At 68.8% G+C, this 112,435-nt stretch carries 112 protein-coding genes, 1 tRNA gene, 1 pseudogene and 1 riboswitch (2 of these 115 only partly in view); of the genes and pseudogenes, 62 read left to right on the top strand and 52 right to left on the bottom strand.

Annotated elements, in window-relative coordinates:
- On the top strand, nt 1-1,116 hold the 3' portion of the coding sequence (locus ACWF7A_RS12060; RefSeq protein WP_452250452.1) for a dynamin family protein. Its footprint begins 705 nt before the window's first position; only the last 1,116 of its 1,821 coding nucleotides appear in the window; its start codon lies beyond the left edge, outside the window; it ends in the stop codon at nt 1,114-1,116.
- On the opposite strand, the gene ACWF7A_RS12065 is transcribed toward ACWF7A_RS12060, so the two are convergent.
- Nucleotides 1,113-1,496 (bottom strand): Imm32 family immunity protein, encoded by a 384-nt coding sequence (locus ACWF7A_RS12065; RefSeq protein WP_452250453.1) that lies wholly within the window; start codon nt 1,494-1,496, stop codon nt 1,113-1,115. The two genes, ACWF7A_RS12060 and ACWF7A_RS12065, sit on opposite strands and share 4 nt — an antisense overlap.
- Nucleotides 1,497-1,592: 96 nt before the next feature.
- On the opposite strand from ACWF7A_RS12065, the gene ACWF7A_RS12070 reads away from it, so the two are divergent.
- The 3 genes from ACWF7A_RS12070 to ACWF7A_RS12080 all read left to right on the top strand — a co-directional run bounded on the left by ACWF7A_RS12070 (nt 1,593) and on the right by ACWF7A_RS12080 (nt 4,686).
- On the top strand, nt 1,593-2,279 hold the full coding sequence (locus tag ACWF7A_RS12070; protein ID WP_452250454.1) for a hypothetical protein: 687 nt from the start codon (nt 1,593-1,595) through the stop codon (nt 2,277-2,279).
- A 311-nt stretch (nt 2,280-2,590) separates the two neighbouring features.
- The gene (locus ACWF7A_RS12075; protein WP_452250455.1) at nt 2,591-4,402 is read left to right on the top strand and encodes a phosphoenolpyruvate carboxykinase (GTP); all 1,812 of its coding nucleotides are present in this window, start codon (nt 2,591-2,593) and stop codon (nt 4,400-4,402) included.
- 74 nt (nt 4,403-4,476) lie between these two features.
- The gene (locus ACWF7A_RS12080) at nt 4,477-4,686 is read left to right on the top strand and encodes a hypothetical protein (protein ID WP_452250456.1); all 210 of its coding nucleotides are present in this window, start codon (nt 4,477-4,479) and stop codon (nt 4,684-4,686) included.
- 286 nt (nt 4,687-4,972) lie between these two features.
- On the opposite strand, the gene ACWF7A_RS12085 is transcribed toward ACWF7A_RS12080, so the two are convergent.
- The 5 genes from ACWF7A_RS12085 to ACWF7A_RS12105 form a co-directional block, all read right to left on the bottom strand.
- Nucleotides 4,973-5,815 carry a septum formation family protein gene (locus tag ACWF7A_RS12085; protein ID WP_452250457.1) on the bottom strand — a complete coding sequence of 281 codons (843 nt, stop codon included), beginning with the start codon at nt 5,813-5,815 and terminating at the stop codon, nt 4,973-4,975.
- A complete protein-coding gene (locus tag ACWF7A_RS12090; RefSeq protein WP_452250458.1) occupies nt 5,812-7,059 on the bottom strand; it encodes a hypothetical protein in 1,248 nt (415 codons plus the stop codon). The genes ACWF7A_RS12085 and ACWF7A_RS12090 overlap by 4 nt, the downstream gene beginning before the upstream one ends.
- 71 nt (nt 7,060-7,130) lie before the next feature.
- Complete coding sequence (mctP, locus tag ACWF7A_RS12095; protein WP_452250459.1) at nt 7,131-8,765, bottom strand: monocarboxylate uptake permease MctP; 1,635 nt, start codon at nt 8,763-8,765, stop codon at nt 7,131-7,133.
- Nucleotides 8,765-9,031 (bottom strand): DUF3311 domain-containing protein, encoded by a 267-nt coding sequence (locus ACWF7A_RS12100; protein ID WP_189157431.1) that lies wholly within the window; start codon nt 9,029-9,031, stop codon nt 8,765-8,767. The genes mctP and ACWF7A_RS12100 overlap by 1 nt, the downstream gene beginning before the upstream one ends.
- Before the next feature lie 105 nt (nt 9,032-9,136).
- Complete coding sequence (locus ACWF7A_RS12105; protein WP_452250460.1) at nt 9,137-9,823, bottom strand: GntR family transcriptional regulator; 687 nt, start codon at nt 9,821-9,823, stop codon at nt 9,137-9,139.
- A gap of 97 nt (nt 9,824-9,920) precedes the next feature.
- Between ACWF7A_RS12105 and ACWF7A_RS12110 the strand changes: the two genes are divergently transcribed.
- Entirely contained in the window at nt 9,921-10,700 is a 780-nt protein-coding gene (locus ACWF7A_RS12110; protein ID WP_452250461.1) for a LamB/YcsF family protein, read from the top strand.
- A 7-nt stretch (nt 10,701-10,707) separates the two neighbouring features.
- Here the strand turns inward: ACWF7A_RS12110 and ACWF7A_RS12115 are convergent, their stop codons facing one another.
- The 7 genes from ACWF7A_RS12115 to ACWF7A_RS12145 all read right to left on the bottom strand — a co-directional run bounded on the left by ACWF7A_RS12115 (nt 10,708) and on the right by ACWF7A_RS12145 (nt 21,315).
- Nucleotides 10,708-11,607, bottom strand: coding sequence for an ROK family protein (locus ACWF7A_RS12115; RefSeq protein WP_452250462.1), 900 nt, complete (start codon nt 11,605-11,607; stop codon nt 10,708-10,710).
- An 11-nt stretch (nt 11,608-11,618) separates the two neighbouring features.
- A complete protein-coding gene (locus ACWF7A_RS12120) occupies nt 11,619-13,787 on the bottom strand; it encodes an NEW3 domain-containing protein (RefSeq protein ID WP_452250463.1) in 2,169 nt (722 codons plus the stop codon).
- 57 nt (nt 13,788-13,844) lie between these two features.
- On the bottom strand, nt 13,845-15,953 hold the full coding sequence (locus ACWF7A_RS12125) for a hypothetical protein (protein ID WP_452250464.1): 2,109 nt from the start codon (nt 15,951-15,953) through the stop codon (nt 13,845-13,847).
- 12 nt (nt 15,954-15,965) lie between these two features.
- Nucleotides 15,966-16,733, bottom strand: a complete 768-nt coding sequence (locus tag ACWF7A_RS12130) for an amino acid ABC transporter ATP-binding protein (protein WP_452250465.1) — start codon at nt 16,731-16,733, stop codon at nt 15,966-15,968.
- A complete protein-coding gene (locus ACWF7A_RS12135) occupies nt 16,730-17,527 on the bottom strand; it encodes an amino acid ABC transporter permease (RefSeq protein WP_452250466.1) in 798 nt (265 codons plus the stop codon). The genes ACWF7A_RS12130 and ACWF7A_RS12135 overlap by 4 nt, the downstream gene beginning before the upstream one ends.
- A 73-nt stretch (nt 17,528-17,600) precedes the next feature.
- Nucleotides 17,601-18,419, bottom strand: a complete 819-nt coding sequence (locus ACWF7A_RS12140) for an ABC transporter substrate-binding protein (RefSeq protein WP_452250467.1) — start codon at nt 18,417-18,419, stop codon at nt 17,601-17,603.
- A 241-nt stretch (nt 18,420-18,660) separates the two neighbouring features.
- Nucleotides 18,661-21,315: an MGH1-like glycoside hydrolase domain-containing protein gene (locus tag ACWF7A_RS12145; RefSeq protein ID WP_452250468.1), complete on the bottom strand. Its 2,655-nt coding sequence runs from the start codon at nt 21,313-21,315 to the stop codon at nt 18,661-18,663.
- Between the two features lie 137 nt (nt 21,316-21,452).
- Here ACWF7A_RS12145 and ACWF7A_RS12150 point away from each other — a divergent pair, with 137 nt between their 5' ends.
- Nucleotides 21,453-23,519 (top strand): hypothetical protein, encoded by a 2,067-nt coding sequence (locus ACWF7A_RS12150; protein ID WP_452250469.1) that lies wholly within the window; start codon nt 21,453-21,455, stop codon nt 23,517-23,519.
- Here the strand turns inward: ACWF7A_RS12150 and ACWF7A_RS12155 are convergent.
- A complete protein-coding gene (locus ACWF7A_RS12155) occupies nt 23,470-24,873 on the bottom strand; it encodes a M20/M25/M40 family metallo-hydrolase (RefSeq protein WP_452250470.1) in 1,404 nt (467 codons plus the stop codon). The genes ACWF7A_RS12150 and ACWF7A_RS12155 overlap by 50 nt on opposite strands.
- Nucleotides 24,874-25,243: 370 nt before the next feature.
- Here ACWF7A_RS12155 and pdhA point away from each other — a divergent pair, with 370 nt between their 5' ends.
- The 3 genes from pdhA to ACWF7A_RS12170 are packed head-to-tail and all read left to right on the top strand — an operon-like array spanning nt 25,244 to nt 28,865.
- Nucleotides 25,244-26,440: a pyruvate dehydrogenase (acetyl-transferring) E1 component subunit alpha gene (pdhA, locus tag ACWF7A_RS12160; protein ID WP_452250471.1), complete on the top strand. Its 1,197-nt coding sequence runs from the start codon at nt 25,244-25,246 to the stop codon at nt 26,438-26,440.
- Nucleotides 26,440-27,465: an alpha-ketoacid dehydrogenase subunit beta gene (locus tag ACWF7A_RS12165; RefSeq protein WP_452250472.1), complete on the top strand. Its 1,026-nt coding sequence runs from the start codon at nt 26,440-26,442 to the stop codon at nt 27,463-27,465. The genes pdhA and ACWF7A_RS12165 overlap by 1 nt, the downstream gene beginning before the upstream one ends.
- Nucleotides 27,466-27,479: 14 nt before the next feature.
- On the top strand, nt 27,480-28,865 hold the full coding sequence (locus tag ACWF7A_RS12170) for a dihydrolipoamide acetyltransferase family protein (protein ID WP_452250473.1): 1,386 nt from the start codon (nt 27,480-27,482) through the stop codon (nt 28,863-28,865).
- Nucleotides 28,866-28,932: 67 nt separating this feature from the next.
- Here ACWF7A_RS12170 and ACWF7A_RS12175 read toward each other — a convergent pair whose 3' ends face one another.
- Nucleotides 28,933-29,349 carry a hypothetical protein gene (locus tag ACWF7A_RS12175; RefSeq protein WP_452250474.1) on the bottom strand — a complete coding sequence of 139 codons (417 nt, stop codon included), beginning with the start codon at nt 29,347-29,349 and terminating at the stop codon, nt 28,933-28,935.
- A gap of 274 nt (nt 29,350-29,623) precedes the next feature.
- Between ACWF7A_RS12175 and ACWF7A_RS12180 the strand changes: the two genes are divergently transcribed.
- Together ACWF7A_RS12180 and ACWF7A_RS12185 are read left to right on the top strand one after the other, a co-directional pair.
- A complete protein-coding gene (locus ACWF7A_RS12180; RefSeq protein ID WP_452250475.1) occupies nt 29,624-30,544 on the top strand; it encodes a helix-turn-helix domain-containing protein in 921 nt (306 codons plus the stop codon).
- 69 nt (nt 30,545-30,613) lie between these two features.
- Complete coding sequence (locus ACWF7A_RS12185) at nt 30,614-30,940, top strand: hypothetical protein (RefSeq protein WP_452250476.1); 327 nt, start codon at nt 30,614-30,616, stop codon at nt 30,938-30,940.
- Nucleotides 30,941-31,029: 89 nt separating this feature from the next.
- Here the strand turns inward: ACWF7A_RS12185 and ACWF7A_RS12190 are convergent, their stop codons facing one another.
- From ACWF7A_RS12190 to ACWF7A_RS12200, 3 genes are all read right to left on the bottom strand, one after another.
- Nucleotides 31,030-32,187 carry an acyltransferase family protein gene (locus ACWF7A_RS12190; protein ID WP_452250477.1) on the bottom strand — a complete coding sequence of 386 codons (1,158 nt, stop codon included), beginning with the start codon at nt 32,185-32,187 and terminating at the stop codon, nt 31,030-31,032.
- A 105-nt stretch (nt 32,188-32,292) separates the two neighbouring features.
- Nucleotides 32,293-33,507 carry an acyl-CoA dehydrogenase family protein gene (locus ACWF7A_RS12195; protein ID WP_452250478.1) on the bottom strand — a complete coding sequence of 405 codons (1,215 nt, stop codon included), beginning with the start codon at nt 33,505-33,507 and terminating at the stop codon, nt 32,293-32,295.
- A 10-nt stretch (nt 33,508-33,517) separates the two neighbouring features.
- Complete coding sequence (locus ACWF7A_RS12200; RefSeq protein ID WP_452250479.1) at nt 33,518-34,147, bottom strand: SCP2 sterol-binding domain-containing protein; 630 nt, start codon at nt 34,145-34,147, stop codon at nt 33,518-33,520.
- A gap of 101 nt (nt 34,148-34,248) precedes the next feature.
- On the opposite strand from ACWF7A_RS12200, the gene ACWF7A_RS12205 reads away from it, so the two are divergent.
- Nucleotides 34,249-34,884: a TetR/AcrR family transcriptional regulator gene (locus ACWF7A_RS12205; protein ID WP_191297787.1), complete on the top strand. Its 636-nt coding sequence runs from the start codon at nt 34,249-34,251 to the stop codon at nt 34,882-34,884.
- On the opposite strand, the gene ACWF7A_RS12210 is transcribed toward ACWF7A_RS12205, so the two are convergent.
- Nucleotides 34,873-35,643 carry a MaoC family dehydratase gene (locus ACWF7A_RS12210; RefSeq protein ID WP_452250480.1) on the bottom strand — a complete coding sequence of 257 codons (771 nt, stop codon included), beginning with the start codon at nt 35,641-35,643 and terminating at the stop codon, nt 34,873-34,875. The genes ACWF7A_RS12205 and ACWF7A_RS12210 overlap by 12 nt on opposite strands.
- A complete protein-coding gene (locus tag ACWF7A_RS12215) occupies nt 35,643-36,878 on the bottom strand; it encodes a 3-oxoacyl-ACP reductase (RefSeq protein WP_452250481.1) in 1,236 nt (411 codons plus the stop codon). The genes ACWF7A_RS12210 and ACWF7A_RS12215 overlap by 1 nt, the downstream gene beginning before the upstream one ends.
- Nucleotides 36,879-36,931: 53 nt before the next feature.
- Here ACWF7A_RS12215 and ACWF7A_RS12220 point away from each other — a divergent pair, with 53 nt between their 5' ends.
- A complete protein-coding gene (locus ACWF7A_RS12220; RefSeq protein WP_452250482.1) occupies nt 36,932-38,137 on the top strand; it encodes an acetyl-CoA C-acetyltransferase in 1,206 nt (401 codons plus the stop codon).
- Between the two features lie 76 nt (nt 38,138-38,213).
- Nucleotides 38,214-38,474 carry a hypothetical protein gene (locus ACWF7A_RS12225; RefSeq protein WP_452250483.1) on the top strand — a complete coding sequence of 87 codons (261 nt, stop codon included), beginning with the start codon at nt 38,214-38,216 and terminating at the stop codon, nt 38,472-38,474.
- Here the strand turns inward: ACWF7A_RS12225 and ACWF7A_RS12230 are convergent.
- The 3 genes from ACWF7A_RS12230 to ACWF7A_RS12240 all read right to left on the bottom strand — a co-directional run bounded on the left by ACWF7A_RS12230 (nt 38,461) and on the right by ACWF7A_RS12240 (nt 40,022).
- Entirely contained in the window at nt 38,461-39,141 is a 681-nt protein-coding gene (locus ACWF7A_RS12230) for a S1 family peptidase (RefSeq protein ID WP_452250484.1), read from the bottom strand. The two genes, ACWF7A_RS12225 and ACWF7A_RS12230, sit on opposite strands and share 14 nt — an antisense overlap.
- A gap of 87 nt (nt 39,142-39,228) precedes the next feature.
- Complete coding sequence (locus ACWF7A_RS12235; RefSeq protein WP_452250485.1) at nt 39,229-39,408, bottom strand: hypothetical protein; 180 nt, start codon at nt 39,406-39,408, stop codon at nt 39,229-39,231.
- Nucleotides 39,408-40,022 (bottom strand): SIMPL domain-containing protein, encoded by a 615-nt coding sequence (locus tag ACWF7A_RS12240; RefSeq protein WP_452250486.1) that lies wholly within the window; start codon nt 40,020-40,022, stop codon nt 39,408-39,410. The genes ACWF7A_RS12235 and ACWF7A_RS12240 overlap by 1 nt, the downstream gene beginning before the upstream one ends.
- Nucleotides 40,023-40,176: 154 nt before the next feature.
- Here ACWF7A_RS12240 and ACWF7A_RS12245 point away from each other — a divergent pair, with 154 nt between their 5' ends.
- From ACWF7A_RS12245 to ACWF7A_RS12265, 5 genes are all read left to right on the top strand, one after another.
- Complete coding sequence (locus ACWF7A_RS12245; protein ID WP_191297794.1) at nt 40,177-41,370, top strand: ATP-binding protein; 1,194 nt, start codon at nt 40,177-40,179, stop codon at nt 41,368-41,370.
- Nucleotides 41,371-41,530: 160 nt separating this feature from the next.
- Entirely contained in the window at nt 41,531-41,677 is a 147-nt protein-coding gene (locus ACWF7A_RS12250; protein ID WP_189157408.1) for a hypothetical protein, read from the top strand.
- A gap of 229 nt (nt 41,678-41,906) precedes the next feature.
- On the top strand, nt 41,907-42,758 hold the full coding sequence (locus ACWF7A_RS12255) for an NAD(P)-dependent oxidoreductase (RefSeq protein WP_452250487.1): 852 nt from the start codon (nt 41,907-41,909) through the stop codon (nt 42,756-42,758).
- A 52-nt stretch (nt 42,759-42,810) separates the two neighbouring features.
- The gene (locus tag ACWF7A_RS12260; protein ID WP_452250488.1) at nt 42,811-44,178 is read left to right on the top strand and encodes a S28 family serine protease; all 1,368 of its coding nucleotides are present in this window, start codon (nt 42,811-42,813) and stop codon (nt 44,176-44,178) included.
- A gap of 14 nt (nt 44,179-44,192) precedes the next feature.
- Nucleotides 44,193-44,537 (top strand): NTP pyrophosphohydrolase, encoded by a 345-nt coding sequence (locus ACWF7A_RS12265; protein ID WP_452250489.1) that lies wholly within the window; start codon nt 44,193-44,195, stop codon nt 44,535-44,537.
- Here the strand turns inward: ACWF7A_RS12265 and ACWF7A_RS12270 are convergent.
- Both ACWF7A_RS12270 and ACWF7A_RS12275 read right to left on the bottom strand, forming a co-directional pair.
- Nucleotides 44,527-45,300: an HAD family hydrolase gene (locus tag ACWF7A_RS12270; RefSeq protein ID WP_452250490.1), complete on the bottom strand. Its 774-nt coding sequence runs from the start codon at nt 45,298-45,300 to the stop codon at nt 44,527-44,529. The genes ACWF7A_RS12265 and ACWF7A_RS12270 overlap by 11 nt on opposite strands.
- Nucleotides 45,301-45,321: 21 nt before the next feature.
- Nucleotides 45,322-45,981 (bottom strand): TetR family transcriptional regulator, encoded by a 660-nt coding sequence (locus tag ACWF7A_RS12275; RefSeq protein ID WP_452250491.1) that lies wholly within the window; start codon nt 45,979-45,981, stop codon nt 45,322-45,324.
- Between the two features lie 98 nt (nt 45,982-46,079).
- Between ACWF7A_RS12275 and ACWF7A_RS12280 the strand changes: the two genes are divergently transcribed.
- The gene (locus tag ACWF7A_RS12280) at nt 46,080-46,997 is read left to right on the top strand and encodes an SDR family oxidoreductase (protein WP_452250492.1); all 918 of its coding nucleotides are present in this window, start codon (nt 46,080-46,082) and stop codon (nt 46,995-46,997) included.
- 28 nt (nt 46,998-47,025) lie between these two features.
- Nucleotides 47,026-47,694: a dienelactone hydrolase family protein gene (locus ACWF7A_RS12285; RefSeq protein WP_452250493.1), complete on the top strand. Its 669-nt coding sequence runs from the start codon at nt 47,026-47,028 to the stop codon at nt 47,692-47,694.
- Here the strand turns inward: ACWF7A_RS12285 and ACWF7A_RS12290 are convergent.
- Nucleotides 47,691-48,743: an NAD(P)-binding domain-containing protein gene (locus ACWF7A_RS12290; RefSeq protein WP_452250494.1), complete on the bottom strand. Its 1,053-nt coding sequence runs from the start codon at nt 48,741-48,743 to the stop codon at nt 47,691-47,693. The genes ACWF7A_RS12285 and ACWF7A_RS12290 overlap by 4 nt on opposite strands.
- 105 nt (nt 48,744-48,848) lie before the next feature.
- Between ACWF7A_RS12290 and ACWF7A_RS12295 the strand changes: the two genes are divergently transcribed.
- From ACWF7A_RS12295 to ACWF7A_RS12325, 7 genes are all read left to right on the top strand, one after another.
- Nucleotides 48,849-49,757 (top strand): pentapeptide repeat-containing protein, encoded by a 909-nt coding sequence (locus ACWF7A_RS12295; RefSeq protein WP_452250495.1) that lies wholly within the window; start codon nt 48,849-48,851, stop codon nt 49,755-49,757.
- A 4-nt stretch (nt 49,758-49,761) separates the two neighbouring features.
- Entirely contained in the window at nt 49,762-50,175 is a 414-nt protein-coding gene (locus ACWF7A_RS12300; protein WP_452250496.1) for a DUF4259 domain-containing protein, read from the top strand.
- 29 nt (nt 50,176-50,204) lie between these two features.
- Nucleotides 50,205-50,555: an SCO4402 family protein gene (locus ACWF7A_RS12305; protein ID WP_452250497.1), complete on the top strand. Its 351-nt coding sequence runs from the start codon at nt 50,205-50,207 to the stop codon at nt 50,553-50,555.
- Complete coding sequence (locus ACWF7A_RS12310) at nt 50,555-52,414, top strand: NHL domain-containing thioredoxin family protein (protein ID WP_452250498.1); 1,860 nt, start codon at nt 50,555-50,557, stop codon at nt 52,412-52,414. The genes ACWF7A_RS12305 and ACWF7A_RS12310 overlap by 1 nt, the downstream gene beginning before the upstream one ends.
- Before the next feature lie 36 nt (nt 52,415-52,450).
- Nucleotides 52,451-52,744: a GroES family chaperonin gene (locus ACWF7A_RS12315; RefSeq protein ID WP_084401587.1), complete on the top strand. Its 294-nt coding sequence runs from the start codon at nt 52,451-52,453 to the stop codon at nt 52,742-52,744.
- Between the two features lie 283 nt (nt 52,745-53,027).
- Entirely contained in the window at nt 53,028-54,824 is a 1,797-nt protein-coding gene (locus ACWF7A_RS12320) for a VanW family protein (RefSeq protein WP_452250667.1), read from the top strand.
- A 46-nt stretch (nt 54,825-54,870) separates the two neighbouring features.
- Entirely contained in the window at nt 54,871-55,662 is a 792-nt protein-coding gene (locus ACWF7A_RS12325; protein WP_452250499.1) for a DUF1206 domain-containing protein, read from the top strand.
- Here ACWF7A_RS12325 and ACWF7A_RS12330 read toward each other — a convergent pair.
- Nucleotides 55,652-56,098 carry a hypothetical protein gene (locus ACWF7A_RS12330; protein ID WP_452250500.1) on the bottom strand — a complete coding sequence of 149 codons (447 nt, stop codon included), beginning with the start codon at nt 56,096-56,098 and terminating at the stop codon, nt 55,652-55,654. The genes ACWF7A_RS12325 and ACWF7A_RS12330 overlap by 11 nt on opposite strands.
- Before the next feature lie 172 nt (nt 56,099-56,270).
- Between ACWF7A_RS12330 and ACWF7A_RS12335 the strand changes: the two are divergent.
- Nucleotides 56,271-57,299: pseudogene (locus tag ACWF7A_RS12335) on the top strand (Cmx/CmrA family chloramphenicol efflux MFS transporter); the annotation flags it as partial.
- A 76-nt stretch (nt 57,300-57,375) separates the two neighbouring features.
- Here the strand turns inward: ACWF7A_RS12335 and ACWF7A_RS12340 are convergent.
- A complete protein-coding gene (locus ACWF7A_RS12340; protein ID WP_452250501.1) occupies nt 57,376-59,211 on the bottom strand; it encodes an acyl-CoA dehydrogenase in 1,836 nt (611 codons plus the stop codon).
- A gap of 351 nt (nt 59,212-59,562) precedes the next feature.
- Entirely contained in the window at nt 59,563-60,597 is a 1,035-nt protein-coding gene (locus ACWF7A_RS12345; protein ID WP_452250502.1) for an FAD-dependent oxidoreductase, read from the bottom strand.
- Between the two features lie 82 nt (nt 60,598-60,679).
- Here ACWF7A_RS12345 and ACWF7A_RS12350 point away from each other — a divergent pair, with 82 nt between their 5' ends.
- Nucleotides 60,680-61,255: a TetR/AcrR family transcriptional regulator gene (locus tag ACWF7A_RS12350; protein WP_452250503.1), complete on the top strand. Its 576-nt coding sequence runs from the start codon at nt 60,680-60,682 to the stop codon at nt 61,253-61,255.
- On the opposite strand, the gene ACWF7A_RS12355 is transcribed toward ACWF7A_RS12350, so the two are convergent.
- Nucleotides 61,217-61,855, bottom strand: coding sequence for a LuxR C-terminal-related transcriptional regulator (locus ACWF7A_RS12355; RefSeq protein ID WP_452250504.1), 639 nt, complete (start codon nt 61,853-61,855; stop codon nt 61,217-61,219). The two genes, ACWF7A_RS12350 and ACWF7A_RS12355, sit on opposite strands and share 39 nt — an antisense overlap.
- A gap of 278 nt (nt 61,856-62,133) precedes the next feature.
- On the opposite strand from ACWF7A_RS12355, the gene ACWF7A_RS12360 reads away from it, so the two are divergent.
- Nucleotides 62,134-63,642 (top strand): sodium:solute symporter family protein, encoded by a 1,509-nt coding sequence (locus ACWF7A_RS12360; protein ID WP_452250505.1) that lies wholly within the window; start codon nt 62,134-62,136, stop codon nt 63,640-63,642.
- Here the strand turns inward: ACWF7A_RS12360 and ACWF7A_RS12365 are convergent.
- Complete coding sequence (locus ACWF7A_RS12365) at nt 63,602-63,964, bottom strand: hypothetical protein (protein ID WP_452250506.1); 363 nt, start codon at nt 63,962-63,964, stop codon at nt 63,602-63,604. The two genes, ACWF7A_RS12360 and ACWF7A_RS12365, sit on opposite strands and share 41 nt — an antisense overlap.
- A gap of 117 nt (nt 63,965-64,081) precedes the next feature.
- Here ACWF7A_RS12365 and ACWF7A_RS12370 point away from each other — a divergent pair, with 117 nt between their 5' ends.
- Nucleotides 64,082-64,498: a hypothetical protein gene (locus ACWF7A_RS12370; RefSeq protein ID WP_452250507.1), complete on the top strand. Its 417-nt coding sequence runs from the start codon at nt 64,082-64,084 to the stop codon at nt 64,496-64,498.
- 70 nt (nt 64,499-64,568) lie between these two features.
- Here the strand turns inward: ACWF7A_RS12370 and ACWF7A_RS12375 are convergent, their stop codons facing one another.
- From ACWF7A_RS12375 to ACWF7A_RS12390, 4 genes are all read right to left on the bottom strand, one after another.
- The gene (locus ACWF7A_RS12375; RefSeq protein WP_363848570.1) at nt 64,569-64,940 is read right to left on the bottom strand and encodes a hypothetical protein; all 372 of its coding nucleotides are present in this window, start codon (nt 64,938-64,940) and stop codon (nt 64,569-64,571) included.
- A 157-nt stretch (nt 64,941-65,097) separates the two neighbouring features.
- Entirely contained in the window at nt 65,098-65,466 is a 369-nt protein-coding gene (locus ACWF7A_RS12380; protein WP_189157385.1) for a roadblock/LC7 domain-containing protein, read from the bottom strand.
- A gap of 47 nt (nt 65,467-65,513) precedes the next feature.
- On the bottom strand, nt 65,514-66,152 hold the full coding sequence (locus tag ACWF7A_RS12385) for a hypothetical protein (RefSeq protein WP_452250508.1): 639 nt from the start codon (nt 66,150-66,152) through the stop codon (nt 65,514-65,516).
- Between the two features lie 672 nt (nt 66,153-66,824).
- Nucleotides 66,825-66,895: transfer RNA gene (locus tag ACWF7A_RS12390), tRNA-Gly, on the bottom strand.
- 73 nt (nt 66,896-66,968) lie between these two features.
- Between ACWF7A_RS12390 and dcd the strand changes: the two genes are divergently transcribed.
- Nucleotides 66,969-67,550, top strand: coding sequence for a dCTP deaminase (gene dcd / locus ACWF7A_RS12395; protein ID WP_452250509.1), 582 nt, complete (start codon nt 66,969-66,971; stop codon nt 67,548-67,550).
- On the opposite strand, the gene ACWF7A_RS12400 is transcribed toward dcd, so the two are convergent.
- A complete protein-coding gene (locus tag ACWF7A_RS12400) occupies nt 67,547-68,527 on the bottom strand; it encodes a cation diffusion facilitator family transporter (RefSeq protein ID WP_452250510.1) in 981 nt (326 codons plus the stop codon). The genes dcd and ACWF7A_RS12400 overlap by 4 nt on opposite strands.
- A gap of 346 nt (nt 68,528-68,873) precedes the next feature.
- Between ACWF7A_RS12400 and ACWF7A_RS12405 the strand changes: the two genes are divergently transcribed.
- The 5 genes from ACWF7A_RS12405 (at nt 68,874) to ACWF7A_RS12425 (ending at nt 73,841) form a co-directional block, all read left to right on the top strand.
- Complete coding sequence (locus ACWF7A_RS12405; RefSeq protein ID WP_452250511.1) at nt 68,874-69,425, top strand: MarR family winged helix-turn-helix transcriptional regulator; 552 nt, start codon at nt 68,874-68,876, stop codon at nt 69,423-69,425.
- Between the two features lie 163 nt (nt 69,426-69,588).
- Nucleotides 69,589-70,839, top strand: a complete 1,251-nt coding sequence (locus ACWF7A_RS12410; protein ID WP_452250512.1) for an SdrD B-like domain-containing protein — start codon at nt 69,589-69,591, stop codon at nt 70,837-70,839.
- A gap of 25 nt (nt 70,840-70,864) precedes the next feature.
- Entirely contained in the window at nt 70,865-72,118 is a 1,254-nt protein-coding gene (locus tag ACWF7A_RS12415) for an LPXTG cell wall anchor domain-containing protein (protein WP_452250513.1), read from the top strand.
- A gap of 23 nt (nt 72,119-72,141) precedes the next feature.
- Complete coding sequence (locus ACWF7A_RS12420; RefSeq protein ID WP_452250514.1) at nt 72,142-73,425, top strand: LPXTG cell wall anchor domain-containing protein; 1,284 nt, start codon at nt 72,142-72,144, stop codon at nt 73,423-73,425.
- A gap of 35 nt (nt 73,426-73,460) precedes the next feature.
- Nucleotides 73,461-73,841, top strand: coding sequence for a phage holin family protein (locus ACWF7A_RS12425; RefSeq protein WP_452250515.1), 381 nt, complete (start codon nt 73,461-73,463; stop codon nt 73,839-73,841).
- 60 nt (nt 73,842-73,901) lie between these two features.
- Here ACWF7A_RS12425 and ACWF7A_RS12430 read toward each other — a convergent pair whose 3' ends face one another.
- Nucleotides 73,902-76,121 (bottom strand): (Fe-S)-binding protein, encoded by a 2,220-nt coding sequence (locus ACWF7A_RS12430; protein ID WP_452250516.1) that lies wholly within the window; start codon nt 76,119-76,121, stop codon nt 73,902-73,904.
- Nucleotides 76,122-76,265: 144 nt separating this feature from the next.
- On the opposite strand from ACWF7A_RS12430, the gene ACWF7A_RS12435 reads away from it, so the two are divergent.
- The 9 genes from ACWF7A_RS12435 to ACWF7A_RS12475 all read left to right on the top strand — a co-directional run bounded on the left by ACWF7A_RS12435 (nt 76,266) and on the right by ACWF7A_RS12475 (nt 83,485).
- Nucleotides 76,266-76,589 carry a DMT family transporter gene (locus tag ACWF7A_RS12435; protein ID WP_452250517.1) on the top strand — a complete coding sequence of 108 codons (324 nt, stop codon included), beginning with the start codon at nt 76,266-76,268 and terminating at the stop codon, nt 76,587-76,589.
- Between the two features lie 8 nt (nt 76,590-76,597).
- Nucleotides 76,598-77,176, top strand: a complete 579-nt coding sequence (locus ACWF7A_RS12440; protein ID WP_452250518.1) for a TetR/AcrR family transcriptional regulator — start codon at nt 76,598-76,600, stop codon at nt 77,174-77,176.
- A 4-nt stretch (nt 77,177-77,180) separates the two neighbouring features.
- Nucleotides 77,181-77,735 carry a hypothetical protein gene (locus ACWF7A_RS12445; RefSeq protein WP_452250519.1) on the top strand — a complete coding sequence of 185 codons (555 nt, stop codon included), beginning with the start codon at nt 77,181-77,183 and terminating at the stop codon, nt 77,733-77,735.
- 82 nt (nt 77,736-77,817) lie between these two features.
- Complete coding sequence (locus ACWF7A_RS12450) at nt 77,818-78,672, top strand: DUF4097 family beta strand repeat-containing protein (RefSeq protein ID WP_452250520.1); 855 nt, start codon at nt 77,818-77,820, stop codon at nt 78,670-78,672.
- A 180-nt stretch (nt 78,673-78,852) separates the two neighbouring features.
- Nucleotides 78,853-80,727: a molecular chaperone DnaK gene (dnaK, locus tag ACWF7A_RS12455; RefSeq protein ID WP_452250521.1), complete on the top strand. Its 1,875-nt coding sequence runs from the start codon at nt 78,853-78,855 to the stop codon at nt 80,725-80,727.
- Nucleotides 80,724-81,350: a nucleotide exchange factor GrpE gene (gene grpE, locus ACWF7A_RS12460; RefSeq protein ID WP_452250522.1), complete on the top strand. Its 627-nt coding sequence runs from the start codon at nt 80,724-80,726 to the stop codon at nt 81,348-81,350. The genes dnaK and grpE overlap by 4 nt, the downstream gene beginning before the upstream one ends.
- Nucleotides 81,351-81,384: 34 nt before the next feature.
- Nucleotides 81,385-82,551: a molecular chaperone DnaJ gene (gene dnaJ, locus ACWF7A_RS12465; RefSeq protein ID WP_452250523.1), complete on the top strand. Its 1,167-nt coding sequence runs from the start codon at nt 81,385-81,387 to the stop codon at nt 82,549-82,551.
- A gap of 5 nt (nt 82,552-82,556) precedes the next feature.
- A complete protein-coding gene (locus ACWF7A_RS12470) occupies nt 82,557-82,985 on the top strand; it encodes a heat shock protein transcriptional repressor HspR (protein ID WP_452250524.1) in 429 nt (142 codons plus the stop codon).
- Nucleotides 82,982-83,485: a hypothetical protein gene (locus tag ACWF7A_RS12475; protein ID WP_452250525.1), complete on the top strand. Its 504-nt coding sequence runs from the start codon at nt 82,982-82,984 to the stop codon at nt 83,483-83,485. Before ACWF7A_RS12470 ends, ACWF7A_RS12475 begins: the two co-directional genes overlap by 4 nt.
- On the opposite strand, the gene ACWF7A_RS12480 is transcribed toward ACWF7A_RS12475, so the two are convergent.
- A complete protein-coding gene (locus tag ACWF7A_RS12480) occupies nt 83,467-84,366 on the bottom strand; it encodes an SDR family oxidoreductase (RefSeq protein ID WP_452250526.1) in 900 nt (299 codons plus the stop codon). The two genes, ACWF7A_RS12475 and ACWF7A_RS12480, sit on opposite strands and share 19 nt — an antisense overlap.
- 86 nt (nt 84,367-84,452) lie before the next feature.
- On the opposite strand from ACWF7A_RS12480, the gene ACWF7A_RS12485 reads away from it, so the two are divergent.
- Nucleotides 84,453-85,022 carry a TetR/AcrR family transcriptional regulator gene (locus ACWF7A_RS12485; protein ID WP_452250527.1) on the top strand — a complete coding sequence of 190 codons (570 nt, stop codon included), beginning with the start codon at nt 84,453-84,455 and terminating at the stop codon, nt 85,020-85,022.
- A 150-nt stretch (nt 85,023-85,172) separates the two neighbouring features.
- Here the strand turns inward: ACWF7A_RS12485 and ACWF7A_RS12490 are convergent, their stop codons facing one another.
- Together ACWF7A_RS12490 and ACWF7A_RS12495 are read right to left on the bottom strand one after the other, a co-directional pair.
- Nucleotides 85,173-86,390, bottom strand: a complete 1,218-nt coding sequence (locus ACWF7A_RS12490) for a serine hydroxymethyltransferase (protein ID WP_452250528.1) — start codon at nt 86,388-86,390, stop codon at nt 85,173-85,175.
- A 13-nt stretch (nt 86,391-86,403) separates the two neighbouring features.
- Nucleotides 86,404-86,488: riboswitch (ZMP/ZTP riboswitch) on the bottom strand.
- Nucleotides 86,489-86,494: 6 nt separating this feature from the next.
- Nucleotides 86,495-87,598, bottom strand: coding sequence for an FAD-binding oxidoreductase (locus ACWF7A_RS12495; RefSeq protein ID WP_452250529.1), 1,104 nt, complete (start codon nt 87,596-87,598; stop codon nt 86,495-86,497).
- Nucleotides 87,599-87,915: 317 nt separating this feature from the next.
- On the opposite strand from ACWF7A_RS12495, the gene ACWF7A_RS12500 reads away from it, so the two are divergent.
- Nucleotides 87,916-88,548 (top strand): pyridoxamine 5'-phosphate oxidase family protein, encoded by a 633-nt coding sequence (locus tag ACWF7A_RS12500; protein ID WP_452250530.1) that lies wholly within the window; start codon nt 87,916-87,918, stop codon nt 88,546-88,548.
- 316 nt (nt 88,549-88,864) lie between these two features.
- Entirely contained in the window at nt 88,865-90,532 is a 1,668-nt protein-coding gene (locus tag ACWF7A_RS12505; protein ID WP_452250531.1) for an MDR family MFS transporter, read from the top strand.
- Here ACWF7A_RS12505 and ACWF7A_RS12510 read toward each other — a convergent pair.
- Nucleotides 90,430-90,813: a VOC family protein gene (locus ACWF7A_RS12510; protein WP_452250532.1), complete on the bottom strand. Its 384-nt coding sequence runs from the start codon at nt 90,811-90,813 to the stop codon at nt 90,430-90,432. The two genes, ACWF7A_RS12505 and ACWF7A_RS12510, sit on opposite strands and share 103 nt — an antisense overlap.
- Nucleotides 90,814-90,939: 126 nt before the next feature.
- Here ACWF7A_RS12510 and clpB point away from each other — a divergent pair, with 126 nt between their 5' ends.
- Nucleotides 90,940-93,522 carry an ATP-dependent chaperone ClpB gene (gene clpB, locus ACWF7A_RS12515; RefSeq protein WP_452250533.1) on the top strand — a complete coding sequence of 861 codons (2,583 nt, stop codon included), beginning with the start codon at nt 90,940-90,942 and terminating at the stop codon, nt 93,520-93,522.
- A gap of 49 nt (nt 93,523-93,571) precedes the next feature.
- On the opposite strand, the gene ACWF7A_RS12520 is transcribed toward clpB, so the two are convergent.
- The gene (locus ACWF7A_RS12520) at nt 93,572-94,606 is read right to left on the bottom strand and encodes an aldo/keto reductase (RefSeq protein ID WP_452250534.1); all 1,035 of its coding nucleotides are present in this window, start codon (nt 94,604-94,606) and stop codon (nt 93,572-93,574) included.
- 113 nt (nt 94,607-94,719) lie between these two features.
- Between ACWF7A_RS12520 and ACWF7A_RS12525 the strand changes: the two genes are divergently transcribed.
- From ACWF7A_RS12525 to ACWF7A_RS12560, 8 genes are all read left to right on the top strand, one after another.
- Nucleotides 94,720-95,547, top strand: a complete 828-nt coding sequence (locus ACWF7A_RS12525) for a helix-turn-helix transcriptional regulator (RefSeq protein WP_452250535.1) — start codon at nt 94,720-94,722, stop codon at nt 95,545-95,547.
- A 78-nt stretch (nt 95,548-95,625) separates the two neighbouring features.
- Entirely contained in the window at nt 95,626-96,360 is a 735-nt protein-coding gene (locus tag ACWF7A_RS12530; RefSeq protein WP_452250536.1) for a hypothetical protein, read from the top strand.
- Between the two features lie 258 nt (nt 96,361-96,618).
- Nucleotides 96,619-96,795, top strand: a complete 177-nt coding sequence (locus ACWF7A_RS12535; protein ID WP_355297666.1) for an LPXTG cell wall anchor domain-containing protein — start codon at nt 96,619-96,621, stop codon at nt 96,793-96,795.
- A 49-nt stretch (nt 96,796-96,844) separates the two neighbouring features.
- Nucleotides 96,845-97,618: an SDR family NAD(P)-dependent oxidoreductase gene (locus ACWF7A_RS12540; RefSeq protein ID WP_452250537.1), complete on the top strand. Its 774-nt coding sequence runs from the start codon at nt 96,845-96,847 to the stop codon at nt 97,616-97,618.
- Between the two features lie 73 nt (nt 97,619-97,691).
- A complete protein-coding gene (gene pyrE, locus ACWF7A_RS12545) occupies nt 97,692-98,246 on the top strand; it encodes an orotate phosphoribosyltransferase (protein ID WP_090066190.1) in 555 nt (184 codons plus the stop codon).
- A 59-nt stretch (nt 98,247-98,305) separates the two neighbouring features.
- Nucleotides 98,306-98,674, top strand: a complete 369-nt coding sequence (locus ACWF7A_RS12550) for a DUF2784 domain-containing protein (RefSeq protein WP_452250538.1) — start codon at nt 98,306-98,308, stop codon at nt 98,672-98,674.
- Complete coding sequence (locus tag ACWF7A_RS12555) at nt 98,646-99,311, top strand: TrmH family RNA methyltransferase (RefSeq protein WP_452250539.1); 666 nt, start codon at nt 98,646-98,648, stop codon at nt 99,309-99,311. The genes ACWF7A_RS12550 and ACWF7A_RS12555 overlap by 29 nt, the downstream gene beginning before the upstream one ends.
- A gap of 25 nt (nt 99,312-99,336) precedes the next feature.
- Nucleotides 99,337-100,434 (top strand): glycoside hydrolase family 76 protein, encoded by a 1,098-nt coding sequence (locus tag ACWF7A_RS12560; protein WP_452250540.1) that lies wholly within the window; start codon nt 99,337-99,339, stop codon nt 100,432-100,434.
- Here the strand turns inward: ACWF7A_RS12560 and ACWF7A_RS12565 are convergent.
- Together ACWF7A_RS12565 and ACWF7A_RS12570 are read right to left on the bottom strand one after the other, a co-directional pair.
- A complete protein-coding gene (locus ACWF7A_RS12565; RefSeq protein ID WP_452250541.1) occupies nt 100,424-101,155 on the bottom strand; it encodes a sugar phosphate isomerase/epimerase family protein in 732 nt (243 codons plus the stop codon). The two genes, ACWF7A_RS12560 and ACWF7A_RS12565, sit on opposite strands and share 11 nt — an antisense overlap.
- The gene (locus ACWF7A_RS12570; protein ID WP_452250542.1) at nt 101,149-102,123 is read right to left on the bottom strand and encodes a LacI family DNA-binding transcriptional regulator; all 975 of its coding nucleotides are present in this window, start codon (nt 102,121-102,123) and stop codon (nt 101,149-101,151) included. Before ACWF7A_RS12570 ends, ACWF7A_RS12565 begins: the two co-directional genes overlap by 7 nt.
- A 33-nt stretch (nt 102,124-102,156) precedes the next feature.
- On the opposite strand from ACWF7A_RS12570, the gene ACWF7A_RS12575 reads away from it, so the two are divergent.
- Together ACWF7A_RS12575 and ACWF7A_RS12580 are read left to right on the top strand one after the other, a co-directional pair.
- Nucleotides 102,157-103,002 (top strand): PfkB family carbohydrate kinase, encoded by an 846-nt coding sequence (locus ACWF7A_RS12575; RefSeq protein ID WP_452250543.1) that lies wholly within the window; start codon nt 102,157-102,159, stop codon nt 103,000-103,002.
- Nucleotides 102,966-103,601 (top strand): nucleoside/nucleotide kinase family protein, encoded by a 636-nt coding sequence (locus ACWF7A_RS12580; protein ID WP_093595565.1) that lies wholly within the window; start codon nt 102,966-102,968, stop codon nt 103,599-103,601. The genes ACWF7A_RS12575 and ACWF7A_RS12580 overlap by 37 nt, the downstream gene beginning before the upstream one ends.
- Before the next feature lie 89 nt (nt 103,602-103,690).
- Here the strand turns inward: ACWF7A_RS12580 and ACWF7A_RS12585 are convergent, their stop codons facing one another.
- The gene (locus ACWF7A_RS12585; RefSeq protein ID WP_452250544.1) at nt 103,691-104,338 is read right to left on the bottom strand and encodes a DedA family protein; all 648 of its coding nucleotides are present in this window, start codon (nt 104,336-104,338) and stop codon (nt 103,691-103,693) included.
- 124 nt (nt 104,339-104,462) lie between these two features.
- On the opposite strand from ACWF7A_RS12585, the gene ACWF7A_RS12590 reads away from it, so the two are divergent.
- On the top strand, nt 104,463-105,833 hold the full coding sequence (locus tag ACWF7A_RS12590; RefSeq protein ID WP_452250545.1) for an FAD-binding oxidoreductase: 1,371 nt from the start codon (nt 104,463-104,465) through the stop codon (nt 105,831-105,833).
- Here ACWF7A_RS12590 and ACWF7A_RS12595 read toward each other — a convergent pair whose 3' ends face one another.
- The 7 genes from ACWF7A_RS12595 to nagA form a co-directional block, all read right to left on the bottom strand.
- Nucleotides 105,834-107,507, bottom strand: a complete 1,674-nt coding sequence (locus ACWF7A_RS12595; protein ID WP_452250546.1) for a hypothetical protein — start codon at nt 107,505-107,507, stop codon at nt 105,834-105,836.
- A gap of 58 nt (nt 107,508-107,565) precedes the next feature.
- Nucleotides 107,566-108,990, bottom strand: a complete 1,425-nt coding sequence (locus ACWF7A_RS12600) for an amidohydrolase family protein (protein WP_452250547.1) — start codon at nt 108,988-108,990, stop codon at nt 107,566-107,568.
- Between the two features lie 34 nt (nt 108,991-109,024).
- Complete coding sequence (locus tag ACWF7A_RS12605; RefSeq protein ID WP_452250548.1) at nt 109,025-109,228, bottom strand: hypothetical protein; 204 nt, start codon at nt 109,226-109,228, stop codon at nt 109,025-109,027.
- Nucleotides 109,229-110,374 (bottom strand): glycoside hydrolase family 18 protein, encoded by a 1,146-nt coding sequence (locus ACWF7A_RS12610; protein ID WP_452250549.1) that lies wholly within the window; start codon nt 110,372-110,374, stop codon nt 109,229-109,231.
- A 161-nt stretch (nt 110,375-110,535) separates the two neighbouring features.
- A complete protein-coding gene (locus ACWF7A_RS12615; protein ID WP_452250668.1) occupies nt 110,536-111,252 on the bottom strand; it encodes a DedA family protein in 717 nt (238 codons plus the stop codon).
- A gap of 23 nt (nt 111,253-111,275) precedes the next feature.
- Nucleotides 111,276-111,470, bottom strand: coding sequence for a hypothetical protein (locus tag ACWF7A_RS12620; RefSeq protein ID WP_189157348.1), 195 nt, complete (start codon nt 111,468-111,470; stop codon nt 111,276-111,278).
- Between the two features lie 4 nt (nt 111,471-111,474).
- Nucleotides 111,475-112,435: the 3' portion of an N-acetylglucosamine-6-phosphate deacetylase gene (gene nagA / locus ACWF7A_RS12625; RefSeq protein WP_452250550.1), read on the bottom strand. The gene runs 191 nt beyond the window's last position; 961 of the gene's 1,152 nt are visible here — the last part of the coding sequence; the start codon falls outside the window, past its right edge; the stop codon is at nt 111,475-111,477.

Consider the following 112,435-nt stretch of genomic DNA (forward strand, 5'->3'; position numbering starts at 1 on the left):
CGCATGTTCGGCATGGCCGCCCAGGCCCCGAACCCGGACGCGGCCTCCATGCTGCGCGAACGCTCCGGCATCTCCGCCCTGCAGACCGCGCTGCAGGAGCTCGTGACGGGCCGCGCCGGAATGCTGGCCGAGGCGAACGCCCTGCGCGCGCTGTCCACGGTGCTGGCAGAGCTGGAGATCCGCCTGGAGCACGAGAAGCGCGCTCTGTCCGTGGGCGAGGACGAGGCTGCACTACTGCGTGCCCGCCGAGAAGAGCTGCAGACCGAACGCCGATCATCGACCCGAGGCTGGCAGGTCAGGCTGCGCGGCGAGATCCAGCGAGCCCGCATCGAGAACTCCCACGAGATCTCCCGCCAGATGCGCGACCTGCAGACCTGGTACCGCCAGGCCATCGACGCGGCCGACCGCACCGCCCTGGCCGGGTTGCCGCAGCAGGTCGACACGGCACTGCAGGTCGTCTCCGCCCGCATCTCCACAGCCCTGTCCGTGCGCCTCTCCCAGGTCACCGACGCGGTGCTGGCCACCCTGTTCTCCGCCGAGGAGCTGACCCTGATCCGAGGTCAGTTCGCACGAGGCGAGCAACCCCCGGTCGTGTTGCGCCCCAAGGAGAAGCGCCCCCCGACGGCCGAGGACAAGCTGCTGGTGTTCATGGGCGTCTCCGGCGGCCTGGGCGCGGGCAAGCTCGCCGTCATGCCCCTGGCCGGCCTCGGCATCGCCGCGCTGAACCCGATCGTCCTGCCCGTCACCATCGCCCTGGGCCTCGGCGCGGGCTGGTGGATGGCCCGCACCCGCACCCACACGGCCGAGAAGCAGCACGTCAAGCAGTGGCTCTCCGACGCCATCGCCGACGCGCGCTCCACAGTGGACCAGCTGGCCGCCGAGCAGCTGATCGAGGCCGAGCAGGCCCTGTCGCTCGCGCTGGACGAGGCCCTGGCCAAGCGCATCGAGGCCATCGAGGCCGAACTGCGCGAGGTCGACCGCGCGTTGCGGATGGAGGCGGGCGAACGCGGCCGCGAACTGCAGGCGGCGACCCGTCAGCTGGCCGAGGTGGAGCAGGGCCGCTCGAAGGCCGAGGAACTGCTCGGCCGCATCCGCTCGGTGCGAGACCGCGCCTAGGCCACCCAGCTCACGACCAGCGGGTGTGAGTCCTCCGCGAGGTAGAAGTGGTCGGGGAAGTACTCGATGTGCACGTGGTAGCGGCCGTTGACGAGGTCGACCGGCCCGCGCAGGCTGTCCGCGAGAACGGCCAGCGACTCGGCACCACCTTCGACGACGAGCTCCTGATCGCTCACCAGCACCCTGACCAGCCCGTTCGACCGGCGTACGGTCAACCCCGCCAGCGCGGTGTCGTACGGCGCGGGGTCGTGCACCGCCGCCGCGATCCGGCCGGCGCCCGAGTCGATCAGGTCGGCGATCCGCTCGAAGCAGGCGGTGGTCGCCTCCAGCTCGCACTCGCTCGTTCGCGCCGAGTAGCTGATCTCGGGCAGATCGTTCACGACGTGCTCCCGGCTTGGCCGTTGTGGTTGGCGATGGAACCAAACCGGCATAACGTAGGTCATACCGGTACATGAGCAGGTAGGAGGTGTGTCCCGGTGTACATCGACGAGAACGGTGCGGCCGACGCCGAACTGAAGGTCACCGTCGAGGATGAGGAGTACACCGCCGACGTCACCTTCGACCTCGACCACGACGGCGTGAACGACTCCGCCGTCGTCGAGACGGATGACGGTGGCCATCTCGCGTTCACCGACACGAACGGCGACGGTGACGCCGATCTGATGAGCACGTTCGACAAGGACGGCAATCTCCTGAGCCAGGCCCGGTTCGAGGAGAATTCCGGTGAGTGGGTCGCCGTCGACCCGAACGACTCGCAGCAGGAAAAGACGAATTCGTCTCCCACTCAGGCGATTGTCGTGGACACCGACGAGGGTGAACGAAACGTCGGGCAGGCCACCGAGGACACCGACGGAGACGGCAAGGCCGACACCGCGGTCGTCCGGGACGACGCCGGCGACACGTGGTTGTTCACGGACAAGAACGGCGACGGCAAGGCCGACGTGGCGACCGAGATCACACGATCCGGCGAGGTCACGATGTCGGAGCACCGCGGCGACGACTGGGTCGAGGTCGAGCACGGGCACATCGAGGCCGACGGCCGGTACGTGACGGACTCGAAGAGCGGCATTCTGGACGAGTCGGACGACTGGCTCGAGGAAGAACGGTTCGACGGAGTCGTCCGAATCGATTCCACAACGGGGCAGTGGATCAGCCCGAACTGATCCCAGAACTGAAGCGCAGGTCACAGGCCCCGGTGTGGTGAGAACCGCACCGGGGCCTCTTGTGTTTTTCCCACCTCAAGCCGGCCTTAACGCCGTCCGAGTGCTGAATCGATTCCAGAATCGGTTTTGTGAGGGAAGCGACAGGCTGGGGGTGCTTTACCTGCCATTCACCGGGCTAACCTCGGTCCATCCCCTTCCACGTACGCCCGGCCCCACCGGGCGTCGTGAGCTATTCCCGAGGACGACGAAGTCCTGCACCGGACCACCACGTGCTCGGGTTGCCGAGGCGTTCAGTCAGGAGACGAGACGAGATGACGGCAGTGACCATTCCCGGTCTCGAACACGCACCTACCAACCACGCGCGTCTGCTCGCATGGGTTCAGGAAGTCGCTGAGCTGACCTGCCCCGATGAGGTTGTTTGGGCTGACGGGTCTCAGGGCGAATGGGACCGTCTCACGAAGAAGCTCGTCGACGCCGGCACGTTCGTGCCGCTCAAGAAGAAGCCGAACTCGTTCTGGGCGGCCTCGGACCCGACGGACGTCGCGCGCGTGGAGGAGCGGACCTACATCTGCTCCGTGCGCGAGGAGGACTCGGGCCCGACGAACAACTGGATGGACCCTTCAGAGATGAAGGCCATCATGACCGAGCTCTACCGGGGCTGCATGCGTGGCCGCACGATGTACGTCATCCCGTTCTGCATGGGCCCGCTGGACGCGGAGAAGCCGATGCTCGGTGTCGAGATCACCGACTCGGAGTACGTCGTCGTCTCCATGCACATCATGACCCGCATGGGCACCAAGGCTCTCGCGCTGTTCGGTGAGGACGCGCCGTTCGTCCCCGCGCTGCACTCGCTCGGTGCTCCGCTGGAGCCCGGCCAGGAAGACGTGCAGTGGCCGTGCAACACGACCAAGTACATCTCGCACTTCCCGGAGACCCGCGAGATCTGGAGCTTCGGCTCCGGCTACGGCGGCAACGCCCTGCTCGGCAAGAAGTGCTACTCGCTGCGCATCGCCTCGGCCATGGCGCGCGACGAGGGCTGGCTCGCCGAGCACATGCTGATCCTCAAGCTCACCTCGCCGGAGAACAAGGCGTACTACATCGCCGCCGCGTTCCCGTCGGCCTGTGGCAAGACGAACCTCGCCATGCTGGAGCCGACCATCCCCGGCTGGAAGGTCGAGACGCTCGGCGACGACATCGCCTGGATGCGTTTCGGTGAGGACGGCCGCCTGTACGCGGTGAACCCGGAGAACGGCTTCTTCGGCGTCGCCCCCGGCACCGACTACCACACCAACCCGAACGCGATGCGCACCATCGCCAAGGGCAACTCGCTGTTCACGAACGTCGCGCTGACCGACGACGGCGACATCTGGTGGGAGGGCATGGGCGAGCCCCCGGCCCACCTCACCTCGTGGAAGCACCAGGACTGGACGCCGGACAGCGAGGAGCTCAGCTCGCACCCGAACTCCCGTTACTGCACGCCGATCGAGCAGTGCGACATCAAGGCGCCGGAGTGGGAGGACCCGAACGGCGTCCCGATCTCGGCGATCTTCTTCGGTGGCCGTCGCGCCACGACGATCCCGCTGGTCACCGAGTCGCGCGACTGGCAGCACGGCACCTTCATGGGCGCCACGCTGTCGTCCGAGACCACGGCCGCCGCGGTCGGCAAGACCGGCGTCGTCCGCCGCGACCCGATGGCGATGCTGCCCTTCATCGGCTACAACGCCGGTGACTACTTCCAGCACTGGGTCGACCTCGGCAAGCGCGCCGACGCCGACAAGCTGCCGAAGATCTTCTACGTCAACTGGTTCCGTCGCGGCGACGACAAGCGCTTCCTGTGGCCCGGGTTCGGCGAGAACTCGCGCGTGCTGAAGTGGGCCATCGAGCGCATCGAGGGCAAGGCCGCCGCTGTCGAGACCCCCATCGGCTACGTGCCGACCGCGGCCGACCTCGACCTCGAGGGCCTGGACGGCTCGCGTGAGGACATCGACGCCTCGCTGGAGTTCGACGCCGACGAGTGGCGTGCCGAGATCCCGCTGGTCGAGGAGTGGTTCGAGAAGATCGGCGAGAAGGTCCCGACCACGCTCCGCGACGAGCTGGCGGCCCTGAAGCAGCGCCTGGGCTAGTAGCCCGAGGTGTTTTGAAGCCCCATCGGTCAACGGCGACCGGTGGGGCTTCTTTTTGAGGTACTACTGGTCGGGTGACTCAGGACGACTTCCCCGGCGGGCTGCACTTCGACGGTTCGACGCGTGATGTGGAGGTCGGTCCGACTACGGGCATCGTGCGCTACTACCCGGTCCCGCCCGCTCCGCCGGCCCGCACGCCGTGGTGGCGCTTCGCGGTGGTGTTCCTCGCCGGTCTAGCCGTCGGCGGGGTGGCCGGCGTGGCCCTGTGCAGCAATTTTCTCTGAGTCCGCGCAGCTCATCATCCACATGAGACGAAGTTGTCCACAGGTGTGGACTGCTTTGTGCACATGTTGTGGATAGCTGTGGACAAGCCTGGGGACTTCTCCCCAGGGCGTCGAAATGGTCTTGCTCCAGGAATGAACCTGGCCCCTTCCGGGAACGTCCTAGGTATGTGATGGCGGTCACAAAGATCGTCAACCGAGGCGGAGAGGGAGGTGTGCCGTGGGAGTCGCAGGAGTCGCGATGCTGGTGCTGTCCCTGGCTGCCGTGGTGATGGTCGTGATCGCCGGATCAGTTCGGGAGCGGGTTGTCCCGGATGCCGAGGAGGGTGCCGTTGAAGGTCTTGGTGGCCTCCGCGTAGCAGACGGCGTTGGTCCATCCCTCTGACCAGGCCTGGGAGCCGGGGTTCCGCCACGCGGGGAACACGTCCGAGCGCTTGGTCGAGCCCAGGTAGTCGTGCACGGCCTTGGTGCACTTGTCGTTCGCGATCGAGTTCATCTGCTCCTTGGACGGAGCCGGGTCGGTCGACTTGCCGAGCGACACGACGCCACCGGGCACCGCCTCCGCCATGTGCGCGGCGGTGCAGGCGACGACCTTGACCTCCTGGTCCTTCGACGGCGAACCCTGCGTGCAGGTCTGGAAGGTGCCGAAGCCGCTGCCCTTCAGCGCGTCCTTCACGGAACCCTTGCGCGCCAGCGGCTTCTCGTCCGGGCTGATCTCGACGACGGTGCACAGCCGCCAGCGCTGGCCGTCCTTCCAGCCCTGCTCGTTCGGCCAGAACGCCCAGACCCGCAGGCGCGTCGAGTCCGAGTCGCCGCTGCCCAGGTACTCGCTGAGCGTCTGGCGGCACGGCGGGAGCGCGGCCTTGCGCAGCGCCTGCGTGTCCGGGTAGGTCGTGGGCAGGCCGGTGAGCTCACCGACGCTCATGACCTCGGCCTCGTGCGATTCGGTGCACTGCAGCACCTTCAGCTCGTAGGCGTTCATGCACTGCCCCGATTTGGGCAGCGTCGGCGCGGAGGCGGAGGCAGTGGACGGCATCGGTCCGGGGACCGCCTGACCACCCACCTGGATCGCGCACGCGGACAGGGTCAACGCGCTCAGGACAATTGCCACCGCCAGCCGCACACGAGTCACACCACAGAGACTAGGGCCTTGACCTGATCGGCGATGTCCCGACGCTGCTTTTCGAAGGCCGGATCGGTCAGCGCGGCCGGGTCGGCGGGCTGCCCGAGCACCGGCGTGTGGAGATGTCCGCCGAGGACGTTCGTTGCGCCGTAACCGGTTCGCAGCCTGTTGGCGCGGTACATGCTCTCGTTGGAGAGGTAGTCACCGCCGCCACCGGACGCGGCGATCCTGCCCGGCGTCGGCTGGTCGGTGCGGCACGACTGCTGCGAACCGACGACGACCCACTCGCAGAAGGCCGGGTTGTAGTTCACCGCGAACGGGCCGGTGCCCGCGTCGATCATCTTCTGGAACGGCAGCGAGGTCTCGATGAACTCGGTCGTCGGCTGCGGCCAGCCCGCCGCGTTCGGGACGCTGCCGTACGAGCTGACGTTGTTGTTGTCCGCGAAGCCGCCGCGCCAGCGCGCCGCCCACCGTTCGACGTCGAACCGGCCGGGCCTGCCCTGGCTGATCGTCACGAACGCGTCGGGCTTCTGCTGCAACGCCGAGCCGTAGAACCGTTCGACGACACCCTCGTCGAACCCGCCCCACAGCACGGGAAGCACCGCCGCCTGCAGCACGACCTTGCCGGTCGGCGTGGAGATCTCACGACCGTCGAGCTGCAACGCGGCGGCGCCGGCCGGGTTGGCGCGGCGCACGTTCACGCCGGTGAGCTGGAACGGGTCGAAGCCGGTGACGGCGACCTTGCGCACGCCGGGCCTGCTGGGGAACGCCGAGTCGCTCAGGCCCCGCGAGGCCCAGTCGAACTTCTGGATGAGCGTCGCGCGGTCGGCCGGTGAGACCGCGAACCGAGGCTTCCACTGGCGCAGCGCGGAGCTGAGCTGCAGCCGTGCCCAGTAGAGCGGGCGGTCGTCGTACGCGTCGTGCGCCAGAGGCGTTGTGCTCTGCGCGCGGGCGACGGCGGCCTTCCACAGCGCGTTGCCTTCGCGTTCCACGAACTGCTGCGCCTGCTTCGGCGCGACCTGGCGGCAGAGCTTGGCGGTGAAGTCAGTGACGCGGCCGTCGAACCCGGCCAGCTCCACCAGTGACGGGCCGACGGCAGGGCCACCCGTGACCAGCGTGTCGTCGAGCCGCTGCTCCTCGACGGTGAGCGCAACGGTGGTGTCGTAGCAGTTCGCGTCCTGCGCGTGGGCGACGGCGGGACTCAGGGTGAGGGCGAGTGCGGTCAGTCCGACCAGTCCGGCGATGGTTTTCACGTGATCGATCCTCAACGCAAAGGGCCACCCGCCGTAACCGACAGGTGGCCCATAGTGTTGCGGACTTCGTCTCAGTGGGCAGCGATGGGCTTGACCCTCGGGTTGTCCTCGTCGACGTGGTAGTCCGACGGGTCGGTCTGGTCCGTGCCGTTGAACCACTTGGCCTTCTTGGCGATCAGCGTGACGACCACCGCGACCAGGAGGTTGACGAACAGCGCGACGATGCCGACGTAGATCTGCGTCGTCGAGCCGCCGAAGGGATGCCATCCGAAGATCGAGATGTTGCCCAGCGGCAGCGCGGACCCGGCGAAGTGCGCCTTGTTGATGGCCGGGTTGCCGATGTTGTAGAGCAGCCACATGCCGTAGCCCATGCCCGCGACCCAGCCGGCGACCAGGGCGTACACGTGGAACCAGCGCGTGTAGAGCGCGATCGCGACCGCCGGCAGCGTCTGCAGGATCATCACGCCGCCCATGAGCTGCAGGTCGATCGAGAACTGCGGGTCGACGAACACGATGAACGCGACGGCGCCGAACTTCACCACCAGGCTGGCGAGCTTGGCCTGCTTGGCCTCCTCCGCCGGAGTGGCGTTCTTCTTCATGTACTCCTTGTAGACGTTGCGCGTCCACAGGTTCGCCGCCGCGATCGACATGATCGCCGCCGGCACCAGCGCGCCGATGCCGATGGCCGCGAACGCGATGCCCGCGAACCACGACGGGAAGTTCGCGCCGAAGAGCTCGGGCACGATCGTGTTGGTGTCGGGACGGCCGGTCGCCTGGTTGACGATCGGCTTGGTGCCCGCACTGATCGCGACGAAGCCCAGCAGTGCCAGCAGACCCAGCAGCAGCGAGTACGCCGGCAGCGCGACCATGTTGCGCTTGATGACGTTGCGGCCGCGGCTCGCGAGGATGCCGGTCAGCGAGTGCGGGTAGAGGAACAGCGCGAGCGCGGACCCGAGTGCCAGCGTGGCGTACTGCAGCTGGTTCGTGCCGGTCAGCAGGATGCCGTCGGTCTTGCTGGGCGTCGCGTCGAACTTGGCCTGCGCGTCGTTGAAGATCTCGCCCCAGCCGCCGAACTTCGACGGCAGGTAGATGATCGCCACGAGGATCACCAGGTAGATCAGGATGTCCTTGACGAACGCGATCAGCGCCGGCGCCCGCAGGCCCGACTGGTAGGTGTAGAGCGCGAGGATCAGGAACGCGACGAACAGCGGCAGGTGGCCGAGGATGCCGGAACCGTTGAGCCCCATGGACCGCAGCACGGCCTCGAGGCCGACGAGCTGCAGCGCGATGTAGGGCATGGTCGCGACGATGCCGGTGACCGCGATGATCAACGCCAGCCAGTGCGAGCCGTAGCGGCCCTTCACGAAGTCGGCGGGCGTGACGTACCCGTGCACGCGGCTGACCGACCACATCCGCACCAGCGGCAGGAAGACCAGCGGGTACAGGATGATCGTGTACGGCAGGGCGTAGAAGCCGAGAGCGCCCGCGCCGAACATCAGCGCCGGCACCGCGACGAAGGTGTACGCGGTGTAGAGGTCGCCACCGACCAGGAACCACGTGATCCAGCTGCCGAACTTCCTACCGCCGAGGCCCCACTCGTCGAGGTGTTCGAGGGTGTCGCCCTTCTGCCATCGCGCGGCCAGGAAGCCCATGACCGTGACGAGCAGGAAGAGAGCGCTGAAAACGATCAGCTCGGTCCACTGCATCAGTTCGCTCCCTCGTCCAGGTCGTCAACGCCGAGCTTGTCCGGCTTGCCGGTGACCACGGGCTCGTCCTTGGTCTTGACGTAGACGAGGCCGACGCACACGACGCCGAGCGGGACGAACAGGAACTGGTACCAGTAGAAGAACGGCAACCCGAAGATCCTGGGTTCGTCCATGTTGAACCACGGCGTGATGAGCATGAACAGCGGAAGTATCAGCAGCAGGTTCCAGTTGCTCCAGCGCAAGCCGGTCTTGTGATCCGACGGCATGGTGGCCCTCCGTGTACGCGGTGTTGCGCGGATGTTAGGCCTGCTCGACGGAGTCGTCAGCTACGTGATCGCAATCGTTGCCTTCGACTTAACGTTCTCTTTGGACTAATCCGCCAGGAGACGGCTGACGAGGTCCTTTTCGGCGGCGTCGAAGTACTCGTCGAGCTGCTGGACGGCCTGGTCGACCGTGCCGTTGTTCAACAGTTCAACGATCCTGCGATTCCACGGCAGGTACGTCTGGTGGAAGGCGTCGACCTCGTGCGCGACGCGGAACGCGAGCATGAGCTCGGCGAAGAGGCGGTCGGACTCGTCGCTCAGGCGGGTGCTGCCGGCGAGGCCGACGATGCCGCGGTGGAACTGGATGTTCGCGCTGCCGGTCTTGCTGAAGTCGTTCTTCTCGGCGCGTGCCACGGCCTGGCGGACCGGTGCCCGCACGGCCTCCCGCTGCGCGTCGGTGACGTCGTTCCAGAGCCGGAGCGAGCCGCACTCGATCACCCGGCGCGCGGCGTAGAGGTCGCGGACGTCGGCGCCGGTCGGGCGGCGGACGAAGACCCCGCGGCTGTGCTCGTGGACCAGGATCCGGTCGCGGGTGAGCAGCCGGAACGCCTCGCGGAGCGTGTTGCGGCTGACGCCGAGGGCCCCGCCGATCGCTTCCTCGCTCAGACGCAGGCCCGGCTCCAGCTCACCGTCGAGCACCCGCTCGCGCAGCATGTCGGCGACCTTCTGCGCGGTGCTCGCGCGCTCCAGATCAGCCTTGTTCTGGGCCAGCGTCGACACCCACGTCTCGGTCACCTCGGCAGTCTATTTGCAGGATCGTTCTATTGCACTATCGTAGAATCGTTCAACAATCCCACAATCCAACAGGCGCGCCACGAGGGGGAGGACGGCCATGGACGTGAACGCGGACCTGGGTGAGGGCTTCGGCCACTGGACCCTGGGAGACGACAAGGCGCTGCTGGCCGTCGTGACCAGCGCGAACATCGCCTGCGGCTACCACGCGGGCGACGCCGACACGATGCGGGAGACCTGCGTCCAGGCCGCAGCGGCAGGCGTGGCGATAGGCGCCCACGTCGGCTACCGAGACCTACCGGGCTTCGGCCGCCGCTTCATCGACGTGGCCCCGGACACCCTGACCAACGAGGTCCTGGCCCAACTGGGCGCCCTGGCGACGTTCGCGCGAGCGGCAGGCACCCGGCTCTCGTACGTGAAACCGCACGGCGCCCTCTACAACGCCCTCGTCCGCCACGAGGCCCAGGCGGACGCCGTGGTGGACGCGGTCCGCCTCTTCGACCCCACCCTCGCAGTCCTGGGCCCACCAGGAGCGGTCTGGCTGAAACGAGCCTCGGTGGCGGGCCTGCGGATCTGGCACGAGGCCTTCGCGGACCGCGCCTACACCTCGTCGGGCACCCTGGTCCCCCGCTCGGAACCAGGAGCGGTGCTGCGCGACCCGGCGGAGATTGCGGCCCGCTGCGTGCAGCTGGCGACGGAGGGCTGGCTGCGCAGCGTCTCGGGCCGCCCGGTCCGCATCCAGGCGGACTCGATCTGCGTCCACGGCGACACCCCGAACGCCGTGGAGGTGGCCAGGGCCGTCCGCGCGGCCCTGGAGGCGGCAGGCATCACAGTGGCCCGAGTGGAGTCCCCGCTCCGCCACACCCGCCAAGCGGTCTGACCGCCGATCAGACGGTCTGCCGCACCAGGGCCGCCGCCCCCACCAGCCCGGCCTCCCCACCCAGCTCGGCGGCCCGGACCTCCAGCCCGTCCAGGTAGGACAACCCGGCGTGCGCCGTCAAAGCCCGCCGAACCGGTTCGAACAACAGCTCCCCGGCCTGAGCCACGCCACCTCCGACCACGGCCAGCTCCAGGTCGCACACCGCGGCCGCCCCGGCGATGGCCACCCCGACCGCCCGCCCGGCCCGCTCGAACGCCACCAGCGGAATCTCCTCACCGGACAGCGCGGCCGCGGCCAGCAGAGCAGCGTCCGCGTCATCCGGCGCCTGCCACCCGGCCCGCCGGGCCCAGGCCACCATCCGCGGACCGCTGGCCACGGTCTCCACGCACCCACGCCCGCCACACGTGCAGGGCAGCCCTTCCGGCTCCACCACGACGTGCCCGATGTGCCCCGCGTTGCCGGTACGTCCGCCGAACGGCCGCCCGTCCAGCACCAGCCCGCCCCCGACACCGGTCGACACGACCAGCCCGACCATGAACCTGCTGCCCTGCCCGGCACCACGCCAGTGCTCGCCGAGCGCCATGCACACGCCGTCGCCCGCGAGCTCGACCGGCACGGCCGGGAACAGCGACGCCACCGACTCGCGCAGCGGGAACGCCCGCCACGAGGGCACGTTGATCGGGGAGACGGTGCCGGCCACGGCGTCCACCGGACCCGCCGACGCGATGCCCACGCCCGCGACGGCCGAGTCCTGGACCACCGACGAGATCACCGAAACCACGGCGTCCCAAGGGTTCGCGGACGGCGTCGGCACGCGTGCGGAGCGCACCACGGCGCCGAAGGGGTCCACCAGGGCGGCGGCGATCTTGGTGCCGCCGAAGTCCAGTGCCAGCACCAGATCAGTCACGGTGAGCCAGCTTAACCAGCCACTTCGAGGCGGATGGGCGCAGTGGTCCGCACCAGGTCACCCGCGGTCACGCGCACCACGGCGGGCCACGTGCCCGGGGTGGCCCAGGCGGGTGCGGAGAGCGTGAAGTCGAGCGGCAGGCGGCCCTGTGCCGGTAGCGACCCGCCCACGCAGAACGGGCCGGCGACCTCCCACGACGAACGCGGCGACAGCAGACGGGCCTGAACCGGTAGGTCGCCGTGGGCGCCGGAGGCCACGACCACTCGCACCGGAGACGACTCGCCAGGCCGCACCGACACGTGAGAAGGCGTCGACGCCACCCACAGCACCTCGACCGGGTCGTCGGCGTCCCACTCGGGGACGGTCAGCAGCGCCACGTCGTACACCTCGAACGGCAGACCCTCCACCGTCGCGCGCACCGGGTGGCAGCCCGGCGTGCGCGGCGCCTCCAGCCGCACCTCGGCCGACACGTGACCACCGGCCGGCAGCGACACCGGCAGTTCCGTCCACGACGCCGTCCAGCCCTCGGGCAGCGAGAGCCGGACGAGGCCGGAGAACTCCGGGCCGTCCGACACCGCCACCACACGCAGCCGGGTCGGACCGAGCACCTCCAGGTGGACGTTCGCCGCAAGTCCGCCCAACGGCGCCGGCTCGTGCAGCCAGTAGCGCGCGAACACCGGGGTCACCGCAGGTGAGACGGGCCCGAGCGGCGGACCGGCCAACGCCGGCCGCGCCTCCACGGAGGGCAGCGTGCCGCTGGCGGGCGATCGGGAACCGACCACGGCGTGCAGCGACGACGGGCCGAGGTGGTCGACCTCGTGCCACAGCGTGAAGGTCGTGGAGCCGACCATCCGCTCGCCGACCTCGCTGTGCCACACGCTGATCGGCCCGACCAGACGAGGTGCCTCCATCGCAGGACCGTCGACGGCGACGAGGGAGGCGATCGGGTCGTACGACAGGACGTAGTGAGTGGACGCGATCTCGGTGCCGAAGCCGCGCTGCCAGCCGTGATCGACATCGTCCTCGACCAGTTCGTACGTGCGCCACCCGCGTGCGGGCACATCGCGCGCCAGGAACGTCACGGTCACGCCGTCCACCAACGTCGGCAGCACGGCACCGTCGAACTCCACGTGCACGTTGCGCTCCACCGGCAGATGCACGGACACGACGTCGGTACAGGCCGAAGACAGCGGGTTCCACACGACCACCGACGAGTCCACAGAGGACGTCAACGCCTCCAAGGACCGCGAAATGATCTCGGACCGCAGGTCGAAGGCCTCTCGCGGGTGCGCCAGAGCAGCGCGGGAGAGAGCGGCGGCCGGGAACGACGCCCCGGTGAGCCGAGCCGCGTGCGACGCGAACACAGCAGCAGGCGAGTCGTCCAGAGGAGCAGAAGGCACGGGCACAGAGCCGCGCACGTAGTAGTCGCGCGGCAACGAGCAGACGATCCGCGGCCACGTGTAGCGCGCGCTCCAGTCGTGATGGATCGCCGTCACCCACGGGTTCGGAGCGTCACGGGCGGCACCGACCGGCAGCATCACGTGCGGTGCGAGAGCTCTGGACCGCAGCTCCAGGAACGACGAGTACACCGACCGCTCGGCCTCACCGAGCGACGAGGCAGCGAGCGACGGCCCGGCCGGCAGCGACGACAGCACCGGCGTCACACCGACCACATTGGACTCCGACCCGACCACCTCGACGCGGCCCTCGGAGATCAGCCGCAGCAGCGACGAGCGGTGCTGCGGGAACATGTCCCAGTACGGCTGCAACAGCTCCACGGACGTCACCGCGAACCGGTACGCGGGATCGGTCAGCGCCAGGTCCAGGTGTGCCCGCAGCGCGTCGAACGGCGCATCACCCGCGACGTGCCCGACGAGGTGCACCGTCCACCCCGGCGAGCCCACGACCAGCGAGAACGTGCACGACTCCTCGCCGGCGTCAGACCGCACGACGGCCTGGGCGGGCACCACGGCACCGGGCTGGTGCTCGGACACGTCCACCGCGAGCTCGTAGCCGAACGGCCCCAGCGCCAGCGATCCGCCGTGCCGCGGCGAGTGCAGCCCGGGCCCGGAGACGTGCGCGTGCACCGGCCCGGCCAACGTGGGCGAGGTCAACCGCACCACCTGCAGCAGCGCGGTCCGAGGTCCGACGAACAGTTCGGTGGACTCGGCGGCGATCACCGGACGATCGCACCACCATTCATCGGTGGGCGAAATCCCACGATGGTGGAGAAAAACCTAGCGCTTGAGCATCCGCGTCAGACCGGCCGCCACGGTCGTCGCCAGGATCCAGCCCGTCACGATCAGCCCCGACGCGATCCACTGCGACGCACCCGGCGTCTGCCAGCGGTTCTTGTTGCCGAAGTCGACGATCGGCACCACCAGGTCGATCGTGTAGAGCCACGCGTTCCACGGCAGGTGGTCGTCGTCGTTGATCTCGACCAGCGGTCCCTTGACCTGGAACCAGATGCTGCCGACGACCCACGCCGCGATCAGCCACCCCAGCGCCCGCGCCGGCCGGTAGCCGTAGCCGACCATCGACCGTTGCAGGAAGCTCCACAGCAGCACCAACGGGCCGAAGAACCGCATGCCCTCGGCGACCGCCTTGTACCGCAGGCGTTGCTTCTCGATCAGCACGGTCGAGGCGTGCTCCTCGTTGCCCGCCGAGGTCAGCATCTCGGCGAACTGGTCGTACGGGCGCGGGTGGTAGCTGCGCCGCATCGCCTGCCGCAGCCAGCGCAGCCGCCGCTGCACCTGGTCGTCGTCGCGCAGGTCGATCGGGTACGCGAGCGAGTCGTAGCGGAAGTCGTCGAGGTCGATGAAACCCGTGGTGTTCCAGAAGTTCTCGTTGTCGTCCAACGACGTGCAGCGCGCCTGCCGCAGCGTCACGAGACCCTTGGGCGGCGACACGACGTTGAGCATCAGCTCCTGCACCTGCATGCCCATGGCGTTCAACGCGTGGCTGTCGAGCTTGTAGCCGAGCACCGCGCCGTTGAAGTTCGCCATGCGGCCGATCACCGCGCGACGGCATCGCACGCCGCCGTGAGCGACGAACTCCTTGTCACCCCGCGCGCAGATGAGGTCGCGGCCGATCGTGGCACCGCCGATGTCGAGCGACGGCTTCTCACGCGGCTGGTGCCGGTACCTGCCCGGCTTGACCAACCGGCTGCCGCGCAGGTCGAGGTTCGCGCCGACGGTGATGCCGCGCAGCTCCAGGCCGCCGGACACCTCCGACTCGCGCACCACGAAGTTGCTGCCGATCTGGGAACGGTTGGCCAGCACGGCATCCGCGGCCGGATTGTCCACAGTGGCCCGTTCGATGGTGATGCTGCCGCGCACGTGGGTGTCGACCATCCGCAGCTGGCCCTTGATCTGCACGCCGCGCCCGACGACGTCACCGCCGATCTCCGCGCCGTCGACGTGCAACGCGCGGCCCGAGCCGGTCGGGTCGGTGCCGACGGAGGGCGGCGAGACCGCGTCCAGCACAGCCTCTGCCAGCGACAACGTGCCGCCGATCTTAGCGTTCACCGCGCGGATGGTGCCCTGGCTCGTGAACCCGCGATCGAGCTCCAGGTCGCCGGACACGTCCACGCGGTCGAGGAAGAGCGTCGCGGACGGGTCGGCGTGCGGGTCGCTGCTGTCCTTGAAGTCGGGCCCGCGCGAGAGCGTCGCGCCGCTGAACGACATCGTCGAACTGATGCGCGCGTTGGCGAGGAACACGACGCCGTGCGAGGTGAACGCGCCGAGGAAGTTGCCGCCGACCTGCATGCCGTTGCCGTTCAAAGTGAAGCCGTCGGCGTTCTCCAGCACGGCGCTGCCGAGGTTGACGTTGCCGCCGATGCGCGCGCCCGCGAACCGCACCTCGCCCTCGGTGACGATGCCGAACCCGAGCAACGCGCCCGCGACCGTCAGCCGGTCACCGTGCAGGCACAGCTCGCCGGGCACGCTGAACCTGGTGTCCCGCAACAGGACCGAGCCCGCGATCTCCGCGTCGGTGAGGTCGGTCAGGCCGGAGACGCGGCAGTCGAGCAACGAGACGTCGTTGCTGCTGCTCAGGTTCCGCGCCTCGAGACCGGGCAGGTCGCAGTCGGTGAACGAGATGCCGGCGAGGTTCGCCTGCCGCAGGTCCGGTGCCGCCTCGAACTGGCAGCGCTCGAACTCCAGCACGTACGGGACCTCGACCGCGCGCAGGTCGAGGACGTCGGTGACCACCCGGTCCACGACGCGGATGACGGGTGGGGTGCTCGGCTTGCGCCGAGGCAACCTCCACCCGCCACCACCAGAGTTGTCGTTCTCCCCCAACAGCCCCCGCAGCACGTCGGCCGCGGCGACCTTCCCCCTCGCCACAGACCTAGGTCCCTAGACCGGGTCGCTCGGGCCGTGGTGCGTCGGGTCGAGCACGCGGGCCAGGAACTCCTGGGTGCGCGTCTCCTGCGGGTTGCCGATCACCTCGGCCGCCGGGCCCTCCTCGACGATGTAGCCGCCGTCCATGAAGATCACCTTGTCGGCGACCTCGCGGGCGAACTGCATCTCGTGCGTCACGACCAGCATCGTCATGCCCTCGTCGGCGAGCCGGCGCATGACGCCGAGCACGTCACCGACGAGCTCGGGGTCGAGGGCCGAGGTCGGCTCGTCGAACAGCATCACGTCCGGGTCCATCGACAGCGCGCGGGCGATCGCCACGCGCTGCTGCTGGCCGCCGGAGAGCTGCGCCGGCATCGAGTTGGCCTTCTCCTTCAACCCCACGCGGTCGAGGTTGCGCAGGGCGATCTCCTGCGCCTCCTTCTCGCTGCGCTTGAGCACCTTGCGCTGCGCGACGGTGAGGTTGGCGAGGACGTTCAGGTGCGCGAACAGGTTGAACGACTGGAAGACCATGCCGATCTTCGTGCGCGCCAGGTCGATGTCGACGTCCAGGTCGGTCAGCTCGACACCGTTGACGACGATCTTGCCGGCGTTCGGCTCCTCGAGCAGGTTGACGCAGCGCAGCAACGTCGACTTGCCGGAACCCGACGGGCCGATGATGCAGACCACGTCGCCGCGGTTGACCGTGACGTCGATGCCCTTGAGGACGTCCAGCGAGCCGAACGACTTCTTCAGGCCGGTGATCTCGACACTGATCTCGCTCACAGGACGGACACCTTCTTCCCGCCGGAGCGGCGCTCCAGATACCGCGAAAGGTACCCGAGGGGCAACGTGATGATCAGGTAGCAGAGGCCGACCACGAGGATCGGGGTGAGAGACGGGCTGCGGCTCAGCGTCTCCCGGCCGAACTTGGTCAGCTCGTACTGGTCGCGCGCCAGTCCGATGATGTAGATCAGCGAGGAGTCCTTGGTCAGCAGGATCAGCTCGTTGGTCAGCGGCGGCAGGATGATCCGGAACGCCTGCGGGATCACGATGGTGATCATCGCGCGGCCCTGCGACATGCCGAGCGACCGGGCCGCCTCGACCTGTCCCTTGGGCACGGCCTGGATGCCGGCGCGGATCGTCTCGGCCATGTAGGCGGCACCGACGATGCCGAGCGCCAGCATGACCGTGGAGTAGATGTCGAACTGGATCTGGAACGCGAGCGGCACGCCGAACGCCAGGCCGATGAACACCAGCAGGGCCGGGATACCGCGGAAGAACTCGATGTAGATCGTCGCGATCCAACGGTACGGCGCGATCGACGAGAGCTTCATCAACGCGAGGACCAGGCCCAGCGCGAGGCCGAAGGCGAAGCCGAGCGCCGTGTAGATGAGGGTGTTCTTCAACGCGATGGTGATGACGTTGGGGAACATCTCCCCCATCGTCTTGAAGTTGAAGAACGCTGTGCGGATCTGTTCCCAGTCGGCGAGGAACGCGATCACGAGGGCGATCACGACGAGCAGCGAGTACTGCGAGTACCGGAAGTATTCGGCCCGCTTGCGCTTGGACAGCGCCATGTCTGGCTCCTAGCGGATGTGGTTCGGACGCGAACGGGGCGGCGTCGTCCGCCGCCCCGTCAGCTCGAGATCGCTACTTCTTCTCCGGCGCCTTGCCGAACCACTTCTTGTAGATCTCGTCGTACTTGCCGCTCTCCTTGGCCTTCTTCAGGACCTCGTTGACCTTGGTGGTCAGAGCGGTGTTGCCCTTCTTGATGCCGATGCCGTACTGCTCGTTCGTGTTGAACTCGGCGGAGACGACGGTGTCCGGGAACTCCTTGGCGTAGTCCAGGAGCACGCCGTTGTCGTTGATCGCGGCGTCGACGGCGCCGGTGCGCACGGCGGTCTCCATCAGCGGGAGGTCCTCGAACTGGATGACCTCGTAGCCGTTGGCGGCCTTGTTGTCGTTCGCGTAGATCTCGCCGGTGGTGTCCTGCTGGACGCCGATCTTCTTGCCCTTGAGGTCCGCCAGCGCCTTGATCGGAGAGTCCTTCTTGACCAGCAGCGCCTGCGTGGCCTCGAAGTACGGGTCGGAGAAGTCGATCGCCTGCTTGCGTTCTTCCTTGATCGTCATACCCGCCGCGGCGAGGTCACACTGGTTCGCGTTGAAGCTCGCACCAGACGTGATCGTCTCGAACTGGGTGTCGAAGATCTCCTGCTTCACCTTCAGCTCGTCAGCGATGAGGTCGACCAGGTCGACGTCGAAGCCGACGGTCTTGTCGCCGTCCGTGTACTGGAAGGGCTTGTAGGAAAGGTGCGTGCAGGTGACGAGCTTGCCTTCCTTGACAAGCTTGATGCCACCGTCGGTGGTGCCACCACCGCTGTTGGTGCTCGTCGCGCAACCGGCGAGCGCGGTCAGCGCTAGGGCCGCTGCGGGCAGCAGGGCGAGCACGTGCCTGGGTCGACGAGCCACTGCGTCACTCCTCGTAACTGTCGCGGACGAGTGAACGGGATCCTGCCACTCGGGTGACGTGGTGGACAGCACGTGCGTGTTACAGGCCACTGCCTTGCAATGATCCTGCGTCAAATCGCCTTGTTGATCGCAAAATCTTGCGCGGTTTGGTCCAGATCACACAACTTCTTCACGTATTGCACACGGATAATTACGATCCGCGAGTGTCTCCTTGATCAGGATTTGATCACGACGGTGCTGGTCAGCGTGTTCTTTCGGTCATCAGACCGGCCACCAGAGCGGTCCAGCCGGTCTGATGGGTCGCGCCGAGACCCTCACCCGTGTCCCCGTCGAAGTACTCGCTGAAGGTGACGTGCCTGCGCCAAAGCGGTGACTCGGAGGCCTCGATCCGCTTGCCGTCCGACGGCCGTCGCCCGTCGTGGTCGGGCAGGAACAGCCCGACGAGCCGGTCGCTCAGCTCGTCCGCGACCTGCCCCGCGGTGGCCCAGCGCCCGGAGTGCGTCGGCATCTCGACCTGGAACATGCCGTCGTGGAACGTGCAGACCGTGCGCAGCGCCTCCACCAGCAACGCGTTGGTGGGCAGCCAGATCGGGCCGCGCCAGTTCGAGTTGCCGCCGAACATCGGCGTGTGCGACTCGCCCGGCTCGTAGCCCATGCGGTGGTCCTGGCCCGCGACCTTGACCTCGAGGCCCTCGCGATGGGCGGCGCTGAGGCTGCGGATCCCGTGCGGCGACAGGAACTCCTGCTCGTCGAGCATCCGGTGCAGCACGCGCTTGAGCTTGGTCTCGTCCAGCAGCGACACGAACGCGCCGCGCTCGTAGTGGAACGTGATGAACTGCCGCAGCTCGGGCCGGCGCTTGAGCAGGTGGTCGAGGCGGCTCGTGAACCCCTGCAGCTCCTCGAGGACCCACGGTTCCAGCACCGCCGAGGCCAGCAACGGGATCAGGCCGACCATCGATCGCACGCGCACCGGCTCGGACTCGACACCGCCGTCGGGACGGCGCCGCGAGACCCGGTCGTAGCAGAAGCCGTCCTCGTCGTGCCAGATCCCGCCGCCGTGCGACCCGAAGTGCGTGAACGCCTCCGCGATCGACAGGAAGTGCTCGACGAACTTCGTCGCGACGTCCTCATAGGACTCGTCGTCGCGCGCCAGCTCCAGCGCGATCTGCATGAGGTGCAGGCTGTACGCGGCCATCCACGACGTGGCGTCGGACTGCTCCAGCCGCCACTCGCCGAGCATCGGCTCGGACCTGTTGACCGGCCCGATGTTGTCCATGCCGAGGAACCCGCCCTCGAACAGGTAGCTGCCGTCGGCGTCCTTGCGGTTGACCCACCACGAGAAGTTCAGCAGCAGCTTGTGGAAGATCTTCGCGAGGAACCCGCGGTCCCGGCTGCCGTCCGCGCGGTAGACCTGCAGCGCCGCCCACGCGTGCACCGGAGGGTTGACGTCGCCGAACTCCCACTCGTAGGCGGGAATCTGGCCGTTCGGGTGCATCATCCACTCACGGCAGAACAGCAGCAGCTGCTCCTTCGCGAACGCCGGGTCGACCAGCGTGAACGGGATCGTGTGGAACGCGAGGTCCCACGCCGCGAACCACGGGTACTCCCACTCGTCCGGCATCGAGATCACGTCGGCGACGTCGAGATGCCGCCAGTGCACGTTGCGCGCCTGGGGCGTCCGCCGTGAGCTGGGCGCCTCGGGCTTCGTCGGGTCACCGTCGAGCCAGTCGCGCGTGCGGAACCGGTAGTGCTGCTTCGTCCACATGAGACCTGCGAGCGCGCGCCGCAGCACGTGCTTCTCCTCGGGGCTCGTCTGCGGGGCGATGGCGTCGTGGAACTCGTCGGCCTCCCGCTTGCGGGCCGCCATGGTCTCCGCGAAGCTCGGCCCGAACGGGTCCAGGTGCCCGTCGCCGCTGATGAGCCGCAGCCGGATCGTCACCGTCTCGCCCGGCTCCACCGGGTCGAACGAGTACCAGGCACCGAACTTCGTGCCGGCCACTCCCGTCTCGTCCGGTCCGACGACCTGGCACGCGCTGGTGCTGCCGCGCACCACGTAGTCGCAGATGCCGTCCTTGGCCCACGGCGACGGGTTGCGCTCGGCCCCGAAGAGCGCGACCTCGTTGCTCTCGTTGTCCGTCATGAGCATCGACGGCCGGTCGTCCAGATGAAGCGTGTACCGGCCGAGGTTGCCGTGGTCAGCCGTGACCTTCCGTCCGGCCGTGGTGCTCGCGACGAGCTGACACGGCCGTTGGTCCCGCCCCCACGCCCACGTGTTGCGGAACCAGAGCTGCGGCAGCAGGTGCAACGGCGCGTCCTCGGGCCCGTGGTTCGTCGCGCTGATCTCGATGCAGATGTCGTCCGTCTCGGCCTTCGCGTACGTGACCTGGACGTCGAAGAACCGGTTCTCGTCGAGCACCCCGGTGTCGGACAGCTCGGGCTCGCGGTTCTCCCGTCCCGCGTTCCGCGCCATCTCCCGCAGCTGCTCGTACGGGAACTCGCGCTGCGGATACCGGTAGAGCACCTGCATCCAGGAGTGCGTGGGCGTCCCGTCGGTCACCCACCAGTGCTCCTTGACGTCCTCGCCGTGGTTGCCCTCTTCGTTGGCGAGGCCGAAGTACCGCTCCTTGAGGAACGGGTCCTTGCCGTTCCACAGGGCGACGGCGAAGTTCATGAACCCGTGCACGTCGCAGATGCCGGCGATGCCGTCCTCGCCCCAGCGGTAGGCGCGCGAACGGGCGTGGTCGAACGGGAACGAGGCCCACGCGTCACCTTCGGGCGAGTAGTCCTCGCGGACCGTGCCCCACTGGCGACCCGACAGGTACGGCCCCCACAGCCGCCACGGCGAGGTCGGGTTCTCCGACTCCGCGAGACGCGCCCGTTCCGCTTGTTCGCCCATCGGCCCAGTGTGGGATACGGGTTCGGACGGCTGGTCGGGCCCAGGTCTCGGTTGAGTCCTAGCTCACTCGACAGCGGCTGGAACGGTGACCTGAACGGCGCATTTCGATCGTGTCCGAACGAGCGCACGATGCACGGATGACCGAGGACGAGGTCTTCGAGCAGGCCGTGGAGACGGCACTGCGGCCGGGCGAGCACGGGGAACCGCCTGGTGATCCCGAGGCGTTGCGGGCGGTGCTGCGGGACGCCAAGCCGTGGATCGTCGCTTCGGCGCGTGCCCAGCACGACCGCTACGCGGAGCTCAGCGTCGAGACCGTGCGCGCACGCTCGGTGGTTCGTTCCGCGAAGAAGCATCCGTTCCTCTGGCGTTTCCTCGTGCTCTTCGTGATTCCGCTGACCGAGAGCGTGCTGGTGCGGCTGGTGTTCAAGTACGGGGTCAACGGCAACCCCGCACTGCCCCTGGTCAGCTACACGGTGGCCGCCGCCGGAATCGCCGCGGTCGTGCTCGGGGTTTCGTACCTGGGCGTGGTCGGCAGGACGATCGCGTGGTTCTGCGGGGTTCTGGCGCTGGGCGGGGTCACCCTCCTCGCGCTCGCCGCGAACGTCGTCGCGCTGGTCGTGGGCCCCTGGCCCTGGTTGTTCGCCACCTTTCCGCTCGGCGTCGGGCTCGTCTGGGTCGGAGGCTTGCTGATCGAAGCCCTCAACGTCCTCCTGCCACCGGCGATGCTCGCCGCCAAGTCCGCTGCGGCGAACCGGGCGCTCGTGGAATGGCGGTCCGCGATGGTGAACGCCGGCGTGCTGCCCGCGCTGCGAGCCGAGCTGGGCGGCACCCGGATCGTGCCCGGCACCGAGCTGAGGTTCAACGACGCGCGGAACCTGCACCGGGGCGGGTCGCTGATCAGCCACCAGCCGGTGCCGGCGGGCAGGGAGCTGGCCGAGCTGGTCGACTCCCTCGACGGCGGCAGCTTCGCGCTCGCGGGACCGCGCGGTTCCGGCAAGACCAACCTGCTGAGGGCCTTCTGCCAGGGCGCCTACCGCCGGCAGGGCCAGGCCGCGGACCTGACCGTGCTGGTCGCGGCACCGGTCGACTACGTCCCGCGCGAGTTCGTGCTGCACCTCTACGCGCAGGCCTGCCACGCGGTGCTCGCCCACCTCCGCGACACCGCTCCCTCGGTCCTCCGGCGCCGCTGGTGGGCCCGGCCCGACCAACGGCGCCTGCTGGCGAGGTCGGCGCAGCGCGGTCTCCGCGACATCGCGTACGTCCAGACCGTCACCGGGGAGACGAGCGGCAAGTTCGGGTTCCGGGGTGCCGAGCTGGCCTACAAGCGCGCGACCAGCCTGGCGGGCCGCCCGCCGACCTATCCCGAGGTGGTGGACGACTTCCGCGAGTTCGTCCGCACCGTCGCCCGCACGCTGGACCCGGTGCGCGTGGTGATCGCCATCGACGAGATCGACCGCATCGGTGCGGGAGAGCCCGCCCGCAGGTTCCTCAACGAGATCAAGGCCGTGTTCGACGTGCCCGGCTGCTACTACCTGATGTCGGTGTCCACCGAGGCCCAGCACGACTTCGAGCTCGCCGGCATGGGGCTGCGCAGCGTCTTCGACAGCTCGTTCGACGAGGTCGTCCGGGTCGACTACCTGGACTTCCAGCTCGCCCGCGGTCTGATCAGCAGGTCGGTCGACGGGCTGCCCGAGGTGTTCGTGGCGCTCGCCTACGCGTTCTCCGGGGGACTCGCCCGGCAGCTCACCCGCTCGGCCCGCGCGATCGTGCGGCAGCCGCGGGGCACCTCACTGGTGGACGTGGCCGAGAAGCTGATCACCGACGAGCTGGACAGGGTGTGCAAGACGACGAGCGACGCGCTGACGGCGTTGGACGACCGCGACGGCGTGACGAAACTGCTGCGCGTGCTCGTCGATCCGGACCCGGACCTGCACGTTCTGCGCGAACGCGTGCAGGCCTCCTACGCGAAGGAGCACACCGCGATCGGTGATCTCGCGGACAGGGCGGCGGCACGGATCGCGTTCCTCGCCGCCGTCCGCGACCACTTCACGAACGACCTGGCCGAGGTCGTCCCCGCGCAGGTCGACGCACTCGCGAGAGCGCGTCGCTACGCGGGGAGCAACCCGGCCACAGGTCTGGCGTTGCTGGAGGAGTTCAGCTCTGCTTCGACTGCGCGTCCAGCACCAGGGCGATCGCCTCGGTGACGCGGGCCGCGTGCGCCAGGTGCAGCCACTCGTCCGGCACGTGGCAGTTCGAGTCCGGCCCGATCACACCGGTCACCACGAACTGCGCCTCCGGGTACGCCTCGTGCAGCAACCCCATGAACGGGATCGACCCGCCGAGCGACACCGTCCGCCACGGCGCCCCGAAGATCTCCTTGCCGGCCTCGTCCAGCACGGCCGACAGCCACGGAGCCAGCTCGGGCGCGTTCCAGCCGTCGGCCGACTCGACGCGGGAGAGCTCCACGGTCGCGTTGTAGGGCACGTCGGTGGTGAGCTTCGCGCGCACCGCCTCCAGAGCCGCCTCGGCCGAGGCGGTCGGCGGCAGGCGGAACGACAGGACGAGAGAGGTGAACGGCCGCAGTACGTTGCCCGCGTCGTCCGGCAGCGGCAGGCCCTCGGCGCCGGTGACGGACAGGGTCGGCCGCCAGCCGGAGTTCAGCGCCAGCTCGACCTCGTCGGAGGACATCGGCTGCAGGTCGCCGACGCGCGGGACCGGGTCCCACAGCGCGCCCGGCGCGGCCTCGACGGCCTCGCGGACCTCGGCCAGCCGTCCCGCCGGGATCTCGACGTGCATCTCCGGCACGAGGATCTCGCCGGTCTCCGAGTCCTCGATCCGGTCCAGCAGCTGCCGCGCGATCCGGAACGACGACGGCACGATGCCCGACGCCATGCCGGAGTGCAGACCGCCGTCGAGCACTCGCACGGTGGCCGTGACCTGCACGAGCCCGCGCAGCGACGTCGTCAGCCACATGCGGTCGTAGTCGGAGCCGCCCGAGTCGAGGCACACGACCAGGGCGACGCGGCCCAGCTGTGAGGAGAGGTGCTCCAGGTACGCCGGCAGGTCGGGCGAGCCCGACTCCTCGCCGGTCTCCAGCAGCACGACGCAACGGGCGTGTGAGCCACCCGCCGCGCGCACGGCCTCGATCGCGGCGATTGCGGCATATCCGGAATAGCCGTCATCGGCCGCGCCACGACCGTAGAGACGTCCGTCACGCAGCACCGGGGTCCACGGACCGAGGCCTTCGCCCCAACCGCCCACCGGCGGCTGCTTGTCCAGGTGTCCGTAGAGCAACACGGTGTCGTCGCCCGAGTTGCCGGACGCGGGGACGTCGACCACCAGCAGCGGGGTTCGTCCCGCCAGTTGGACGACTTCGAGCGTCGCTCCGGGCAGGTCGCGTGACTCGATCCAGAGCCGCACGTGCTCGATCGCGGCGGCCAACTCTCCGTGTTCTTCCCAGGCGGGATCGAACGCGGGCGAGATCGCCGGCACGGCGACGAGCTGAGACAGGCTCGGGACGATGTCGTCGTCCCAGAGCGCCCTGACAGTGCTGGTCACAACTGAGCGGTCCACCTCTCGATCCTGTCACGACTCCGCCTCCGCTCGCGTCCGTAGCCTCTATCCCTGAGACCTCGAGCTAAGTTAACGATCGGTAACCGGGACAGCGACGTCCGGTAGTCGGACGGCCTAGTCGGAGGACAAAAGGTCGAACTTCCGACTGTTGTCGCTGATCAGAACGTTGACTCGTGTGTTACGAAGTGGGACGGGTCTCACCAACTCGGGTGAGGCCGTGTCAGGATGTGGTCGTAAGCCACCGTCACCGTCGACGGCTGCCTCCGGCCCCACAGGGTTGGCGGCGACCGCCGACGTCGCCGCACGAGGTCGTCACGAGCGATCAGGCGGTCGGAGAAGACAGAGGAGAAGGCGCATGTCGTCCCCTGAGCAATGGACGCACCCTGAGCCGGATGCAGCGCCGGCCGCCACTGCCGCAAAACCGACAGCGGAACAGGTGATCGCAGGCTTGCGAGCGACAGACGAGGGCGGTGCCGACCTGGTCCAGCTCCTCACTCCGGAGGGTGAGCGGGTCCAGCACCCCGACTTCGACATCGACATCACGGCGGAGGAGCTGCGCGGTCTGTACCGCGACATGGTCCTGATCCGCCGGGTCGACCGCGAGGCGAACGCCCTGCAGCGCAAGGGCCAGCTCGGCATCTGGGTGCCGTTGCTCGGTCAGGAGGCCGCGCAGATCGGTGCCGGTCGCGCGATGCGCCAGACCGACATGGCGTTCCCGAGCTACCGCGAGCACGGCATCGCGTGGACGCGCGGGATCAACCCGACGGAGCTGCTCGGCATCTTCCGCGGCACGGACCAGGGCACCTGGGACCCGGTCGAGAAGCGCTTCCACCCGTACACGATCGTCATCGGCAACCAGGTCCTCAACGCGGCCGGCTACGCGATGGGCCAGAAGTTCGACGGCAAGGTCGGCGACGACGAGGGAGAAGCCACCATGTGCTTCTTCGGCGACGGCGCGACCAGCCAGGGTGACGTGCACGAGGGCTTCGTGTGGGCCGCGGTCTACGACGCGCCGCTCGTCTTCTTCTGCCAGAACAACCAGTGGGCCATCTCCGAGCCCACCGAACGCCAGTCGCGCCTGCCGCTGTACCAGCGCGCCCGCGGCTACGGCTTCCCCGGCATCCGCGTCGACGGCAACGACGTCCTCGCGACGCTCGCCGTGACGAAGTGGGCGCTGGACGAGTGCCGCCACGGCAACGGCCCGATCCTGATCGAGGCGTTCACCTACCGGATGGACGCGCACACCACCTCCGACGACCCGACGCGCTACCGCCTGTCGGACGAGCTCGAGATGTGGAAGCTCAAGGACCCGATCGAGCGCGTGAAGGTCTACCTGGTCCGCCAGCAGTGGGCCGACCACGAGTTCTTCGAGGGCGTCGAGGCCGACGCCGACAAGCTGGGCGAGGAGCTGCGGGAGTTCTGCACGAACATGCCCGACCCGCCCGCTGAACGGATCTTCAGCAACGTGTACGCCGAGGGCAGCCCCGTCCTCGACGCGCAGCGCGACGAATTCCTCGACTACGTCTCGGGTTTTGCTGGAGGTGAGCACTGATGGCTGCTCCGACCATGGACCGTTCCACAGCCGCTGCCCCGGCGTCCCCGGTGCAGACGCTCACGATCTCCAAGGCTCTGAACATGGGCTTGCGGGCGGCCATGGAGGCCAACCCCAAGGTCATCATGATGGGCGAGGACATCGGCAAGCTCGGCGGCGTCTTCCGCATCACCGACGGTCTGCAGAAGGACTTCGGTGAGCAGCGCGTGCTCGACACGCCGCTCGCGGAGTCCGGCATCATCGGCACGGCCGTCGGCCTCGCGATCCGCGGCTACCGCCCGGTGTGCGAGATCCAGTTCGACGGCTTCATCTTCCCGGGCTTCGACCAGATCGTGTCGCAGGTCGCGAAGCTGCACTACCGCACCCAGGGCAAGATCAAGCTGCCCATCGTGATCCGCGTGCCGTTCGGCGGCGGCATCGGTGCGGTCGAGCACCACTCGGAGTCCCCGGAGTCGTACTTCGCGCACACCGCCGGCCTCAAGGTCGTCTCGTGCTCGAACCCGGCCGACGCGTACTGGATGATCCAGCAGGCGATCGACAGCGACGACCCGGTGCTGTTCTTCGAGCCGAAGCGCCGCTACTACGAGAAGGGCGAGGTCGACACCACGGCCCAGCCCGGCAAGCTCTTCGAGTCGCGCGTGCTGCGTCAGGGCACGGACGCGACTCTCGTGGCGTACGGCCCGATGGTCCGCACGTCGCTGGACGCCGCCGCGGCCGCCGCGGAGGACGGGACCTCGCTGGAGGTCATCGACCTGCGCACGCTGTCGCCGCTCGACCTTGCGCCGGTCTACGACTCGGTGCGCCGCACCGGCCGTCTGATCGTCGTGTCCGAGGCGCCGTCCGAGTCCTCGATCAGCAGCGAGATTGCAGCCAAGGTCCAGCAGGAGTGCTTCTACTCCTTGCAGGCACCGGTGCTGCGGGTGACCGGTTTCGACACCCCGTACCCGCCGTCGAAGCTCGAGGAGGAGTTCCTCCCCGACCTCGACCGGGTGCTGCACGCCGTCGACCGCTCTCTCGCCTGGTAAGGGGACAACCGGAAATGCCGCAGTTCAAGCAGTTCCCCTTGCCCGACACGGCAGAGGGGCTGACCGAGGCCGACATCCTCACCTGGCACGTCAAGCCCGGTGACACCGTCACGGTCAACCAGATCATCGTCGAGATCGAGACGGCCAAGGCCGCCGTCGAGCTGCCGTGCCCGTGGGCCGGCGTCGTGACGGAGCTCCTCGCGGAGCCCGGTCAGACCGTCGAGGTCGGCGTCCCGATCATCACGATCGACACCGACCCCGGTGGCGCGGCCGCACCCGCTCCCGTCGCTGCTCCGGCAGAGGCGAACGGCACCTCGTCCGGCAAGATCGGCGAGGAGATGCCGGGCGGGCGCATCGCGACGCTCGTCGGCTACGGCCCGAAGTCCGGTGCCGCGAAGCGCCGTGCCCGCAAGGACTCCGCGCCCGCCGCCGCTCCGGCCGCGGCCGTCGTGGCCCCGCCCGCTCCTGCTCCCGTCGTGGCGCCCCCGGCTCCGGTCGCGGTCGCTGCTCCCGTGCAGACGCCCGGTGGGTACGTGCCGCTGGCCAAGCCGCCGGTGCGCAAGCTGGCCAAGGACCTCGGCGTCGACCTGCACGCGCTCACGGGCTCGGGCCCGAACGGCGTGATCACGCGGGAGGACGTCGAGACCGCGGTGGCGGCCCCGGCCGCCGCTCCGGCAGCATCGTCCTATGTGGACAACGGCACGCGTGAACGCCGGGTGCCCATCAAGGGCGTCCGCAAGGCGACCGCGCAGGCGATGGTGGACAGCGCGTTCACCGCACCGCACGTCACCGAGTTCCTGACGGTCGACGTCACCCCGATGATGGAACTGCGCGCACGCCTGAAGAACGCGCCGGAGTTCCGCGGCGTGAAGCTGACGCCTCTCGCGTTCTGCGCGAAGGCGATCGTCCTCGCGGCCCGCCGCACGCCCGACGTCAACGCGACGTGGGACGCGGCGGCGAACGAGATCGTCTACAAGGACTACGTCCACCTGGGCATCGCGGCCGCCACGCCGCGCGGCCTGGTGGTGCCGAAGGTCCGCGACGCCGACCGGATGTCGTTGAAGGAACTGGCGATCGCGCTCGACGAGCTCGCCACCGTCGCCCGCGAGGGCAAGACGGCGCCGGCCGACATGATGAACGGCACCATCACGATCACCAACGTCGGCGTCTTCGGCGTCGACACCGGCACGCCGATCCTCAACCCCGGCGAGTCCGCGATCCTCGCCCTGGGCGCGATCCGCGACATGCCGTGGGTGGTCGACGGTGAGATCAAGATCCGCAAGATCTGCCAGCTCGCGCTGTCGTTCGACCACCGCGTGGTGGACGGGCAGCAGGGTTCGCAGTTCCTGGCCGACGTCGGCGCGTTGCTGGCCGAGCCGGGCATCGCGATGACCTACTGAGGTAGTTCGCCGAGGGGCCCTCGTCCGCGTGAAGCGGGCGAGGGCCCCTTTGTTCTCGCGGTGTCTCCTACTGGAACGCGGCCTGGACGGCTTCCAGTCGCAGGCCACGGCCCGTGGTGCCGAGGGTGGTGACGACGCCTGCCGCCTTGCCGTCCTCGCCCGTCCAGCCGATGTCCTGCACGTGGGCCTCCGCGCACAGGCCACGGGCGCCGTTGCTGAACGAGAGCGCCTCGACCCGCCTGTTCAGACCGGTCGTCCCGACCTCCGGGGTCAGGCCGTCCGGCAGGCACTTCTCGGCATCCCAGCCCTGGTCCTGGACGTGCGCCCGCACGCAGGTCAGGCCACCGGTGTTGTAGGCGGTGACGCGGACGGCCTCGAGCCTGCGGTCCTGACCGGTCGAGCCCGCGAAGGCCCAGTCACCATCGTTGTCGCAGTTCAGAGGCTGCCGGCCGACGTCCTGGACGTGGCCGCTGAAGCACAGCACCGGAGCCGGTGGCTCAGCGCTCGCCGGTGCTGCCCGAACAGGCCGGCGGCGACGACGCCTCCGACGACAAGTCTCACTGCACGCGATGAACCGCGCATTCGTTCCCCAAATGTGGCCGGCGCACACCGAAGAGACCTTCGACGAAGGTCGCGAAATCGATGATTGCCCCCAGGCGATACCGACGCGGTCAGGCTTCCGCAAGGCGGTCGCGATCGCCACCCGTTCGGATGTTCAGGTTGACCCTCCAGCAACTGGAGGGTTCACAGTAGGTCTCGTGACGCGCTACCAGATCGGCGAGCTGGCCAGGATGACCGGACTCACCGTCCGCACCATCAGGTTCTACTCCGACTCGGGCCTCATCCCGCCCGTGGACAGGACCACCGGCGGCTACCGCACCTACGACACCGACGCGGTGGCGAGGCTGAAGCTCGTCCGCACGCTCAGAGACCTGGGCGTGGACCTGCCGACCGCCGGCAAGGTGCTGGCCCGTGAGGTGTCGGTGACCGACGTGGCGCGTGCACACGCAGACGCGATCGACGCGCAGATGAAGACGTTGCGGCTCAGGCGAGCCGTGCTGCGCGCCGTCGCCAAGGGAGGGGAGATGGAACTGATGAACGAGTTGGCACGCATGTCGGACGAGGAGCGCCAGCGCATCCTCGACGACTTCTTCGAGGAGGTGTTCGGGCCCTACGAGCTGGACCCGCAGTTCGAGCAGCACATGCGGTCCGTGCGGATCGAGCTGCCGGACGACCCGTCGACCGAGCAGCTGGAAGCGTGGGTCGAGCTCGCGAAGCTCGTGCAGGACCCGGACTTCCGCGCGGCCGTGAAGCGGATGTCCCAGCAGCACGAGCAAAAGCGCCGTGAGGGCGCTGACCTCAGCCCGCCCCAGGGCGACCAGATGGAGGCGTTCAACTTCGCGATCGCCCAGGCCCGTGAGGCACTCGACGCCGGCGTCGCGCCGGAGTCCGCCGAGGCCCGCAGGGTCGTGGAACGCGTGAACGCCAACTGGGCGCAGGCGCTGGGCCTGCCGAACGACGAGACACTCGTCGCGAGGCTCCGGGAGCTGTCGGACTTCGCGGACCCGCGGGCCGAGCGGTACTGGGTCCTGATCGCGAAGGTCAACGGCTGGCCCGCCATGCCGGACCACTCACGCGAGCGCGAATGGCTGCGCGAAGCCGGCCAGCCCTTCGGCTAGACCTCTGAGATCCTGCGGGAACCAGCTGGGCGCCCAGCTCGTTCTCGTGGCAACGAAGGGGGAATCGTCATGTCTGCTCTGTTCGAGATCCTGGGGAGCGTGCTCGGCGAGGCTTTCGGTCCGTCCGACGTGGACCACACGCGGGGCGACGCGGACGTCTTCCTGGACGGTGAGTGGCAGGAAGGTGAGCTGTACCTCGGGCCCACCAAGATCATCTGGGACGAGCGGATCATCTTCAGCGACGCCGAAGGTCGCGTCGAGCAGATCATCGACCAGGACCCGCCGCACCCGAACTTCGTGGTGCTGCACTTCCGCCGCCCGCACGACACCGTGCTGCTCGCCGTGCACCACCGCGAGCTCGAGCGCATCGGCACGGTCCTGACCCTACCGCTCTGAGGACGACCTGGACTTCTACCGAGCCACAACCGAACACAGCGAGTCTTCGGACGGCCCGCCGGCGCAGGGGAACGGCGGGCCACTGCACCTCAGGCGTTGACCGGGACCGGCGGAACTTCCTTGGTCGGCGGGTTGACCGGCTCGGGCTTCTTCGAACGGCGCGCGATGATGCGGCGGCCCAGCTCGATGGCCGGGTGCTCGACCCAGCGGTAGACCACGTCGGCCAGCAGCAACGACACCAGCGTCACCACGAGCGCGGTCAACGTCCCGTAGACGGCGAACCGCGGCAGCAGCCCGGCCACCATGAAGCCCGCGATGCCCTGGAACAGGTACAGCGAGTAGGACCGGTCACCGACGAACCGCGCCGGCGCGGTCGACAGCACCCACGTCACCGGGTTGCGGTTCATGAGCGACACGATCAGCATCGCCGTCAGCACCGCATAACCGAGCAGCAGCACCACCGCGTTGCCCGTGGAGTGCCACAACGTCTCCATGTTCACGTGCAGCACCGCGAACCCGACCATCGCGAACGGCGCGATCAGCGGGTGCGTCAACGGCTGCACGAACGCGTAGAGGCGCTTGCTGTTCATGACGATCGCCAGCAACGCACCGACCAGCAGCACCACGTAGTGCACCGACGACGTGTAGAGCGCGCTCATCGAGTAGTTCGTGTACCAACCGCCGGTCAACGGGATGAGGGCGACGAGCACGGCCATGGCACCCACCGCGATGTAGACGCGACGACGTGCCGCGGCCACACCGGCGACGACCATCAAAGCCGGCCACACGAGGTAGAACTTCTGCTCGATGCCGAGCGTCCACGACCCGGAGAAGTAGTCGTTGGGCGCGCCCGCCATGCCCGCCGGCAGGAACTCGTTCATGAACGGCAGGTAGTACTTCAGCGTCTCCGGGTACCGGATCGTGAAGAAGTCGCCGCGCAGGTAGAAGAACGCCATGATGAAGGCGAAGATCACGAAGTACGGCGGCATGATCCGGAAGACGCGCCGGATGTAGAAGTTCTTGAGCGAGATCCGGCCCTTGAGGTCCTGTTCGCGCAGCAGCAGCGTGGTGATCAGGAAGCCCGAGAGCACGAAGAACAGGTAGACCCCGACCCAGCCGGAGAGCCACTTCCACTCGGCACCGCCGAAGTGGAAGACGACGACGATCACGGCCGCGAACGCCCGCAGGCCGTCGAGTGCGGGGAACCGCCGCATCTCCATGAACTCGGCATGGGTCAACGTGCGCACGACGCTCCTCCAAGGTGGGGTCGCCCAGACCACCGGGGCGTCGAGCACGGTACCAAACGCCCCTGATGGCGGGCCGGGGCGCACAACCCGGCCCGCTCCAAGGCATTACCTGATCTGCATCCCGGAGATCATCCGCGACACGACGAGCCGCTGGATCTCCGAGGTCCCCTCGAAGATGGTGAAGATCTTGGCGTCCCGGTGCATCCGCTCAACGGGGTGATCGCGGGTGTACCCCGCCCCACCCAGGATGTGGATCGCCCGCTCCGTCGCCCACACCGACACCTCGGACGCCTTGAGCTTCGACATCGACCCCTCGCCCGCGGTGAACGGGACGTTGTTGCGCCCCATCCAGGCCGCCCGCCACACCAGCAGCCGCGACGCGTCGATCTCCATCCGCATGTTCGCCAGGTCGAACGCGATCGACTGGTTCTCGATGATCTTGCGCCCGAACGCCTCGCGGTCCTTCGCGTACTCCAGCGCGTAGTCGTAGGCGGCGCGGGCGACGCCCACGGCCATCGCGCCCACGGTCGGACGCGTGGTCTCGAACGTGGCCATCGCCGCCTGGCCGCCGGCCTTCAGTCCCTCGCGGGCACGCGCGAGACGAGCCTCGAGACGCTCACGACCACCCAGCACGCATCGGCCGGGCACCCGCACGTCGTCCAGGAACACGTCGGCCGTGTGCGAGGCGCGCATGCCGTGCTTCTTGATCTTGCCCGGCGACGACAGCCCCGGCGTCCCGGGCGGGACGATGAAGCCCGCCTGGCCGCGCGAGCCCAGGGCAGGATCGACCACGGCGGTGACGACGTGCACGTTCGCGATGCCGCCGTTGGTGGCCCACGCCTTCTGGCCGTTCAGCACCCACTCGTCGGTGGCCTCGTCGTAACGGGCGCGCGTGCGGTAGCCGGCCACGTCGGAGCCCGCCTGGGGTTCGGAGGCGCAGAAGGCGGCGAGCTTCGGGTCGCTCTCGTCGCCGAAGCACTCCGGCACCCACTCGGCCAGCTGTTCCGGTTCGCCGCCCGCGAAGATGCCCGCCACGGCCAGACCGGTGCCCATCAGCGACAACGCGATGCCCGCGTCACCCCAGAAGAGCTCCTCGGTGGCGATGGGCAGGGAGAGGCCGATGGGGTCGGCGAACCAGGTGGCGAGGGACTCGAAGCCGTAGAGGCCGATCTTCGCCGCCTCCTGGATCACCGGCCACGGTGTCTCCTCGCGCTCGTCCCACTCGGAGGCCGCCGGCCTGATGACGTCGCGAGCGAAGCCGTGCACCCAGTCGCGCAGGTCCGTCTGGTCTTCGTTCAGCTCGAGCGAGAAGCCACCCACAAGAAGTCTCCTAAGCCTTCGGGATGTTGAACAGGCTCATGAACCCGGCCGCGAACCCCAGGTCGCCCTTCACCTTCAGCTTGCCCGTCATGAACAGCACGGGGGCGGAGGCGTTGCCGGTCGCGAGCTTCAGGAAGTCGGCGGGCGTGAGCGTCACGATGGCACGGGCCTCGCGCGTCACGCCCTTGTTGATCGTGCACTGAGCGTCTTCGATGATCGCCTCGTAGACGTCTTCCAGCACGTGGAAGTGGACGACGGCACGAGTGGCGCCCGCCCGGTCCGCGCGGAAGTGGACCTCCATGCGCCGGAACACCTCGTCCAGCACGCGCACGCGCAGCGCGGGATCGGCGACCACGGCCTCGATCTGGTCCTTCGAGGCACGCGAGATGATGCGGGCGAAGTTGGACGGGTCCATCTTCGACAGGTCGAGGTCGGCGCCGCCGTCGGCCAGTGCGCCCAGAGCGTTGAGCAACGCGGCGAAGTCGTCGCGGCCGAGCTTCTTCGGGTCGATGCCGCGGGCGATGACGTCGATGTCCACCTCGGCCAGCGCCGGGTCGTCCGGCGTGATCTGCTGCAACGTGCTGATCAGTTCGGCCGGGCTGAGCTTCGCGATCGCCTCGGTCGTGAGGTCGAGCGTCATTGACACACCTCCTGGTACCTACTCGCGAGTAAGACTACTCACCAGTAGATAGAGCGGCAACTCGATCGGATAATCTTGCTGCTCCGAACTGAGGGGTAGTGATGCGCACAGAAGGTCGAGCCAAGCGCTTGCCACGCGCGGTGCGTGAGCGGCAGATCATGGATGCCGCTGTCGACGTGTTCTCGCGGCTCGGCTTCCACTCGGCCTCCATGGACGAGATCTCCGAGGTCGCGGGCATCTCCAAGCCCATGCTCTACGCCTACCTCGGCTCGAAGGAGGAGCTGTTCGCGACGTGCATCCGGCGCGAGGCCACGCGGATGATGGAGGCCATCGCGACGGGCGTCGAGCCCGACCAGGAACCCGACGTGCAGCTGTGGAGCGGCCTGCGGGCGTTCTTCGGGTTCGTCGGGGAGAACCGGGCGAGCTGGATGGTGCTGCACCGGCAGGCGTCCAACCAGGGCGGGCCGTTCGCGGTCGAGCTCATGGACATGCGGGCACGTGCGGTGTCACTGGTCGCGGCGCTGCTCACCCAGTCGACGAAGGCGCCTGCCACGAAGCTCGAGGCCGAGTCGCTGGCCGCGGCGCTGGTCGGGGCCGGTGAGTCGCTCGCGGACTGGTGGCTGGACCACCCCGAGGAACCCGCCGGCGTCGTCGCGGCACGCCTCATGAACCTCGTCTGGATGGGCTTCGGCGACCTGGTCGACGGCAACGTCTGGCATCCACCGTCACGTCGCTAGATCCTGGACTGACCCGACCAGGTGGGGCCCCTTGCCCCAGACGGCGAACTCCCAGCCACCAACACCCTCCGAAGCCGAGAACTCGACACGAGCGGGGATGAGCAACGGCTTCTTGAAGCGGACGTCGACCGTGACGGCCTCGGGAAGCCGTCCCTCCAGCGCGGCCAGGCAGCGCGCCTTCGTCCACATCCCGTGCGCGATCGCGCGCCGGAACCCGAAGAGCTTGGCGCTCAACGGGTGCAGGTGGATCGGGTTGCGGTCGCCGGACGCCGCGCCGTAGCGCCGTCCGATGTCCGCGGGCACCTTCCACACCGCCGAGCCGACCGGCCGCTCGAGCTCACCCGCGCCCGACGAGCCTCCCGAGCGCCGCAGATAGGTCGAAACCCCTTCCCAGACACCGGAGACCGACGTCACCACGTCGACCTGCGTGCCCTGCGGATGAGGCCGCAGGTCGCGCGCGGACACCGTGATCTCCACCGGCTCGTCCAGCGCCAACGGACGCGACTGCGTGATCCGGTTCGCGACGTGCACGAGTCCCGGCAACGGAAACGGGAACCCGGCGCCCGACATCAGCTTCATCTGCAACGGAAACCCGAGCACGTGCGGGTACGTCAACGGCAACGCGTCGCGCAGCCCGAACCCGCACACCGCGTTGTACGCCGCGAGGTGCTTCAGCGACACGTCGACCGAAGCGGAGACCGGTCGGGCGGCAAGTGTTTCCCCGCGCCGGAACGACGTCAGGGCGGCACGCAGCAGCATCAGGCCCCCAGCAGCATCTGGCCGCACACCCGCACGACGTTGCCGTTCACGCCACCCGAGCCCGGCGACGCGAACCACGCCACGGTCTCCGCGACGTCAGAAGGCAACCCGCCCTGCGACAGGCTGTTCATCCGCCGCCCGACCTCGCGCGTCGCGAACGGCACCGCCGCGGTCATCTTGGTCTCGATGAAACCGGGCGCCACGGCGTTGATCGTGGCGCCGCGAGCAGCGAGAACGGGCGCGAGCGTCTGCACCATCCCGATCACGCCGGCCTTCGAGGTGGCGTAGTTGGTCTGGCCGACGTTGCCCGCGATGCCGGCGATCGACGACACCCCGACGATCCGTCCGCCGTCACGCAGCACGTCGCCGTCCAGCAGTGCGGAGTTGATCCGTTCCTGGCAGGCGAGGTTGACCTCCAGCACCGAGTCCCACTGCGAGGAGTCCATGCGCGCCAACGTCTTGTCCCGCGTGATGCCCGCGTTGTGCACGACGACGTCGACGCCGCCGTGCCGTTCCGTCAGGTACGAGGTCAGCCGGGCGGGGTCGCCGGTGATGTCGAGCTGCAACGCCGACCCGCCGACGGCGTTCGCGACCTTCGACAGGTCGTCCCCGGCAGCGGGGACGTCGAGGCACACCACGTGGGCGCCGTCGCGGGCCAACGCCGTCGCGATCGCCTCGCCGATGCCCCGCGAAGCGCCCGTGACCAGGGCGACCTTGCCGTCCAGCGTGCCGGTCGCCGCAGCCGAGGACACGTGAACGACCTGCCCGGACACGTACGCGGACCGTCCGGACAGCAGGAACCGCAGCGTCGACTCGACCCCGTCCTCGGCTCCGTCCGTCACGTACACCAGGTTCGCCGTGCCGCCGCGGCGCAGCTCCTTGCCGACCGACCGCACGAAGCCTTCGAGGGCCCGTTGCGCGATGGAGTCCGGTGACCGCCCGAGCACGACCACCCGTCCGCACGGCCCGAGCTGGGTGATCGCGGGGTGGAAGAAGTCGTGCAGCTGCTTGAGGTCGCCGACCGACGAGATCTCCGACGCGTCGAACACCAGCGCGCCGTACGGGGCGGTGCCTGTTTCCAGCTGCTTCAGAAAGGGCAGCCGGGTGGCGCCACCGACCAGCACCGGTGTGGCGAGCGCGGCGTCCCGACGGAGTGGATACGGGTTCGGCAGGCCGAGCCTGCGCACGAGCTGACGGCCGAGCCCTGACGTCGCGAACTTCTGGTACCTGTCCACGTCACACAACCTACTCGCTAGTAAGTCTACCCGCTAGTAGGTAGTATGGCGGCATGCGAGTAGCGATCATCGGCGGCAACCGCATCCCGTTCGCCCGCTCGAACGGCCCGTACGCCACCGCCTCGAACCAGGACATGTTCACGGCGGTGCTGGACGGCCTGGTCAGCCGCTTCGGCCTGCAGGGCGAGCGGCTCGGCGAGGTGGTCGCGGGAGCCGTCCTCAAGCACTCGCGCGACTTCAACCTCGTCCGCGAGTCGGTCCTCGGCAGCAGGCTCAGCCCCCAGACCCCCGCCTACGACCTGCAGCAGGCGTGCGGCACCGGCCTGCAGGCGATCATCGCCGTGGCCAACAAGATCGCGCTCGGCCAGATCGAGGCGGGCATCGCGGGCGGCGTCGACACCACCAGCGACGCCCCGATCGGCGTCAACGAGAACTTCCGCAAGCTCCTGCTGGAGTTCAACCGCACCCGCAAGGTCGGCCTCCTCACGAAGCTGCGCCCCAGCCACGTCGTCCCGCACCTGCCGCGCAACGGCGAACCGCGCACCGGCATGTCCATGGGCGAGCACGCCGCCATCACCGCGGCGCGGTACGAGATCACCCGCGAGGACCAGGACGACCTGACCGCGCGCAGCCACCAGAACCTCGCCCGCGCCTACGACGAGGGCTTTTTCGACGACCTCGTCACCCCGTACCTCGGCCTGACCCGCGACCAGAACCTCCGCCCGGACAGCACCGCCGAGAAGCTCGCGAAGCTCAAGCCGGTCTTCGGTGACACGATGACCGCCGGCAACTCGACCCCGCTCTCCGACGGCGCCTCCGCGGTCCTGCTGGCCACCGAGGAGTGGGCGGCGGCGCGCAAGCTCCCGGTCCTCGCCTACCTGACGTTCGCCGAGACCGCCGCCGTCGACTACGTGCACGGCGACGAGGGCCTGCTCATGGCACCCGTGCACGCCGCACCGCGCATGCTCGACAAGGCCGGCCTCACGTTGCAGGACTTCGACTTCTACGAGGTGCACGAGGCGTTCGCGTCGCAGGTGCTCGCGACGCTGAAGGCCTGGGAGAAGGAGCTCGGCGAGATCGACAGGTCCAGGCTGAACGTCAACGGCTCGTCGCTCGCGGCGGGCCACCCGTTCGCCGCCACGGGTGCGCGGATCGTGGCGACGCTGGCGAAGTTGTTGCACCAGCGGGGAAGTGGACGCGGATTCGTGTCCATTTGCGCCGCCGGAGGTCAAGGGATCACGGCGATTCTGGAACGGTGACGCACTTAGTCTTGCCGAACACGACAGTCCCTCATGCACACTCACAGTGTCGTTTCACGGCGACACTGGGGGTGGGATGCAGGACCTGCAGGTTGATCCCGAGAGAGACCCGGTGCTGGCGCGCGCACTCGTCGGCACCCTCCGTGACGAGTGGCGCCCCGCGGCCGACGCGATGCGGTCGGCCCGCGAGTGGGAGCGCCGCGCCTACATCACGTTGACGCTGGCCGCGGCGGCCAAGCGACGCGTCGAGTGGCTCAAGAACTGGCTCAAGGCACGCCCGGACGACCTCGACGCCGCCGCGGTGCACCACGCGATGGAGTCGCTCAACGACCACTAGCGATCGTGCTGTCGATCCACGCCTGATGCGGCGCCACGGCGGTGTAGACGGTCCAGCCTTCGCCGCCGCACGGTCCGATGGGGCCACGGCTGGTCACCGCGACGACCTTGCCGTCGACGACCGCGGGTGTGCCCGAGTCGCCGTGGCACGCGGCCGCGTCCACGGACTGCTTCACGCAGATCTCGTCGTCCCCGCCGCACTGGCCCAGCACCTCGGTGTCGAGCTGCTTGAGCGACCGAGGCGAGACCGGGGACGACTGCGCGTCCATGCCCCAGCCGAGCAGTCGGATCGGCCCGGACGCGGGCATCGGACCGACGGTCGCCGGTGCCTCCAGAACGGGGTTCTGAAGCTCGATCAGGCCGATGTCGCCGTAGTCGCCCTTGTGCACGTTCGCGACGGCGACGACCGTGCCGCCCTCCAACCGATCGTTCGAGCCGACGCGGATCGGCGTGCCGGCCGCGACCGTTCCGAGGCAGTGCTCGGCCGTCACGACCCACCGCGACGCGATCAGCCCGCCACCGCAGCCGTGGCCGTTCTCGTCGTGTCCCAGATCGGCGATCCACGTGTGCCTCTCGGTCGCCGTCTCGCCGCCGATGATCGCGTGCGCCGGCGCAACGGACGCCATCGTCGCCGCCCCGACCACCATGCCGATCAACAAGTTCCGCATGGAGTGGAACGCTAGGTACGCGGGCTGTCACCGCGGATCACGCTGGGGCATGATCCGCGCGTCAGACCTCAGGACTACGAGCCCCGGTCACACTGCTCCACCGGACGAGGACGAGTTGTCGTAGGTGCCGTTCGGCCTGGCGCGGTACTGGTAGCGCCCTTCCTGGCGCCCGCGCCGCGCCCGGCGGCCGAGTAGGAGCAGCGTCGTGAAGACCGCCAGGAACAGCAACACCACTCCGCCGATTCCCAGAACCAGCGCGGTCTCCATCAGTCGAGCAACGACCAGGCGGCGGTGCAGGACGCCGACACCGTGATCTGCTGCGCCTTCAGGTTCAGCTGGTCGACCATCCCGGCGGGCCCGGCCATCTCGAACGACGCCGCGCCGCTCATCATCCGCGGCTGGTAGTGCGCGCCGCCCTCTGTGTCACCGATGCGCAGCAACGGCCCGAGCCGCCGCCCCAGCGCCGATGCGTAGCCCTCAGCGCGTCGCAGTGCGTCGGCCACGGCCTCCTTCTGCGCCTCACGGATGGCCTCGGTGTCGTCGACGAGCGTCCACGACGGTCCGTTGATCCAGGACGGCTCGGCCTGCACGAGCTCGGCGAGCAGCGCGTCGAGGCGGTCGAGATCCTTCACCCAGATCACGTACTGCTGCGACGCCCGGCTGCCCACCCGCTGGTTGTTGTCCCAGTTGTCGTGCGCGGACAGCTGCCGCGACCGCACCTCGAACTCCTCGAGCAGCGGCTCGACGGCGGAGATGCGCTGGTTGAGCGTGCTCACCGCCTCGGAGCGTTCGGCGCCGAGAGCCTCGAACGTCACGTCGACCTGCGCGCGGTCGGCGGTGCGCTCGACCTCGCCTGTCCCCTTCGTCACGACTTCAGCCACGTGAGCCAGCCAACCGGCACCGGCCACCATCCGCAACTATTCAGCTCTATTGCTCAATCACTAGATAAACGTAGACAGTGGCATCCGGCCGCACTTCGAGCTTGGTCTGCGCGTCTCTAAGGCCAGCGCTAGAAACGCGGATACGGTGCGAGCCATGGACCCGGTGCGCAACCCGTTCGCTCCCGGTGCAGGCCAGCGGCCTCCTGAGCTCGCCGGCCGGGACAAAGAGGTCGGTGCGTTCGAGGTGGTGCTCGAACGCGTGGCCCGCGGCCGTCCCGAACGCAGCCTCGTGCTGACCGGGCTGCGGGGCGTCGGCAAGACCGTGCTGCTCGGCGAGCTGCGGTCGATGGCCGTCAAACGCGGCTGGGGCGCGGGCAAGGTCGAGGCCAGGCCCGACGCCGACCTGCGCAGGCCGCTGTCGGCCGCGTTGCACCGGGCGATCCGCGATCTCGCGGTCCGGCACCGCGCGCCGGACCGGGTCGAGGCGATCCTCGGCATCCTGAAGGCGTTCGCCCTGAGGGCCGCCCCGGACGGCGCCAAGCTGCGCGACCGCTGGCAGCCCGGCATCGACGTCCCGGCCGCTTCGGGACGGGCGGACTCCGGCGACATCGAGATCGACCTGGTCGAGCTGTTCACCGACGTCGCCGAGCTCGCGCAGGACGTCGGCACGGGCGTCGCGCTGCTCATCGACGAGATGCAGGACCTGAAGCCGGACGACATCAGCGCGTTGTGCGCGGCCTGCCACGAGCTCTCGCAGATCGGCGCGCCGCTGGTGGTCGTCGGCGCCGGTCTGCCGCACCTGCCGGCCGTGCTCAGCGCCAGCAAGTCGTACTCGGAACGCCTCTTCCGCTACGTCCGCATCGACCGCCTCAGCCGCGAGGACGCCGACCGCGCCGTGCTGGCCCCGGTCGAACGCGAGGACGCGGGCATCACCGACGAGGCGCTCGACGCCCTCTTCGACGCGTCCGGCGGCTACCCGTACTTCATCCAGGCCTACGGCAAGGCCGCCTGGGACGCCGCTCCGGCCGACCCGATCACCGCGCTGGACGTCTCGGTGGCCGCTCCGGAGGCCGACGCGGAGCTGGCCGTGGGCTTCTTCGGGTCCCGATACGAGCGTGCGACGCCCGCTGAACGCGAGTATCTCCGGTCGATGGCCGAGTTGACCGACGGAAAGGATGCGGGGGTCAACACCGCCCAGGTGGCCGACCACCTCGGCCGCAAGCCCTCGTCGTTGTCGCCCGCGCGGGACTCGCTCATCAAGAAAGGCCTGGTCTACAGCGCGGAACGGGGTCAGATCGCCTTCACCGTGCCGCACTTCGGGCGGTTCCTGCTCGGCCGCGAGGAGTGACCCGGCGCACCCCGGCGTTGTCCGGCCGTTCACGTTGTCGGCCGATGATTCATCGGCATGTGCCCCACCTCACCGGATAATCGCGTGCTTTCGTGGGCGTGAAGGTGCATACTTGAGTCACCAGCCCAGCAAGACCTCACAGAGGGAAGTGCAGACCCAGATGAACTTCGCAGCGAAGCTCCGCGCCCGCCGTGCCGAGGCGCGCAACCAGAAGGCCGTGGCTCGCGCGATCGACATGGCGACCACCCCGTCCATGCGTCACGAGCTGATGGCCATCGCCCAGGCTCAGGTCACCACCCTCCGCTGACCCTTCGACCCGGCACTCGCGCGGCGCCCCGTTAGCGAGTGCCTCCCCAACGGGAACCCCTGGAGCACCTCCCGCGCTCCAGGGGTTTCATTCTGTTAAACGTGATCCACGCCACAGTATGATGGCGTTGTAACAGCGCGCGTCGGTCCGCCGATGTCACTGTTGACCTCGCGGTGCTGTCGGACCCCCGACCTGGCAGCACCGCGAGGTTTCTTGTTTGCTGGGGACCATGAAGATCGCCGTGCTCGGCACCGGCCTCATGGGTGCCCCCATCGCAGCCAACCTCGCCGCGGCCGGACACGCCGTCCGGGTCTGGAACCGCACGCGCGCCAAGGCCGAACCGCTCGCCGCGAAGGGCGCGACGGTCGTCGACAGCCCCGCGGACGCCGTAGAAGGCGCTGAGGTCGTGCTGACGATGCTCAACGACGGCCCCACGGTCACTGCAGCCATGCAGGCCGCTGCGCCGTCACTGCCGCACGACGCCGTGTGGGTCCAGGCGTCCACGGTCGGTGTCGACGCCACGGAGGACCACATCGCGTTGGCCCGCTCGCTCGGGCTGGACTTCGTGGACGCGCCCGTGCTCGGCAGCACCAAGCCGGCGGCCGAGGGCAAGCTCGTCGTGCTCGCGTCCGGAGCCGAGGAACTGCGTCCCAAGGTGCAGCCCGTGTTCGACGTGATCGGTGCCCGCACGATGTGGGTCGGCGAGGCCGGGGCGTCGTCGAAGCTGAAGCTCGTCGCGAACAGCTGGGTGCTCGCGCTGACGGCGGCGGTCGGCGAGGCCGTGTCGCTGGCAGAGGCGTCCGGGCTCGACCCGAAGCTGTTCCTTCAGGCCGTGTCCGGCGGCGCGATCGACACCCCGTACCTGCAGACGAAGGGCGGCGCGATCATCGACCGCTCCTTCGCGCCCGCGTTCACCGTCGACAACGCGCTGAAGGACGCCCTGCTCGTCGCCGAGGCGGCGGACCGGGCGAACGTGCGCCTTGACGTCGCACAGGCCTCCGCCGAACGCCTGAAGCGCGCGGCCGACGGCGGTCACGGCGACAAGGACATGGCCGCGTCCTACTTCGCGAGCTACGAATAACCCCGACGATCGGCCGGTCCGGCAGGGCGTGCGGGCTCAATAGTTTGGCCTGGTGAACAGACTCGTACGCTCCCTGCTGGCGTTCGGCCTGGCATCGGCGCAGGTCGCCGCCACCGCCGCAGTGGTGTCCGCCGCCCCGGACATCAAGGACCGCATCGCCGCCGTTCCCGGTGTGCGGATCATCAGCGAGGGGACGTCCGGCACCGCGCGGACGTTCATCCTCGGCATCCAGCAGCCCGCGGACCACCGCAAGCCGCGCGGCGTGAAGTTCGAGCAGCGCCTCTCGTTGCTGCACAAGGCCGAGTCGAAGCCGATGGTGCTGCACACCAGCGGCTACAACCTGTCCGGCCCGAGCCCGTCCGAGCCCGCGAGGCTCGTCGACGGCAACCAGATCAGCGTCGAGCAGCGGTTCTTCCCGCCGTCGCGACCGGCCCCGGCCGACTGGGACGACCTGAACATCTGGCAGGCGGCCCACGACCACCACCGGATCGTCACCGCGTTCAAGAAGATCTACGGCGCCAAGTGGCTCTCGACGGGTGCCAGCAAGGGCGGCATGACGTCGATCTACCACCGCCGGTTCTTCCCGCGCGACGTCGACGCGACCATCGCGTACGTGGCGCCGAACGACGTGGTGAACGACCGCGACGTCTACGGGAAGTTCATCCGCGAGGTCGGCAACGACCCGTCGTGCAACCGTCGCCTCGAAGGCGTCCAGCGGCAGATCCTGCAGAACCGCGACGAGTTCGTCTCACGCCTCGAAGCGCGTGGCTACACCTACAAGCAGTTCGGCAGCGCGCACAAGGCGCTGGAGATCCTGGTGCTGGACACGCCGTTCACGTTCTGGCAGTACGGCACCCAGGAGCAGTGCGCGATCGTGCCCGGCGCGGGTGCCTCGGTGGACGACCTCTGGAAGTTCATCGACGCGACCGTGGGCTGGGACTTCTACACCGATGCCGGTGTCGCGCCCTACACGGCGTACTACTACCAGGCCGGCACGCAGCTCGGCTGGCCCGAGGCGGACGAGTCGGCCGTGCGCGACCTGCTGCGCCACCCCGGTTCCTCGGTGCCGCGCTCGATGGTCTCGCCGGACATCGAGTTCCCGCGGTTCGACCGGTCGGCGATGCGCGACGTGGACTCGTGGGTGCGCTACCAGGGCTCACGGCTGCTGTTCGTGAACGGGCAGAACGACCCGTGGAGCGCGGAACCGTTCCGGCTCGGCTGGGGCACGCGCGACTCGCTGTCGTTCACGGTGCCCGGCGGCAACCACGGCGCGAACATCGCCAAGCTGCCCGAGAAGGACCGTGCCGCCGCGACGGCCGCCGTCCTGCGCTGGGCCGGAGTTCAGGCTGCTCCCGTTGCGGCACTTGCCGTGGACGAGGGCCCGGACTCGCTGGACGCGCTGCGGGCTCGCCGGGGCTGAGGCACGCTGGAGGCGTGAAGCCGTTGCTCGTGGTCGACGCCGCCAACGTCGTGGGATCCGTCCCCGACGGGTGGTGGCGCGACAGAGCGGCAGCGGCCGAACGCCTCCGCGACGCCCTGCGCGGCCGCGACGAGGAGGTCGTCCTGGTCGTGGAGGGCAAGGCGCGCACCGTTTCCTCCGTCGACGACGTCCGCGTGGTCTCCGCGCCCGGCGACGGCGACGACACGATCGTCGAGGTCGTGCGGGCCGAGGGCGCCGGACGCGTCGTGACGGTGGTGACCGCCGACCGCGAGCTGCGGCGGCGGGTGATCGCGCTGGGTGCCGAGGTGGCCGGTCCCACCTCGGTGCCTAGATCCTGAAGAGCCGTTCGAGGACCTGAGCGACGCCGTCCTCGGTGTTCGGCGGCGCGTGGTGGGTGCAGGCCTGCTTCACGAGCGGGTGCGCGTTGCCCATCGCGTACGCCGTGCCGGCCCATCCGAGCACCGACAGGTCGTTCGGCATGTCCCCGAACGCGACGACCTCGTGCTTGCCGATTCCCCTTGTGTTGCACAGGGATTCGAGCGTGGCGGCCTTCGAGACGCCCGGCGGGCTGATCTCCAGCAGGCCGAGCCCGCCCGAGTGCGTGACCGACACGTGCTGCCCGACGGCCTCGCGCGCGATCTCCATCATGTGGTCGGCCTCGGCGTCCGGCGCCCACGCGAGCATCTGCACGACCTGGTGCGCCTCCTCGAAGACGTGGTCGAGCATCTCCAGCATCCGGTGTGGATTCTTCGGCCCGAACCCCTGGAAACCGGGCTCCGACAACACTTCCAGCCCGGTCTCGACCGCGATGCCGACGTTGGGGATCACCTCGGCCAACGCTTCCGACACCTTCCGCACGACGTCGAGCGGCACCGTCTGCGCGTGCGTGACCTCGCGGTTCGTCAGGTCGTAGATCATCGCCCCGTTGGAGCAGATCGCCGTGCCGGTGAGCTCCAGATCCTGCACGAACCGCGGCGGCCGGGCCGTGACGACCACGACGTCCGCGTCGACGGCGTGGAGCGTGGCGCGGGTCCGCTCGCTCAGCACCCCGCCCGGTTGCAGCAGCGTGCCGTCGAGGTCGGTCGCGATCAACCTGATCATCGGCCGATTATCGGGCAGGGACTAGCTCCGGCGGGCGAGAAGTCCGGAAGCCGTCACCTCGAGGCTGCGGCGCACGACGTCGGTGAAGTCGACGCACATCACGGCCAGCGCCGGGTCGGCGGCGTAGGCGTCGAGGACCGCCTGCGGGGGACGGCTGCCCGGCCAGGCGGCGACCGCGACCAGCATGACGGTCCGCATCAGCGCGGCGGCGTCCTCGTCGCCCAGTTCGGGGAGGTGCCGTCCGGCGAACCCCACGAGCGTTCCCAGGTACCCGTGGACGGCGCGCTTGTGCTGAAGGGCGGTCTCGGCGGAGATGTTGCGCTCCAGCACCGTGGCCTGGGCGCTGATCAGGTCGCACAGCACCGGGCGCTCCGCCAGCGAGGTGGCCAGGAGTCCGGCCAGCCGGTCTCCGCGCTCCCTCACCGAGCCGCCGGGGACCTCCGCGGACTCCAGTCCGGCGATCCAGTCCGCGATCTCCGCCTCCAGGAGGGCGAGCAGTACCGCCTCCCGTGACTCGAAATAGCGCAGCACGTTGGCCTTGGCCAGGCAGACCCGGCGGCTCAGCGCGGTGAGGGTCAGGTCGGCGACCGGCGTCTCGGTGAGCATCGCGGCCGCGGCGTCGAGGATCTGCCGCCGCCGTTCGCCGCGCTGCTCGTCGGTTCGCGCTCGCTGGAAACCCATGTCGCGCATATTACAGACCGTCGGTACTTTACTAAGATACCGATGGTCCGTTATGTTGGCGAACATAAGAGACCGGCAGTACGTTATGAGGGGTCGCGATGTACCAGGTTCCTGACCAGCACGGAAAGCGCGTCGTCGTCACCGGAGCGAACAGCGGCACCGGCAAGGAGGCGGCCAAGCGCCTGGCCGGAGCCGGGGCCAACGTCGTCCTCACGGTGCGCACCGTGGCCAAGGGTGAGCAGGCGAAGGCGGAGATCCTCGCCGCCCATCCGGGTGCGAAGGTCGAGGTCCGGCGGCTCGACCTGGCCGACCTGTCGTCCGTGGGCGCGTTCGCGGAGGAGCTGATCTCCGAGGGCAAGCCGCTGGACGTGCTCGTGAACAACGCCGGCGTGATGAACGTGCCCGCGCGGACCGAGACCGTCGACGGCTTCGAGCTCCAGCTGGCCAGCAACTTCCTCGGCCCGTTCGCGCTGACCGTCAGGCTGCTGCCGTTGCTGCTGGCCGCTCCCGCGCCGAGGGTCGTGACGATGAGCAGCGGCGCCGCGTACCGGGGCAAGATCGACTTCGACGACCTGCAGTCTCGCCGCCGGTACAGCCCCACGCTGGTCTACGCGCACTCCAAGCTGGCGAACCTGCTGATGATGAACCACCTGGCGGACCTCGCGGCGGAGAGGGGCTGGCCGCTGCTCTCGGTCGGCGCGCACCCCGGTTACACCCGCACCAACCTGATGACCTCGGGCCCGCACCTCAACGGCGGCAAGCCCGGTCTCGTCGAGCGGGTGGGGTACCGGGTCCTGCCCTCGCAGGGCGTCGAGCAGGGCACCGAACCGCTCCTGCACGCCGTGGCCGACCCCGGCGCGGTCCCCGGTGCCTACTACGGGCCGCGCTGGGCCCTCGTCGGCCCGACCACGGCCTCCTCGATGCCGAAGTCCGCGCGGGACAAGGCCGTCGCTGCTCGTCTGTGGACCGAGGCCGAACGTCTCACCCGCACGTCGGTGGAGGTCGTGGGCCGCTGACCGGGGCGGCTTGGGGCAAGATCGATCCATGACCCATCGAGTTGACGACATGCCGTTGCCGGTCTGGCTCCCGGAGTCCGGTTCCGGCCCCGGCATCGTGCTGGTCCAGGAGATCTTCGGCCTGGACGGATACCTGCGCGGCATCGCCGAGAAGCTCGCCGCGCTCGGCTACGTCGTGGCCGTGCCCGAGCTGTTCCACCGCTTCCAGCCGGGCTGGGTCGGTGAGCACGACGAGGCCGGCATCGCGAAGTCGATGGAGGTCGTCGGCAACCTCGACTTCCCGCTCGCCGTGCAGGACGTCGTGGCTTCGGTGCAGTACCTGCGCGGGCTGCCCGAGGTCACCGGTGGTGTCGGCGTGCTCGGCTTCTGCCTCGGCGGCACGCTGGCCTACGCCGCGGCCACCGCCTCCGACCCGGACACCGTCGTGTCGTTCTACGGCTCGGGCGTGCCGGACCAGGTCGGCGCGCTCGGCCAGGTGTCGTGCCCGATCCAGTTCGTCTTCGGCACCGAGGACGCGTTCATCACCGACTACCAGAAGGTCGTGGACGCGGCGGCGGAGCACGAGGGCGCCGAGATGCACCTGGAGGCCGCGGGGCACGCGTTCCTCAACCACCTCGGCCCCTGGTACGACAAGGACGCCGCCGACCGCGCCTGGGACGTGTCCGCGAAGTTCCTCGCGCGCACGCTGCCCGTCTAGGAGATGCACGGCACCGCGAGCTGCTGCGAGAAGAACCTCTCCAGCGGCTTGCGGTGCAACCGGCGTTCGACGGCGATCAGCTCGTTGCGCCGGTAGTGCCTCACCTGCGTGCTCGTGACGACGAACCCGCGCCGTTCGGTCGTGGGCATCTCGTCGTAGAGCAACGCGTGTTGTCCTTGTGTCACCACGACATCGGCCAGTCCGTCCGGGATCTCGCTGGCCCGCGTCGCGATCGTCGCCGCCAGCGCGTCCGGACGGCTGCGCAACCGGCGGTGCGGCCACGGCACCCCGTGGTGCTCGGCCTCCAGCGTCCGGTGCAACGCCCTGGCGGCGTGCCGGATCGCCTTGATCGAGTCGCCCGCGAGCACGTGCACGCCGGGACCGTCCAGTGCGGTGTCGCGGCGGAACCCCGCGCACACGATCACCTTGTCGTACCTCAGGTCACCGGTGCCGTCGATCGTCGCGACGAACTCGGTGCCGTCCTTGACGATCCGCAGCACCGACCGCCCGACGGTGTGCGTGGTCCGCGCCGTGGACGCGATGTTGTCCGCCGTCTCGAACGCGCTGGGCCCGCGTCCGATGATCAGCACCCGTTTCCCCGCGTACTCGGTCGGGTCGGTGCTCGCGCTCGCGTACGTCTCGGCGTGCTCGACACCGGGAATGCCCGGCACGTGGGGCTTCTTGCCGGTCGCGACGACGACGTGCCGCGCCCCGTACCGCGCGAGGTCGGTGACCGGCGTGTTGTAGCGGATGTTCAACGGCCGCGCGAAGTCCTCCAGGTAGCGCACCAGATCGTCCGCGCCGGGGAACGACCTCTTGCTGTAGCGCGCGAACGGAACGCCCTCGAACAACGAGTTGTCGTCCGTCGAGAGCACGCGGTGCCGCGGGAACGTCCGGAAGAAACCCGCGGGCTCCGGCCCCGCCTCGACGATCAGGTAGTCGCGACCCGCCCGGTGTAGAAAGCGCCCCATCTGCAAGCCCGCCGGACCTGCACCGATCACCAGGTACTCCACCATCACGCACCTCCCGGCGTCCTCTACGCCGATCACGGCGAAAAGGTTCAGACGGGCGGTCTGCGTCCCATCATGAGGGCTACCACCGGGTTCCGGTCAATTCCGTCCCGCTGAGCGAGACTCGCCGCTAACGTCCGCGGCGTGGATTCCGGCCTGCTCTGGTCAGTCAAGAGGCACATCGCCCTGGTCGTGCTGATCGGCCTAGCCGTCTTTGCGTCGTCCGCCGCACTTCTCTGGGCCGCACTGGGGTTTCCGGCCGCGGCGACGTCCAGGCTCGACATCATCAAGGTCGCCCTGACCGTCGTGGCGGGCGTCGGCGGTGTGGTGGCACTGGTCGTCGCCTACCGCAGGCAGCGCGTCAGCGAGTCCGCCGAGACCCGCGAACAGACCAAGCTCCTGAACGAACGCTTCGGCGCCGCCTGCGCCCAGATCGGCAACGAGTCCCCGACCGTCCGCCTGGCCGGCATCTACGCCCTGGCGTCACTGGCCGACGAGTGGCCGGCACAACGCCAGGTCTGCATCGACGTGCTGTGCTCGTACCTGCGCATCCCGTACGAGCCGTCGCTGGAGTCCGAGTGGTACCTGGACGCGGAGTCCGAGGTGCGTCTGGCGATCACGTCGGTGATCTCCCGCCACCTGCGCGCCGGCGCGCCGTTCAGCTGGCAGGGCCACGACTTCGACCTGGTCCGCGCGGTCCTGCGGTCGGCGGACTTCTCCGGCATCCACCTGCCGTCGGGGAAGTTCTTCCTGAGCCTGGCGAGGTTTCCGGGCGGCTGGATCTCGTTCGACGGCATGGTGGTGAGCGGCGGCGAGGTGTGGTTCGGCGGTGCGTGCTTCGACGGCGCCCGCGTGACGTTCGACGGAGCCGAGTTCCGCGGCGGGCGGATGCGGTTCGAGGGCGCGGAGTTCAACGGCGGCGAGGTGTCGTTCCGCGGCGCCCGTTTCGCCGGCGGCGAGGTGGACCTGTCGAAGGCGGAGATCACCGTGGCCCCGGTTTTCGACGAGGGAGAGAAGCCGGGGCTGAAGCTGCCCGGAACTGTCGGTGCCTGATGCCATGATCACCGCCATGGGCACCTGGGACATCGGACACTTCGACAACGACACCGCCGCGGACTTCTCCGGCGCGCTGGACGACGCGCTGGAGACCGAGCGCGAGACCCTCGTCCGCTCGGCGCTGACCGAGACGATCGAGTCGGACGAGTACCTCGACAGCTACGAGGCCTGCAAGGCGCTGGCCTCGGCCGCGTTGATCGCCGCGCAGCTGCCGGGAGGCACCCCGATCACCACGTCGTACGCGCCGAAGAAGCCGTTGCCGGTCTTCTCCCCGGACCTGCGCCCGCTCGCTGTCCAGGCGCTCGACCGCGTCGTGGCGCCAGAGTCCGAGCTGCTGGAGCTGTGGGACGAGACCGAGTACGGCCCGCAGTGGAAGCAGAGCGTGGCCGACCTCAGGGCGGTCCTCCTCACCTGACGGGCAGATCGACTCCGGGGGACGAAGCAGTGGCCGAACTCAGATCGCCGGGGATCCGGGCCGACATCGTCGCGGCTCTCGACGTGCTGGTGACGGTCACGCCGGAGACCGTCGAGCGGTGGCCGGGCCTCACCGAGGCGGTCCACTGGCTGGTCGACGACACCTTCTGGGACGAAGGTGACGTGGCCGAGTCGATCGGCTGGACGCTGCGCGACATGCGGGAGGTCGTGGCCATCCGGGCGCTGCTGGTGCCGCTGCTGGTCGTCCTCGACGAGCTCGGGCCGCACGAGCCCGACCCCGCCTACCTGCGTCACCCGCGGTGGCCCGACGTGCGCGTCGCCGCGGGTGACGCCCGTCGGTTGCTGACCTCGTCCACATGATGGACGGCGGAACAGCGCGACCGTCCACAGTGTTGGATACGGCCGTGACGACTGTGAAGCGCCGTGCCCGTGTCCGTGCCCCTGAGCTGGTAGGACGCGGCTGGCTGAACACCGGCGGCGAGCAGATCGCCCTCAAGGACCTGCGCGGCAAGATCGTGCTGCTCGACTTCTGGACCTTCTGCTGCATCAACTGCCTGCACGTCCTCGACGAGCTGCGGCCGCTGGAGAAGGAGTTCGAGGACGTCCTCGTCACCATCGGCGTGCACTCGCCGAAGTTCGTGCACGAGGCCGACCCGGAGGCGCTCGAGGCCGCCGTCGAGCGGTACGAGGTGCACCACCCGGTCCTCGACGACCCCGAGCTCACGACGTGGCAGAACTACGCCGTGAAGGCGTGGCCGACCCTGAACCTCATCGACCCCGAGGGCTACGTCGTGCACGTCGCCGCTGGTGAGGGGCACGTCGAGGCGCTGAGGACCGTCATCAGGGAGCTCGTCGAGGAGCACGACGAGAAGGGCACGCTGCACCGCGGGCAGGGGCCGTACCAGGCGCCGGAGCCGCCGAGCACCACGCTCCGCTTCCCCGCCAAGGCCATCGTCACCCCGCGGAACACGATCCTCGTCAGCGACTCGGCCCACCACAGCGTCGTGGAGCTGGAGACGGACGGCGAGACCGTCATCCGCCGCATCGGCACGGGCGAGCGCGGCCGTCGGGACGGGCTGAACCCCACCTTCTCCGAGCCCGCGGGCCTCACCCTCGTGCCCGGCACGAACCAGGTCGTCGTCGCCGACACGGTCAACCACCTCCTGCGCGGCCTCGACCTCGAGACCGGCGAGGTCACGACGCTCGCGGGCACGGGTGAGCAGTGGCGTGACGGCGAGACCGACGGGCCCGCCGACAAGATCGAGCTGACCAGCCCGTGGGACGTCGCGTGGTGGAACGGCGGCGTCGCCATCGCGATGGCCGGCAACCACACGCTGAGCTTCTTCGACCCGGAGACGAACACCGTCCGCAGGCTCGCCGGCACGACGGTCGAGGGCATCAACGACGGACCGGCCGAAGGCGCGTTCTTCGCGCAGACGTCCGGGCTCGCGGCGGACGGCGACCGGCTGTGGATGGTCGACTCCGAGACGAGTGCGTTGCGGTACCTGGAGAACGGCGAGGTACACACCGTCGTCGGCAAGGGGCTCTTCGCGTTCGGGCACAAGGACGGCGACGCGGACGAGGCGCTGCTGCAGCACCCGCTCGGCGTCACGGTCCTCGACGACCACTCCGTCGCCATCAGCGACACCTACAACAACGCGATCCGGCGCTTCGACCCCGCGACGAACACCCTGACGACCATCGCCACGGACGTCGCCGAGCCGTCCGACGCGCTCGTCGTCGACAACGAGCTCGTCGTGGTCGCGAGCGCCGCGCATCGGCTCGAACGGTTCACCGCGGCCGCCACGAAGATCGACGGCGCCGCCCACGAGGTAAAGCGGCCTTCCACCGACATCGCGTCCGGGGAGTTCGAGCTCGCGGTCGTCTTCACCCCGCCAACCGGGACGAAACTGGACGAAAGGTACGGCCCCTCAACACGTTTGGAGATCACCAGCTCGCCTCCGGAGCTGATTCTCGAGGGCGCCGGCGTCACCACGGAACTGGTACGCGCGTTGCGGATCAACGATCAGGTCACGAACGGCGTCCTGCACGTAGTAGCGCAGGCCGCCAGTTGCAGTGACGATCCTGCCGACGAACACCCGGTCTGCCGTCTGACCAGGCAGGACTGGGGGGTCCCGGTTCGAGTTGTTGCCGATGCACCTACCAGACTTCCGTTGCTGATGGGCGGCATGGACGAGGACGGTCGGCAGGGCACGTAGACTCTGCTGGTGCCTGATGTCAAGCTCGAGATCCAGATGCTGTACGACCGCGTCATGGTCCGCATCTCGCCCGAGGACGGCGAGCGGCGTTCCAGCGGAGGCATCGTGATCCCCGCTACGGCCCAGATGGCGAAGCGGTTGGCGTGGGGTGACGTGTTCGGAGTCGGAACCAGCGTGCGCCACGTGAAGGTCGGCGACCGGGTGATGTTCAACCCGGAAGATCAGCTTGAGGTCGAGGTGCACGGCACCACGTATCTCGTGATGAGGGAACGCGATCTGCACGCGGTTGCGACGGAGCTCACCGAACACGGTACTGGTCTGTACCTATGAGCCGCCGGTTCGTGATCGACGCCTGATAGCTACACACACGTAGGCCACCTCAGGAGACAGGGCAACGGGGAGAGCTGTGCCGTACGACGCTGACAAGACGAGAGCGATGCCTCCGGTGGGTCCCGGCGGCACGTCCTCGGAGCAGACGACCAAGATCACGCCGGTCCAGGTGGACGCCTCGACCGCGGCCTGGCCGTCTGAGGAGCCGGACTCGAGCGAGCCGACCGTCACCGCGGCCGTGCCCGGTGTCGGGTTCCCGGCCGGCGAGGACGCCACGGAGTACATGAAGCCGGTGGCCCCGCCCGTCCCCCAGCCCGAGCCGCGCCCGGAGGACTCCGGCGTCTACGGGCCCGTGATGATCGAGCCGGGCGAGGACGAGGCCCAGCCGAAGAACACGAAGAAGAAGGCGTTGATCGTGGCCGCGGCCGTGGTCGGCGCCTTCGGCCTGCTCTACGGCCTCGACATCCTCGTCTCCAGCGGCAACGTGCCGCGCGGCGTGACGGTGGCGGGCGTCGAGGTCGGCGGCATGGGCCACGACGAGGCCGAGAAGAAGCTCCGCGACGAGATCGGCCCGCGGCTCGGCAAGCCCGTCGCGCTCAAGGCGGGTGACGTCACGTCCGAGCTCGACCCCAAGGCCGCGGGTCTGGAGCTCGACTGGAACGGCACGATCGAACGTGCCGGCAGCCAGCCGCTGAGCCCGTTCACGCGCGTCACCTCGTTCTTCACCAGCCGTGAGGTCGGTGTCGCGACGAAGGCGGACGACGCGAAGGTCTCCAGCGCGCTCGAGGCCCTGCGCCCCAAGCTCGACCACGAGCCGATCGAGGGCACCATCAAGTTCGAGGGTGCGACGCCCGTCGCGGTCGACCCGCACGACGGCCAGAAGCTCAAGGCCGAGGACGCCGTGACCGCGGTCGTCGCGAACTGGGCGTCCGGCAACCCGGTCGAGGTCCCGATGGACTTCACCCCGGTGAAGACGACCAAGGAGGGCGTCGAGAAGGCGCTCAACGACGTCGTGAAGACCGCGGTGTCCGGTCCCGTCGTCATCAAGGGCGAGGGCAAGGACGCGACGCTCACCCCGGAGCAGATCGGGTCCACGCTGGCTTTCGCTCCCGGTGAGGGTGGCGCGCTGAACGTCACGCCGAACAAGGACAAGCTCGCCGAGGTGACCGCGCCGCAGCTCAAGGACACGGTCAAGGAGGGCAAGGACGCCCAGATCGTGTTCGAGGGCGGCAGGCCGACGGTCAAGCCCTCGGTGGACGGCCTCGACCTCGACTGGGACAAGAACCTCCAGCCGTACTTCGACACGCTGAAGAAGACCGACGGCCGCGAGATCAAGTTCGAGTACAAGCACACGCCCGCGAAGGTCACGACCGAGCAGGCGAACAAGATGGGCATCAAGGAGGTCATCGGCGAGTTCCAGACCGGTGGCTTCGCCCCCGCCTCGGGCGTCAACATCCGGGTCGTGGCCGAGAAGGTCAACGGCGCGATCGTGAAGCCCAAGGAGACGTTCAGCCTCAACAAGTACACCGGCCCCCGCGGCACCGCGCAGGGCTACGTCGAGGCGGGCATCATCGAGAACGGCATCCCCGGCATGGCGGTCGGTGGCGGCATCTCGCAGTTCGCGACCACGCTCTACAACGCGTACTACTACGCGGGCATGAAGGACGCGGGCCACCGCGAGCACAGCTACTGGATCACCCGGTACCCGAAGGGCCGCGAGGCCACGGTGTTCATGGACGGCGCGGGCAACAGCCTGATCGACATCGCGTTCACGAACCCGGACGACACGGGCGTCGCCATCCAGACGATCTGGACCGCCGGGTCGATCAAGATCGTGCTGTGGGGCACCAAGAACTACGACGTCACGGGCTCGACCAGTGGCGACTTCGCCCCGACCCAGCCGCAGGAGAAGAAGGTCAACAAGGCCGGGTGCACCCCGAGCAACGGCGCTCCCGGCTTCTCGGTGACGGACACCCGCACGATCACGGACCGCCGCAGCGGCCAGTCCCGCAACGAGTCGCGCACGGTCAAGTACGACCCGCAGTTCAAGATCGTCTGCGAGCCGCCGCCCGGCGGCTGAGCAAGTTTCGGGTTCACAGTGGCCACGCGCGGGTATTCACCCGTTCGTGGCCACTGTTGCGCATGAGGCGAGAAGACACCCCGTCGTCCAGACGCTGGGGCGCGCGGGGATGGTGTTGTACGGGATCGTGCACGTCCTGGTGGCGTGGCTGGCGATCCAGGTCGCGTTCGGTGACTCCGAACAGGCCGACTCGAAGGGCGCGGTGAGCGACATCGCCCAGGGCGGTGTCTGGCTCCTGTGGACGCTGGGCATCGGCCTCGTGTGCTTCGCCCTCTGGCAGTTGTTGCTGGCGTTCGTCGGCTACACGTACATCGGGAAGAAGCGGAAGCGCATCTCCAAGCGCATCGGCTCCGCGGCCCGAGCCATCACGGCGACCGGTATCGCGCTCGGTGCGTTCAAGTACGCGACGGGCTCCGGTGGTAGCGGAGACCAGAACCAGCAGCAGCAGGAGCTCACGGCGCAGGTGCTCGCGTTGCCCGCCGGCCAGTTCCTCGTCGGCGCCGTGGCGATCGGAATACTGGTCATCGCGGGCGTGATCATCTACAAGGGCATCAAGAAGTCCTTCGAGAAGGACCTCGACATGGCCAAGGCCCCGAAGTGGATCGAGCCGGTCGGCAGGATCGGCTGGATCGGCAAGGGCGCCGCGTACGGCGTGATCGGTGTCCTCGTCGGACTCGCCGCGATCAACGCGGACCCGCAGCAGTCCGGCGGCATGGACAAGGCCCTGAAGACGTTGGCAGCACAGCCCTACGGCATGTTCCTGCTGTCCGCCGTGGCCATCGGCATCGCCGCGTTCGGCGTCTACTGCTTCGCCGCGGCGCGCGCCCTCAAGGAGTGACTCCGGTGGCCGCGAGCCTGTGTTGATGCCGGGCCGCGGCCGCCTGCGCGTCCACCGTCATGGCCGACAGGACCTGTCCCGGCGCGACGTAGAAGACGTTGGGGCTGGCGGCGTCCGGCCCCCAGCCGGGACTCGCGCGCAGCAGCAGGAGATCACCGGGGTCCGGGCTCGCGCCCTCGAACCACGACTCCTGCTCGACTCCCGTCCGCTGCCACACGATCACGGCCTTGGCGCCGCGCCCCGCCCGTTGGGACACCTGCGCGACCGTCGCCAGTTCGGCCTCCGGCGAGACCAGGCGCAGCTCGTCCATGTGCTGCTGGTAAGAGAACCACAGCTCGTCCTGGCGCACCTTCCGGTTCTTCAGACGGCGCAGGACGATCGTCGCGAGCGCCAGGACGCCGACGATCGCGCACACGATGAGCAGGTCCAGGAACACCCGTCAATCTTTGATTCCGAACGAGCGAGTGTCAACTGACAACGAAATCAAGCTGCATCGTGTGAGGTGATCGCGCTAGCGTGCCGGGTATGTCGAGTCCTGAGGCATCGAAGGTCGGGTCTGCGGTTTAGCCGTCAGCCCCGAAAACCCCTTCGCCCCTCGGAGTTCCTCCGTGCCTTTTTCGTTGTACCTGCTTGCCCTGGCCGTGTTCGCCATGGGCACCTCTGAGTTCATGCTCGCCGGGCTGCTGCCGTCGATCGCGGCCGAGTTCGGCGTACCGGTGGGCACCGCCGGTCTGCTCACCACCGCGTTCGCCGCGGGGATGGCCGTCGGCGCGCCGTTGATGGCGGTGCTCGCCCGCAACTGGTCACCGCGCCTGAGCCTGTTCGGGTTCGTGGCCGTTTTCCTGGTCGTGCACGTGGTCGGTTCCTTCGCGACGAGCTTCGCCGTGCTGTTGGCGTCCAGGGTGCTCGCCGCACTCGCGAACGCCGGTTTTCTCGCGGTGGCACTGACAACGGCCGCCTCGCTCGTCCCTCCGCAACGCCGTGGACGGGCGCTCGCCGTGCTGCTGGCCGGTACGACGGTGGCCGTGGTCGCCGGTGTGCCGGCAGGTTCGTTGCTCGGCACCGCGTTCGGCTGGCACGCCACGTTCCTCGCGGTCGCCGCGCTCTGCGTGCCGGCGGCGATCGGTGTCCTCACAGGGATTCCGGCGCAACGGGAGCGGATCGCGCCACCCGCGTTGCGTCCGGAGCTCGCCGAGCTCGGCAAGCCGAGGCTGCTGCTCGTCATCGCTCTCGCGGTGCTCGTGAACGCGGTGACGTTCGGCCACTTCACCTTCCTCGCCCCGGTGGTGACCGAGGTCGCCGGGCTGGGCGAGTGGTGGGTACCGGTCGCGCTGGTGCTGTTCGGCGTCGGGTCGTTCGTCGGTGTCAACGCGGGCGGCAGGCTCGCCGACCTCGCGCCTCGTCCCGTGGTGGTACTCGGCACGCCTGTGGTGCTGGTCGGCTGGCTGAGCCTCGACGTGCTCGGCCGGGAGCCGATCGTGTTGCTGCTGCTGGTCTTCGTGCTCGGCGCGGTGTCGTTCGCGGTCGGCAGCACGGTGATCGCACGGGTGCTGCACCACGCGTCCGGCGCGCCCACGATGGCCGGCTCCTACGCGACCGCCGCCCTGAACATCGGAGCCGCGGTCGGGCCTGCCGTGCTTTCGTTGTGAGGCAATGAGAACGGGGCCGTGCACCTCGGGCAGGAGGTGTACGGCCCCGTTGTCTGCGAGAGGTCTAGAAGGCGCTCTCGTCGATGTCCATCAGCGCGTTGTCGGTCTGCTCGGCGATCTTGCGGCGCGAGGAGAGCTCCGGCAGCACGGTCTTCGCGAAGAACGACGCCACCGCGATCTTGCCCTCGTAGAACGCCTTGTCCTTGGCGGACGGCGTGCCGCCGAGCTTCTCGAGCGCGACCTCGGCCTGGCGCAGCAGCAGCCAGCCGACGAGGACGTCACCCGCGGTCATCAGCAGGCGGACCGAGTTCTGGCCGACCTTGTAGAGGTTGCGGACGTCCTCCTGCGAGGTGGTCAGGAAGCCGACCAGCGCGCCGAGCATGCCCTGCAGGTCTTCGAGACCCTGCTTGAGCAGCGCCCGCTCCTCCTTCAGGCGACCGTTGCCGCCCTCGTTGTCGAGGAACTTCTGGATCTCGCCGTTGATGAACGTGAGCGCCTGGCCCTTGTCGCGGATGATCTTCCGGAAGAAGAAGTCCAGCGACTGGATGGCCGTGGTGCCCTCGTACAGCGAGTCGATCTTCGCGTCGCGGATGTACTGCTCGATCGGGTACTCCTGCAGGAAGCCCGACCCGCCCAGCGTCTGCAGCGACTGCGCGAGCTGCTCGTACGCGCGCTCCGAGCCGACGCCCTTGACGATCGGCAGCAGCAGGTCGTTGACCTGTGCCGCGAGCTTCGCGTCGTCGCCGCCGAGCATCACCTTGTCCTGCTGCGTCGCGGTGTACAGGTACACGGCGCGCAGGCCCTCGGCGTACGCCTTCTGCAGCATCAGGCTGCGGCGGACGTCCGGGTGGTTGGTGATGGTGACGCGCGGCGCGGTCTTGTCCGTCATGCGCGTCAGGTCGGCGCTCTGCACGCGCTCCTTGGCGTAGGACAGCGCGTTCAGGTAACCGGTCGACAGCGTCGCGATGGCCTTGGTGCCGACCATCATGCGGGCGTACTCGATGACGTCGAACATCTGCGCGATGCCGTCGTGCACCTCGCCCAGCAGCCAGCCCTTGGCCGGGACGCCGTGCTGGCCGAACGTCAGCTCGCACGTCGTGGACGCCTTGAGGCCCATCTTGTGCTCGACGTTGGTGACGAAGGCGCCGTTGCGCTCGCCCAGCTCACCGGACTCCGGGTCGAAGTGGAACTTCGGCACCAGGAAGAGCGACAGGCCCTTGGTGCCCGGCTTCGCCTCGACGCCTTCGCCCTCGGGACGCGCGAGCACCATGTGCATGATGTTCTCGGTCAGGTCCTGGTCGGCGGACGTGATGAAGCGCTTCACGCCGTCGATGTGCCAGGAGCCGTCCTCCTGCTTGAAGGCCTTGGTGCGGCCGGCGCCGACGTCGGAACCGGCGTCCGGCTCGGTCAGCACCATCGTGGCGCCCCAGCCGCGGTCGATCATCAGCTGCGCCCACTGCTTGTCGCGCTCGGTGCCGTTGTTGTAGACGACCGTCGCGAAGCTCGGGCCCGCCAGGTACATGTAGACGGCCGGGTTCGCGCCGAGCAGCAGCTCGGAAGCGGCCCACGTGACCGACGGCGGCGTGCCGAAGCCACCCAGCTCGTTCGGCAGGAACAGGCGGTACCACTCGCCGTCCCACACCGCCTGGTACGACTTCTTCAGCGACTCCGGCAGGGTCGCCGAGTGCGTCGCCGGGTCGAACACCGGCGGGTTGCGGTCGGCGTCGACGAAGGAGTCGCCGAGGACACCCTCCGCGAGGTTCTTGACCTCGGCCAGCACGCTGCGCGCGGTGTCCTCGTCGGACTGCTCGAACGGCCCCGTGCCGAGGTGGTCCTGCACGTTGAAGACCTCGAACAGGTTGAACTCGAGATCCCGGACGTTGCTCTTGTAGTGGCCCATCTCGTCAGCTCACTCCTCAGGGTCGCGGCGGGGTCGCCTACTGACCGGTAACAACAGAGTATTACCCGACAGTAACCCCGGCAAGGCCGACCACCCACTGGTGGCGAATCAGACACTCCTCCGCGTGGCCTGAATCGGGCATGAGTGCCGGTCAGACGCGTATCGGGCTTCGGAGAGCCTCATGGGGAACGAGGGCGCGGCTGGGCGGGTGAAGTGGCAGATCTGGGGGTTCGGGGGCCGTTTCGGACGGCGCGGCGCGCGGTGAAGCCGGCTGTGCGGGCGTGATGGGACGTCTTCGGTGCGGTTGCAGCGCCGCGAGCGGTTGCTCGGCTGATGCGAGCCGCGCGGCTCTCAGACCCGCACCGGACGCTCGGGGACCATCTCCAGGAGCGCGGGGTTCGTGCGTTCGGCGAAGCTCACGCTCCGAGGCAGCATCACGGCCTCGTAGGCCCGGACGCCCTCGTGAACGCCGTGCTCCGCGATCGCGAGCGCCAGCTCGGCCGCGTCCTGCATGGCGAGGTTCGCGCCGACGCCCAGCGGCGGCTGCAGGTGCGCCGCGTCGCCGAGCAGCGTCACGCCGGGGGTGTGCTCCCAGGTGTGGGGTACCGGCAGCGAGTACAGCGGCCGGTGGATCAGCTCGCCCTCGAGGAACGCCGTGAGCGACGGGTGCCAGCCCGCGTAGAGGTCTCGCAGTTCGGCGTTGGACGGCCTCCAGTCCTCACGCGCGCGCAGGCACGCGTACGCGCGGATCTGATTGCCGCTGTTGCGCTGCGACCAGATCATCAGGCCGCCGCCGTCGGCGACCATCGTCCCCTGGCCGGTGAGGTCGAGCAGTCGCTCGTCGTTGTCGTGCCGGATCTCGACGAAGAGCACACCGGTGTACTCGGGCTGGGCCGGCGACAGGGCGCGGCGCACCCGTGACCATGCTCCGTCCGCGCCGATGACCAGGTCGAACGCGGCCGTCGAGCCCTCGAGGAACCGGATCTCGCCCGGCGCCGCCGAGTCGACGCCGAGGCCCCAGGCGACGGTGCCGGGCGTGAGTGAGCCGAGCAGCAGGTCGCGGAGCTGGCCGCGGTCGATCTCCGGGCGGAAGTCGCCCTCCGCCGGTTCGTGCTCGACCAGCGCCGCGGTGGCGTGGTCGACCTTGCGCTGCTCCTGGCCCTCGAAGCGGGCCAGTGCGCGCCACTGCTCGAACAGGCCGGCGGCGCGGACGGCCTCCTGACCGCTGTCGGCGTGCAGGTCGATGGTGCCGCCCTGCTGGCGAGCCTCCGGCGAGCTCTCCCGCTCGAAGACGGTGACGTTCTCGAAGCCGTGCAGTTGGAGGACGCGGGCGCAGGTGAGGCCGCCGATGCCGGCCCCGGCGATGGCGATGCGTGGTGAGGTCATGGGATCCATGAAAGCGTATCGACTGCGAAAGTGCAATCGATACACTTTTGAACCGAATAAACCCAGGTGGTATGGTCGGGAGGTGACCGAACCCGGCCGCCGCGAGCGGAAGAAGCTGCAGACGCGCCAGTCGATCTCCGACGCGGCGACGAGGCTGTTCCTCGAGCGCGGCTTCGAGGACGTGGGCGTGAAGGAGATCGCCGACACGGCGGACGTGTCGGTCACGACGCTGTTCAAGCACTTCCCCAGCAAGGAGGCGCTGCTCTTCGACGAGGACGAACAGCAGGAGTCGGACCTGGTCGCGGTGGTGCGCAACCGCGAGGGCAGGTCGATCCCGATGGCGTTGCGCGACCACTTCGTGCAGGCGGCGCGCGGGCACGCCGACCACCCGCAGTTCGAGGTGTTCCAGCGGCTGGTGCTGGAGACGCCCGCGTTGCGCGAGTACGGGCACCGGATGTGGACGAGGCACCAGGGCGCGCTGGCCCGCGCCATCGCGGAGGAGACGGGCGCGCCGGCGGACGACGTCCGGTGTGCGGCGCTGGCCCGGTTCGCCCTGGAGGCGCGGGACGTGATCTTCGAGCGGCCCGACCGCGAGCGGGCGGCCGACGAGGTCTTCGGCTTACTCGAGCGCGGCTGGGCGGCCGATCAGCAGGCCTGAGCGGTAGGCGAGCGAGACCGCGTGCGTGCGGTCACGGGCGCTGAGCTTGCGCAGGATGCCCTTCACGTGGGTGCGCACGGTCTCCACGGAGACGATGAGCTCGTTCGCGACCTGCTGGTTCTCCAGGCCGTCCGCGATCAGCGTGAGCACCTCGTACTCGCGTTTGGTCAGCGTCGGCCGGTCCTTCGGGCGCAGGTCGGGGTGCACGTAGCCACGTGAACGGCAGGTTTCGGCTATCACCCGCACGATCTGCTCCGGCTGGGCGCTGCGCGGCACGACGCCGCGGACACCCGCCTCCAGTGCCGTCGTGACGTAGTTCGCGTGCGAGTGGGCGTCGCGGACCAGCCCGATGACGAGAAGGGTCGGATCGCGCTCGACGAGCAGGCGGGCCAAATGGCCCACCGGGTCGAGCACGGAATCGATGAGGAGCACGTCGGGACGCAGGCGTTCGTGCAGGCGAACGGCCGCGTGCAGATCGCCGGTCGACCCGAGCCAGCGCAGGCCGGAAGTGCGTCTGACCAGTGCGGACAGACCTTCGCGGTAGAGCGGCACGGGGTCGATCAGCGCGACGCCGGGAGCAGGCCGGCTGGGCGGGAGCATCAGCACCTCCGTTCGTGCTTCCGGAGGAGTGACGTCGTTACCTCTTCCGCGTGACGCGGAATCTCGCCGGGAACGGGACCGGGAATGACAACAGGCCAATTCGGTTCACGTGGATGAACAAGGGTCACGAATGTGATTCAAGACCGCCGAAGGTCTTCCGCCGCGGGGCAACAGTCTCGTAAGACCTACGTCACATATCCCGTGCGGATGTGCCAGGTTCCGCCGCCATGAGGCCTGGTGCTCTCGCGGGCACACGTGTGTGCACGCAAGGAGGTCACATGGGCACCCTCGATTGGATCGTGGTTGTCGGCTATTTCTTCGTGATGGTCGGGATCGGGCTCTGGTCGCGCGGGCGAGTCCACAACATCGCCGACTTCTTCACGGCAGGCGGCAAGATGCCGTGGTGGTTGTCGGGCATCTCCCACCACATGTCGGGCTACAGCGCCGTGATGTTCGTGGCGTTCGCCTCTGAGGCGTACCGGCTCGGACTCACCGTCTACGTCTGGTGGTCGCTGACGATCGGCATCGGCGTCGGCATCGGTGCGTTCCTGTTCGCGCCCAGGTGGAACCGGTTGCGCGCCAAGCACGACGTGAAGTCACCGCTGGAGTACCTGGCCAAGCGGTACAACCTGCCCACCCAGCAGGTGATGGCCTACGCGGGCGCGCTGCTCAAGGTCGTCGACATCGCCGCCAAGTGGGCGGCCGTCTCGATCCTGCTGCGCGGTTTCGCGGGCGTCCCCATCACCTGGGGCATCATCATCATCGGCCTGGTCACGATGGTCTACTCCGTGCTCGGCGGCCTCTGGGCCGACGCGCTCACCGACTTCGGCCAGTTCATCATCCAGGCGGCAGCGGGCTTCGCGATGCTCTTCGCCGTCGCCGGCACGCTCGGCTGGGACTTCCCCGTGACGATCTGGGACAAGCTCCCGGACAGCCACAGCGACCCGCTGGCGGGCCCGTACACGTCGACGTTCCTGATGGCGCTCTTCCTGATCAAGACGCTCGAGTACAACGGCGGCATGTGGAACCTGGCGCAGCGGTACATGGCCGCGCCGTCCGGCTTCGCGGCCAAGCGTTCCGCGCTGCTCTCGTCCGCGCTGTGGCTCGTGTGGCCGCTCGTGCTGTTCTTCCCGATGTGGGCGGCGCCGCTGATCGTGCCGGGCCTCGAGGGCGCGCAGGCGGAGAACGCCTACATCGAGATGGGCAAGCAGATGCTGCCCGCGGGCATGATCGGCCTGGTCCTGGCCGGCTTCTTCTCGCACACCATGGCCATGGTCTCGTCGGACGCGAACGTCATCGCCGCCGTGATCAACCGGGACATGCTGCCGCACCTGTGGAAGAAGGTGAAGACGTTCTCGGCGGACAACCAGCTGAAGCTGGCCCGCATCACGACGTTCGCCTTCATCGGCATCAGCATGATCATCGCGATCGCCTCGGGAGGCCAGGGCTTCGTGCTCAAGGTGGTGGTCGACCTGGTCGCCGCCACGATGGGCCCGATCGCGATCCCGTTGATGCTCGGCCTGCTGCCTTGGTTCCGCAGGGTCGGGTCGACCGCGGCGATCGCCTCGGTCGTCGGCGGCCTGGGCATGTGGGCGTTCCTCTACATCGAGCAGATGAACAAGGCCGCCTGGGTCACCAAGGGCGTGCTCGTGTCGTGGCCGCTGCTGCTCTCGCTCGTGCTCTACCTGTCGATCGGCTTCCTGAAGAAGGAGCCGTCGACCGAGCGCGACGTGCTGCTCGACTCGCTCAACTCCGATGAGCCGGAACCGGAGAAGGTGAAGGCGTAAGCCTTTCGTTCCGCATGATCCTCGCGGCGGCGCACCCGAACAGGGTCGCCGCCGCGAGCCACACGTAGGGCATGGGCGTGCCGGTGTAGGTCTGCGCCGTGCTCGCCAGCACCACCGTCGCACCCGCGACCAGCCCGGTCGTGTGCGTGACGGGGAAGTCGCTCCGCAGCACCGTGACGACCGCGACGGGCACGAGCAGGAAGCCGTAGGCCAGCACGCGCGTCATCAGGTTGGCGTGGTCGGTGATCTCGTACTGGAGTGCGGGGAGGGCGAGCACCGTGAGGACCACGCCCAGAGCGAGCCCTCGTGCGAGGCTCTTCACGCTTTGCCCTTGCCAGCTACGCGTCATGCGCTACAGGACGTATGTGTGGCGCATCGGTTGCCGTGGCGTGCGTCATCGTCACGAGACTCTTGTTGCTCGCGCATGCACAGTGGATGCATGGGTAAGTGGTCTCCTGCAGACGACGAGGAACTCGCCACCGGCTGGCGGCTCTGGCTGGAGCTGAGCGACCGCGTGTGGCCGGACCCGTCGTGGGACGGCACACCGGCAGACGCCATCCGTCAGGTCCGGTCGCTGCTCGCCGTGTGCGAGGAGATCCGGCTCTCCTACCTCGCGGAGACCCCGCGCCCTTCCGTTGCTCTGCTGCAGCTCCTGCAGTCGATGTCGTTCGTCGCCTCGTTCGCGGTCGACCTGTGGCACGACGACACACACCCGTTGGACGTCGAGCGCGCCGAACTGCTGCACGGCGACCTGGCGTCGTTCGCGGACCACGTGGCCGGTGTGCGCGCTGCACTCGCACGCGGCGGTGGCTGGGTCGAGCTCGACCGCCGGCCGTGGGGCCTGCCGGTCGACTGATCGCCTCTGGAATGCCGAAGGCCCTCTCGACGGAGAGGGCCTTCGGCATTTGTCGCGGTGTCGCGGAAACCTAGACGATCAGGTCGGCTTCGATTCGCTTGAGCTGGTGCCGGGCCAGCGCGAGGTTCGCGTTGTCCCTTTCCAGCACCAGGTAGAGGAAGAGCGAACCCCTGTTCTTCACGCCACCCATCAACCGGATCAGGTGGTACTGCCGGTGGAGCGTGATCAGGATGTCCTCGATGGTGTCGCTGAGGCCGAGCGACTGCATCACCCGGAGCTTCGAGCGGATGACCTCGGTGTTCCCGGCCGCCGCGATCTCCAGGTTCAGCCAGTCACCTCCGCCGCTGGTGCCGAGCGACATTCCGCTGTCGTAGTCGACCAGCGCGACACCGACAGCGCCGGAGATGGACATGGCCTCTTTCAACGCGGTATCGATGTTCATCAAACTCCACTTCCCTATGTCGTCTGGTGACCAAGGCGGCGCATCCGATTTGCCGTGTCTCGGTCGTGTGCGGACCTGCCTCCAAGAAGAAGGCATCATTGACGAGAGCCATGAACCGATCGTGGACATGTGCTGCGACCATTTTTCGCGCGGGCGTCTACGCGGACAGAATCGCGCCGACCCGTTCGATCACGGGCCGCGTCTCGTGGAGGAGCCGCCCTAGGTTCAGCCCTTTGTCTCCCAGTACGACCATCAGCGACAACCTTCCGATGGCGTACACGGCCATGTAGCCCTCGCTGCCGAACACCACGGTCTGACTGAGTGTGCCCAGGCCGATGACCTCGGCCGCCTGTCGCGCGATGCCGAGGTCGGCGGCGGCCAGCGCGGAGATGTGGGCGGGGTCGATGTTCTTCGCCACGTCGGCGACGATGGGAATTCCGTCGGACGCGGCGATGACCGTGTCGGTCACTCCGGCGACGTTCTCGCGGAGCTTGCGCAGCTCCGCGCTCAGAGCGTCGTAGTCCAATTCACTCCCTTTCAGAATCGGAAATGTCGAACCGCTCAGGACAAACATCACACCTCCGAAGACTTCAGGGAGATTCCGAGATCCGGTCGCACTTCCGCCCGTGGGCGCAGCGCGGCCAGTCCCCAGTGCGAACATCGGAAAGACGTCGCGGGCGTGGCGATTTCGAGCAGTCCATCAGCGAGCATCAGGGCGATCTCGACGGTGACCGGGTAGAGACTCCGCCCCAGCGCGAACGCCAGGTCACGCGCGGTCCGCCGTCCGTCGGCGAGCGCGACGATCTCCCGTCTTTCAGCAGTCGAAGCCTCGTCCGCGGCCCCGCCGGGGATCACACGATCCCGGTACGGCGACAGGGAGAACGAGGCGATGGCCTCCAGCCGGCGACCGGTGGCCGCCAGCAACAGGTCCGGCGCGACACCTTCCGTCGCAGGTAGCAGCGGCGGATCGCTGCCCTCGTCGACGACGTGCGTCTCGATCTCACCTACGGCCGTGGCGAAAGCCCCGTCCTGCAGGCCGTCCATCACCAGGTCCTGGAGCTCGGCGGCGCCGATGACCCCACGACCCACGAGCGCCGCCTGCAGCGACCGCGTCTCGACGCTCTCGACGAGAGCCGCGGTCCAGTCCCCTTCCTCGATCCGGCCAGAGCTGAGCAACAACGACTCCACTCCGGGCGATCCAGGGCTTTCCACCGAGATCACCGCGCCGCCGCGCAAATGAAACAGTCCACCCGCATTGCCTGCAATGCGCAACGCTCCGGTGACTCGATCCGCGTGACACTGCGCCAGGGCCTGCGCGAGGACGTCGAATGCGGCTCGATTTTCGCGTCTCAGGGGTGACTCCGGGTGAATTCGGACTAACAGAGCGGGGTTGTCTTGTGTGCTGATCACTCGTTCGGGCACTGAGCCTGATATCGAAAGAGCGACCGGCCGAGCTACTTCTTACCCGCCGACACCGCCAAGCCATGCCATGCGTCACCTGATCGAGTGAAGCATTCCAGCCGAACCGGCCAGCATTTCATCCCCGATAAATGAACCGCCCGAAGGCGCCCCCCGGCCATGACGTCGCCATACGCGCAACCAGGAGATCAACCACACGAGCCAGAGCCCAACAGCAACAGAAACCTGTCATCCAACTAGCAAGTACCGAGACAAAGGCAAACCAGACAGGGCCCCAGGGACACATCGACGCGTGGCCGACGCGTGGCCGACGCAAGGGGTCCGGGCAAGGGGGCCGCGGCGAAGCCGCCGGCGGGGGTCCGGGGGCGAAGCCCGCCGGCTGGGGGTCTGGGGGCTGGGCCCCCAGAAAACACCGAAACCGGAGCGGCCTGCGCGTTCCGCAGGCACACTCCGGCACCGGTTTCGAGCGGGTGACGGGAATCGAACCCGCCTCTACAGCTTGGGAAGCTGTCGTTCTACCAATGAACTACACCCGCGTGAGCAAGCTCGTCGCCGATCATACACAGAGCGGACACGAGGGGTGCCACCGTCTTCGGTTAGCCTGTCCGGGTGCTGCTGAGTGACCAGGATCTGCGCAAAGAGGTCGAGTCCGGCCGTCTCGCCCTCGACCCCTTCGACGTCGAGATGCTCCAGCCGTCGAGCATCGACGTGCGGCTGGACCGGTTCTTCCGGGTCTTCAACAACACCAAGTACACGCACATCGACCCCTCACAGCAGCAGGACGACCTGACGAGCCTGGTCGAGACGCCCGCGGGTGAGCGGTTCGTGCTGCACCCCGGTGAGTTCGTGCTCGGCAGCACCTACGAGATGGTGACGTTGCCGGACGACCTGGCGGGGCGCCTCGAGGGCAAGTCCAGCCTCGGCCGGCTCGGGCTGCTGACGCACTCGACGGCGGGTTTCATCGACCCCGGTTTCTCCGGCCACATCACGCTGGAGCTGTCGAACGTCGCGAACCTGCCGATCACGCTGCACCCCGGCATGAAGATCGGGCAGCTGTGCCTGTTCAAGCTGTCGAGCCCGGCGGAGCACCCGTACGGCTCGAAGCAGGCGGGCAGCCGCTACCAGGGGCAGCGCGGGCCGACGCCGAGCCGCGCCTACCTCAACTTCCACCAGACCGACACGCGCCGCTAGCCCAGGTCGCCGTACCGCTCCAGCACGCGGCGGCGCAGTTCGGGATCGGTGCGCGGCACGGGTTCGAGGAAGATCTCGTCCAGGTCGGGGAACTCCGTGCGCAGCTCCGCGGAGATGCGCACGCACGCGTCTTCCAGCTGGTGTGCGGTCAGCGCGTCGTCGAAGTCGAGGCGTGCGCAGAGCAGTACGCGATCGGTGCCGATGAGCATCGTCAGCACGTCCACGACGGCGTCGACCTCGGGCACCTCGCCCAGCCTGCGCCAGATCGCCTTCACCATCACCGGGTCTGCCTGACGGCCGATGAGCAGGCCGCGGTTCGTGCGCGCCAGCACGTAGGCGACGGATGCGAGCAGGACGCCGATCGCCAGTGACGCGAGGCCGTCCCACAGCGACGAGCCGGTCAGCTGGTGCAGCCCGAGGCCCGAGAAGGCGAGGACCAGGCCGATCAGGGCGGCCGAGTCCTCCAGGAACACCGTCTTCACGGTCGGGTCGTCGGAGACGCGCAGGAAGTCCCAGAACCCGCGGCCGTGCGCGGCCGACTCGGAGCGGACCTGCCGGAACGCCTGCGTCCACGAGATCGACTCGAGGGCGAACGCGAGGCCCAGCACGATGTAGCCGACCAGCGGGCGGGTCTGTTCCTCCGGCTCGCCGAAGACCGTGCGGAAGCCCTCGTAGAACGCGAACATCGCGCCCGAGGCGAAGATCGAGACCGCGGCCAGCAGCGACCAGAAGTAGCGCTCCTTGCCGTAGCCGAACGGGTGGCGGCGGTCGGCCGGGCGGTCCGAGCGGCGGAGCGCGGTCAGCAGGAGCGCCTCGGTGAACGTGTCGGCGACCGAGTGCGCGGCCTCCGAGAGAATCGCGGCCGAACCGGTCAAAACGCCTGCAATGGCCTTCATGACCGCAATCGCCAAATTCACCAGCAGGGCCAGTACGACGGTGAGGCTGCTTTCGCCCGACCCCTGCGGCTTCTCGCTCATGGGTGATCACCCTAGGCCTCCTGACGTGCGCGCACCCGTCGTGGACGGTGGGCCGACCCGGCTGCTGGGAATGGCGAGGGAAATCGCAGCCGCAAGTCACACGAAATCGTTCGGGCGCCCAGAACGGGAATCGAGATGGCCGGGGTGCCGGACGAGGCGCGCCGGCGTCCCCGTTACTGCATTCGAGTGACATTCGGCGGAGAGGGCAACATCCCGCACCCCTGGGGTGTCTTACATGCGGGATCTGCACCGGGGGGAACGCTGATCACCAGGGGGTAAGACGGAACGGCCCGCGTCCGGGAGAGACGCGGGCCGTTCTGCATGCGGGCGCAACTACCATTGCGGGATGGGCAACCGTGGTGCGGACGACACCGATGCCGAGGTCGAGTCGTGGAGGGCCATGGTTCCGGCGATCGATCCGGTGGTCGAGGGCGTGGTCGACCGGGTGCACCAGATCAGCAAGTACCTCGACTTCCTCGCCACGGAGATCGCCGCTCCGCACGGCCTCAACCGCGCGGACTACGAGATCCTCGCCCGGCTCTTCTGGATCGGGCCGCCGCACCGGCTGACGCCCAAGCAGCTCGCGAACGGCACGTTGAGTCCGGCCACCACGATCACGAGCCGCCTCGACCGGCTGGAGAAGGCGGGTCTCGTGGTCCGCGAGCTCGACCCGAGTGACCGCCGCTCGTTGCCCGCGACGCTGACCGACGCGGGCCGCGAGATCTTCCTGCAGATCGTCGCGGGCCAGGCCGAACGGGAGCGCGACCTCTTCACGGTGCTTCCGGGCGGTGACCTGGAGCAGCTGCGCGAGCTGTTGCGCCAGGTCATGGAGGTGCTGTCCGGTGAGCTCGGGCCCGCTCACCGTCGCACCCGGCTCGCGCTCGACAGCAAGGAGTAATTGCTACGAACTCGTACTATCCGATATCGTGCTAACTGGCATGAGAGGGAGGGGTGCGGGATGGGTGGCTATCCACTGTCGGAGTGAGTGACGGGGATCACGCAACACTGGAACCCCCGGGATCCGATTACCCAGATGGAGTAGTTGGATCCTGGGGGAACAAGTGAAGAAGCTCTTCGCCGTCACGACGACGGCCGCCTTCGTGCTGAGCGCGGCGGGTACGCCCGCGCTCGCACAGGAGGAGAAGGTCTCCATCAGCGGTCTCGTCTGGCTCGACCGCAACGGGGACAAGGTGGCCGGGGCCGACGAGCCCGGCCTCGCGGGCGAGAAGGTCGTGCGGATCACCAAGTCCGGCGGTGAGCTCGTCGGCGAGTACACGACCGACGACAAGGGCGTGTACTCGGCGAAGGACCTGCCGGCGGGCAAGTACCACGTGAACTTCATCCGCAGCCGCTACCTGCCCACCGGCCGGAGCAGCGCCACCACCGAAGGTGGGACCGTCGACTTCGGAGCGAGGGGCTTCGGCATCGCGGGCCATTCCTTCTTCGACCGCAACAAGGACGGACTGCGGCAGGCGGACGAGGACCTGCTCTCGCCGGGAACGCTCAACGGCAAGCCCATCGCGGTGTCCCGTGAGGACGGCGCTTTCAGCGTCGACGACCTGCCTGCCGGCGACTACGAGTTCGTCGCGGCCGACTACACGCAACGCGGTCTGGCGCTGGTCGAGCCGAAGGGCACCCTGCCGATCGACTGGGCCACCGGCACGCTCCGGTTCAAGCTCGGCGAACTCGAGGGTCCCGGCCCGCTCGACGCCGTCTACTTCGAGGCCAGGGCCGACATCGCGGTCGCGGCCGCGGTCACGCCGGTCAAGAAGACCTACACCGTCGGCGACCGGATCGACGTCGAGGTCACGCTCTCCAACAAGGGCGACGTGCCTGTCACGCCCTCCGTCGTCATGGCCGAGTTCGCCGTGAAGTTGTTGAAGCACAGCGACAACGTGAAGTTCGTCGACGGCCGCGACGACGACTTCGAGACCACCACCAAGATCCTTCCCGGTCAGCAGGCCGTGGTCACGTTCCAGGTCGAGCTGAACGACGTCACGTTCGACGAGGTGTGGCCGATCGTGCGCTTCAACTTCGGCCACCTCAAGGACGTGGACCGCAAGAACAACGTCGTGCGTCTGCCGGTCGAGGTCGTGGAGAAGGGCGCGGAGACCACCGCCCCGACCACGACGTCCGAGACCTCCGCCACCGCCGCGCCGGCCACCACGACCACGCAGGTCGTGGCACAGGCGGGCAGCAGGTCCGGCCTGGCGTCGACCGGTGCGTCGCCGCTCGGTTTCATCGGTCTCGGCGCCCTGCTCCTCGCGGCGGGCACGAGCGCGTTCCTCATCGCGCGCCGCCGCCGCTCCTGAACAACCAAGTCCTTTGGGGGACAACGTGAAGAAGCGTTTCACAGTCGCGACGACGGCTGCCCTCGTACTGTCCGCGACGGGTGCTCCCGCCCTCGCGCAGGACGAGACGATCAGCATCACCGGCCGGGTCTTCCTCGACCGCAACGGCAACGGCACCTTCGACGAGGGTGACGGTGTGCGGGTGGGCGGGCCCGGTGTCCGGATCACCGGCGAGGACGGGTTCACGACGGACCTCCCGGTCGGTCCCAGTGGCATGTACAGGGTCCAGAAGCTGAAGAAGTCCACGTACAAGGTGGAGACCCTGGACCTCGTCAACTACACCACCGCCAAGAGCTCCTACACGACCTCGGAGACGGTGACCGCCGGCGACTTCGCGCTGGTCGGGCAGGTCGTCAAGGGCATCGCGTACGTCGACGCCAACGGTGACGGCGCGAAGCAGGCGGACGAGAAGGCCGTCACCGAGGGGCTCAGGGTCACGGGCAACGCCAAGGACGGTTCGCCGGTCGACGAGACCAGGACCGCGGGGGCGGACGGCGCGTACCGGTTCGACCTGCAGCTCGGCGACTACACGCTCACGGCGCCGCTGCTCAACAACGAGAACCTCGTTCTCGGCAAGCCCGCGGCGGCGACCGACATCGACTGGGCCACCGGTACCCGCAAGCTCACCGGTCCGTCCGAGCAGGTCGACCTGCGCTACATCACCGCGGCCGCGAACATCACCGTCAAGGGTTCGCTCGTGCCGGCCAAGGACACCTACCTGGTCGGTGAGGAGATCACCGCGAAGGTGCAGCTCGTCAACACCGGCAACGCGCCGGTCATGCCGACGATCGGGCTGGGCCAGTTCCACGCGAAGGTGTTGCGCCACAGCGACAACCTCGAGGCGGAGGGCGCCACCCAGTTCGAGCTGAAGCACCGGATCGTTCCCGGAGCGACGGAGGAGATCGAGCTGACCTTCGTGCCCACCGGCACCATCTTCACCGGTCTGCAACTGGTCGTGTTCGACACGATGCGCGCGCTGCGGGACGTCGACCCCAGCGACAACGTCCTGAAGATCTCGACGAAGGTCGTCGAGAAGGGTGCGGAGACCACCGCGCCGACCACGACGACCACCGCGGCGCCGGCCACGACCACCACCACTACGCAGGCCGTGGCGCAGGCGGGCAACAAGTCCGGTCTCGCGTCGACCGGTGCGTCACCGCTGGGCTTCCTCGCCCTCGGCGCACTGCTGCTCGCGGCGGGCACGAGCGCGTTCTTCTTCGCGCGCCGCCGCCGGTCCTGAACACCGAAGTCCTGGGGGACGACATGAAGAAGTTCTTGGCCGTCACCATGACGGCCGCGCTCGCGCTGCCCCTGGCGGCCACCGCCGCCGCGGCACAGGACGAGACGATCACCGTCGAGGGCGTGTTCTTCGTGGACCGCAACGGGGACAACGTCTTCAACGCCGGTGAGACCGTCAGGGCCAACGGGGAAGGGGTCGGCGTCCACGTCCAGGGCACCAACGAACTGGTCGGCACCTTCCCGACCGGCCCGGACGGCCGGTACAAGGCCGTGCTGCCCAAGGGGCCGAAGTACCTCGTGCACATCCGGGAACACGACTACACCTACACCGTTCCGGGACACGCGGTGTCGGAGTCGAGGGCGGACGCGGACTTCCCGCTGCGCGGCCTCTTCCTCAACGGCTTCACCTTCGTCGACGCGAACGGCGACGGCGTGAAGCAGGACGACGAGAAGACGCACGGCGGCAAGGTCGCGGTCGAGGGCAAGACGGAGAGCGGCGCGGACTTCCAGGCCGAGACGGAGGCCGCTTCGAACGGCGCCTACCTGCTCGACCTCCCGCTGGGCAGGTACACCGTCGTGGCGCCGAACCTGAGGAAGCAGCAGCTGGCGCTCGCGAAGCCGAAGTCCGACAAGGACATCGACTGGCTGACCGGCCGGCACGGGGTGGAGCGCACGACCGACAACCGCGACTTCCGAGTGGACCTGCGCTACTTCGCGCCCAAGGCCGACTCCGCCCTCGAAGATCTCGCGATCACGCCGTCCAAGGACACCTACACCGTCGGCGAGCAGTTCGACCTGAAGTTCAAGGTGGTCAACCAGGGCGACGTGCCCGGGAAGATCTCGGTCGTGCTGTTCCGGCTCTCCGAGGGTGACGTGAAGCTGGTCTCGCGCAGCGACAACGTGACCGGCCGGATCGAGAGCTTCGAGTCGGTCGACCAGATCCTGCCGGGCGAGTCGATCACCGTCGAGATGAGGTTCGAGTTCCTCAACACCGACCTCGGCGAGATCTACGCGTTCGTGCGCCCCGGTGTCGGCGGGTTCACCGACGTCGACGTCACGAACCAGGGCCAGGAGGGCCGCAAGGTCATCAAGGTCGTCGAGAAGGGCGCGGAGACCACCGCGCCGACCACGACGACCACCGCACCGGTCACGACCACGAGCACCACGACTCAGGCCGTGGCGCAGGCGGGCAACAAGTCCGGTCTCGCGTCGACCGGTGCGTCACCGCTGGGCTTCCTCGCCCTCGGCGCACTGCTGCTCGCTGCGGGCACGAGCGCGTTCTTCTTCGCGCGCCGCCGCCGGTCCTGACCACATAGGACCCCGCCACGGCTAGTCTGCGCGGCATGGGCATCTTGGTGCATGTGCTGCTGACTGCCGTGGCGGTGTGGGTGTCGACCGCGCTGCCCGGCATCGACCTCGGTGAGGGCTCCACCGGGTCGAGGATCCTCACGCTGATCGGCGTCGCGGTGATCTTTGGCCTGGTGAACGCGATCGTGAAGCCGCTGGTGAAGTTCTTCGGCTGCTTGTTCTACCTGCTCACGCTCGGTCTCATCGGGCTCGTGGTGAACGCGCTGCTGTTCATGTTCACCGGCTGGCTGGCCGAGCAGCTCGACCTGCCGTTCCGCGTCGACGGCTTCTGGCCCGCGTTCTGGGGCGCGATCATCGTCGCCCTGACCGGCTGGGTGCTGAACGTGGTCTACGACAAGATCACCGACAGCGACTGAGCAAGACCAGCGAAAAGGCCCTCGGTCCACAACGGACCGAGGGCCTTTCTCCTGCCTTCGTCAGACGTTGGCGTCTTCCGCGGCCGAGGTGGGCTGGCCCCGCTTCACGGACTCCAGCAGCATCTGCGCCACGTCCACGACCTCGACGTGCGCCCCGGCCTGGCCGTCGGACTGACGCGCGGTCACGCCGTCGGTCAGCATCACGCGGCAGAACGGGCAGCCCGTCGCGATCTTCGACGGCGCGGTGGACAACGCCTCGTCGACGCGGTCGACGTTGATGCGCTTGCCGATCCGCTCCTCCATCCACATGCGGGCGCCACCGGCACCACAGCACATGGAGCGTTCCTCGTGCCGCGGCATCTCGCGCAGCTTCGCGCCCGACGCCCCGATCAGCTCACGCGGTGCTTCGTAGACCTTGTTGTGGCGGCCCAGGTAGCACGGGTCGTGGTACGTGACGTCCTCGGTGACCGGCGCGACCGGCACCAGACGACGTTCGCGCACCAGCTTGTTCAGCAGCTGCGTGTGGTGCACGACCTCGTACGTGCCACCGACCTGCGGGTACTCGTTGGCCAGCGTGTTGAAGCAGTGCGCACACGTGACGACGATCTTGCGCTGGCCCGCGGGCCGGTCCTCGAACACCGAGTTGAGCACCTCGACGTTCTGCTGCGCGAGCATCTGGAACAGGAACTCGTTGCCGGCGCGGCGGGCCGGGTCACCGGTGCAGGTCTCCTCCGGGCCGAGCACCGTGTACTTGACGTCCGCGGTGTGCAGCAGCTCGGCGACGGCACGCGTGGTCTTCTTCGCGCGGTCCTCGAACGCACCGGCGCAGCCGACCCAGAACAGGTACTCCGCGTCGCCCAGGTCGCCGTCGAACACCGGCACCTCGAACTCGAGGCCCTCGGTCCACGCCAGGCGGTCCTTGGCGTTCTGGCCCCACGGGTTGCCCTTGTTCTCCAGGTTCTTGAACATCCCGCCGAGCTCGGTCGGGAAGTTCGACTCGATCAACACCTGGTAGCGGCGCATGTCGACGATGTGGTCGACGTGCTCGATGTCCACCGGGCACTGCTCGACGCACGCGCCGCAGGTCGTGCAGGACCACAGCACCTCGGGGTCGATGACGCCGAGCTCGTCCGGGCCGCCGATCAACGGGCGCTCGGCCTCGGCCATCGCCAGCACGTCGATGGACTCGAGGCGCTTCTTGTAGTCCTCGTACTTGTCCTCGGTCAGGCCGACCTCGTCGCCGCCCATGTCCTTCGAGCCACCGGCCAGCAGGTACGGCGCCTTCGCGTACATGTGGTCGCGCAGCTGCGTGATGACCAGCTTGGGGGACAACGGCTTGCCGGTGTTCCAGGCGGGGCACTGGGACTGGCAGCGGCCGCACTCGGTGCAGGTGGAGAAGTCGAGGACGCCCTTCCAGGTGAAGTCCTCGACCTTGCCGACGCCGAACACGTCCTTGTCCGGGTCGGCCTCCTCCAGGTCCAGGACCTTGCCGCCGGACATCATCGGCTTCAGCGCGCCCAGGGCGACGCCACCGTCGTCCTCGCGCTTGAAGTAGATGTTGAAGAACGCCGAGAACCGGTGCCAGGCAACGCCCATCGTGAGGTTCCGGCCGACGACGATCAGCCAGATCATGCCGCTCAGCAGCTTGACCAGCGCCATCACCGACACCCAGATCGGTGCGGACGGCAGGATCTGCGCGAGCGGCTGCGTCACGAACGACGTCCACAGCGGGGCGACCTCGAGGCCGCTCGACTGCTTGAACGCCTTGACCAGCAGGATGCCGACGCCCTCGATGATCACGACGGCCTCGACGAAGTACGCCGACTTGAAGTCCGAACCCTGGAAGCGGGAGACCCGGTCGGCGCGGCGCGGGTGGTTGCGCTGGCGGATGACCGCCAGGGCGACACCACCGACGACGGTGCCGAGGCCCAGCAGCTCGACCAGCAGCAGCCAGACCGACCACGTGCCGATGATCGGCCAGTGGAAGTGCGGGTCGAACACTTCTCCGTACGCTTCGAACAGCACTGCGGAGCCGATGAGGAAGCCCCACATCACCATCCAGTGCCACGGGGCGACCGAGCGGAACTTCGCCATTCTGGTGTGCGCGACGAACTCGACGATCATCGTCTTCAGGCGTGGCACGAACGGCCCGAAGCGGGTGCCGTCCGGCTGGCCGAGCCGAATGATCTTGATCTGCTTCAGCACGGCGGCGACGAACACGCCCCAGGCGACGACGCTCACCGCCACGGCGACGAGTCCGAGAACCAGCTGGAGGGTCATGGCGGGAGTCTAGGCCAGGTTACTGCTGAGTAACCACTTGGACGTGGCCGGTGTCTCCTCACGTACCGGTCAAGTACCCATAAGTTGATCAAAAACTTATGGAACACTTGTTCAGGTAGTTGTGCTGAGCAGCCGGAGGCCGCCGTGTTGTACGTGTATCTCGCAGTGGCGATCGCGGCGGAGATCGCCGCCACGGTCTCGTTGAAGCTGTCCGAGGGATTCACCAGACTCTGGCCGTCCGTGATCGTCGTCCTCGGCTACGCCATCGCCTTCACCGTTCTTTCGCGTGCGTTGAAGTTGGGTATGCCCGTGGGCGTCGCCTACGCCGTATGGTCCGCTATCGGCGTTGCATCCGTGGCGATCATCGGTTGGAAGTTCCTGGGCGAGACCCTCAACCCCACGATGGTCATCGGGCTGGTCCTGATCATCGGTGGCGTGGTGACGCTCGAACTCGGGAGGACGCACTGACCGCGGCAGTGGAGTTGCAGAAGGTGGACGGCCGCAAGGCGCGCGGCGAGAAGAAGCGCCGCGCCATCGTCGAGGCCACCCTGCGCGTGATCGAACGCGAAGGTGTCGCGGGCGTGACGCACCGCAGCGTCGCCCGTGAGGCCGGCGTGCCCACGACGGCACCCACCTACTACTTCGCGACGCTCGACGACCTGCTGATCGCCACGCTGGTGTGGTCGGCGGAAGAGCTCTGCGACGACATGCTGAAGATCGTCGCGAGCGGCGGCACCGCGCGGGAGATCGCGCAGAGCCTCGCCAGGGCCGTCAACGAGAACCGCGGCCGCACGCTCGCCGAGTACGAGCTCTACCTGCTGGCAGGCCGCCGTCCCGAGCTGAAGCCCGCCGCGCGCCGCTGGCTCGACCTCGCCGTGGAGGTGGTGCGGCCGGCGGACCCGGTCGCGTTCCGCGCGTTCCTCGCGGCCATCGACGGGCTGCTCATGCAGGGACTGATCGCCGACGTTGCTCCGAACGAGGACGAGCTGGAGCCAATCGTGTCCTTCTTGATCCGCGGCCGCGACGAACTCACGGCCGACCCGCGGGAAGAATGAGGGCATGAAGTACGCGCGAGAGGTGTCCGGCATCAGCCACGGGGTCAGCCTGGGCCTCCTCGCCGCGCTCTACGTGCGCGACTCGCTGGCGTTGTCGGTGGACGTCGAACCGCACGTGCCGGGCCTCGAGCCGTCGTTGCCCGTCCAGGTGCCGCTGGGCACGGACCGCGCCGCCGTGACCGCCGAGTGGCCGGGCTGGTGGGCCGACGCGCTGGACGCGTGCATCCGCGGCGCCGACCCCGCGATCCCCGAGGACGCCGAGGCGTTGCTCACCCGTCCCGCCAGCCGTGCCGCCGTGCTCGCCCTGAAGCCCGGCATCGAGCAGCTGCACCGCGTGCAGAGCCCCGCCGCGCTGCCGATGGGGGACGTGCTGCGCGGCATCGAGTCGCGCATCGGCCGGTGGGCGCAGAGCGTGGAGCTGCACATCGCCGAGGTGCCCGTCGACGGCCTGCTGTGGGAACGCATCGCGCCCGCGCACGTGCTGGCGTCCACGCGCTTCCTGAACGACCCGGCACGGACCGCGCCGGCGTTGCGTGCCGTGCTCGAGGACCTGGTCTGACGGCTGGGTAGGGACAGCCCCACCCCGCCTTCGGGGGCTTGCAGCCGTGTAGCCGGGCGTCGCCGCCTCTAGTTTTGTGCTCATGATGAGGACGGCGCTGGTGGCGTTGATGGCGGGGGCGGTGCTCACAGTGTCGACCGCCTGTGGGGGCATCCGCATCATGAAGTACGAGTTCGCCGACGACCACGTGGTCTCGGAGACGTTCAAGTCGGTGAAGGTGCGCGGTGGGGACCGCGACAACCACTCGGGGGACGTGACGATCCGGTACCAGGAGGGGCTGGCCGAGACGAAGATCCACCGCAGGGTGGAGCACACGAAGAACAACAAGCCGTCGGGCGTCTCGCACCGCGTCGAGGGGGACGCGCTGGTGCTGGACGGGTGCGGCGACGACTGCGACATCAACTACGAGGTCCTGGTCGGGGATCCGAAGATCACGGTGCAGGGCGAGACGGGGTCGGGGGACGCCCTCTTCGAGGGGCTCGCCGCGGTCGACTACCGGACCGGGTCCGGTGACATCAAGGTCAGGGACATCAAGGGGGACGTCCGTGCCACCGCCGGGTCGGGCGAGTTCGTGGCGGGCAGGGTCGACGGCAGCCTGATGGTGGAGCTCGGCTCCGGCAACGTCGTGGTCGACATGGTCAAGGGCAAGTCGATCCTCGTCACCCACTCCGGAGACATCATCGGCACCGGGATCGACAACGACCTCACGGCCGACGCGTCGTCCGGCAACGTCTCCCTGACGTTGCTCTCGGAGCGGTCGGTGCGGGCGAACTCGGGGTCCGGCGACGTCACCCTCCGGATCCCGGGAGGCCCGTTCAAGGTCGCCGGCCGGACGGGCAGCGGCAACCGCATCATCAACGTGCCGACCGACCCCGCGGGGAAGAACGAGCTCAATCTGGTCACCGGGTCGGGGGACATCCGCGTGATCGGCATCTGAGGCAGGGGGATGTGTCGAGGGCCACTCCACAAGGGGTGGCCCTCGTCGCGTTGTGAGGGAACAAGCAGACCTTCCCGTCCGTTGGTCCAGTCAGAAAGCTTGAGTCGGGTAGGCTCAACGTTGAGCGGATGGCAAACTTGAGCCAGCAACGCTCAACAAGTACTAGCGGAAGGAACTCCAATGGCGCGTGCAGTCGGCATCGACCTCGGGACGACCAACTCGGTCGTCGCAGTCCTCGAAGGCGGTGAGCCGACGGTCATCGCCAACTCGGAGGGCTCCAGGACGACCCCGTCCATCGTCGCTTTCGCCAAGAACGGCGAGGTCCTCGTGGGCCAGCCCGCGAAGAACCAGGCCGTCACCAACGTCGACCGCACCATCCGCTCGGTCAAGCGCCACGTCGGCACGACCTGGCAGACCGACGAGATCGACGGCAAGAAGTACACCTCGCAGGAGATCAGCGCGCGCGTGCTGATGAAGCTCAAGCGCGACGCCGAGGCGTACCTGGGCGAAGAGATCACCGACGCGGTCATCACCGTCCCCGCCTACTTCGAGGACGCGCAGCGCCAGGCCACCAAGGAGGCCGGCCAGATCGCGGGTCTCAACGTGCTCCGCATCGTCAACGAGCCGACGTCGGCCGCTCTGGCCTACGGCCTCGACAAGGGCGAGAAGGAGCAGACCATCCTGGTCTTCGACCTCGGTGGCGGCACGTTCGACGTCTCGCTGCTCGAGCTCGGCGACGGCGTGGTCGAGGTCCGTGCGACCTCCGGTGACAACCACCTCGGTGGCGACGACTGGGACCAGCGCGTCGTCGACTGGCTGGTCGAGCGCTTCAAGCAGGCGAACGGCATCGACCTGACCAAGGACAAGATGGCCCTCCAGCGCATCCGCGAGGCTGCCGAGAAGGCCAAGATCGAGCTGTCCAGCTCCAGCAACGCCTCGATCAACCTGCCGTACATCACCGTCGACGGTGACAAGAACCCGCTGTTCCTCGACGAGACGCTGTCCCGCGCCGAGTTCCAGCGCATCACGAACGACCTGCTCGAGCGCACTCGCGCGCCGTTCAACAACGTGATCAAGGACGCCGGTGTCTCCGTCGGCGACATCGACCACGTCGTGCTCGTCGGTGGCTCGACCCGCATGCCCGCCGTCGCGGAGCTCGTCAAGGAGCTGACCGGCGGCCGCGAGCCCAACAAGGGCGTGAACCCGGACGAGGTCGTCGCCGTCGGCGCCGCCCTGCAGGCCGGTGTCCTCAAGGGTGAGGTCAAGGACGTCCTGCTGCTCGACGTCACCCCGCTGTCCCTGGGTATCGAGACCAAGGGCGGCATCATGACCAAGCTGATCGAGCGCAACACCACGATCCCGACGAAGCGCTCCGAGACCTTCACGACGGCCGACGACAGCCAGCCGTCCGTGCAGATCCAGGTCTTCCAGGGCGAGCGCGAGATCGCGGCGCACAACAAGAAGCTCGGCATGTTCGAGCTGACCGGCCTGCCGCCCGCCCCCCGTGGCGTGCCGCAGATCGAGGTCACCTTCGACATCGACGCGAACGGCATCGTCCACGTGTCGGCGAAGGACCTGGGCACCGGCAAGGAGCAGTCGATGACGATCACCGGTGGCTCCGCGCTGCCGAAGGACGACATCGACCGCATGGTGAAGGACGCCGAGGCCCACGCGGAGGAGGACAAGCGCCGCCGCGAGGAGGCCGAGGTCCGCAACCAGGCCGAGACGCTCGTCTACCAGACGGAGAAGGTCGTCAAGGAGAACGACGACAAGCTCCCGGCCGAGATCAAGGACAAGGTCAACGCCGCGATCGCCGAGGCGAACGAGGCGCTCAAGGGCACCGACATCGCCGCCATCAAGACGGCCGTCGAGAAGCTCGCGACGGAGTCCCAGGCCATCGGCCAGGCGATCTACGCCAACGCTCCGGGTGCCCCCGGTGCCGAGGCCCCTGGTGCTGACGCGCCGGGTGCCGCTGGTGCGGGCGCCAGCGCCGGTGCGAAGAAGGACGACGACGTCGTCGACGCCGAGATCGTGGACGAGGACGAGAAGAAGTGACCGAACCGAGGCACGCCGCCCCTGACGAGGAGCAGCCTCAGGTAGTCGTGAACGACCGGCGCCGGATCGACCCCGAAACGGGTGAGGTCCGGGCGCCGGCCCACGCTGCCGACGAGGAAGGTGCTGCTCCGGCCGAACCCCTGGTCGCCGAGGTCGTGGACGAGGTCGCCGCCGAGCTGAAGACCCAGCTCGACGAGCGCACCGCGGACCTGCAGCGGCTCACCGCCGAGTACGCGAACTACCGCAAGCGGGTGGAACGCGACCGGGAAGCGGTGATCAACAACGCGAAGGCGTCCGTCGCCTCCGAACTGCTGTCGGTGCTCGACGACATCGAGCGGGCCGCCGCGCACGGCGACCTGACCGGTGCCTTCAAGGCGGTCGCGGACAAGCTCGTGTCCACGCTGCAGAAGACGGGCCTGGAGCCGTTCGCGCACGACGGCGAGGCGTTCGACCCGTCGGTGCACGAGGCCGTGCAGCACAGCACGTCCCCGGACGTCGAAGGTCCGACCGTCACCGCGGTCCTGCGCCGTGGCTACACGTTCGGCGACAAGCTCGTCCGGCCCGCGCTCGTCGCGGTGACCGACCACGAGCCCGCCGCCGCAGCGCCGTCCGAAGAAGCCTGATTTCTATTCCTCTAGGGGAAGGAGGAGCCGTCCGGTGAGTCAGAGGGACTGGATCGAGAAGGACTTCTACCGCGAGCTGGGCGTCTCCTCCGAGGCATCCGCGGACGAGATCAAGAAGTCGTACCGCAAGCTCGCCCGCGAGCTGCACCCCGACGCGAACCCCGGTGACGCCAAGGCCGAGGCCCGTTTCAAGGCGGTCTCCGAGGCCTACGGCGTGCTGTCGGACCCGGCCAAGCGCAAGCAGTACGACGAGGCCCGCCGCCTGTTCGCGGGCGGCGGCGGCTTCCCGGGCTCCGGCGGCTTCGGCTCCGGCGGGTTCGACGTCAACGACCTGTTCGGCCGTGCCGCGCAGGGCACCGGTGGCGGCGGCCTGGGCGACCTGCTCGGCGGCCTGTTCAACCGGCGCGGCGGCGGCACGGCACCGGGGTCCGCCACGCGTCCGCGTCGTGGTGAGGACGTCGAGACCGACGTCCGCATCGACTTCACCGAGGCGGTCAAGGGAGCGACGGTGCCGTTGCGCCTGTCGTCCCCCGCCGCCTGCACGACCTGCAACGGTTCCGGTGCCAAGCCGGGCACCACGCCGCACACCTGCGCGACCTGTTCGGGTTCCGGCCTCGTCACGCGGTCGCAGGGCGCGTTCGCGTTCAGCGAGCCGTGCCGCGACTGCCGCGGCACCGGCCGGATCATCGACGACCCGTGCCCCGAGTGCGGTGGCGACGGTGTCAGCACCCGCACCCGCACGCTGACCGTCCGGATCCCCTCGGGGGTCGACGACGGCCAGCGGATCCGCCTTGCGGGACAAGGCGAACCGGGGCGCAACGGTGGCCCGAGCGGCGACCTGTTCGTGCGCGTGCACGTCAACCCGCACAGCGTGTTCGGCCGTCAGGGCAACGACCTGACGCTGACGGCGCCGATGACGTTCTCCGAGCTCGCGCTCGGAACCACGTTGACCGTGCCCACGCTGGACGGCAAGGTCTCCTTGAAGGTGCCTGCCGGTACGGCTTCGGGGCGCGTGCTGCGGGCGCGGGGCAAGGGGATCACGAAGCGGGACGGGACCGCGGGGGATCTCCTGATCACCCTGGAGGTCGCCGTGCCGAACAACCTGTCCTCCGACGCCCGCAAGGCGCTCGAGGCGTACGCAGACGTGACGACCGATCATGACCCGCGCGGTGACCTGAACGCGCTGCTTGAAGGGCGGTGAGTTCGGTGGGTTTTCCGTTCCCCCCAGGAACTGATGAAGACACGCCGTTCTTCGTGATCTCGGTGGCGGCCCAGCTGTCGGGCCTGCACGCCCAGACCCTGCGGTCCTACGACCGGCTGGGCCTGGTCTCGCCGGGCCGCACGAACGGTGGCGGCCGCCGTTACTCCATGCGGGACATCGTGCTGCTGCGCGAGGTCCAGCGCCTGTCGCAGGACGAGGGCGTGAACCTCGCCGGCATCAAGCGGATCATCGACCTGGAGAACCAGGTCGACGCGCTGCAGTCGCGAGTCGTAGAGCTCCAGCAGGAGCTCGCGCAGGCGTTGGCGATGGCCGACTCCACGGCCGCCGCGGTGCACGCCTCCTACCGGCGGGACCTGGTCCCGATCCGGCAGGAGACCGCCCTCGTCGTCTGGAAACCGAAGCCCCGCAAATGATCGAGCGACTGCACGAAGTCTTCGCGATGCCGCGCCCGCGAGTGGTCGAGTTCTGCGACCACTGCGTGGACGCGGCATCCATCGCGCCGTTCACGACGGTTCCCTTGCGGGAGTTGACTTCCTTGCAGATCGAGAAGTTCTGGCTCAAGTCCGGGACGATCGGCGACGAGAACTTCGTGCGTTACCTGCTCCCGCGCGTGCTGGAGCTGATCGCGCTCGGCGAGATCGAGGCGGACTTCTACTGGCTGCGGCTGGCGTCCGAGGTCTACGCGAAGAGCGACCAGCGCGAGCAGGCGGCCCTGCGCGACTACTTCCTCGGCACCCCTGCCGCGTTGGCGGGACTGGTGCGCGAGGGGCCGGACGCCGGTCCGCTCACCGCGTGGTCGCGCTCGCCGGAAGTCCTTGCCGCGCTGGAGGAAGCCGCGTTGACCGGACCCGATCCCACTGGTGCGGTGTCCGAGGCGCACCGTGAGCTCGAGGCTCAGCTCTCCTCGAAGTAGAACCCGCTCTCCAGGTCCTCCAGCAGCCCGGGCTCCTTCGGTTCCCAGCCCAGCAACGACTTCGTGCGCTCAGCGGACGTCGGTGCGTCCCGCGAGACCATGAACGCGAGCGCGCCGAAGTGCTCCTGCGCCCGCTCCGCCGGGATGGCCTCGACGGGCACGTCCAGCTTCCGGCCGATGGCCTCGGCGATCTCCCGCATCGTGATGGCCTCCTCGCCGACCGCGTGCAGCACCGAACCCGCCGGAGCCTTCTCCGCTGCCAGCCGGTAGAGCCGTGCCGCGTCCAGCGTGTGGCCGGCGGACCAGCGGTTGGAGCCGTCGCCCGGATAGCCGGAAATGCCCGTGGCACGGGCGGTCCTGATCAGGATCGGGATGAAGCCTGCCGTGTCCAGTTCACTGTGGACGGTCGGCGGCAGCACCACGACCGAGCCGCGGACGTCCGCGGCGTCGATGATCGCGTTGCGGGCGGCGCCGCGCGGGCCCTCGCTGGAGATCCGCTCCTCCTCGGTGGCCGTGCGGCCGAGGCCCGAGTACGACAGCGTGCCGCCGGTGCCGATCAGCGCCTTGCCGGTGCCGGCCAGCTCGTCGAGGAACGCGCGGACCACCGCGAGGTCGGCGTCCGAGGCGCCCTGGTAGTCGCCCGCGTACATCTCCTCGTGCTTGAACGCCAGGTGGATCACGGCGTCCGCCTCGGCCGCGCCCTTGCGCAGGCCGTCGAGGTCGTCGAGATCGCCGCGCTGGACGGTGGCGCCCTGGGCCTCGAGCTTGGCGGCGGACGCGTCCGAGCGGGCCAGGCCGACGACCTGGTGGCCCGCGGTGAGCAGTTCGGGAACCAACGCCGAGCCGACGTGGCCGCTGGCACCTGTGACGAAGACCTTCATGACACATCCTTGGAAAGTGATGGGACTTGGTCTCATCAACCGTAGCAGAGTGATGGGACCAAGTCGCATCACTTAGGATGTGACGTATGGGTCGATGGGAGCCGGACGCGCGGGAGCGGTTGGTGCGCGCCGCACTCGACCTGTTCAGCGAGCAGGGGTACGAGAACACCGCGGTCGCGCAGATCGCCGAACGTGCCGGCCTCACGAAGAGCACGTTCTTCCGGCACTTCCGGGACAAGCGCGAGGTGCTGTTCGGCGGCCAGGACGTGCTGGCCGAGCTGATGACGTCGGCGATCGCCGAGGCGCCGGCACAGACCGGGCCGCTCGACGTGGTCGAGGCGGCGCTGGTGGCGACGGCGGTGACGTTCACCGACGAGCGGCGGGCGCACGGGCCGCAGCGGTTGCTGGTGATCGCGGGCAACGACGAGCTGCGCGAGCGGGCCGCGCTGAAGATGGTCGGGTTCGCCATCGCGATGACGGACGCGCTGAGGCAGCGCGGGGTGCCGGAGCTGGAGGCCGCCGTGGCCGCCGAGCTCGGCGTGCTGGCGTTCGACCGCGGCTACGAGCGCTGGCTGGAGGCCGGCGGGGACTTCGCGGAAGTCGCCCGCCGGACCCTCGGCGAGGTGCGTGAAGCCGTCGGGAGGCTAGTGGTGTGACTCGGAACGTCGGCGAGGTGATCCACGCTCAGCAGGCACCTCGCGGCGCCGCCCCCACGCCCCCGTACAACCAGTACGAGGCCGTGGGGGCGACACCACGATGCACCCGTCTGACCGCGAATTCCCCCGGCAACGTTCCGAGCCACACCACTAGAGGGAGCCGAGTAGCTCCCCGACCTCGGCGGCGATGCGGTCCAGCGCCTGCTCGTTGTCGTGGGCGGCGATCGCGCGGTCCATCCAGTCCGCGATCAACGGCATCTGCTCGGGCTTCAGGCCGCGCGTCGTGACGCCGGGCGTGCCGAGGCGGATGCCGGACGGGTCGAACGGCTTGCGGGTGTCGAACGGGACCGCGTTGTAGTTCAGCTCGATGCCCGCGCGGTCCAGCGCCTGCGCGGCCGGCTTGCCCGCGATCAGCTTGGACGTCAGGTCGATCAGGATCAGGTGGTTGTCGGTGCCGCCGGAGACCAGGTCGAACCCGCGCTCCAGCAACGCCTCCGCGAGCGCCTGGGCGTTGCGCACGATCATGTGCGCGTACTCGCGGAACTCCGGCTGCGCGGCTTCCTTCAGCGCGACGGCGATGGCGGCCGTGGTGTGGTTGTGCGGACCGCCCTGCAGGCCGGGGAAGACCGCGCGGTCGATCGCCCTGGCGTGCTCGGCGTCGGTGAGGATCATGGCGCCGCGCGGGCCCCTGAGCGTCTTGTGCGTGGTCGTGGTGATGACCGGCGCGTGCCCGACCGGCGACGGGTGCGAGCCACCGGCGACCAGGCCGGCGATGTGCGCGATGTCGGCGACCAGCAGCGCGCCGACCTCCTGAGCGATCTCGGCGAACGCCGGGAAGTCGATCGTGCGCGGGATCGCCGTGCCGCCGCAGAAGATCACCTTCGGGCGTTCGGCGAGGGCCTGTGAGCGGACCTCGTCCAGGTCGACGCGGCCGGTGTCCTTGCGGACCTCGTACTGGACGCTGCGGAACCACTTCCCCGTGGCCGAGACGCTCCAGCCGTGCGTGAGGTGCCCGCCCATCGGCAGGGACATGCCCATCACGGTGTCGCCCGGCTTCAGGAACGCCAGGTACACGGCGAGGTTCGCGGGAGAACCCGAGTACGGCTGGACGTTCGCGTGGTCGACGCCGAAGAGCGCCTTCGCCCGGTCCTGCGCCAGCAGTTCGACCTGGTCGATGACCTGCTGGCCCTCGTAGTACCGCTTGCCGGGATAGCCCTCGGAGTACTTGTTCGTCAGCGCCGAGCCCGTTGCCTCGAGCACGGCGGCCGACACGTCGTTCTCCGACGCGATCATGCGCAGCTTGCTGGCCTGACGATGTTCCTCGGCCTGGATCAGGGTGGCGATCTCGGGATCGACTTCGCGCAGCACGGCATCACTCCGTGCCGGGCACCCAGGCGTTCGGTGCTCGCGGCAGTCGCTTCCCGGTGGTCAGTTCCACCCTCGGCACGCCAGTCGCTTTCGACGTGCCGAGCTTAGTCCAGCGTGAACGGGTCGTACTTGATCCTGTCGAGCGGGGTTCCGGCGACGAGCATCCGGGACACCGTCGACCTGATCATGGCCGGGCTGCCGCAGACCAGGACGTCCCGGTCCTCCCACGCGCCGTAGCGGGTGACCACGTCGGCGAGGCTGCCCTGCTCGACACCTCGGACGCCGGGGTCCGACTCCAGCACCGGCACGACCGTGAGCCACGGGTTCGTGGTCGCGATGCGCTGCAGGTTGTCGAGGTCGTAGAGGTCCTCGCGGGTGCGGCCGCCGTAGAACAGGTGCACGCGGGGGTTCTCGCCGTACTGCGACATCTCGTCGATGATCGCGTGCATCGGCGCGACACCCGTGCCACCGGCCACCATCAGGATGTCCGTGCCGGTCGTGCGGTCGACCGACAGACGTCCCATGGGCGGTCCGATGCGCCACGTGTCACCGGCCTGCGTGTGGCCGACCACCGAGCGGGACACCCAGCCGCCGTCGACGGACCGGATGTGGAACTCGATGACGCCGTCCTCGCGCGGTGCGTTCGCCGGCGAGTAGTACCGCCACAGGCGCTTGCGCTGCGGGGTCTCCACGCTGACGTACTGACCGGCCTTGTAGCTCACCGGGTGGTCCGGCTGCAGGCGCACGACGGCGAGGTCCCACGAGACGCGCTGGTGCTCCAGCACCGTCGCGTGCCAGTAGGCGGGCCCGTTGTCGGCGTCGGCCGCCTCCTGCATCGCCCTGGCCATGAGGGTGTAGGCCTCGGCCCACGCCATCTCGACCTTGGGCGTCCAGGCGGCGCCGGAGAACTTCTTCACCGCGGACAGCAGTGCGGTCCCGACCGCCTCGTAGTGGACGTTGATGACACCGAACTTCCGGTGGTCACGGCCCAGCTGACGCAGGAAGGGGATGAGGTCGTCCGGGCGGTCGACCATCTGCACCACGTGCACGAGGGCGCGCAGCAGACGGCTGCGTTGCACCTCCATGTTCGCGGGGAACATCTCGCGTGTGGCAGGCGAGAGCGAGAAGAGCATTCCGTAGAAGAACTTCGCCACTTCTTCGGAATGCGGCTCCACCACCGCGAAGCTCTCCCGGATCATCCGCACCATCGCGGTGACACCAGGCGGGGGCTCTCGGTGGGGCGGGGTAGGGATGGGGCTCAGCACAGCGTTCGCAGTCATGGTCCGCGCGCAGTCTCCACGTTCTTCATCGTCGTTCTCAGTGGCGCCGGCAAGGCACCGTTCGTCCTCGTCAAGCATCCGTCCCCCGACAGGGTGGACAGTAACCCCTGATCGGGCTGTTTGACTCCTTGATGCCACCTTTGAGCGAAGCATGGTCACTGTATGTGAGTAGTTGTTACCGCAACAGTGTGAATGTGAGGGTCCGTCTGTACCGGGTTGCGTGCTTGCGTGCTTGGGTTGGGCGCGTGTCCCTGCCTGAGCTGACTGAAACCACCTCACCCGACCGTGTTGAGCAACCTGGCTCACGCGGTGAGCACTTCCTCCAATGTGCCCTGGAGACGACCGATCGCGCTACGCGCTTCTACTCGGATCAGGTTCTCGATCACCTCAACCCCGTGATGGCCGCGTTCGTCGGCCGGATGGAGATGGCGTTCATCTCGACCGCCGATGCGGACGGGGAGTGCGACTCCTCGCTGCGTGCGGGGTCCGCCGGGTTCCTGCGGGTGATCGACTCCCGGACGTTGGTGTACCCCGAGTACCGGGGTAACGGGGTCATGGCGTCTCTCGGGAACATCATGGAGAACCCGCACATCGGGATGCTGATGCTGGACTTCACGGAGGACCTGATCGGGCTGCACGTGAACGGGGCCGCCCGGATCGCGCCTGTCGAGGAGTTCGCCGAGTTCGCCGCCGAGGACCGGAGGATCGAGCGGTGGGTGGTGGTGTCCGTCGAGGAGGCTTACATCCACTGTCGCAAGCACATCCCCCGGATGGTTCCCGTGGACCGGATCCGCGACTGGGGGACGGATGACGTTCGGAGGAAGGGTGGGGACTTCTTCGAGGTCAAGGCTCGCAAGGATGCTCAGGTTGATGCTTGAGGGGTGACGTCCGCATGGGGCTGACCTGGCGTGGGGCGACCTTTGCGTGGGCCACAGCGAGGGCGGCCACCTTGCGTTGAGCGCTTCCCCCGGGGGCTCTGCTCCCAGGCCATGGAGGGGGTGTCAGGCGGACGAAACCGTGTCCGCTCGGCACCCCCTCCAGGCTTTCCCCCCCCGGCGTCGCGTGCGATCTGGGCTCGAGCGTGCTGGGCGACCCTGTCCGGGTGTGACCCATCAGCCACCGAATTAGTTGGCCTTGCTAAGTATCTCCAGATATAGTTGTATGACATCAACTAATTGCTGGAGGTGTGCCGGTTTGACTCGGCCCTCGTCTCATCGGGAGATCCTCGAAGCGCTGTCCGGTATCTGGGTGGCGTTGCTCGTTGCGATCCTCAGCTCCACCATCGTCTCGAACGCTCTCCCGACGATCCTGGCTGATCTCAAAGGCACGCAGACGCAGTACACGTGGGTGATCACGGCCATGTTGCTGGCGTCCACGGCCAGCACGCCGTTGTGGGGCAAGCTCGCTGATCTCTTCGACAAGAAGAAGCTGCTGCAGGCGGCGATCGTGCTGTTCGTCGTCGGGTCCGTGCTGTCCGGGTTCAGCTCGAACATGGAGCAGCTCATCTCGTTCCGGGTCGTGCAGGGGCTCGGGATGGGTGGTGTGCAGGCTCTGGGGCAGGTCGTCGTCGGGGCGCTGTTGAGTCCGCGAGAGCGTGGGCGGTACAGCGGGTACACCGGGATGGTGATCTCCGCCGGGACCGTGGGCGGGCCGCTGGTCGGCGGGTTCCTCGTCGACTGGCCCGGGTGGCGGTGGTGCTTTTTCGTCTGCGTGCCGTTGGCGCTGGTGGCGTTGGCCGTGTTGCACAAGACGCTGCACCTGCCGGTCAAGAAGCAGCACGTGAAGATCGACTACCTCGGCGCCACGCTGATCACCGGTGGCGTGAGCCTGGTGCTGATGTGGGTGTCGTTCGCGGGCAAGGACTTCGCCTGGGTCAGCCGGGAGAGCGCGCTGTTCGTCGGCGGTGCCCTGGTGGCGCTGCTCGGTGCCTACTTCGTGGAGCGGCGGGCTTCCGCTCCGGTCATCCCGCTGCACCTGTTCAAGAACCGGACCGTGGTCCTGGCGATGCTCGGTGGTGTCGCGGTCGGTACGGCGATGTTCGGGGCCTCGGTGTTCATGGGGCAGTACTTCCAGATCGCTCGCGGGTTCTCGCCCACCAAGGCCGGGCTGCTGACGGTGCCGCTGGTGCTCGGGCTGAGCATCTCGTCGACCGTGAGCGGACAGTTGATCGCCAAGAGCGGGAAGTGGAAGAGCTACCTCGTGTGGGGGTCGTTCTCGCTGGTCCTGGGCTTGGCCCTGCTGGGGACGATCGATCACCGGACGAACCTGGTGCTGATGGGGGCCTACCTGGCGCTGGTCGGCGTCGGTGTGGGGCTGACCATGCAGAACCTGGTGCTCGCCGTGCAGAACGGCGTGGGGATGGCCGATCTCGGAGCGGCCAGTTCCACGGCCACATTCCTGCGGTCGCTTGGAGGGACGGCCGGCGTCTCGGTGCTCGGGGCTGTGCTCGCCGCCTCGGTGAGCACGAAGACGCTCGACCCCGGTTCCCTCTCCCCAGTGGTGCGGGACTCCTACGGCGACGCGATGGGTGAGCTGTTCCTCATCGCCGCTGGTCTCGCCGTGTTCACGGTCATCGCGGTGTTGCTGATCAAGGAGCAGCCGCTGCGGGACTCGGTGGACGACGAAATTGTCACCCCAACGGGTTCTGGTGCACAGACGGTCGCGACTGAGCTTGATTCACCTGTGGATACTGACCTGCGGATTGTGGACAAGTCAGGCCCTGCTGTGGACAAGCTGTTGGTGCTTTCGAGTGACAGCGATCAGGAAGTCGCGGCGCGTTCGGCTGCGCTGCGTTCCACGCAGAACTCGTTGCCCTCGGGGTCGCGCATCGTGACCCAGCCGGTGCCGTCCGGCCTGCGCTGATCGTCGAAGACCGTCGCGCCGATGCCGACGAGGCGCTCCACCTCCTCGTCGCGGGTGAGGGTGACCGGCTGCAGGTCCAGGTGCAGGCGGTTCTTGAGCTCCTTGTTCTCGGGCACGTTGATGAACAGGTAGCGGATGCCGTTCGGCAGTTCGATCATCGACTCGGGGTCGCCCGGGTTGTCGTCGGGGTGGATCGGCAGGTCGAGGACCTTGCTCCACCAGGAGGCGATCTCGTAGGAGTCCCGCGCGTCGATGGTGATGCTGTGGATGATGGACGTCATGAGCGTGATCATCGCCTAGTCGGCGTGTGATCTGGAGCGATTTCAAGGTTGAGCGGAACACACTCAACTTTTCTGACGTTGTGCGGGATGATGCTCCATGCTGGAGGCTGACCACGAGGTGGAGGAATGGACGCTTTCAACCCGACGACCAAGACGCAGCAGGCCGTTTCCGCGGCGGTGCAGGCCGCGACGCTGAACGGGAACCCGGACGTGGGTTCCGTGCACCTGCTCAGTGCACTGCTGGCGCAGACGGACGGGTTGACCTCGCCGTTGCTGTCGGCCGTGGGGGCCGACCCGGCACAGGTGCGCAAGGAGCTCGAACAGCTCTCCCGTTCGCTGCCCAGCGCTTCCGGTTCCACCGTGTCCGCTCCGCAGTTCTCGCGCGACGCCGTGCGGGTGATCAACAAGGCGCAGGAGCTCGCCACCGAGATGGGTGACGAGTACGTGTCGACCGAGCACCTGCTCGTCGGGCTCGCGCAGTACGGCGGCCCGGTGGCCGACCTGCTGCGGCGCCACGGTGCCACGCCGGACGCGCTGACCGAGGCCTTCGCCAAGGTGCGCGGGTCCGCTCGGGTGACGTCGGCCGATCCCGAGGGCACCTACAAGGCGCTGGAGAAGTACGGCGTCGACCTGACCGAACGTGCGCGCAAGGGCGAGCTCGACCCCGTGATCGGCCGTGACGCCGAGATCCGCAGGGTCGTGCAGGTGCTGTCGCGGCGCACCAAGAACAACCCCGTGCTGATCGGCGAGCCCGGTGTCGGCAAGACGGCGATCGTCGAGGGCCTGGCGCAGCGCGTCGTGGCCGGTGACGTGCCGGAGTCGTTGCGCGGCAAGAAGGTCGTGTCCCTCGACCTCGGCTCGATGGTCGCCGGGGCGAAGTACCGCGGTGAGTTCGAGGAACGGCTCAAGGCCGTGCTCAAGGAGATCACCGACTCGGCCGGGCAGGTCATCACGTTCATCGACGAGCTGCACACGATCGTCGGCGCCGGCGCGACCGGTGAGTCGGCGATGGACGCCGGCAACATGATCAAGCCGATGCTGGCCCGCGGTGAGCTGCGCATGGTCGGTGCCACGACCCTGGACGAGTACCGCGAGCACATCGAGAAGGACGCCGCCCTGGAACGCCGCTTCCAGCAGGTGCTGGTCGGCGAACCGTCGGTGGAGGACACGGTCGGCATCCTGCGCGGGCTCAAGGAGCGTTACGAGGTGCACCACGGCGTGCGCATCACGGACGCCGCTCTTGTCGCCGCATCAACGCTTTCGGACCGCTACATCACCGCGCGCTTCCTGCCGGACAAGGCCATCGACCTCGTCGACGAGGCCGCGTCCCGGCTGCGCATGGAGATCGACTCGCGGCCCGTCGAGATCGACACCGTCGAACGTGCCGTGCGGCGTCTCGAGATCGAGGAGATGGCGCTCGCCAAGGAGTCCGACGCGGCGTCGGTCGAACGGCTGCACGCCCTGCGCGCCGAGCTCGCGGAGAAGCGCGAGGAGCTCTCCGCGCTGACGGCCCGGTGGCAGAACGAGAAGGGCTCCATCGACCGCGTGCGCGGCCTGAAGGAGCAGCTGGAGTCGTTGCGCGGCGAGTCCGAACGGGCCGAGCGCGACGGCGACCTCGGTCGTGCCGCCGAACTGCGCTACGGCCGGATTCCCGAGCTGGAGAAGGAGCTCGCGGTCGCCGCGGAGTCCACACAGGACGCCGCGATGCTCAAGGAGGAGGTCGGCCCCGACGACGTCGCGGACGTGGTGTCGGCGTGGACCGGCATCCCGGCCGGAAGGCTGCTGGAGGGCGAGACCGCCAAGCTGCTGCGGATGGAGGACGAACTGGCCCGCCGGGTCGTCGGCCAGGCCGAGGCGGTGCGCGTCGTGTCGGACGCGGTGCGCAGGACGCGCGCCGGAGTCGCCGACCCGGACCGCCCGACGGGCTCGTTCCTGTTCCTCGGCCCCACCGGCGTCGGCAAGACCGAGCTCGCGAAGGCGCTGGCCGCGTTCCTGTTCGATGACGAGCGGGCGATGATCCGCATCGACATGAGCGAGTACTCCGAGAAGCACTCGGTGGCCCGTCTCGTCGGCGCGCCTCCCGGCTACGTCGGCTACGACCAGGGCGGCCAGCTCACCGAGTCCGTCCGCCGCCGCCCGTACTCGGTCGTGCTGCTGGACGAGGTCGAGAAGGCGCACCCGGACGTGTTCGACGTGCTGCTGCAGGTCCTCGACGACGGTCGCCTGACCGACGGCCAGGGCCGCACGGTCGACTTCCGCAACACGATCCTGGTGCTGACGTCGAACCTGGGTTCGCAGACCATCGTGAACCCGTCGCTCACCGACCTGGAGCGCCGCGACGCGGTGATGGCCGTCGTCCAGCGGCACTTCAAGCCGGAGTTCCTGAACCGGCTGGACGACGTCGTGGTGTTCCACGCGCTCGCCACCGAGGAGCTGACGTCCATCGTGGACATCCAGATCGCCCGCCTGGCGGACCGTCTCGCGGCCCGCAGGCTGACGCTGGAGGTCACCCCGTCGGCCCGTGACTGGCTGGCGCTGAACGGCTTCGACCCGATCTACGGGGCCCGGCCGCTGCGGCGGCTCGTGCAGTCGGCGATCGGTGACCAGCTGGCGAAGGAGCTGCTGGCCGGCGAGGTGCGGGACGGCGACACGGTGCGGGTCGACGTGCTGGACGACAACTCCGGCCTGATCGTGGGCCGCACGGCCTGAGCCCGAGTTCCCCAGCGGCCCTGCCCGAAACGGCAGGGCCGCTGTCGTGTCAGCGGCTCTCGATCTTCAGGTCTCCCGACGTCACCGCCCGGATGTGCTCGCCCGCCAGCAGGTCGTGCGGGTAGCCGAGCTCGATCGCGCTCACCTCGTCGAGCCGCGCGAGCTGGCCTTCGGTCAGGCCGACCTCCAACGCCTCCAGGTTCCCCAGCAACTGCTCCGGCGTGCGGGCACCGACGACGGGTGCCGTCACGCCGGGCTGCCGCAGGTTCCAGGCCAGCGCGACCTGAGCGGGCGTGCGCTCCACCTCGATAGCGATCTCCCGCACCACGTCGGCGATGGACAGCGTGCGTTCGGTGACCATGCCCAGGCCCGCGTTGAAGCTCCTGCGGTCGGTGCCCGCCGGGGTCAGGTCGGCGCGGGAGTACTTGCCGGACAACACCCCGCCGCCCAGCGGCGAGTACGGGGACACGCCCAGTCCCAGCGCCCGCGCCATCGGGATCAGGTCGCGTTCGCCGGCTCGGTTGATCAGGCTGTACTCGATCTGCAGCGCGGCCAGCGGTGACCAGCCCCGGAGGTCGGCGACCGCCTGCATGCGGGAGATCTCCCAGGCCGGGGCGTTGGACATGCCGACGTGCAGGACCTTGCCCTGCCGCACCAGGTCGTCGAGGCCGCGCAGGACCTCGTCGAACGGCGTCGCGGCGTCCCACACGTGCACGTACAGCAGGTCCAGGCGGTCGGTGCCCAGGCGGCGCAGGCTGGTCTCGACGGACGCGAAGAGGTTCTTGCGGTGGGCGCCGCCGGAGTTCGGGTCGCCGGGGGTGCGCAGGGTCGAGTACTTCGTCGCCAGGACCAGGCCTTCGCGCCGGTCGCGGGTGAGTTCGCCCAGCATCTCCTCGGACCCTCCGTACGAGGCCGCGGTGTCGATGAAGTTGCCGCCGCGCTCCACGTAGGTCTCGAACAACCTGCGCGCGTCGTCCGGCTCGGAGCCCCAGCCCCACTCGTTGCCGAAGGTCGCCGTGCCCAGGGCCAGCGGGGAGACCCGCAGTCCGGAGCGGCCCAGCAGCCGGTAGGTGTCGAGCGACATCGTGTTCTCTCCCCTGGTCGGTGGTGTGGCACCAGCCTGTGCGCGTCGGGAGAAGTGGGTAAGGGAAGGGACTTCCTGGGAACACGGGTCCTACCCGGACTGTTGGAACGGCCATGGTCACCGACGTGACGCACGAGCTGGCCGCGTTCCTGAGGAGCCGGCGTGAACGGCTGGATCCGCGCGACTTCGGCCTGCCGTCGCGTCGCCGGCGGACTCCGGGACTGCGCCGGGAGGAGGTCGCCGAACTGGCCGGGGTCAGCGTCGACTACGTCGTGCGGCTCGAACAGGCCCGTGGGCTGCGGCCGTCGGAAGACGTGGTGAACGCGCTGGCCGGCGCGCTGCGGCTGGACCCGGACGAGCGCGCCTACCTGTCCGGCCTCGCGCGGCCCCGTCCCGGCACCGGAGCCGCCACGGAGGCGTCGCCGTCGTTGGTGCAGCTGGTGTCCGACCTGTCACCGCGGCCGGCGATGGTGATGAACCACCGCTTCGACGTCCTCGCGTGGAACACCGAGATGACGTCCGTGCTGCTGGACTTCGCTACATTGCCGCCGTCGCGTCGCAACGCGATCTGGTTGTGCCTGCTGCACCCCGAGATCCGCGAGCTCTACGCCGACCGCGGCCGCGTCGTCCGCGAGGGGGTGGCGCACCTGCGCGCCGCGTGGGCCGCGCATCCGCGGGACCGGGTGCTGGCGGGGCTCATCGCCGAGTGCGTCGCGCGGGACGAGGAGTTCGCGCGGTTGTGGGCCGAGCGGGAGGTCAAACTCAACGCCCGCGGCGACAAGGTGATGCGGCACCCGGAGGCGGGCGAGATCGCGCTGCGGTTCGAGACGCTCGCGTCGCTGCAGGACCCGGGCCAGCTGCTGGTGGTCTACCGGGCAGCGGACGCCGCGAGCCAGGCGGCGATGGACGCGCTGCGGCACCGCACTCGTGCGGCGTCTTGACCTGAGGAAAGGCACGCCCTGGTCACGACGCGCGGAAGTGATCTTCGTTCCTCGCCTCCGACCCACTAGGCTCTCGCTGTGGGCATACCGGCGTGGGTCTGGTTCACCGTCGCCGCGGTGGCGGGCGTGGCGGGGTTCGCCCTGCTCGCGACCGACCGGGCGCAACGAACCGCGCGTAATCGTGAACGGCGCCGTTGGGCTGCCCTGCGTGGCTGGCAGTTCGAGGAGACAGACCACGTGCTGCCGACCCGGTGGGAAGCCGGGGCCATCGCGTACTACGGCACGGGCCTCGCCCGTGACGTCGTCGCGGGCTCCACCTTCACCGCGGACGGCCGCAGGCAGGTCTACGTGCTCGACCACGAGACAGGCGGCAAGGTCAACTCCGTGCTGGTCGGCGTGCGCTGCCGCCGAGCGCTGTCGGTGGTGATCGAGCTGTGGCTCTCGACGGTCCCGTTCCAGCGCGACGACGACAAGAAGCCGATGCCCGACATGCTCGGGCCGGTCGGGTCGCGGTACGCGTTCGTCACGGACGTGCCGGCGGCTCGCAAGATCATCACGCCGGACCTGATCGACGCCGCCGAGGAGATCGGGGGCGACGTCACGGTCGTCTGGATGGAGAACGACTGGGTGCTGGCCGCCGCGCCGCCGAACTCGTCGCCCGCGCGCCTCGAACGGCTGCTGCGCGACGTCGGTGAGCTCGCGGACGTCATCGACCCGTTCGACCCGGACCCGTCCGAGCGCGAGGAGCCGGTGGCCGAGGAGAACGAGGGCGGCGAGGTCTACCGCCCGTCGTTCGGTCGCAAGCAGCCCTGACGAAACGTTCACCGAAGCCGCTGCCGGACACCCGGCAGCGGCTTTTTCATGCCCCTCGCACGCCTGGTTCATGTGACGTTGGGTGATCAACCGTTTTGTGTACCGTCCGTCGTATTGCTCCAGCCAGCGCTATTCCAGACCGCATCTAAAGTGCTGTGAGCTACATCACACTTCGCTCCGTGTAAAACATCGGGCCCTGATTCAGATACTCACGACAGCAAGACCGTCGTGTCCCCGAACCCCCGGAAGGGATCCACGATGTACGGAGGAAAGGCAGTTGCACCTGTTGCCGTCGCCGGCACGGCGTCCGTAGTGACGCTGGCCAACACCGGTGCGTCGGTCGGGTGGTTGCTGTTCGGCGGGGTCGCGATGGTCGTTTCCGGCCTCGCGCTGCGCCTGTTCGTGCTCCGCCGCCCGGCGAAGCACGAAGTGTGATCATCGGCGGCCTTCGACCCCGGCGACTTTCCGACTACCGTGCCTTGGCATGCCAACCGCACTGGTGACCGGATCGACCGTCGGGATCGGGGCCGCCTTCGCCCGCAGGCTTGCGGCCGAGGGCTACGACCTCGTGCTGGTCGCGCGCACAGCGCCCGCGCTGGAGGAGCTCGCGAAGCAGCTGCACGACCGCCACGGCGTCCAGGTCGACGTCCTGCCGGCCGACCTCAGCGACCACGACGACCGTCTGAAGGTCGAGCAGCGGCTGGCCGAGTCCGCCGTCGACCTGCTGGTCAACAACGCGGGCTTCGCGAACAACGGCGAGCTCTTCGCCACGGACGTCGAGAAGCTGCAGAACCAGCTGAACGTCAACGTCACCACCGTGCTGCGCCTGTGCCGGGCCGCGATCCCGGCCATGATCGCGCGCGGCAAGGGCGACGTGATCAACGTGTCGAGCGTCGCCAGCTTCCTGCCCGGCCGCGGCACCAGCTACAGCGCCGACAAGGCGTGGGTGACGGCGTTCTCCGAGGGCACGGCGCTCGCCGCCGAGGGCACCGGCGTGCGGATCATGGCGCTGGCACCCGGCTTCGTGCGGACCGAGTTCCACAAGCGCGCGCAGATCGACATGTCGAAGACGCCGAACTGGCTCTACGTCGACGTCGACAAGCTGGTCCACGAGGCCCTGCGCGACCTGCGCCGCGGCAAGCCGCTGTCGATCCCGGGCCTGCAGTACAAGGCGATCGTGACCATCACGAGGCTGCTGCCGAGGCCGTTGGTGCGCCGGATGGCGTCGAGGTTCGCGGGTGGGCGCGGCCGCACCTGAGCGGACGCGGTGACGCAGCGTACGAGGCGTCGGACGCGCGTATGTGCGAGGCTGACGACCCGTGCGAACTGAAGTGGTCTTGGACGCGAACGCGAAGTCAGAACTCGCTCGTCTCGTGAGCGAATTGGCCGTGGTGCACGGCAAGGTGACCCTCTCCAGCGGCAAGGAAGCCGACTACTACGTCGACCTGCGGCGGGCGACGCTGCACCACGCGGCGGCCCCGTTGATCGGCAAGCTGCTGCGGCAGCTCACGTCGGACTGGGACTTCGTGGCGGTCGGCGGCCTGACGCTCGGCGCCGACCCCGTCGCCTACGCGATGATGCACTCAGCTGGTGCCGACGGTGACGTGCTCGACGCGTTCGTCGTGCGCAAGGCGAACAAGGCCCACGGCATGCAGCGCCAGATCGAGGGCATCGACGTGCGCGGCCAGCGGGTGCTCGCGGTCGAGGACACCTCCACCACGGGTGGTTCGGTGCTCACGGCCGTCAACGCGCTGCGCGAGCACGGCGCCGACGTCATCGGTGTCGCCACGGTCGTCGACCGCGGCACGGGCGCCAAGGAGGCCATCGAGGCCGAGGGTCTGCAGTACCGGTACCTGCTCGACCTGAACGACCTCGGGCTCGCCTGAGGTTTTATCGAGAGCGCTTCGAGCCACCCCGTCTTAGTCTGGAGGACGGGGTGGTGCGAATGGCCAGATTCTTCGCCGAGGCGGTCATGCTGCTGCACTTCGCCGTGCTGGCGTTCCTGCTCGTGGGCGGGTTCATCGCATGGCGGTGGCGGGGCGTGATCTACCCGCACCTGGCTATCGGTGCGTGGGCGATTCTCAGCTTGTCGATGCCGGTGACGTGCCCGCTCACGACCGCGGAGGAGTTCTTCCGCGCGGAGGCGGGGATGCCGCCGCTGGGCGCCGGGTTCATCGACCACTACATCGACGGCGTCTGGTACCCGGAGAGCGCGTCGACGCTGGTCCAGCTGGTGCTGGGGTCGATCGTGATCATCTCGTGGGTCGGCTTCTATGCTGGTCACCGTGCTGCTCGAAGGCTTTCACGCTGTTAAGCACGCGCTGCGCTTCGGCGCCGCGGTGCACCCGTTGATCACGACGGACCTCGCCGCCGCGATCAGCCTCGCCGAGACGCACGCACCTGATCTGCGCGAGCGGTTCGCGGCCGCCACCGAGGTGGACCAGAACCACTTCAAGCTCCGTGTGGGCCGCACGCATCCGACGGGCGTGGCCGCGTTCGCCGAGCGGCCGGACCTGCCGTTCGACCGCGGCGCCCCGGTCGTTCTGCTCGACAACCCGCGCAACCTCGGCAACTTCGGTGCCGCCATCCGGGTGGCCGCCGGCCTCGACGCGGGTGGCGTGATCTCCACCGGCGACGTCGACCCGTGGCACCCCAACGTGCTGCGGGGCTCCGCCGGACTGCATTTCGCACTGCCGGTGGCCAAGGTCACGAGCCTCGACTTCGCGGGCGAGCTGATCGCGTTCGACGCGGACGGCGACCTGCTGAAAGGCCCCATTCCCGATGACGCCGTGCTGGCGTTCGGCTCGGAGCGCCACGGGCTCTCGGCGGAGGTCCGGGAGAAGGCGGCGCGGATCGTCCGGCTGCCCATGCGCGAGAAGGTCAGCAGTTACAACCTGACAACTTCTGTGGCCATGGGCCTCTACCACTGGGTGATTCATCGCGCTTCTTGACCGGTCAAGCACTCACGATGACCCTGTGGTGATCGCGAAACTGCTGGCGGCGCGCGCGGGCGTCGCGGAGCGCGCGGTGTACTCCAGGCACCTTCGGCGGGTCTGGGGTGTGCCGGGCACGCTCCTCGGGGCGCGGGCGTGGCCCCCGCTCTTCAAGGACAAGATCCACACCAGCTTCAACTACTGGTGGCAGGCACACCTGCTGGACTGCATGATCGACGGCTACCTGCGCTCGCCCAACGAGCTGCGCAAGACGGCCATCACCAAGGTCGTGCGGGGCATCCGGGTGCGCAACGTCCTGGGCTGGACCAACGACTTCTACGACGACGTCGCGTGGCTCGGGCTCGCCCTGCAACGCGCCGAGCGCGAGGTCGGCGTCGCCAAGCCCAAGGCACTGAGCGCGATCGCCGAACGGCTGCGCGACGGGTGGACCGACCACGCCGGCGGCGGCATCTGGTGGAAGCGCAACGACGACTTCAAGAACGTCCCGGCGAACGGTCCCGCTGCGATCTTCCTGGCCCGCCAGAACGAACGCACCGACCTCGCCCGCGCACGGTCCATCGTGGACTGGGTCGAGGAGAACCTCGTCGACCCCGGCAACGGCCTCGCGTGGGACGGCCTGCACGTCCACCCCGACGGCGAGATCCGCGAGTACGAGAAGAACATCTACACGTACTGCCAAGGGGTTCTCATCGGTGCGTGCGTCGAGCTGGCCAAGCACGGCCAGGCCGACAAGTGGCTCGACAAGGCCGCCCGCACGATCACCGCGGTCCACGACGACCTCGCCACGAACGGTGTGATCAAGGGCCAGGGCGGCGGCGACGGCGGGTTGTTCGCGGGAATCCTGACGCGCTACCTCGCCGAGGCCGCGCTCACGATCCCGGACCTCGACCCCGACCGGCACGAGACCGCGGACCTGGCGCGGGAGCTCGTGGTGCAGTCGGCGGAAGCGGCCTGGCTCAACCGCGTGATGGCGGTCAGCGGCCCGTTGTTCGGTCCGGAGTGGACCGTCCCGGCCGACGCGGTGGAGGGACGGGACCTGTCCGTCCAGCTCGGTGGCTGGATGTGCCTGGAGGCGGCCGCCCTGCTCGAACGGCACGGTGTGGACGTCGCTACGGCTTGAGCCAGCCCAGCAGCGTCCTGGCGTCCTCGCGGAACTGCTCCGGTGAGTCGTCCCGCACGAACTCCAGCAGCGCGTTGCGCTCGATGCCGTCGCGCGCCAGCTCGGTCAGCACCGGTTTCCACAGGTCACGGCGCTGCGCGAGCGGGAACCGCTCCTGGAAGCCGCCGGGACCCCACGAGAAGACGTGCGCCGTCACCGGTTCCAGCGTCCGCACCTCGTGCATCGCCGAGAACACGTCCTGACCGCCGCTCGGCTGCCAGTACGACACCACGCCGTCGACCTCGTCCAGCAGCTGCACCGTCGAGTCCAGCGTGTCCGTCAACGTGTTGCGGTGGTACTCCAGGGCGATCTTCGTGCCCATCGCCTCGGCGTGTTCGACGGCGTGTTGCAGCGCCTCGACCACCGGTGCGCGGTCGGGCGTCTCCTCCGACCCCGCCGTGCCGGCCCAGACCCGCACGTACGGCGCGTCCAGCTCGGCCGCGGTCTCGAGGATCGGCGCCAGCTCGGCCCGGTCGGACACGCCCGCCCGGTAGTACGACCCGTACGCGGCCACCTTCAGGCCGGTGTCCAGCGCCTTGCGCGCCGCCGCGAAGTCGCCGGGCGGCACGTGCACGTCACCGCCCCACTCGACGGCCTGCAGCCCGCACTCCGTCGCCAGCTCGCCGATCTCGGAGACCGTGAGCTGCCGGAACGTCACCGAGACGAGCCCGGGGATCAGCATCCGCAGGACTGCCTGTGCATGAGGGACGGCGCGAGCCGGATGGTCTCGGGCGCCCTGTCCGGGTCGGCGATGCGGGAGAGCAGCAGCTTCACCGCGGTCCGCCCGATCTCCTCGACCGGCTGGGCCAGGGTGGTGAGCGGCGGTTCGATCAGGGTGGCCCACTCGACCTCGTCGTAGGCGACGACGGCCAGGTCCGTGCCGAGCTTCAGGCCGCGGGCCCGTGCCTCGTGCAGCATGCCGACGGTGACGAGGTGGTCCGCGGCGACGACGGCGGTGGCCGGGTCCTCCTGGTCGAGCAGCGGCGCGAGCCAGCCGCTCTGCGACACCAACGCCTCGTCCCACTTCAGGCCCGCACGGCCGAGGCCGAGGCGGTAGCCGAGGATGCGTTCCTCGGTCGTCGCCACGCCCACCTGGCCGCAGACGATGCCGATGCGGCGGTGCCCGAGCTCCGCGAGGTGCCTGACCAGACCCGACGTGGCCTGCACGTTCTCCGGCCCGACCTGGTCGATGTCCTTGGCCACGGTCAGCCGGTCGACCAGCACCGTGGGGATGCCGAGTCTCTTGAGCTCCGGCAGCACGAGGCTCCCGCCGCCGGCGGAGGGGGTGAGCAGCAGCCCGTCGACTCTTCGCGAGCGCAGCATCCTGACCGCCGTCTGCTCGGACTCGGGGGTGTCTCTCGTGTCGATCAGCACGAGCGAGTAGCCGCTCCGGGTCGCTTCCGACTCGATGGCGGCGATCAGCTCGGCGAAATACGGGTGCGAGACCAGTGACACGGCCAGGCCCAGCGACTTCGTGCCGCCCATGACCAGCGATCGCGCGATGGCGTCGCCCGTGTACCCGGTCTCGTCGATCGCCTTCTGGACGCGCTCGCGCGTGTCCCCGGCGACCGGCCTCGTCTCGTTGATCACGTGTGACACCGTGGTGATGGAGACCCCCGCGAGAGCCGCGACATCCCGCATGGTGACCATGGCCGGGACCATACCCGTTTGGAGGAAGCCCTGATGGCAGCCGTGCTGTGTGTCGGGCTCACAACTCTCGACGTGACCCAACGGGTGGACGAGTTCCCAGATCCTGGACAGAAGATCCGCTCGCTCGACGCTCTGCTCTCGCCCGGTGGCCCGGCGGCCAACGCCGCCCGCGCGGTCGCCGCACTGGGCGGAAGGGCGTCGCTGCTCACCGCACTGGGTGCCGACGCACTGGGTGAATTCGTCCGGGCCTCCTTGGAACCTGTTCACGTCACCGCGGTGGAGGGAACGACGCCCGTCAGCATGGTCGTCGTCAGAGACGCTGATGGGGAGCGCACGGTCGTCTCGCGCAACGCCTCCGTGCCGGTGGTCGCGCCGGATTTGACCGATCTGCTGGCCGCCGCGGACGTGGTCCTCTTGGACGGACACCACGACGGCCTGGTGATCCCCGTCGCCCGGCGGGCGAAAGCTCTGGGATTGCCTGTGGTGCTCGACGCCGGGAGCTGGAAACCTGTCCTCGATCACCTGTTGCCGCTGGTGGACGTGGCCGCCTGCTCTGCCGGGTTCGAGCGGTCCGAGGCCGAGGTGCACTCCTACGGGGTGCCGCTGGTCATTCGCACGCAGGGTGCGAAGCCGGTCACCTGGTCGCGGAACGGCTCGGCCGGAGAGCTGCCCGTGCCCGCGGTGGAGGTGAAGGACACGAACGGTGCCGGCGACGTCTGGCACGGCGCGTACGCCTACGCGCTGGCGTCAGGCGCGGATCCGGTGGCTGCCATCGGCTTCGCGTCGGAGGCGGCCGCCGTTCGCGTCGGTGCGGTCGGGGACTGGGTTGAGGAGCTGGCGCGGTGGCAGGACAGCAGGTCAGGTTCGACGAGCTGCTAGAACGGGCTCGGGTGCTCACCGATCAGGGTGAGCGCAAGATTCTCGGCATCGGCGGCGCACCCGGTTCCGGCAAGTCGACACTCGCGCGGCGGCTCGTCGAGGCCCTCGACGGCCAGGCCGTGCTGGTCGAGATGGACGGCTTCCACCTCGCGCAGAGCGAGCTCGAACGGCTGCGGCTGGTCGAACGCAAGGGCGCGCCCGACACGTTCGACATCCCCGGCTACGTGGACCTGCTCGGCCGGATCAAGGCGTGCGGGCCGGACATGATCTACGCGCCGGAGTTCCGCCGCGAGATCGAGGAACCGGTCGCCTGCGCCGTGCCGGTGCACCCGGACGTCCCGCTCGTCGTCACCGAGGGCAACTACCTGCTGCTCAACTACGACAAGTGGAAGCGCGTCCGGATCATCCTGGACGAGGCGTGGTTCCTGTTCATCGACGAGGACGTGCGCGTGCAGCGCCTGATCGACCGCCACCTGCGGTACGGGCGCACCTTGTCGGAGGCGGAGGAACGGGTGCTGCACGGCACGGACCACGTCAACGCGTTGATGGTGAACTCGTCGAAGGGATCAGCGGACCTGCTGATCACCGAGGTGCTCTAGGACGGGCTGCTCCGCACGGGGATGCACTGCACGTTCAGGCAGCCCTCGCAGAGGAGAGATCAGGTGAGCGTCGTCGGGGAGAACTGTCTTCAGTTCGAGCCGACGTCGACCGTTTCGTCGATGGGCTTGGCCATCTCCTGGCGGTAGCGCCAGATGCCCCAGCCGGTGCCGCCGAGGAAGAACCCGACGCTGAGGATGATCGCCGCCGTCTCGAGCCACGGGAACATCTGCAGGACGCCCGCGCCGTAGTACCCGGCCAGCACCAGCGTGGGCACCCACGCGATGGCACCGATGGTCGTGGCCACCGTGAACCGCTTGAGGTCCATCCGCGCGGCACCGGCGATCATGGGCGCCAGCGTCCGGATCCACGGGATCCAGCGGGCGAGCACCACGGCCCAGAACCCGCGACGGTCGAGGAAGTCGCCCGCGCGTTTCAGGTTCTGCCGGTTCAGCACCTTGCCGCCCTTGCGGGCGAGCACGCGCGTGCCGGTGCCACGGCCGATGAAGTAGCCGACCTGGTTGCCGACGACGGCGACGACCAGGGCCGCGAGGGACAGCAGCCACGCCGACAGCTCGCTGTTGTGCGTCGCCAGCACCACACCGGCCGCGAACAGCAGCGAGTCACCGGGCAGGAACAGCCCGAAGATGAAAGCGCACTCGACGAAGATGAAGCTCAGCACGATGACCCAGACGGCCAACGGACCCGCGCTCTCCAGCGAGGCGAAAGCATGCGCCACGGTGAGCCAGCCTACGTCGTGGTGTGCCGGCGGCACGGCGACATCGGGTTGACCGGAAGACGAAATCTGGATTGAGCACGCTTCGTCGCCGCCGGGCCTGGTCGCCCCTACTAGCGTGGAACGCATGGAGACCTTGCTCGCCGAACTCCGCACCGCAGTGGGTGACTCCGGCGTCCTGACCGACGCCGACGTCACCGCGAGCTACCGGCGCGACATGATGCCGCTGGCGCCGCACGGCAGTCCGTTGGCGGTGGTGTTCCCGCTGAACACCGAGCAGGTCCAGGCGGTGGTGAGAGCCTGTGCGAGCCATCGCGTCCCGATCGTGCCGCGGGGCGCGGGCAGCGGCCTCTCCGGTGCCGCGAACGCGATCGAGGGCTGCGTCGTCCTCGTCATGACCAAGATGAACGCGATCGTCGAGATCGACGCGGACAACCGTCTCGCCGTCGTCGAGCCGGGCGTGGTCAACCTCGACCTGCGCGGCGCCGTCGAGAAGGACGGCCTGTTCTACCCGCCGGACCCGAGCAGCTACGACTGGTGCACGATCGGCGGCAACCTCTCCACCAACGCCGGTGGCCTGTGCTGCGTGAAGTACGGCGTGACCACGGACTCGGTGCTCGGGCTGGAGGTCGTGCTGGCCGACGGCGAGGTGCTGCGAACGGGCCGCCGCACGGTCAAGGGCGTCGCGGGCTACGACCTCACCAAGCTCTTCATCGGCTCCGAGGGCACCCTCGGCGTGATCACCAAGGCCACCCTGGCGCTCCGGCCCCTCCCGCAGGCCCCGGCGACGCTGGTGGCCGCGTTCGGCAGCACCGCCACCGCGGGTGCCGCGGTCAGCCGGATCGTCCGCGAGGGCCTGGTGCCGTCGCTGATGGAGATCATGGACCGCACCTCGATCGAGGCCGCCGAGACGTACCTGAAGACCGAGCTGGGCGCCGGTCCCGGCTGCGCGGCGCTGCTGATCTGCCAGTCCGATGCGGGCGGTGAGCAGGCCACGCGCGAACTGGCCAAGATCGAGGAGATCTGCCTGGAGGCCGATCTCGTCTACTCGACGACCGACGTGAACGAGGGCCGCGACCTGCTGACGGCGCGCAGGGCCGTCCTCACCGCGTTGGAGATCTACGGCTCGTGGCTGACGGACGACGTGTGCGTGCCCCGCACCCGCATCGCCGAGCTCATCCAGGGCTGCGAGGACATCTCGAAGGAGGTCGGCCTCAAGATCGCCGTCGTCGGCCACGCGGGCGACGGCAACATGCACCCGACGATCGTCTACGACCCCGCGGACGCCGACCAGTTCGCCCGCGCCCAGAAGGCGTTCGACGACATCCTGGCCGTCGGGCTCGCGCTGGGCGGCACGGTCACCGGCGAGCACGGCATCGGCAAGATCAAGCGGGAGTGGCTCGCGAAGGAGATCGGGCCGGTCGGCCTCCGGGTCCACCGCGAGATCAAACGCGCACTGGACCCGGAGAACCTGTTCAACCCGGGTTCGATGTTCTGACTACTCGACGTAGAACGTCGTGGTCCGCGAGACCAGGCCGTCCGCGGTCCGGCCACTCACCTCGACGCTCGGGAACGGGAAGTCGCCGAAGTCGATCGGCAGCGTCACGGTGCCGTCCGGACCGGCCGCGACCGTCTGCTCGTCGCCCGCGTTCACGCGGTAGAGGTACTCGGTGACGCCGGGCATGCCTGGTGCGAACGTGACGAGGGCGCCGTCCTTGGTCACCACGGGCTCCGACGGCGCGACGTGGATCTCGCCGACCCCTGCCTGGGTGAGGTCGCCGTCCGAGTTCTTCGCGCGGACGTACAGCCGGGTCACCCACGGGTCGGTGACCCGCACCTTCACCGCGGCCGCGCCGTCCACCGCAGGCACGGTGGTGGTGCCCGGAACGCCGTTGATCTCGTAGACGAACTCGGTGACGTTGCGTTCGACCGAGCGGAACTGCACGTCGACCACCGTGCCGAGCGCGATCTCGCCCTGCGGCACGGTCACGGCCGGCCAGGACGGCCGGACCCAGAAGTCGTGGCGCGTGGGTTCGGAGGGGGTGCCGAGCCTGTCGACCGAGCGCACGTCGAGCCGGTTGGAGCCGGCGGTGGCCACCCGCACCGTGATCGTCGCCTTGCCACCGGGCCGGTCCGCGTGCGCCGTGCCGTGGAACCCGATGCCCTCGTAGACGAACGAGACCGCGTCCTCGTCCCCGCCCGCGTCGAGGATGAAAGTGCCGGGCAGGCCCGCGCCGGTCCCCGGGAAGTCCGTCGTCGTCACGACCGGCGCGACGGCCGGCCCGCGGAGGTCGGCGGTGAACCGGCACGGCGTGCTGGCGGGGCCGCGGTCGTAGCCGTCCTCGCCCTGAGCGGTCCACTCGTAGGTGTGGCCGTTTTCCATGAACCAGCCGGGCACCACGAACGGCATGTAGTGGTTCACCGTGCCCTCGTGCCGTTTCGCGGCGTCGGCCACGTCGGTCACGACGTAGCGGACCTGGAAGCCCGGGATCGGGTCGACGTCGCTGACGGTCGCGGCCAGGGTCGGCGGGGTCGAGACGGAGCGTCCCGTCACGTCGCACGGCGTGCCGTTGACCAGCGGGTCGGTCGCCGCGCTCGGCGGGGTGTTGTAGCTGACCTCGACGGTCACCGGGGCGTATCGGCGGCCGTAGCCCGTGTCGTACTGCCTGCCGCCCGCCATGCGCAGCGCGAACGTGGCCTTCTCCTGGCCCGCGGCCACCGCCCTGGTCAGCGCGTCGGTGATCTCCCAGCTCACGGCCGCGCGGCAGTCACCGGTCGCGGTGCCCTCGACGCGGGTGAGCTCCCTGGGCGCCTTCAGCCAGGTGGGCTGCTCCGCCACCTTCGTCTGCCACAGCTCGACCGAGCGCGGTTTCGTGCAGTCCGCGACCGCCGTCTCGCCCGAGTAGGCGCGTGCGGTGAAGATCCTGGTGCCGCGCAACTGCCCGAGGTCGACGGTGAAGTAGGACTTCGAGGAGTGGAACCGGTTCTGCTCGTCCTTCCAGGCACCGACGGGAAGGTCGTCGCCGGTGAACGTCCTGGCCGGGTCACGCAGGTCGGTGTGGCCCTGCGCGGTGATCGGCAGCGGCCGCGACACCGGGTCGGCGGCCGCCGGGACCGCGGCGAAGACCGTGACCCCGGCAGCGATCAGCAGCGTGCTCAACGCACGTCTCATACGAGTGTCCCCCCAGCGGAACGTCCGGCCCCCATGCCGGATCCGGGCAGACCCTACGTCAGCAGCACGTCCGCTGAACAGTGGAAATCGGTTCCTGAGCTGCCTTCTCCACCTCGGCCAGCATCTGCTGCCGGACGGCGGGACCCAGCACCCGGCCGCGGGTCAGCACGGTGTGGACCCGGTGCGTGTTGCGGATGTCCGTCAGCGGGTTGCCGTCGAGCACGACGAGGTTCGCCTCCGCACCGGGTTTCACCGCCGCACCGCGCGTGCCCGCCCGCAGTGCCGCCTTCGGTGACAGGCCCGCCTCGACGAGCAGCTCCAGTTCGTCGTGCACCGAGAAGCCGGAGAACGAGTACGGGTTGCCCGCGTCCGTGCCGACGAGGATCTCGACGCCGAGCGCGTGCATCTCGGCGACCTGGTCCTGGCGGCGCCGGAAGAACGCGGCCTGCTGCCGGATCTCCTGCTCGGTCACCGGGGCCCAGCTCGTCAGGTTGTCGCGCCAGAAGTCCCGGTAGAACGCCGGCATGTACTTCATCCGCGGGTCGTTCGCGAACCGGTCGGCCGGGCTGGAGTACACGCGCATCGCGACCATCGTCGGGCAGAGCGCGGAGTTGTTGCGCTGCAATCGTTCTGCCAACTGGACTGCTTTGCTCCGGCTGTGCGTCAGCGTTGCCTGCCGTTCGAGCTCCAGCACCTGCCTGAACCACGCGAACGAGTTCGCCGGGTCGAGCGGCAGGTCCGCGATCGCTTGGCGCAGCTGGGTTTCTCGCGTGCTGGTGGCGAGCGGCAGGCCGTACATGTGCTCGAACGTGCGCTGCCCCAGGTCGCTCGCGTCGCCCAGCGGCACGTGGTTCGAGCAGTGCCCGGCGAACGTGATCGCCTGCTTGGCGCATTCGTCCGCGATGGCTTCGAGCGTCGGGCGGTCGAGGTACGAGTAGACCTTCACGAAGTCCGCACCCTGCGCGTCCCGCACGGCCTGCCTGCCCTCCTCGGGCGTGCTGACGACCGTCGCACCGGGCAGCGTCGAGTGTGGTCCGTCGATGATCGAGCTGCCGACGACCAGCCGCGGCCCGAACACCTCACCGCGCTCGATCCGTTCGCGCAGCTCGTAGATCGGCGGGAAGCCCCACATCTCGCGGATGCCCGTCACGCCGTTGACCAGGCACAGCGGCAGCGTGATCTTGTCCAGGAACGCGCCGTGCACGTGCATGTCCCACAGGCCGGGGATGACGAACTTGCCGGTGACGTCGAGGACCGTGGAGCCTTGTGGCAACGGCAGGTCGCACGAGCCGACGGCGAGGATCTTGTTGTCCGCCAGCACGATGGTCGTGTCACGCCTGACCCCGGACGAGTCGACGAGCGTCGCGCCGCGCAACGCCGTGACGTTCGTGGACGCGGCGGCCGATCCCGGCAGCAGGCCCGCACCCGCTGCCGCACCGAGTCCGGCCAGCCATCCCAGCACTTCACGTCGTGTGGTTGTCATGCCGTTCAACCAACACCTTGACGCTACGTGAGACTCAAATCCTTTCGAGCACCTCGCGTGCGTCGGCCGCCCAGAGCGGGCTGGTGCTCAGCTCGACGAGCTCGGGCACCAGCGCCGCACGGAGCTCCGGGTCGAGCTTCTCCGCGACGTACCTCAGCGCCGCCGACACCTGCCACGTGTCACGGCTTCGCAAAGCCTGGCGCAGCAGCGCGATGCGGTCCTCCGCCTGTCTCCTCACCTAACGGGACATGGCGTTGAGCAGCGAGTGCTGGGCGTCGTCGTGCCCGAGCTCCCACATGAACGTGCCGAGCAGCCCGCGTGACCGGGCGAAGTCCGCGCGGATCCCGATCGACCGCGGGTTCTCGTACGACACGAACTTCTTCTCCGCCGCGTTGTACAGCCACGGCGACTGCGCGACCGGGTGCCAGTACTCCTGCCAGCCCGGGGTCGCCTTCAACTTCAGGGCCTCGTCGTAGCCGTCGACCCAGAACGCGCTGTCGTAGGGCTGGTAGAGGCCGTGCTGCGGGCCCTCGGTCCTGACGTTGAAGCCACGGCCGTAGAACGGCGTGCCCAGCACCATCTTGCGCGGCGAGACGCCGTGCCGCTGGTAGTAGTCGATGGCGCCGACGACGTTGTTCCACCTGCGGTCCGCGGCCGGCATCGGATCGTCGGCGACCTCGCGGAACCCGGCGTTGAACGTGGCCACGGGCGAGAAGCCGGTGCCCAGGTCGTAGGTCATGACGTTGATGAAGTCCATGATCCGCGAGAGTTCCCGCAGCTCGAACGACTTCGCCGGGTCGTACGGGCCGTCGGTCTGCAGGCGGCCGGCCGGGAGTGCGGCGGTGACGAGCTTCCTGGACCCCAGAGCCTTGCGGAAGTCCTTGGTCAGCAACGTCATGTTGCGCCTGTCCTCGGGACGGTCCGTGATCTCGACGGGGCCGCCGTAGACCGGGAACTCCCAGTCGATGTCGATGCCGTCGAACGTGCCGTCCCGGAAGAAGAGGTCCACACAGGACTGCACGAGGGCCCTGCGCGAGGAGGGGGTCAGTGCGGCGTCGGAGAACCCGCCCGCACCCCAGCCGCCCAGTGAGATCAGAGCTTTGAGGGACGGCTTGCGCTTCTTCAGGTCGCGGATGTCCGCGAAGTCTTTGGGAGCGGTCTCCGCCGGCATCGTGCACTTGCCGTTCTCGATCACCGAGAACGCGTAGAACAGGTGCGTGATCGGGGTGTTCGCCGGGATCGACGAGATCGGCTTCGAGCCGCTGTACCAGTTCCCGTAGTAGGCGCCGACGATCCTCTTCGGCGAGGCGTCGGCGACACCGGCGCCGACTGAGACGGACAGCGCGGCCAGGGCGACCGCCAACCCCTTGCGGAACAACGACATCGGTGGCCTCCACCCAGGTGGTCCAGACCAAAGCAACCTAGGGCCGATGTCCGGTCTGCCGCAATAGTGCGAGCAGGTGTTCGTTCGGACCGGGACGAGAACCGGAAAAGGCCCGCCTGTCAGGAACAGGCGGGCCTTTTCGCGGAGAACTCTCGTACCGGTCAGCGCTCCACGCGGGGGATGATCTGCGTCGAGTCGTCCTGGACCTGGGCCTGCATGACCTGGGTGATGTCGTCGGCCTCGGCCTCGACCAGCGTCTTCTTCTCCTTGCGCGCCTTGATCACCTCGATGATGATCGGCACGATCGACAGGAAGACGATGGCCAGCAGCGTGATCTCGAGGTTGTTCTTGATGAACGAGACCTGGCCGAGGAAGTAGCCCAGGATCGTCAGGCCCGCCGCCCACGCGACGCCGCCGATCGCCGAGTACGTGAAGTACTTCTTCGGGTCCATCCGGCCGACACCGGCCATCGCCGTGATGAACGTGCGGACGATCGGCACGAACCTCGCGAGGACGATGGCGCGCGCGCCGTACTTGTCGAAGAACTCCTGCGTCTTGTCGACGTACTCCTTCTTGAAGATCTTCGACTCCGGCTTGCTGAACAGCGCGGGGCCGGCCTTGGCGCCGATGTAGTAGCCGACGACGTTGCCGACGAACGCGCAGATCGTCAGCAGCACGCAGACGAGCCAGAGCGGGGTGTCGATCGTGCCCGCCGCGACGAACAGACCCGCCGTGAACAGCAGCGAGTCGCCGGGCAGGAAGAAACCGACGAGGAGCCCGCACTCCGCGAAGATGATGAGGCACAACCCGATGAGCATGTACGGGCCGAGCCCGTTCAGCAGAACGGTGGGGTCCAGCCAGTCAGGGCCCAATGCAATCGTCACGGCGACAACGGTACAGGTCAGCTCAGGGTGATCACGGCCGCCACCGTGCCCGCTGCCAGGCCCAACATCAACGCCAGGCCCAGGATCCACCACACCGACATCTGCGCGGGGGGCTCTTCAGCGATTGGGACATGTGCGACAAATCCGGCATTTGTGCTGGTCGCCTGGGCTCGCAACGCGTCGGTCACCAGTCGTTCCGGATCGTCCGCCATGCACCTAGTCCTTGACCCACTCGCCCCTGACCATCACGTCCTGCGGCTTCAATTCTGCATCCAGGACGACGATGTCCGCCGCGAGCCCTGCCTCGAGCTTGCCGGTGTCGAGGCCCAGCAGTTCGGCACCCCGCGTCGAGGCGGCGTGACTGGCCTCCACGAGCGACAGTCCACACGAGTTCACGGCGTTGCGGAACGCCATGTCCATCGTGAGCGTGCTGCCGGCCAGCGAGGCGCCTCCTGCCAACGTTGGCACGCCGTCGACGACGCGCACCTCCAGGCCGCCGATGTCGTAGACGCCGTCGCCCACGCTCGCCGCCGCGATGGCGTCCGTGATGAGAACGGTGCGCTGGAGACCCGCGTGGCGGGCGGCCAGGCGGACGGCGGTCGGGTGCAGGTGCACCAGGTCGCAGATGAGCTCGACGGTGACGCGTTCGTCGTCCAGCAGCGCGCCGATCGGGCCCGGCTCGCGGTGGTGCAGCGGGCGCATGCCGTTGAACAGGTGCGTCGCCACGGACGCGCCGGCGTCGACGGCAGGGCGGACCTGGGCCTCGGTGGCGTCGGTGTGGCCGATGGCCGCGATGACGTTGTTGTCCACGAGCTGGCGCACGGCGTTCACGGCGCCTTCGAGCTCGGGCGCGATGGTGATCATGCGGATGGTGCCCTTGCCCGCGTCGAGCAGCTTCGTCACCGCGGTCTGCTCCGGCGGGCACAGGATCGCCGGGTCGTGTGCGCCGCAGCGGGCAGCGGACAGGAACGGGCCCTCGAGGTGGACGCCCGCGACGATGCCCTCCTGGACGAGCTCGGCCAGTGCGGAGACCTGGTCGGCCAGCTCCGGCACCGGACGCGTGACCAGCGAGGCCAGCAGCGTCGTGGTGCCGTGCTTGCGGTGCGCGGCCGCGGCCTTGCGCACCTTGGCCGGGTCGCTGCTGGTGAACGCGGCACCGCCACCGCCGTGGCAGTGG

The sequence above is a fragment of the Lentzea sp. NPDC055074 genome, from assembly GCF_053608005.1.

What these genes read in the sequence shown, in the direction of transcription:
- ACWF7A_RS12340 (WP_452250501.1), bottom strand. Translation starts at nt 59,211, where the DNA reads ATGGGCCACTACAAGAGCAACGTCCGGGATCTCGAGTTCAACCTGTTC.
- ACWF7A_RS12235 (WP_452250485.1), bottom strand. Translation starts at nt 39,408, where the DNA reads ATGGAGACCGCGCTGGTTCTGGGAATCGGCGGAGTGGTGTTGCTGTTC.
- ACWF7A_RS12570 (WP_452250542.1), bottom strand. Translation starts at nt 102,123, where the DNA reads ATGGTCACCATGCGGGATGTCGCGGCTCTCGCGGGGGTCTCCATCACC.
- mctP (WP_452250459.1), bottom strand. Translation starts at nt 8,765, where the DNA reads ATGCAGTGGACCGAGCTGATCGTTTTCAGCGCTCTCTTCCTGCTCGTC.
- ACWF7A_RS12145 (WP_452250468.1), bottom strand. Translation starts at nt 21,315, where the DNA reads ATGGGCGAACAAGCGGAACGGGCGCGTCTCGCGGAGTCGGAGAACCCG.
- pdhA (WP_452250471.1), top strand. Translation starts at nt 25,244, where the DNA reads ATGTCGTCCCCTGAGCAATGGACGCACCCTGAGCCGGATGCAGCGCCG.
- ACWF7A_RS12430 (WP_452250516.1), bottom strand. Translation starts at nt 76,121, where the DNA reads ATGACCCTCCAGCTGGTTCTCGGACTCGTCGCCGTGGCGGTGAGCGTC.
- ACWF7A_RS12250 (WP_189157408.1), top strand. Translation starts at nt 41,531, where the DNA reads ATGAACTTCGCAGCGAAGCTCCGCGCCCGCCGTGCCGAGGCGCGCAAC.
- ACWF7A_RS12100 (WP_189157431.1), bottom strand. Translation starts at nt 9,031, where the DNA reads ATGCCGTCGGATCACAAGACCGGCTTGCGCTGGAGCAACTGGAACCTG.
- ACWF7A_RS12595 (WP_452250546.1), bottom strand. Translation starts at nt 107,507, where the DNA reads ATGAGACGTGCGTTGAGCACGCTGCTGATCGCTGCCGGGGTCACGGTC.
- ACWF7A_RS12590 (WP_452250545.1), top strand. Translation starts at nt 104,463, where the DNA reads ATGGAGACCTTGCTCGCCGAACTCCGCACCGCAGTGGGTGACTCCGGC.
- ACWF7A_RS12450 (WP_452250520.1), top strand. Translation starts at nt 77,818, where the DNA reads ATGATGAGGACGGCGCTGGTGGCGTTGATGGCGGGGGCGGTGCTCACA.
- dnaK (WP_452250521.1), top strand. Translation starts at nt 78,853, where the DNA reads ATGGCGCGTGCAGTCGGCATCGACCTCGGGACGACCAACTCGGTCGTC.
- ACWF7A_RS12425 (WP_452250515.1), top strand. Translation starts at nt 73,461, where the DNA reads ATGGGCATCTTGGTGCATGTGCTGCTGACTGCCGTGGCGGTGTGGGTG.
- ACWF7A_RS12345 (WP_452250502.1), bottom strand. Translation starts at nt 60,597, where the DNA reads ATGACCTCACCACGCATCGCCATCGCCGGGGCCGGCATCGGCGGCCTC.
- ACWF7A_RS12485 (WP_452250527.1), top strand. Translation starts at nt 84,453, where the DNA reads ATGGGTCGATGGGAGCCGGACGCGCGGGAGCGGTTGGTGCGCGCCGCA.
- ACWF7A_RS12360 (WP_452250505.1), top strand. Translation starts at nt 62,134, where the DNA reads ATGGGCACCCTCGATTGGATCGTGGTTGTCGGCTATTTCTTCGTGATG.
- ACWF7A_RS12110 (WP_452250461.1), top strand. Translation starts at nt 9,921, where the DNA reads ATGGACGTGAACGCGGACCTGGGTGAGGGCTTCGGCCACTGGACCCTG.
- ACWF7A_RS12200 (WP_452250479.1), bottom strand. Translation starts at nt 34,147, where the DNA reads ATGACGCTCGACCTCACGACCGAGGCGATCGCGAAGCTCAGCCCGGCC.
- ACWF7A_RS12320 (WP_452250667.1), top strand. Translation starts at nt 53,028, where the DNA reads ATGAAGCCGGTGGCCCCGCCCGTCCCCCAGCCCGAGCCGCGCCCGGAG.
- ACWF7A_RS12475 (WP_452250525.1), top strand. Translation starts at nt 82,982, where the DNA reads ATGATCGAGCGACTGCACGAAGTCTTCGCGATGCCGCGCCCGCGAGTG.
- ACWF7A_RS12205 (WP_191297787.1), top strand. Translation starts at nt 34,249, where the DNA reads ATGCGCACAGAAGGTCGAGCCAAGCGCTTGCCACGCGCGGTGCGTGAG.
- ACWF7A_RS12525 (WP_452250535.1), top strand. Translation starts at nt 94,720, where the DNA reads ATGGTCACCGACGTGACGCACGAGCTGGCCGCGTTCCTGAGGAGCCGG.
- ACWF7A_RS12280 (WP_452250492.1), top strand. Translation starts at nt 46,080, where the DNA reads ATGTACCAGGTTCCTGACCAGCACGGAAAGCGCGTCGTCGTCACCGGA.
- ACWF7A_RS12230 (WP_452250484.1), bottom strand. Translation starts at nt 39,141, where the DNA reads ATGCGGAACTTGTTGATCGGCATGGTGGTCGGGGCGGCGACGATGGCG.
- ACWF7A_RS12245 (WP_191297794.1), top strand. Translation starts at nt 40,177, where the DNA reads ATGGACCCGGTGCGCAACCCGTTCGCTCCCGGTGCAGGCCAGCGGCCT.
- ACWF7A_RS12135 (WP_452250466.1), bottom strand. Translation starts at nt 17,527, where the DNA reads ATGGCGCTGTCCAAGCGCAAGCGGGCCGAATACTTCCGGTACTCGCAG.
- ACWF7A_RS12355 (WP_452250504.1), bottom strand. Translation starts at nt 61,855, where the DNA reads ATGCTCCCGCCCAGCCGGCCTGCTCCCGGCGTCGCGCTGATCGACCCC.
- ACWF7A_RS12315 (WP_084401587.1), top strand. Translation starts at nt 52,451, where the DNA reads ATGCTGTACGACCGCGTCATGGTCCGCATCTCGCCCGAGGACGGCGAG.
- ACWF7A_RS12255 (WP_452250487.1), top strand. Translation starts at nt 41,907, where the DNA reads ATGAAGATCGCCGTGCTCGGCACCGGCCTCATGGGTGCCCCCATCGCA.
- ACWF7A_RS12480 (WP_452250526.1), bottom strand. Translation starts at nt 84,366, where the DNA reads ATGAAGGTCTTCGTCACAGGTGCCAGCGGCCACGTCGGCTCGGCGTTG.
- ACWF7A_RS12075 (WP_452250455.1), top strand. Translation starts at nt 2,591, where the DNA reads ATGACGGCAGTGACCATTCCCGGTCTCGAACACGCACCTACCAACCAC.
- ACWF7A_RS12310 (WP_452250498.1), top strand. Translation starts at nt 50,555, where the DNA reads ATGGACGGCGGAACAGCGCGACCGTCCACAGTGTTGGATACGGCCGTG.
- ACWF7A_RS12275 (WP_452250491.1), bottom strand. Translation starts at nt 45,981, where the DNA reads ATGGGTTTCCAGCGAGCGCGAACCGACGAGCAGCGCGGCGAACGGCGG.
- ACWF7A_RS12550 (WP_452250538.1), top strand. Translation starts at nt 98,306, where the DNA reads ATGGCCAGATTCTTCGCCGAGGCGGTCATGCTGCTGCACTTCGCCGTG.
- ACWF7A_RS12170 (WP_452250473.1), top strand. Translation starts at nt 27,480, where the DNA reads ATGCCGCAGTTCAAGCAGTTCCCCTTGCCCGACACGGCAGAGGGGCTG.
- ACWF7A_RS12375 (WP_363848570.1), bottom strand. Translation starts at nt 64,940, where the DNA reads ATGAACATCGATACCGCGTTGAAAGAGGCCATGTCCATCTCCGGCGCT.
- ACWF7A_RS12565 (WP_452250541.1), bottom strand. Translation starts at nt 101,155, where the DNA reads ATGCTGATCCCCGGGCTCGTCTCGGTGACGTTCCGGCAGCTCACGGTC.
- clpB (WP_452250533.1), top strand. Translation starts at nt 90,940, where the DNA reads ATGGACGCTTTCAACCCGACGACCAAGACGCAGCAGGCCGTTTCCGCG.
- ACWF7A_RS12225 (WP_452250483.1), top strand. Translation starts at nt 38,214, where the DNA reads ATGCAGGACCTGCAGGTTGATCCCGAGAGAGACCCGGTGCTGGCGCGC.
- ACWF7A_RS12150 (WP_452250469.1), top strand. Translation starts at nt 21,453, where the DNA reads ATGACCGAGGACGAGGTCTTCGAGCAGGCCGTGGAGACGGCACTGCGG.
- ACWF7A_RS12495 (WP_452250529.1), bottom strand. Translation starts at nt 87,598, where the DNA reads ATGGTGCGGATGATCCGGGAGAGCTTCGCGGTGGTGGAGCCGCATTCC.
- ACWF7A_RS12300 (WP_452250496.1), top strand. Translation starts at nt 49,762, where the DNA reads ATGATCACCGCCATGGGCACCTGGGACATCGGACACTTCGACAACGAC.
- ACWF7A_RS12540 (WP_452250537.1), top strand. Translation starts at nt 96,845, where the DNA reads ATGCCAACCGCACTGGTGACCGGATCGACCGTCGGGATCGGGGCCGCC.
- ACWF7A_RS12210 (WP_452250480.1), bottom strand. Translation starts at nt 35,643, where the DNA reads ATGCTGCTGCGTGCCGCCCTGACGTCGTTCCGGCGCGGGGAAACACTT.
- ACWF7A_RS12520 (WP_452250534.1), bottom strand. Translation starts at nt 94,606, where the DNA reads ATGTCGCTCGACACCTACCGGCTGCTGGGCCGCTCCGGACTGCGGGTC.
- ACWF7A_RS12420 (WP_452250514.1), top strand. Translation starts at nt 72,142, where the DNA reads ATGAAGAAGTTCTTGGCCGTCACCATGACGGCCGCGCTCGCGCTGCCC.
- ACWF7A_RS12620 (WP_189157348.1), bottom strand. Translation starts at nt 111,470, where the DNA reads ATGGCGGACGATCCGGAACGACTGGTGACCGACGCGTTGCGAGCCCAG.
- ACWF7A_RS12285 (WP_452250493.1), top strand. Translation starts at nt 47,026, where the DNA reads ATGACCCATCGAGTTGACGACATGCCGTTGCCGGTCTGGCTCCCGGAG.
- ACWF7A_RS12400 (WP_452250510.1), bottom strand. Translation starts at nt 68,527, where the DNA reads ATGAGCGAGAAGCCGCAGGGGTCGGGCGAAAGCAGCCTCACCGTCGTA.
- ACWF7A_RS12370 (WP_452250507.1), top strand. Translation starts at nt 64,082, where the DNA reads ATGGGTAAGTGGTCTCCTGCAGACGACGAGGAACTCGCCACCGGCTGG.
- ACWF7A_RS12270 (WP_452250490.1), bottom strand. Translation starts at nt 45,300, where the DNA reads ATGATCAGGTTGATCGCGACCGACCTCGACGGCACGCTGCTGCAACCG.
- ACWF7A_RS12220 (WP_452250482.1), top strand. Translation starts at nt 36,932, where the DNA reads ATGCGAGTAGCGATCATCGGCGGCAACCGCATCCCGTTCGCCCGCTCG.
- ACWF7A_RS12610 (WP_452250549.1), bottom strand. Translation starts at nt 110,374, where the DNA reads ATGTCGTTGTTCCGCAAGGGGTTGGCGGTCGCCCTGGCCGCGCTGTCC.
- ACWF7A_RS12575 (WP_452250543.1), top strand. Translation starts at nt 102,157, where the DNA reads ATGGCAGCCGTGCTGTGTGTCGGGCTCACAACTCTCGACGTGACCCAA.
- ACWF7A_RS12445 (WP_452250519.1), top strand. Translation starts at nt 77,181, where the DNA reads ATGAAGTACGCGCGAGAGGTGTCCGGCATCAGCCACGGGGTCAGCCTG.
- ACWF7A_RS12600 (WP_452250547.1), bottom strand. Translation starts at nt 108,990, where the DNA reads ATGACAACCACACGACGTGAAGTGCTGGGATGGCTGGCCGGACTCGGT.
- ACWF7A_RS12535 (WP_355297666.1), top strand. Translation starts at nt 96,619, where the DNA reads ATGTACGGAGGAAAGGCAGTTGCACCTGTTGCCGTCGCCGGCACGGCG.
- ACWF7A_RS12405 (WP_452250511.1), top strand. Translation starts at nt 68,874, where the DNA reads ATGGGCAACCGTGGTGCGGACGACACCGATGCCGAGGTCGAGTCGTGG.
- ACWF7A_RS12185 (WP_452250476.1), top strand. Translation starts at nt 30,614, where the DNA reads ATGTCTGCTCTGTTCGAGATCCTGGGGAGCGTGCTCGGCGAGGCTTTC.
- ACWF7A_RS12510 (WP_452250532.1), bottom strand. Translation starts at nt 90,813, where the DNA reads ATGACGTCCATCATCCACAGCATCACCATCGACGCGCGGGACTCCTAC.
- ACWF7A_RS12165 (WP_452250472.1), top strand. Translation starts at nt 26,440, where the DNA reads ATGGCTGCTCCGACCATGGACCGTTCCACAGCCGCTGCCCCGGCGTCC.